This window comes from Agrococcus sediminis, assembly GCF_007923295.1.
Lineage (GTDB): Bacteria > Actinomycetota > Actinomycetes > Actinomycetales > Microbacteriaceae > Agrococcus > Agrococcus sediminis.
Map to the genome: position 1 here is coordinate 281,276 of NZ_VOIR01000011.1, position 107,992 is coordinate 389,267.

Below are 107,992 nucleotides of genomic sequence, written 5' to 3' on the forward strand. Positions count from 1 at the left end.
ACGAGGCGCGCGTCGACTCGGCGCGGGCCGAGCGCGCGAAGGGCCAGCGGCACGCCGACGAGACGGGCCTGGCGGACGGGCCTGATGCGGATGGGTCGGAGGCGGCGGATGCGCCGGCGGTCGCGCCGTCGTCGGCCGACGTCGACGACGTCCACGGCCGGCACGCGAGGTGAGCCGGCGATGACCGGCACCGGCCTGCTGCTCGTCGCGGCGCTGCGTCGCGACCGGCTGCACGTCGTGCTGTGGGTGCTCGCGGTCGCCGGCATGTGGTCGGCCGTGCTCGGCGGGCTCGGCGCCGCCTTCGACGAGGAGTCGCGCCGAGGGCTCGTCGCGCTGCTGGCGGCGCAGCCGGGCCTCATGCTGCTGCGCGGCGCGCCCGCCGGCACGGGCCTCGGCGCGGTGATGTTCGTCTCGACCTTCGCCTACCTCGCCGTGATGGTCGCGTTCATGATGACCTTCTTCGCGGTGCGCCACTCGCGCGGCGACGAGGACGCCGGCCGCGCCGAGCTCGTGCGCGGCACGGCGGTCGGCCGCTGGGCGCCGCTCGTGTCGACGCTCCTCGCCGGCGCCATCGAGCTCGCGGTCGTGTGCGGCGTCACGCTCGCGGCGTCGCTCGCGCTCGGGCTCGACGCGCTGGGCTCGGCGCTCATGGCGGCGGCGCTCGCGGGCGTCGGCGTCGTCGCGATGCTCGTCGGGCTGCTCGCCGGACAGGTCTTCCCCACCTCGCGCGCCGCGAACGGCGCCGCGTCGATCGTCGTGGGGCTGTGGTTCTTCGTGCGCGGCATCGGGGATGCGCTGGGCGAGCCGAGCGCCGACCTCACGCGGGTCGAGTCGGCGTGGCCGATCTGGCTCTCGCCGATCGGCTGGGGCGCGCAGGCGCATCCCTTCGCCGACGAGCCGTGGGAGCCCGACGGCACGCCGCTGCTGCTCTTCGTGCCCGCCGTGCTCCTGCTCGGCGCGCTCGTGGTGGCGCTCGAGGCGCGGCGCGAGCTCGGCCGGTCGCTGCTGGCGGAGCGCCGCGGCCGCGGCGCCGGCACCGCGCTGCTCGGCTGGCACCCCGGCGGTGCGCCGCTCGGCCTCACCGGCCGGCTGCAGCGCGCCGCGTCGCTCGCGTGGCTCGTCGTCGGCGCGGGGATCGGCGCGATCGCCGGGCGCCTCGCGCCGGTGATCTCCGAGGCGCTCGCCGAGAACCCGGCGCTCGGCCGCATCGTCGAGACGCTCGGCGCCGAGGGCGGCGGCGACACCGAGGGCCTGTTCCTCACGGCGCTCGCGGGCGTCATCGGCGTGGTGGCGAGCGCGGCGGGCATGCAGGCGGTGCTGCGGCTGCGGCACGAGGAGCAGGCGCACGGCGAGCTCGTGCTCGCGACGACCGTGCGCCGCACCGGGTGGCTCGGCAGCCACCTGCTGCTCGGCGCGCTCGCGTCCCTCGCGGTGCTGGCGGCCTTCACGATCGTGACCGGCGCATCCCTCGCCGCCGGGGGCGAGGAGCGCTGGGAGCAGCTGTGGCGGATCGCGCTCACGCACCTGCCGCTCGTCGCGGTCTACCTCGCGGTCGGCGCGGCCCTCGTGGCGTTCCTGCCGTCGACGGTCGCCTGGCTCGGCTGGGTGCTGCTCATCGGGCTGCTGCTGGTCGGCGACTTCGCGCCGCTGCTCGGCGAGGCGTGGGAGTGGCTCGAGAACCTCAGCCCCTTCCACTGGCTCGCGAACCCGCTCGCCGACGACCCCGACTGGACGGGCTCCTGGTGGCTGCTCGCGATCGCGGCAGCGCTGCTCGCCGCGGCCGCCGCGCGCTTCCGCGCCCGCGACGCCCTGGTCTGAGCGCGGCGGCTGAGCCGTCGGCAGCGACGGATGCGTCAGGCGCGCCCCGTGCGCATCCACGCGTCGGAGCGGGCCCGGAGCCCCAGCGTCACGGCACGGGCGCCCAGGTACCCGAACGAGAACGCCGCCCAGATCACCGCGAGCGCGCTCCAGCCGGGCACGAGCGCGAGCAGCAGCAGCGGCAGGTACACGGCGAGGTTGAGCACGCCCGTCCACGCGAGGTAGCGCACGTCGCCCGCGCCGATCAGCACGCCGTCGAGCACGAAGACGAAGCCCGCGATCGGCTGCGCGAGCGCGAGCAGCACGAGCGCGACCGGCAGCGCCTCGAGCACCGCCGCGTCCGAGGTGAAGGCGCCGCCGAGCACCCAGGCCGCGGCCAGGAGCGCGGCGCCCACGACGCATCCGAACCCCACGCCCCACCGCTGCAGGCGCCGGGTCACCGCGCGCGCCTGCGCGACGTCGCCCGCGCCGAGCGCCTTGCCGAGCAGCGCCTGCCCCGCGATCGCGAGCGCGTCGAGCGCGAAGGCGAGGGTCGAGAAGAGCGCGAAGGCGATCTGCGTCGCGGCGAGCGTCGTGGTCCCCGCTTGCGTCGCGACCGCCGTCGTCGCGAGCAGCGCCGCGCGCAGCGACAGCGTGCGCACGAAGAGCCAGCCGCCGGTGGTGGCGGTGCGGCCGAGGTCGCCCCAGTGCAGGCGCAGCGGCACGCCCTCGCTGCGCGCCTCGCGCACCGCGAACCGCAGGAGGAACGCGGCCATGCCCCACTGCGCGAGCACCGTGCCGAGGGCGCTGCCGGCCACGCCGAGGCCCAGGCCGTAGATGAGCAGCGCATTCAGCGCGGCGTTCGCGGCGAAGCCGGCGGTCGCGACGACGAGCGGCGTGCGGGTGTCCTGCAGCCCGCGCATGAGGCCGGTGGCCGCGAGCACGATGAGCATCGCCGGCAGCCCGAGGATCGAGATGCCGAGGTACACCGCGGCGTGCTCGGTGACGGCGGATGCGGCGCCGAAGAGGGCGACGACGGGGTGCGCGAGCGGGGTGGCGAGCAGGAGCGCCGCCCCGGCGACGATCGCGAGCCAGATGCCGTCGATGCCCGCGCGGATCGCGGCGGGCCGGTCGCCGGCGCCGAGCAGGCGCGCGACCGCCGGCGTGGTGCCGTAGGCGAGGAAGACGAGCAGGCCGACGGCGGTCGAGAGCACGGCCACGCCGATGCCGACGCCGGCGAGCTGCTCGGCGCCGAGGTGCCCGACGAGGGCGGTGTCGACGAGCAGGAAGGCGGGCTCGGCCATGAGGGCCCCGAGCGCCGGGACGGCGAGCCGCAGGATCTCCCGATCCAGCGCATCCGCCCGCATCCGCACCCACCAACGCTACCGGTGAGCGCTCCGCGCGCCCGCGGGCGCGCGACTCCCGCCGACGAGGGGCACGACGCGCGCCGAACCCGCGCCGGCGTGGGCATCCGAGCGGTGCGCCCCGGCATAGGCTGACACCATGACGACCCTGCCCTCCGGCCTGCCTGTCGAAGAGTTCAGCGACCGCATCCGCCCCCAGGACGACCTGTTCCTGCACGTGCACGAGCGCTGGCTCGAGCGCACCGAGATCCCCGACGACAAGGCCCGCTGGGGCTCCTTCGCGGTGCTCGCGGAGGAGGCGGAGGAGGCGGTCAAGGAGATCGTCATCGAGATGCAGGCGGCCGAGCCGGGCACCGACGCCCGCAAGGTCGGCGACCTCTACGCATCCTTCCTCGACGAGGAGGCAGCCGATGCCAAGGGGCTCGAGCCGATCCGCCCGTTGATCGACCGCATCGACGCGGTCGACTCGATCGACGGCATGCTCGCGCTGCTGGGCGACCTCGAGTCGATCGGCGGCCCGGGCTTCGTCGGCATCTGGGTCGACACCGACCCGGGCGACCCGAGCCGCTACCTGGTGCAGATGAACCAGGGCGGCCTCGGCATGCCCGACGAGTCGTACTACCGCGACGACGCGTTCGCCGAGGTCCGCGAGGCGTACCTCGCGCACCTGACGACGATGTTCGGCCACCTCGGCGCCGAGCACCCCGACGCCGAGGCCGCGTGCGTGTTCGCGCTCGAGACCGAGCTCGCCGGGCACCACTGGGACCGCGTCGCCTCCCGCGACGACGAGAAGACCTACAACCTCCAGCGGCCCGCCGTCGACCACCCGCGGCTGCAGCCGTACCTGCGTGCGATCCACGCGCCCGAGGGCGCCTTCGACGAGGCGGTCGTGCGGCAGCCGAGCTTCCTCGAGGGGCTCGCCGAGATGCTCGTCGAGGAGCGCCTCGAGGAGTGGAAGTCGTGGCTGCGCATGGGCGTGCTGCGCTCGTTCGCGAGCTACCTCAGCACCGAGGTCTCGCGCGACCAGTTCGCCTTCTACGGCACCGCGCTCACCGGCGCCACGGTGCAGCGCGAGCGCTGGAAGCGCGGCGTCTCGCTCGTCGAGAGCATGCTGGGCGATGCGGTCGGCCGCATCTACGTCGAGCGCCACTTCCCGGCGGAGGCCAAGGCGGCGATGGACGACCTCATCGCGCACCTCGTGGACGCCTACCGCGCGTCGATGGCCCAGCTGCCCTGGATGAGCGAGCAGACCCGCGCCCGCGCCCTCGAGAAGCTCGAGAAGTTCACGCCCAAGATCGGCTACCCGGTGCAGTGGCGCGACTACTCGACGCTCGAGATCGGCGACGACCTCGTGACGAACGTGCAGGCGGCGACCCGTTTCGAGCACGACCGCGAGCTGGCGAAGATCGGCAAGCCGATCGACCGCGACGAGTGGTTCATGAACCCGCAGACGGTGAACGCGTACTACAACCCCGGCTTCAACGAGATCGTCTTCCCGGCCGCCATCCTGCAGCCACCCTTCTTCGACGCGGGTCGGGATGCGGCGGCCAACTTCGGCGCGATCGGCGCGGTCATCGGGCACGAGATCGGGCACGGCTTCGACGACCAGGGCTCGAAGTACGACGGCGACGGCCGCCTCGTCGACTGGTGGACCGACGACGACCGGGCGGCGTTCGAGGAGCGCACCGGCTCGCTCATCGCGCAGTACGACGCGCTCGAGCCGGCCGCGGCGCCGGGCCACAAGGTGAACGGCGCGCTCACGATCGGCGAGAACATCGGCGACCTCGGCGGGCTCGGCATCGCCTGGAAGGCCTACATCGCCTCGCTCGGCGGCGAGGAGCCGCCGGTCATCGACGGGCTGACGGGCACGCAGCGCTTCTTCCTCTCGTGGTCGAACGCCTGGCAGCTGAAGATCCGGCCCGAGGAAGCGGTGCGGCTCGTCTCGATCGACCCGCACTCGCCGAACGAGCACCGCACCAACCAGGTCGTGAAGAACCTCGACGCCTTCGTCGAGGCCTTCGACGTGCGCCCCGGCGACGCGCTCTGGCTCGACCCGGAGGCCCGCGTCACCATCTGGTGACCGGGCGGAACCTGGGAGCGCGCACGGGCGCGCGCTGGGTATCGTTGGACACGGACCAGGCCAGCGACGCTGGCGACCCAAGGGCAGGAGTGAACATGCGCGGCAGGATGCTTCTCGTGATCGGCTTCGGTGCGGGCTACGTGCTCGGTGCGAAGGCCGGGCGTCAGCGTTACGAGCAGATCGCCAGCGCGGCCGACAAGGTGTGGAACTCGCCGTCGGTCGCGAAGCAGCGGCACGAGGTGCAGCACTTCGTCGAGACCAAGGGCCCCAAGCTCGTCGAGTCGGCGAAGGAGTCCGCGAGCGACGCGATGGACAAGGTCGGCAAGGTCGGCAAGCGCCGCCACTCGCGTGACCTCGACATCCCGAAGGACGTCTGATGGCGTTCGGAGGGCCGAGCCGCAAGTCGCTCGGCGAGCTCGTCGCCGAGACGCCGAAGCTGATCGTCGACCTCGCGAAGGCCGAGATCGCGCACCTGAAGGCCGAGATCGGCGCGAAGACGAAGGGCCTCGGCGTCGGCGCCGGGCTGCTCGCGGGCGCCGGCTTCTTCGCGATCTTCCTCTTCGGGTGGCTGCTCATCGCCGCGTTCGAGGGCCTCAACGAGGCGCTCGACCCGTGGCTGTCGGCGCTCATCGTCTCGGCGTTCCTGCTCGTGGTGGTGCTGATCCTCGCGCTCGCCGGGCTCTCGCTCATCAAGAAGAACAAGGACTTCAACAACCTCGAGGCCGTCGACAGCATCAAGGACGACGTCAACATGGTGAAGGGCGTCGGTCACGCCGCCGAGGGCACCGACCCGCTCGACGACCTGCCGACCGCGAACGGAGACCTGCGATGACCGAGCAGCGCGACATCGATCGCCAGCGCGAGGAGGTGCGCCGCCACCTCGACGAGCTCGAGAGCCGCCTCAACCCGAAGAAGGTCGCCAATCGACTCATCGGCAAGGCGCAGGACTCCTACAACGACGACCCGACGCCGTGGATGGCCGCCGCCGCCGGCGTGGCCGTGCTCGTCGTGGGCGGCATCGCGCTCGCGATCTTCGGCCGCAGGTAGCGGCCTACGCCGCGAGCGTCGCGCCGAGCAGCTCGCGCCGGTCGACCTGCAGCGTGCTGAGGTCGACGCGCACCGCGGTCTCGGGCGCCATGCGGTTCCAGCCGTCGCCCGTGAGGCCGCTCGAGGTCACGGCGATCGAGCCGTCCTCCGAGCGCCGCCACGACAGCTGGTAGTAGTGGTCGACGTGCCCGGCCGGCAGGTCGTCGCCGAGCCCCGACTCCTCGAACAGCTCGTGGGGGATGGGCGCGCCCTCGTTGGCGTGCACGGCGATGAGCTCGTCGGGCGAGAGCACCAGCAGGTTGAGCGCCGAGGTCGGGAACTCCCCGCGCAGCTCGGAGACGGTCGCGGTCACCGCGTCGAAGAGCGGCTCGCCCGCCTCGTGCCGGCGCAGGATGAGGGCGAAGACGACCGCGGTGTCGGTCTCGCCGCCCACCCGGGCGAGCTCGGCATCCGTCACCTTCTCGCGCAGCTGCGCGTAGGGCGTGACCGAGCCGTTGTGGGCGAGCACGATGTCGCCGACGCGGAACGGGTGCGTGTTCTGCACGCGCGTCGCGAAGCCCTCGGTCGCGAGGCGCAGGTGCGTCAGGCGCGCGCGGGACGGGGTGTCGCCGAGCGCGTCGGTGAGGTCGGGGTTGTCGAGGCCGCGCGCGGCGTCGCGGTAGCGGCGCACCTCGTCGCCGTCGAGCCAGGCCGTGCCCCACCCGTCGGTGTGCAGGCGCCCGAGCCGCTGCCACTCGTGGCAGCTCGCGTCGCCGATGACCTCGCGCGTCGTGACAGGGGTGGGGGAGGCGTGTGCGAGTAGTCGGCACATGTGAGCATCCCCTTTCCGTTCCGTCCATCCTCTCGCATCCGGGCCGCAGATGCCGGATGCGTCGTCACAGTCGGTAACAGCGCGTCGCGCGCCGCTGTTCCACACCCGCCGCGGCAGGCGCGGCGCGCGGGTGCGGCTCGCCGCTAGCCTCGCGCGGGTGCGGGAGGATGGTGGGATGACCGTCGAGCTGACCCCGGAGCAGCTGGCGATCCATGAGCGCATCGAGCGGGGCGACGGGCACCTGTTCATCACGGGCCGCGCGGGCACGGGCAAGTCGACGCTGCTGCGCCACCTGATCGAGCACTCGTCGAAGCAGATCGTGGTGTGCGCGCCGACGGGCGTGGCTGCGCTGAACGTCGGCGGCCAGACGATCCACTCGCTGCTCAAGCTGCCGCTCGGCGTGATCGCCGACGCGCCGCTGCGGCAGAGCGCCGAGCTGAAGCGGCTGCTCGGCAAGCTCGACGTGCTCGTGATCGACGAGATCTCGATGGTCAACGCCGACCTCATGGATGCGATCGACCGCTCGCTGCGGCAGGCGCGCGGCGTGCGCTCCGTGCCGTTCGGCGGCGTGCAGGTGGTGATGTTCGGCGACCCGTACCAGCTCGCGCCGGTGCCGGGCGATGCCGAGGAGCGCGCCTACTTCGCCGACCACTACGAGTCGATGTGGTTCTTCGACGCGCGGGTCTGGCGCGAGGAGTGCGACCTGCAGGTCGTCGAGCTCGTGCACATCCACCGCCAGACCGACCTCGAGTTCAAGCAGGCGCTCAACGCGGTGCGCCACGGCACCGTGACGGCCGAGATCGCGCAGCTGCTGAACGACGCGGGGGCGCGCACGCCGCCCGGCGACGACGTGCTGACGCTCGCGACCCGCAACGACACCGTCAACCGCATCAACGCGCGCGAGCTCGCGCGCCTGCCGGGCCGCCCCAAGACGGCGACCGCCGAGATCACCGGCGACTTCGGCGGGCGGCAGTACCCGGCCGACGCCGAGCTCGAGCTCAAGCTCGGCGCGCAGGTGATGTTCCTGCGCAACGACGCAGAGCAGCGCTGGGTCAACGGCTCGCTCGGCCGCGTGGTCGACATCGGCGGCACGGTCTGGGTCGAGGTCGACGGCGAGCAGCACGAGGTCGAGCCGGCCGTGTGGGAGCAGTACCGCTACTCGTACTCGCCGACGACGAAGGAGATCAAGCGGGATGTCGTGGCCGAGTTCACGCAGTTCCCGCTGCGGCTCGCGTGGGCGGTCACGATCCACAAGTCGCAGGGCAAGACCTTCGACCGGGCGGTCGTCGACCTCGGCCAGCGGGCGTTCGCGCCGGGCCAGACCTACGTGGCGCTCTCGCGGCTGACGTCGCTCGACGGCCTCTACCTCTCGCGGCCGCTGCAGCCGCGCGACATCATCGTCGACCAGCGCGTGCGCCGCTTCATCCACGAGGTGCGGGAGCGGGATGCGGCGCGCGCGTCGGGCGCGGATCTGCGCGACGCGCCCGCGGCGGGTGCCCCGCCGGCCGAGACGGCCGCGCAGGAGGACCGGCGCGATCGCATCGAGGCGCTCTTCGCGCCGGATGCGCCGACGCCCTTCTAGCCCTCGTCAGTCGGCGTCGCTCGCGGCGGCCGACTCGGAGCGCGGGCGGGCGCGGCCGCCCGAGCCGGCATCGCCCGCGCCGGCATCGCCCGCGCCGGCATCGCCCGCGCCGGCACCGCCTGCGCCGGCATCGCCGCCCGCTGCCGCGCGGTCGTGGTCGAGCACGGGGAGGTCGGCGAGCGCGCGCAGGAAGCGGGTGGCGGCCTGGCGCTCCTCGCTCGACATCTCGGCGGCGATCGCGAAGCGGCGGGCGTGGTCGCGCCCGACCGACGCGGTCGCCGATCGGCTCGACTCCGGGGTGACCACGATCGAGAGCGCGCGCCGGTCGGTCGGGTGCGGCTCGCGGCGGATGTGGCCGGCGCGCTCGAGCCGGTCGAGCATCTTCGTCACCGAGGGGCCCGTGATGCCGAGGTGCTCGGCGATCATCGTGGAGGTGACGATGGTGCCGTCGCGCGTGACGGCCATGATGTAGCGGATGGCGCGCATGTCGTTCTCGCCGAGCTTCATGTGGCGCCTGCTGGCCTCGGTGTGCTCCTCCGACGCGCTGTGCCAGCGGCGCAGCGCGTGGAAGAGCTCGACGATCTCGTCGACGTCGGCGTCGGTCAGCCCGAACTCGCCGACGAGCGCTGCGGAGGCGTCGTAGCGTCGCGGATCGAGCAGCGCGCGCCCGTCGGGGCCGTCGATCGGCGGTTGCAGCATGAGGGGATTCTATTGCAAAAACTCATAGTTGCACAGGCTCACTATTTGCTACGCTCGAGCCATGACCTCACACGCGCAGCAGCCTGAGGAGCTGGTGGTGCTCCTCGACGACGCCGGGAGGCCGATCGGCTCCGCGCCGAAGTCCGAGGTGCACACCGACGCGACGCCTCGCCACCTCGCCTTCTCGTGCCACCTGCTCGACGCCGACGGTCGGATGCTCGTCACGCGCCGGGCGCTCGGCAAGGTCGCGTGGCCGGGCGTGTGGACGAACAGCTGCTGCGGCCACCCCGCACCGGGCGAGCCGCTCGAGGCGGCCGTGCAGCGCCGCCTCCAGCACGAGCTCGGCACGACCGCCGAGGGGCTCGAGCTCGTGCTGCCCGAATTCTCCTACCGGGCCGTCGACGCGAGCGGCATCGTCGAGCACGAGCTGTGCCCCGTCTTCGTCGGCCGCATCGCCGGCCCGCTGCAGCCCGACCCCGCCGAGGTCGCCGAGTGGCAGTGGGTCGAGCCCGAGCGGCTGCTCACCGCGATCCGCGCCACCCCGTGGGCCTTCAGCCCGTGGCTCGTGCTGCAGGCCGAGCAGCTGCCCGCGCTGGCAGGTGCCTCGTGACCGCCATCGACGCGCCCACGCTGCTCGCCGAGGTCGAGCAGCGGCTCGCGCGGCTGGCCGCACCGACCGGGCCGCACCCCGTGCAGGCGGCCGCCGCCGGCGCCGTCGGCGGCGGCAAGCTCCTGCGCCCCCGCCTCGTGCTCGTGGCCGCGGGGGAGGGCGCCGACCGCGAGGCCGTCGTCGCGACCGCGGCGGCGATCGAGCTGCTGCACGCGGCCCTCCTGGTGCACGACGACGTGATCGACGACGACGACGAGCGCCGCGGCCAGCCGTCGGTCTCCCGCCGCGCCGCCGTCACCGCGGCTGAGGCGGGCCTGTCACCCGCGGCTGCGCAGCGGCTCGGCCTCACCACGGCGATCGTCGCCGGCGACGCGCTCCTCGTGCGGGCGCTCGCAGCGCTCGCCCGCCTCGACGTGCCCACCGCCGTGCGGGTGCGCCTCGTCGACATCGTCGAGCGCGCGATGATCCGCGCGGCCGAGGGCGAGCACGACGACGTGCTGCTGGCCGGCTCGACCCCCGACGACGAGACGATCGACCGCATCCTGCGCGGCAAGACCGCCGACTACTCGTTCCGCGCGCCGCTCGAGCTGGGCGCGGTGCTCGGCGGCCGCGACGAGGCCGCGATCGAGGCGCTCGGCGAGATCGGGCTCCGGATGGGCGTGGTCTACCAGCTGCGCGACGACGTGCTGGGCGTCTTCGGCGACGAGGCCACGACCGGCAAGAGCGTGCTGAGCGACATCCGCGCCGGCACGCCCACGATGCTGTCGGCGCTCGCGAGCCGCGAGTCCCAGTGGGCGGCGGTCTCGCGCCACTACGGCGACCCCGCCGCCGACGAGGGCGCAGCCGCGCGCATCCGCTCCGTCATGCGCGGCAGCGGCGCGCTCGGCGAGGTCGAGCGCCGCATCGCCGAGGGCGCCGACGAGGTGCGCGCGATGCTCATCGAGGCGCCCATCGAGCAGCGGCTGCGCGACGACCTGCAGCTCATCCTCGAGCGCTGCGCGGAGCGTCGCCGATGACCGGCCTCGACCTCTACACCGCCACCGCGCGGCGGGCGAGCGCCACCGTGATCGAGGCGTACTCCACGTCGTTCGGCATGGCGAGCCGGCTGCTGCCGCCGCAGATGCGCGGCGACATCCAGACCGTCTACGCGCTCGTGCGGGTCGCCGACGAGATCGTCGACGGGCCGGGCGCCGAGTCGGGCCTCGACACCGCCGCGTGCCGCGACGTGCTCGACGAGCTCGAGCGCGAGGTCGAGCGGGCGATGCAGACCGGCTTCAGCGCCGACCTCGTCGTGCACGCCTTCGCCGAGACCGCGCGCCGAGTCGGCATCAGCGCCGACCAGACGCAGCCGTTCTTCGCCGCCATGCGCCGCGACCTCGACCCCGTCGCCTTCGCCGACGAGCGCGAGCTGCGCAGCTACGTCTACGGCTCCGCCGAGGTCGTCGGCATCATGTGCGTGCGCTGCTTCCTCGGCGGCCGTCGCCTGCCCGACGCCGAGGCGCGCCGCGTGGCGCGCGGAGCCCGCGCGCTCGGCAGCGCCTTCCAGGTCGTCAACTTCCTGCGCGACCTCGGGGCGGACGCCGACGCGCTCGGCCGCGCCTACCTGCCCGGGCTCGACCCGGCGCATCCGACCGACGAGGCCGTCGCGCGCGTGCTCGACCGGCTCGAGGGCGAGCTGCGCCTCGCCCGAGCCACGATCCCGAGCCTGCCCCGCGAGGCGCGCCCGGCCGTGCTCGCGGCGCACGACCTCTTCGCCGCCCTCGCGCGGCGCATCCGCGCCACCCCCGCCGCCGAGCTGCGCTCGCGCCGCATCAGCGTGCCGCGCGCCGAGAAGGCTGCGATCATCGCGCGCGCCGCCGTCGGCGCCGGGCTCTCGCGCAGCATGCCCGCGCGCGAGCGCGCCGCCCGCCCGGAGCTGGCCCGATGAGCCGCATCGTCGTCATCGGCGGCGGCATCGCCGGCATCGCGAGCGCGGGCCTGCTCGCGCGCGACGGCCACGCGGTCACGCTCGTCGAGCAGGGGCCGGCCCTCGGCGGCCGCGCCGGCACGTGGCGCTCGAAGGGCTTCCTGTTCGACACGGGGCCGTCATGGATGCTCATGCGCGAGCCCTACGAGCACGCGTTCCGGCTGCTCGGCTCGAGCCTCGAGGCCGAGCTCGACCTCGTGCGCCTCGACCCCGCCTACCGGGTGCTCTTCGAGGGCGAGGACGAGCAGCTCGAGGTCTCGGGCGACCTCGAGACGACGATCGCGCGCTTCGAGGCGGTCGAGCCCGGTGCCGGCGACGCGCTGCGGCGCCACCTCGCCTCGGCGACCGAGACGGCAGAGCTCGCGACCGCGGGCCTGCTCTCGAACCGCTTCGACTCGCCCGGCGCCTTCGCGGGGCTCGGGCTCGCGCGCCGGCTGCCCACGCTCACGCGGCTGCTCATCGAGTCGCTCGAATCGCGCATCGCGCGCGGCTTCCGCGACCGCCGCCTGCAGCAGACGCTCGGCTACCCGGCCGTCTTCCTCGGCACCGAGCCCAGGTCGGCGCCGTCGATGTACCACCTGATGAGCCACTTCGACCTCGTCGAGGGCGTCTGGTACCCGCAGGGCGGGTTCACGGCGGTGGTGGATGCGCTCGCGCGCCTCGCGCGCGAGTCCGGGGTCGAGGTGCGCACCGGCACCCGCGTCGAGCGCATCCTCGTCGACGGGGGCGCGGCCCACGGCGTCGAGCTCGCCGGCGGCGAGCGCATCGAGGCCGACCTCGTCGTCTCCGCCGCCGACGGCCATGCGACCGACACCCGGCTGCTCGCGCACGTGCCCGGCATCGCCGAGCGCGCCCGCCGCCGCTGGGCGAAGCGCGTCGCGGGCCCCTCGGCGGTGCTCGTCATGCTCGGCGTCGAGGGCGAGCTGCCCGAGCTCGCGCACCACTCGCTGCTGTTCACGCGCGACTGGGAGGACGGCTTCGGCCGGATCTTCGGCGCTCCCGCGGCCGACCCCGCCGACGGCGTCACCGACCCGGCATCGCTCTACGTCAGCCGCACCTCCGCGACCGACCCGTCGGTGGCGCCCGCCGGGCACGAGGCGCTCTTCGTGCTCGTGCCGGTGCCGGCCGACACGCGCCTCGGCGCGGGCGGCGTCGACGGCGCGGGCGACGCCGCGGTCGAGGCGATCGCCGACCGCGCCATCGCCCAGATCGCCGACTGGGCCGGCATCGACCGGCTCGCCGAGCGCGTCGTCACGCGCCGCACCATCGGCCCGGCCGACTTCTCGCGCGACTTCGACTCGTGGCAGGGCACCGCGCTCGGGCCGGCGCACACGCTGCGGCAGAGCGCCTTCTTCCGCGGCTCCACCAAGCATCCGGGCGTCGACCGGCTGCTGCTCGCGGGCGCGACCACGGTGCCCGGCATCGGCGTGCCGATGTGCCTCATCTCGGCCGAGCTCGTCGTCAAGCACGTGCGCGGCGACCGCTCCACCGGCCCGCTGCGACCGCTCGGAGCCGCGGCGCAGACCCCGGCGGAGGCGGAGCCGGCATGAGCCTCGCCTACCTCGTGGGGCTGCTGCTGGCCACCCTGGGCGTCGGCGCCATCGACGCGCGCTGGCGGCTCGCGCTGTTCCGCGAGCCCCTGCGAGCGATCGGCGCGGTCGGCGGGACCGCCGCGGTGCTGCTCATCATCGACCTCGCGGGCATCGCCACAGGCAACTTCCGGCTCGGCGCCTCCCCGTGGATGACGGGTGTCGAGGTGCTGCCGCACCTGCCGATCGAGGAGCTCGGCTTCATCGTCTTTCTCGCCTACGTCTCGCTCGTGGCGCTCGCGGGCGCCGAGCGCATCCTCGACCGCAGGGCGGGGGCCGCGGTATGAGCTACGCGCTGCTCCTGACACCGCTGCTCGTGGCCGCCGCGATCGCCGCGATCGTCGCGCTCCGCCGCGACCGGCGGGGCTGGGCGGCGCTCGGGATCGCGGCCGTCGTCATCATGGCGCTCACCGTCGTGTTCGACTCGCTGATGATCGCCGCCGACCTGTTCCGCTTCGACGACGCGCTGCTGCTGGGGGTGCGCCTCGGGCTCGCGCCGATCGAGGATCTCGGCTACGCGCTCATCGCGCTGCTGCTCGTGGCGGCGCTGTGGCGGCTGCTGCCCTCGCGAGGCCGAGGCGTCGCGGCGAGCCCGAGCGCGGAGGCGGCGGATGCGTGACGTCGTGATCGGCGAGCCGAGCCTCGCCCGCCGGCTGCTGCTCGCGTCGCGCCCGGTCAGCTGGATCAACACGGCGTTCCCGTTCGCCGCGGCGATGCTGCTCACGACCGGCCAGGTCGACGCGCGCCTCATCATCGGCACGCTCTTCTTCCTCGTGCCGTACAACCTCGCGATGTACGGCATCAACGACGTCTTCGACTACGCCTCCGACGCCCAGAACCCGCGCAAGGGCGGCGTCGAGGGCGCGCTCCTGCCGCCGTCGACGCACCGCGCGACCCTGCTGTGGTCGGTGGGGCTGCTCGTGCCGTTCGTCGTCGCGCTCGTCGCGCTCGGCGGCCCGGCCTCGTGGGCCGTGCTCGCCGTCAGCCTGTTCGCGGTCGTCGCCTACTCGGCGCGCGGGCTGCGCTTCAAGGAGGTGCCGGTGCTCGACTCGATCACCTCGAGCACCCACTTCGTGAGCCCCGCCGTCTACGGCCTCGTGCTCGCGGGCGCCGACTGGACCCCGCAGCTGTGGGCGATCCTCGTGGCGTTCTTCTGCTGGGGCATGGCGAGCCACGCCTTCGGGGCCGTGCAGGACGTCGTGCCCGACCGCGAGGGCGGCATCGCGTCGATCGCGACGGTGCTCGGCGCGCGCGCGACCGTGCACCTCGCGATCGGCCTGTGGGCCGCCGCCGGCGCGCTCATGCTGCTCGCGCCCTGGCCCGCCTCGGCCGCCGCCCTCGTCGCCGTGCCGTACATCGCGCTCGCCGCGCCCTTCTGGAGCATCACCGACGAGGGCAGCGCCGCCGCCAACCGCGGCTGGCGCCGCTTCCTCTGGGTCAACTACGCGTGCGGCTTCCTCGTGACGATGGTGTGCATCGCGTGGGCGATGGGCGTGCGATGAGCCGCCGCATCCTCGTCACGGGCGCCACCGGCTACGTCGGCGGCCGGCTCGCCCCGCGCCTCGTCGAGGCCGGGCACCACGTGCGGGCGCTGGCGCGCGACCCCGGGCGGCTGCGGGACGCCGCGTGGGCGGGCGACGTCGAGATCGTGCAGGGCGACCTCGAGGTGCTCGCCGACGTGCGGCGGGCGGTCGAGGGCGTCGACGTGGTCTTCCACCTCGTGCACGCCATGAGCGCGGGCGGCGACTGGGCTCAGGCCGAGCTCGTGCAGGCGCAGCACGTCGCCGCCGCGGCGAAGGCGGCGGGCGTGCAGCGCATCGTCTACCTCTCCGGCCTGCACCCGCAAGGGCAGCGGCTCTCGAAGCACCTCGCCTCCCGCGTCGCCGTCGGCGAGACGCTGCTGGCCTCCGGCGTGCCGACGATCGTGCTCGAGGCGGGCATCGTCATCGGCTCCGGCTCCGCGTCGTTCGAGATGATCCGGCACCTCACCGAGGTGCTGCCCTACATGCCGGCGCCCCGCTGGGTGCGCAACTTCGTGCAGCCGATCGCGATCCGCGACGTGCTGCACTACCTCGTCGCCGCGGCCGAGGTGCCCGGCGACGTGCACGGCGCGTTCGACATCGGCGGGCCCGACGTGCTGCGCTACGGCCAGGTGATGAACGGCTACGCGGTCGAGGCGGGCCTGCCGCAGCGGCCGATCGCGCCGCTGCCGGTGCTGACGCCGTGGCTCGCCTCGCAGTGGGTCAACCTCGTGACGCCGGTGCCGCGCGCGATCGCGATGCCGCTCATCGGCTCGCTCCTGCACGACTGCGTCGTCGAGGAGCACCGCATCGATCGCGTCATCCCGCCGCCCGAGGGCGGCCTCACCGGCTACCGCGGCGCGGTGCGACTCGCGCTCGCCCGCGAGCGCTCGGGCGACATCGAGTCGAGCTGGCGCTCGGCATCGTCGGCGGGCGCCCCGTCCGACCCGCTGCCGAGCGACCCGAAGTGGTCGGGGTCGACGGTGATGGAGGATGCGCGCGAGCGCGTCACGAGCGCCTCGCCCGAGGCGGTGTGGCGCGTGGTCGAGTCGATCGGCGGCGACCGCGGCTGGTACTCGGTGCCGCTGCTGTGGAGCATCCGCGGGCTCGCCGACCGGCTCGTCGGCGGCGTGGGGCTGCGTCGCGGCCGCCGCGACCCGGTGCGCCTGCGCGCCGGCGACGTCGTCGACTTCTGGCGCGTCGAGCGCATCGACCACGGCCGGCTGCTGCGGCTGCGGGCCGAGATGCGCGTGCCGGGGCGCGCCTGGATCGAGTTCACCGTCGAGCCCGCGCAGCTCGAGTCGGGCGGGAGCGGCGCGCGCTACCGGCAGCGCGCCATCTTCCTGCCGAGCGGGCTGGGCGGCCGGCTCTACTGGTGGTCGCTCGTGCCCGCCCACCACGTGATCTTCGAGGTGATGGCCAACCGCATCGTCGCGGCGGCGGAGGCGGAGGCCCGGTGAGGCTCTGGTCGCTCCATCCCGGGCTCCTCGACCGGCAGGGCCTCATCGCGTGCTGGCGCGAGGCGCTGCTCGCGCAGGCGGTGCTCGCCGGCCGCACGAGCGGCTACACGCGCCACCCGCAGCTGCAGCGCTTCCAGGAGCAGCCCGACCCCGTCGCGAGCATCGGCGCGTACCTCTCGGGCATCGCCGCGGTGGCCGAGGTGCGCGGCTACCGCTTCGACCGCTCCCGCATCGACGCCCCCGGCCCCGCGCAGCGCATGACCGTCTCCGACGGCCAGCTCGCGTTCGAGTGGCGGCACCTGCGGGCGAAGATCGCCGCCCGCAGCCCGGAGCGCTTGCGGCTCGCGCGGCACCCGGTGCCGCATCCGCTCTTCGAGGTCGAGCGCGGCCCCGTCGCCGAGTGGGAGCGGCCCTAGGGCTCGAGCCCGGCGTCGGCCTCGAGCGGCGGGTGCTCCATCACCGGCAGGTCGGCGAGCGCGCTGAGGAACCTCGTCGCGGCACGGCGCTCGTCGCTCGACATCGTCGCGGCGATCTCGAAGCGGCGCGTGTGGTCGCGCCCGACGGTCGCGGTCGCCGTCGCGCGCGTGGCATCGGTGACCCGCACCGACAGCGCCCGGCGGTCGGTCGGGTGCGGCTCGCGCCGCACGTGCCCGGCGCGCTCGAGCCGGTCGAGCATCTTCGTCACCGACGGCCCCGAGATGCCCAGGTGCTGCGCGATCATCGTCGACGTGACCGGCCGGCCCTCGCGCGCGACGGCCATCATGAAGCGGATCGCGCGCATGTCGTTCTCGCCGAGCCTCATGTAGCGGCGGCTCGCCTCGCTGTGCGCCTCCGAGGTGCGGTGCCACCGCCGCAGCGCCTGGAAGAGGTCGACGATCTCCTCGACCTCGCGGTCGCTCAGGCCGCGCTCGCCGACGAGGCGGGCGGATGCGTCGAGTCGCCTCGGGTCGATGAGCGCCCGTGCGTCGGCGTCCGCGGCCCGCTGTCCCATGCGGCAATGCTACCCGCGCGGCTCATAGTTGCCTTGGCTCAGCATCCGCCGCGCCGCAGCGCGCGTCAGCGGTGCTCGAACCGCCAGGGGAGCGAGCCGACGTGGAGGCGGTGGCGCGGACCCTCCTCGGTCTCCTCGCCGCCGTCGTACGCCTCGTCGCCGTGCCACAGCGCGAGCCCGCGCTCGTGGTCCTGCTTCGTCTCGTAGCGCTGCATCTCGCGCGCGCCGAGCGAGCGGACGGCGGCATCGACGGTCGAGAACGCCATGAGGGTGTCGAGCGTCACCCACGTGGGCGGGAACAGCTTGAGGCTCCCTGCCCCGTGCCGCTTGAGCGCATCCGCCGGGCGCAGCCACTCGGAGGCGACCGCCTCGGCCTGCTGCAGCACGACGTCGCCCTCGTGCCCGTGCGCGAAGAAGAACCAGGTGTGGAACTTGGTCGCGAGCTGCTGCGGCGGCGACCAGTGCGACAGCGGCAGCAGGGCGTCGGGGTCGACGATCAGGCCGGTCTCCTCGGCCGTCTCGCGCACCGCGGCGTTGCGGGCGGTGCGCTCCTCGTCGTCGGCCTCGTCGTGCGGCTCGACCCTGCCGCCGGGGAACACCCAGCCGCCGGCGAACGCCCCGCGATCGGGCCGCTGCAGCAGGAGCACCTCGATGGCGCCGGCGCCGTCGCGCGCGAGCACGAGGGTGGCGGCGACGGGGATCTCGGTCACACGCTCACGCTACCGCTGAGGGACCCTCATCCGCCGCTGATCCGCGCGTCATCTCGCGGATCGCGTCGTCGGCGCGGCTGCCGTAGGGCCCTGCTGGATCGGCCGCGTGCAGGTCGGGCTTCTGGGCCGGCACGGCGAGCACCTCGAGCGGCGGCGCGTGCTCGATCGCCGGCTCGAGCCCCTGCAGCGCCGAGAAGCGGCGCGCCTGGGTCACGACGTTGCGATCGAGCGACGAGTTGAAGGCGTTGTACGCCTCGACGGTGCTGTTGAGGCGCTTGCCGAGCGTGGCGAGGTGCGTGCCCATCGTGCCGAGCCGCTTGTGCAGCTCGCGGCCCACCTCGAGCACCCGCATCGCCTCGCCCGCGAGCTGCTCCTGCCGCCAGGTGTAGCCGACGGTGCGCAGCAGCGCGACGAGCGTCGCAGGCGTCGCGAGCACGACGTTGCGCTCGAAGGCGCGCTCGAACAGGGTCGGGTCGCGCTCGAGCGCCGCGTTCAGGAACGGTTCGGCGGGGATGAACATGACGACGAACTCGGGCGTGCCGGGCACCGCCTCCCAGTACGCCTTCGAGCCGAGCTGGTCGATGTGGTCGCGGAGGTGGCGCGCGTGGGCGTCGAGCCGCTTGTCGCGCGTCGCGTCGTCGCGGGCCTCCATCGCCTCCAGGTAGCCGTTGAAGGCGACCTTCGCGTCGACGATCACCTGCTTCTCGCCCGCGAGATGCACCAGCATGTCGGGGCGCAGCGCGCCGTCGTCGGTCGCGTGGTGCGCCTGCTCGGTGAAGTCGACGTGCTCGAGCATCCCCGCGGCCTCGACGACCCGGCGCAGCTGCAGCTCGCCCCACCGGCCGCGCACCTGCGGGGCTCGGAGGGCCGTGACGAGCTGGCGCGTCTCGAGCGTGAGCTGCTCGGAGGAGGTGCGCATCGCGTGCAGCTGCTCGGCGAGCGCGGCGCCCGCCTCGGCGCGCGCCTTCTCGGCGGCCGTCACCTCGGTGCGCACCGAGTCGAGGGTCTTCGAGAGCGGCTCGACGAGCTGCTGCACCGCGGCCTCGCGCTTGGCGAGCTCGGCGGCGCCCTCGGTCTGCGACCTGCGCAGCCGCTCCTCGGCCTGCTCGAGGAAGACGGCCGAGTTGCGCTCGAGGGCCGCGCGGCTGAGCGCCGCGAACTCGTCGGCGCGACGCTGCGCATCCTGCTGCAGCTCGGCGATGGCCTCGCGGCCCCGCTCGCGCTCCTCGACGAGCCGGCGGTGCGCCTCGGCGCGCGCCTCGTCGAGCTGCCGCTGCGCCTCGGCGCGCAGGTCGTCGAGCTGCGCCGCGTGGCGCCGCTCGGCGAGGTCGCGCTCGCGGGCGCGCTCGCCCTCGACGACCTCGAGCCGGCCGCGCACCGCGTGCAGCTCGCCCGCGGCGCCGCTCTGCTCGGCGGCGGCGCGCGCGCGGCCGAGGCGCGCGCCGAGCACGGCACCCAGCGCACCGGCGAGCAGCACGGCCGCGGCGACGACGATGACGGTCAGCGGATCCATGGAGGTATCGCACCACGGGCCACCCACGCCCGGGCGAGCGACGCGCGATCCGCCGCGGACCGGCCGTCGCGCCCGCCCCCGATGCACAACGCAAGCCCATCCGCGATGTCCGGCGGCGGATCGGCTCGACCGCTCCGATCCTCCGCCGAACCGCCGGCTCGGGCTTGCGTTGTGCGCGGGCGGGCGCCGCTGCGGGCCCGGAGGGCTGTCCGCGCCCAGCCCGCGCCGCGTAGGGTCGGGGCATGGTGGAGATCGAGCGCATCCTGGCCCCCAACCCCGGACCGATGACCCTCGAGGGCACCAACACCTACGTCATCGGCGGCGAGATCGTGGTCGACCCCGGCCCCGCCGACGTCGACCACGTCGAGCGGCTCGTGGCGGTGCAGCCGCGGCTGATCCTCGTCACGCACAAGCACACCGACCACACCGAGGCGGCGACCGAGCTCGCCCGCTCGACCGGCGCCGTGCTGCGCGGCCTCGACCCCGACGAGTGCTACGGCGGCGAGCCGCTCGCCGACGGCGAGTGGATCCCGGTCGGCGACGTCGAGCTGCAGATCCTCGCCACCCCCGGCCACACGCACGACTCGGTCTCGATCGTCGTCCCGGCCGCGCGGTGCTCACCGGCGACACGATCCTGGGCCGCGGCTCGACCGTCATCATGCATCCCGACGGCGCGATCGCGCCCTACCTCGCCAGCCTCGACCGGCTCGAGGCGCTCGGCGACCTGCAGGTGCTGCCGGGCCACGGCGAGCCGCTGCCGTCGGTGGCGGCGGTGGCGCGGGAGTACCGCGCGCACCGGCTCGAGCGGCTCGATCAGGTGCGGGCGGCGCTGCGGCAGCTCGGCATGACCGCGGCCGACGCGTCGGTCGGCGAGGTCACCGACCTCGTGTACGGCGACGCCGACGCCTCCGTGCGCCAGGCCGCCGAGGCATCCGCCGCCGCCCAGCTCTCCTACCTGGAGCAGACCGAGGCCTGAACCGGCCTGCTGCTCGGCCCGCGTCAGCCGCTCTTGCGGCGGTGGACGCGCTTCTGCACGGCGGGGCCCGTGTGGGCCGACTGCACGCCCGAGCTCGCGCTCATGCCCTGGCCGTGGTGGCCGAGCTTCTTCTTGTCGAGCGCCTCGCGGAACTTGCGCCGCTGCGCCTCCTCGGGCGTCTCCGTGCCCTCGGGGGTGTCCTGCGGCGTCTCCACCTCTGCGGGATCGTGTTCGCTCATGACCCCACCTTGCCGCGTGCGGGCAGCGATGTCGAGTCGAGCCGCCCGGCCAGCAGGTGCGCGCGCTCGGACGGGCGGGATGCGTCGGGCACGAAGGCGGCGAGGGTGCGCACGAGCGTGGTCATCCAGACGAAGCCGACGCCCACGGCGATCGCCTCGAGCCCGGCGGCGCTGTAGACGTCGCCGGGCCGCCACAGCAGGAGGGCGACGAGCAGCGCGACACCGGCGCCGACGGTCGTGAGCAGCATCGCGCGCGGCGGCCCCGGCATCACGACGGTGACGACGGCCGCGGTGAGGGCGAACAGCCCGAGCGCGCCGAAGGCGGCGATGTTGTGCGGCAGCGGCGCGAGGTGCAGCGGGAAGAGGCCCACGCCGGCGAGCGCGGCGCCGGTGAGCGCGAAGAGCCCCACGACCCAGGCGATGCGGGGCAGCGCCGCGTCGCCGAGCCAGCGGTGCAGGTCGCGGCCGACGAAGGCGCCGACCGAGCCGACGAGCAGGCCCGCGATCACGACGGTGCCGTTGAAGGCCCACGAGCCCGCGCCGTCGCCCGTGCCGAGGTCGGAGAAGTGTCGCTGCCACCAGGCGGGATCGGCGGCCGTGATCATCGCGAAGAGCGTGCCGATCGTCAGGTACGCGAACAGCAGCGTCGCGAGGTCGCGGGTCGTCAGCTCGACGCCCGCCTGGAAGGCGAGCCAGCCGCCCGTCGACGCGGCGATGCCCGTGAGCAGCGCGCCGCCGATCGCGGGCGCCTCGAGCCCCTGCAGGCCGAGGGCGAGGATCTCGCCGCCGGTGAGCACCGCGACGTAGGCGACCGCACCGAAGGCGAGCGTGATCGCGGCGGTCGACAGGTGCGAGACGGTCGTCTGCCAGCCGGGCATCGGCGCGGTCTCGCGCCGGCGGTGCAGGAGCGTGCTGAGCACGAAGGCCGCGGCGGTCACGATCGCGGCGATGCCGGCGGCCGGCTGCGCGATGCCGCCCTCGTCGGCGATCGGGCGCGGCTCGCCCGCGAGCGCCAGCAGGCCGAAGGCCGTGCCGATCCCGAAGCAGGCCCAGGCGGCGGCGATCGCGCGCGACTCCCGACGCGCCTCGGACTCCGGGGCTGCCTTCACGCATCCGATCGAACCATGCCGCGCTGACGGCCTACCCCGATGGCACAGGGCGCGGGGCTCGGCCGCCCGGCGGAGACCGATTGACTTTCGATAGATTCCGAGCGAGACTCGATGCATGCTCCGCTCCCGCTGGTCCGTCCTCCTGCTCCGCGTCGCCCTCGTCGTCGCGGCGCTCTGGCTGCTCGTGCTCATGGCGATGTCGCTGCCGGGCGAGCTCCGCGACGAGGCGCCCGCCTTCCGCGTGCCGGCGCAGGTCGTGCTCACGCTCGTGCTCGCGAGCGTGCTCGTGGTGATCGTCTGCATCTGGCGGCTGCTGACGCTCGTGCAGCGCGACCGGCTCTTCAGCGACGCCTCGCGCCGCTGGGTCGACGCGATCGTGTGGGCGCTCGCGATCGGCTGGAGCCTGCTCGCGGCCGGGGCACTGACGGTCACGACGGTCATCTTCCTCACGCCCGAGATCCGCGACCCCGGCATCCCGATGGCGCTGTTCGGCGTCGTCGTGCTCTCGTCGCTGCCGATGCTGCTCATGATCGTCATGCGCGGCCTGCTGCGGCAGGCGACCGGCTACCGCGCCGAGCTCGACGAGGTCATCTGATGGCCATCGTGGTGCGCATCGACGTCGAGCTCGCGAAGCGCAAGCTCAGCGTGGGCGAGTTCGCCGAGCGCGTCGGGCTGACACCGGCGAACGTCGCGGTGCTGAAGAACGGCCGCGCGAAGGCGGTGCGCTTCTCGACGCTCGACGCGATGTGCCGGGTGCTCGAGTGCCAGCCGGGCGACCTGCTCGAGTGGGTCGACGACGAGGACGACGCGGCCGCTCGCCACGACGACGCCCGGGCTTGATCGCCGGCCGCGGTCATCGCGGCATCCGGTCGTGCGGTGCCTCCTCGTGCGCCGCCACCTCGGGCGTCGCCGCGCGGCGACGGCGGAGCAGCGGCTCGGCCTCGGCGAGCTCCGTCGCGGTCGCGCTGCGGAAGGCGCCCGCCGGGTCGGCCTGCACTGCCCGGCGCTCCTGGCCTCGAGTCGCGACGAGCGAGGCGGCGATCGAGGCGGCGATGATCGTCGCGACGACGACGAGCGACACCGTGGTGGGGATGTAGAGCACGTCGAGCAGCGCCATCTTGGTGCCCACCCAGACGAGCACGAGCGCGAGCCCGACCTTGAGGTAGATGAAGCGGTGGATGAGGTCGGCGAGCAGGAAGTACATCGCGCGCAGTCCCAGGATCGCGAAGGCGTTGGCGGTGAAGACGAGGAACGGCTCGGAGGTGACGGCGAAGATCGCGGGGATCGAGTCGACCGCGAACACGATGTCGGTGACCTCCACCAGCACGAGCACCGCGAGCAGCGGCGTGGCCACGACGACCCCCGCCCGCCGCACGAGGAAGCGCTGCCCGTAGTACGCATCCGTCATCGGCACGAACCGGCGGAACAGCCGCAGCACGCGCGAGCGCTCCGGGTGCGCGTGCTCGTTCCGGGTGCGCAGCATCTGGATGCCCGTGAGGATGAGGAAGGCCGCGAAGACGTAGAGGATCCACGCGAAGTTCTCGATGAGCGCGGCGCCCGCGGCGATGAAGATGCCGCGGAAGACGAGCGCGCCGAGCACGCCGAGGAAGAGCACGCGGTGCTGGTACTCGCGCGGCACGGCGAAGGCGGCGAAGATGATCGCCCAGACGAAGACGTTGTCGACGGCGAGCGACTTCTCGATGAGGTAGCCGGCGAAGTACTGCTGGCCGTACTCCGCGCCCCAGGTGCTCCAGACGACGATGCCGAAGCTGATGCCCGAGAGCACCCAGACGACCGACCAGCCGAGCGCCTCGCGCACGCCGATGACGTGCGCCCTGCGGTGCGCGAAGAGGTCGATCGCGAGCATGGCGATGATGGCTGCCAGCACGGCGAGCCAGGCGTAGACGGGTACATCCATCGTGTCCTCCAGTTGTCGATGCAACCGGAGGTCTCGCCCGGGACCGCGAGACCGCGATCCCGGATGCGCCGGAGCCCGATGGCGGGCACGAAGTGACGACGCATCCTGGGGGACTACTCCCCTCCGCGAGCACGGTACCATGCGGGCCTGGCGCCGGTCAACGCTCCCGCGCCGACCCATCGGAACCTCAATCCGAACATCGTTGTGGCTCAGCAGGTGCTGTCGCGCGCGCGTCCGAGCGGAGCGGCAGGACCCGCGCCGCGTATCGTCGCGGCATGACGAGCCCAGACCTCGCGGATCGCGGTCCGCGCGACACCGCAGCACGGCTCCGCGACCTGCTCGCCGAGCTCGAGGACGCCGCCCCCGCGCCCCGCTCCGATCCTCAGGCCGACCGCCAGCTGGCCGTCTGCGCCGAGGTCGAGGCGATCCTCCGCATGCGCTCGGCGGTGCGGGCGGCGCAGCAGGGCACGTAGCGCCTGCGGCCCGGTCGGCCACAGGAGCGCACCGCTAGCCTCGGCGCATGCGCAACCCCGTGCCCGACCTGCTCGACGAGGTGCGGCGCGCGTGCGTCGACGGCGACGAGGGCGAGCTGCTTGACACGATCCCCGAGCTCGCCGACGCCGATCCCGACCGCTTCGCGATCGCGCTGTGCACGATCGACGGCACCGTCTACGGCACGGGCGACGACGAGCACCGCTTCACGATCCAGTCGATCTCGAAGCCCTTCGCGTACGCCCTCGCGCTCGCCGACCGCGGCCGCGAGTCGGTGCTCGAGCACGTCGGGGTTGAGCCCTCGGGCGACGCGTTCAACGAGATCTCGCTCGAGCAGAACGGGCGGCCGCGCAACCCGATGATCAACATCGGCGCGATCGCGACGCACGCGCTCGTCGGCGAGGCCGGCATGAGCCGCGAGCGTCGCGACGTGCGGGTGCGCGAGGGGCTCTCGGCGTTCGCCGGCCGCGACCTCGAGGTCGACGAGGCGGTCTTCGACTCGGAGCGCTCGGAGTCGAGCCGCAACCTCGCGCTCGCCTACCTCGTGCACGCGCAGGAGAAGCTCGACGGCGAGCCGCACGACGCCGTGGAGGGCTACATCCGGCAGTGCGCGCTCCTCGTCGACGTGCGCGACCTCGCGGTGATGGCCATGACGCTCGCGGCGGGTGGCCGGAACCCCGTCACCGGGCAGCAGGTCGTGCCGACCTGGGTGTGCACGCAGGTGCTGAGCGTCATGGCGACGTGCGGCATGTACGACGCCGCGGGCGACTGGATGAGCACGGTCGGGATCCCGGCGAAGAGCGGCGTCGCGGGCGGCGTGCTCGGGTCGCTGCCCGGGCAGGTCGGCATCGGCACCTTCTCGCCGCGGCTCGACGAGATCGGCAACAGCGTGCGCGGCGTGCGGGCGTTCGAGCGGCTGTCGGCCGAGCTCGGCCTGCACCTCATGCATGCGCCTGAGGTCGCCTCGCACGTGCTCTACGGCGTCGTCGAGCCCGACGCCGACGGCGACGGCGTGCGGGAGGTGCAGCTGCAGGGCACGATGCACTTCGCCGCCGTCGAGGTGACCCTGCGCGAGCTGGAGGAGCTGCCCGACGACGACGCCCCCATCGTGCTCGACCTCTCGCGCACCGCCTCGGCGACCGAGGTAGGCCGACGCCTGCTGCGCGAGGGCGTCGAGCGGATGCGCGAGGACGGCCGTGAGGTGCGGGTCGCCGACCCCGACGGGCTGCTCGACGGTTGAGCCGACACGCAGCGAGCGGGCCGCGCGCCGACGACCGGTCTCTCGTCGTCGCCGGTCCTGTCAGAACGGAAAGACGCCGACCGGCACGCTTGCACCCCATCGCCCGGATGCGGGAAGCGTGCGAGCGATCTCGTCTGCTCGCCGTTCCAGTGCCTCCCGCTGGTACCGGCGACTCTGGCGGGGCTCGCGGGTCGCCGGTTCGGGCCGGGAGCGCGGCATGTCGGTGAAGCGCGGCCCGACCGGCGGCGGCTCATCGACGATCACCTGCCCGATCGGCGAGGTCCAGCGGAGCACCCCTCCTTCGCGCTGTTCGACGCGCCAGCGGGTGTCGTGCTTGAGCGTGTGATCGCTGCGGCAGAGATGCTCGAGGTTGCTGAGCGACGTGCGGCCGCCAGCCGCGAAGTCACGGGTGTGATCGAGATCGGCGCGGAGCACGGCCCGGTCGCAGCCCGGGCCGCGGCATCGCCCATCGCGCGCCCGCAGCCACCTGCGTTGCGCGGCGCTGGAGCGGTAGGTGTCGACCGTGACCGCGACCCCGCTCACCGGATCGGTGAAGAGCCGCTCCCAGGTGTGGGTGTCGCCGGCGATGCGGCGCGCGGTGTCGCGATCGACCAGCACCTTGCCGTCGAGCGCCGCGGGGGAGCGCAGCTCGTGGAACGCAGGGTCTTGCTCGTCGCGATCGTGCAGCAGCTCGGTCGCGGGGATCGTGATCGCCACATGCGCCTTGATGTGCACCGTGCCGTGCAGGTCTTCGGGAACGACGCCGGCGAGCAGCAGCTCCTGGAATGCGTCCGTCCGGAACTGATCGAAGGTGCGAGGGTCGTCCTTCGGCTTGCTGCGCGCCGCCTGCGTGAGGCGATCGAAGATGGCGGCGCCCTCGAGCGCGGGCACGCGTGCGACGAGGTCGGCCATGCCGTCGCCTGCATCGAACAGCTCGACGCGTCTGCGCTCGCGGGCGGCGTCGTGCCGCACCTGCAGGGGCTCGGTGAGCACGTCGTTCACGATCCGCTTCGCGCGAGAGCGCAGCCGGCTGGTGCTGGTGCTCTCGGCCACTTCGACCAGCTGCTTGACGACTCGCTGCCGCTCGGACGGCTCGACCTGGGCGTCGAGGCGAAGCGCTCGGGTCTCGGCTTCGATCACCCGGAGGTGCGAGGTCGTGATGCGGCCTTGCGAAGCGGCTTCGTGCGCGGCGGGCAGCTCGGTGACGATGGTCCAGGCCTCGGTCATGCGCTGCACCATGCCGCCGCCGGTGAGTCCCAGCTCGACCGCCGCCATCATCGCGAGCTCCTTGACCTTGGGGCCGGCGTCGCCGGCCATGTCGAGCACGCGTTGCATGTGAGCGGCGAGCAGCGCGCGTCGCTCACCCTCGACGCGCGCGGACTGCGCCTCGATCGCTCGGAGGCGACCCACGAACGCCTCGTCAGCGCGCAGGCGCTCGGCGTGCGCGGAGAGCGGCTCGCGAGGCAGCGGCGGGATGGGCGCGCCGCGTGATGCGGCTGCCTCGAGCTCCGCATCGCTCATCGCCGCGATGCGTGCGCTCAGCTCGCGGTCGAACGCGTCGAGCGAAGCCTGCAGCTCGTCGGCGCTGCTGCCGTGCGGATCGACGGCACCGGCGCGGATCGCGGCGATGTACTCCTCGCCGTCGATCTCGAAGCCGTCCATGCAGGCATTGCATCACGGGCCACTGACATGCCCGCTTGGCTGTGGACAAGCCGCGCGGATCGACGTCAGGGCGTGACGAAGGGCGCGTAGGGGCGCTCGCCCTGGGAGATCTCGCGGTTGCGCTCGGTGAGGCGGGCGACCAGCGCGTCGGCGTCTTGCGCGATCGACTTCGGCCAGCCGTAGGCCGCGACCACTGCCTCGTCGAGGCGCCGGTGCAGCGCGGCGAGATCCTGGAACGCGCCGTCGTCCATCAGGTTGTAGAGCTTCGTGAGACCCAGGTCGTGCTCGATGCAGAGCTCGCTGCGGCGGACATTAAGTGCGCCTGACGCTTCAGCGATTGCGTCGCGCTGCTCGTCGGCGACTGCGTCGGGCCACGGGAAGGTGTCGAAGACCGCCTTGTTCGTGTAGCGCAAGTCTCCCTTGAGCGTCGAGGATTGCGCCCACGCCCACGCCTCATGCGCGGCGGACGCCAGCACGCCGAAGGAGTAGTCGTCGTCGAGCGCGAACACGACCACGGTGTTCATCGGACATGTCGCGCCATCGACCCATGCGAGTTCGAGCCGCTTGCTGGTCGCTGCGGCTGCGGCGTAGCGCGGCTTGCCGTCGACGGCGTCTCGCATGCCTTCGACACGACGGCCGAACAGCCACCAGCGCGACTCGACTGCACGGTTGGCAGAGGACTCCCGCTCGACCCTGGTGGTGTCGCGGAGGCGTGCGAGCGCCCTCGGATATCGCATGGCCTCCTCGAGAGGGCGAGAGCCGAAGTCGATGATCCAGCGGGATGCGTCTTGTCTCGGGCGCCGCACGAGGTCCTGACCTGTCAGGAAAGCGCGCACCACATCCGCGTAGTTCGCCCCGCCATCCGCGAGGAATCCACGTGCCGAGGCGTCGTCAAGCACGAACCCCTTGCCTTGTGGCACGACTCCCGCGAAGCACTTGCCCAGGTTCGCAGGGAGTCTCACCGGCGAGTAGTCAGGACCGGATGATGGGCTCAGCGACGATGAGATGGCGCCGACCTCGCGGCCATCGAGATCGAACGTGTCGGTGTCGCTTGCGCCCCGCAGCCAATTCACGATGCTGACATGCACTTTCGCGTCTCCCGGCCACTTCTGGCTTGACACTGCCGACGTGATGACGCCGCCAGTCGCCAGGATGTGATCCAGCGACGCCCCTCGTGTTGCGGTTTGCGAGATCGAGTTCGTCGCGACCAAGCCGGCGCGCTGACCCGGCGAGAGGTGAGCGTGAGCCTTGCGGAACCAGTACACGCAGAGGTCCTTCACGCCCACTCCGAAGCCTCGGATCAGCCAGTCGGCGTATGCGTCGCCGAGGCTCGGACGGATGAGCTTTGCGCCGAGGAACGGCGGGTTGCCGATGATCGCGTCCGTCTCAGGCCAGTCGACGCGCAAGGCATCCGCCGCGCGGATCGCCGAGAGATCCTGCAGGGGAAGCACCGGTTCCGCTTCGCCGTAGCGGTCGACCATCTGGCGGTCCCCATCCAGAGCACGACGCGGGCGATCTGCACCGCGACCTGCTCGATGTCGATGCCCTGCACGTTGGCGAGCGGGTAGTAGGGCAGGTCCTTCGGGGCCGCTAAGCCGTCGCGCGCCGCCAGGCTCGCGACGCGGGCCTTCAGCTCGGCCTCGAGGCCCCGCAGCTCCCGGTAGGCGACGTAGAGGAAGTTACCGCAGCCGCACGCGGGGTCGAGCATGCGGAAGCGGCAGAGCTCGTCGAGCAGCTCGCGCGCCTCGGCGCTCGTCGCGACCGCCTCGATGCGCTCGCGCCACGGCCGCACGATCGTCGGCGTGACAATCTTCATGATGTCGGCCTCGTGCGTGTAGTGGGCGCCGAGGCTCGCGCGCTGCTCGTCGCCAAGCACGCCCTCGAGCAACGAGCCGAAGATCGTCGGGTTGACCTGCCGCCAGTCGAACTCCGATGCGCGCTTCAGGTGCAGCAGCTCGTCGCGCGTCAGGTAGACGGCATCCGACTTCGCGAAGAGCTCGCCGTTCACGTAGCGGGTGCCGGCGTAGATGCCCCGCCGGTTCTGGTCGCCCTTCTGGTTGAGCAGCCGGAAGAGGTACCCGAGATCGCGCGCCGAGTCGGGGTCGTCCTCGCGCAGCAGGCGCTCGACGAGCTGCTGCAGCGGGTAGCCGTCGAGCATGCCGAGGTCCTCGGCGAAGAGCGTCCACACCAGCTGCATCGTGAATCGCTGGATCTCGTCGAGCGGGGCTGCACCCCGATCGGCCATCGAGCGGTAGAGATCGGCGATGTGGCGCGCCGCATCGGTGGTGAGCTCGCGCCGGTGCTCCGAGAACACGGGCTCGATCGACTCCGACTGCAGGAACAGCAGCGCGTCGTAGTGGTCGGGCAGCTCGTCGAGCGTGAAGCGCGCCCTCGGGTGGTTCGGGAAGCGGCCCGGTTCCCAGATCTCGAACTCGTGGAAGTTGCACGCGATCACCCAGCGCGCGGCGGGGGTGTCGCTCGTGGGGTCGCTCGACTCCTGCCAGTAGCGCCGCCGTTGGTCGGCGGCCTCCTCGAGGCCGCGTCCCGGCTTCTTCATCTCGACGATGAGCACGCCCGGCTGGTGCAGGTCCATGAAGCCCGCGGACGAGGCGAAGTGCTCGAACTTCGCGCCGGCCTCGGTGCGGTCGCTGCCGTACGCGGCGTAGAGCTCGTTCAGGAAGGTCTGCGCCTCAGCCCGCTCGCTGCCCTGGTAGGTGCGCCACTTCGCCACGAAGCGGCTCAGGGCGTGCTGGATCTCGGCGCCGGAGCGGACCGCCATCAGAACATCTGGAGGGAGTCGAGGGCTCCGTAGTAGGTCTGCTGCATGAGGCGCTTGCGCGACGCGCGCAGCACCTCGAGCTCGCGGTCGAGGGCGAGCTCGGCGTTCGGGTGCGCACCGGTCTTCCTGATGGACTTCAGCGCCTTCTCCGCGCGCGAGATAGCGTGCTCGAGGTTGAGCAGCACCGCCGAGATCTCGCCCATGGCGGCCTCGCGCTCCTTCTCCTCGCGCGTGCGCTGGTCGAGGTTGGTGTGCTGCGCGTTGCTCATCGGGTTCCTCCGGTGCCTGTCGTGGCCACAGTACTGCCGGCCGCCCACGTTCGGGCGACCGGCAGCATCCGTGTGGAGAGGATCAGAAGTCCCAGTCCTCGTCGGCCGTGGCCTCGGCCTTGCCGATCACGTACGAGGAGCCCGAGCCCGAGAAGAAGTCGTGGTTCTCGTCGGCGTTCGGCGACAGGGCCGACAGGATCGCCGGGCTGACGTCGGTGACGGTCGACGGGAACAGCGGCTCGAACCCGAGGTTCATGAGCGCCTTGTTCGCGTTGTAGTGGAGGAACTTCTTGACGTCCTCCGTCAGGCCCACCGAGTCGTAGAGGTCGGCCGTGTACTTCGACTCGTTCTCGTAGAGCTCGTAGAGCAGCGAGTACGTGTAGTCCTTGATCTCGGCCTGGCGCTCGGGCGTCAGCTGCTCGAAGCCCTTCTGGAACTTGTAGCCGATGTAGTACCCGTGCACGGCCTCGTCGCGGATGATGAGGCGGATGAGGTCGGCGGTGTTCGTGAGCTTCGCGCGGCTCGACCAGTGCATCGGCAGGTAGAAGCCCGAGTAGAACAGGAACGACTCGAGCAGCGTCGAGGCGATCTTGCGCTTCAGCGGGTCGTCGCCCTCGTAGTAGTCGATGATGATCTCGGCCTTGCGCTGCAGGTACGGGTTCTCCGTCGACCAGCGGAAGGCCTCGTCGATCTCCTTCGTCGACGACAGGGTCGAGAAGATCGACGAGTACGACTTCGCGTGCACCGACTCCATGAACGCGATGTTCGTGTAGACGGCCTCCTCGTGCGGCGTGATCGCGTCGGGGATGAGCGAGACGGCGCCGACCGTGCCCTGGATGGTGTCGAGCAGCGTCAGGCCGGTGAAGACGCGCATGGTGAGCGTCTTCTCCTCGGGCGTCAGCGTGCCCCACGACTGGACGTCGTTCGACAGCGGCACCTTCTCGGGCAGCCAGAAGTTGTTGACGAGCCGGTTCCAGACCTCGAGGTCCTTGTCGTCCTCGATGCGGTTCCAGTTGATCGCCTGCACCAGGTGGTTGTGGCGGTGCTGGCGCTGCTGGGCCTCGGTCTGCGGCTTGCCGGCGCCGAGTGCCGCCTCGACCTCGTCGCGCTCGGCCTCGATGGCCTCGCGCGCCTGCTCGGCATCGACGGGCGACTCGGCGATCTCGTCGAAGGCCGAGCCCGTCTGGGTGTCCTGGGTGTCCATGTCCTGTTCCTTCTCCGTCTCGTCGCCGCGCGTCACAGCATGCAGCTGACGCAGCCGTCCACTTCGGTGCCCTCGAGCGCCAGCTGGCGCAGACGCACGTAGTAGATCGTCTTGATGCCCTTGCGCCAGGCGTAGATCTGCGCCTTGTTGATGTCGCGCGTCGTGGCCGTGTCCTTGAAGAAGAGCGTCAGCGACAGGCCCTGGTCGACGTGCTGCGTGGCCGCGGCGTAGGTGTCGATGATCTTCTCGGGGCCGATCTCGTACGCGTCCTGGAAGTACTCCAGGTTGTCGTTCGTCATGAACGGCGCCGGGTAGTAGACGCGGCCGAGCTTGCCCTCCTTGCGGATCTCGATCTTCGACGCGATCGGGTGGATCGACGACGTCGAGTTGTTGATGTACGAGATCGAGCCGGTCGGCGGCACCGCCTGCAGGTTCTGGTTGTAGATGCCGTGCTCCTGCACGAGCGCCTTGAGCTCGCGCCAGTCGTCCTGCGTGGGGATGCGGATCTCCGACGCGTCGAAGAGCTCCTGCACGCGGGCCGTGGCCGGCTTCCACTCCTGCTCGGTGTACTTGTCGAAGAACTCGCCCGACGCGTACTTGGAGCGCTCGAAGCCCTCGAACGTCTCGCCCTTCTCCCGCGCGATGAGGTTCGACGCGCGCAGCGCGTGGAACAGCACCGTGTAGAAGTAGATGTTCGTGAAGTCGAGGCCCTCCTCAGAGCCGTAGTGGATGCGCTCCCGGCCGAGGTAGCCGTGCAGGTTCATCTGGCCGAGGCCGATCGCGTGGCTCATGTCGTTGCCGCGCGCGATCGAGGGCACCGAGCCGATGTGCGACTGGTCGGAGACCGCCGTCAGGGCGCGGATGGCCGTCTCGACCGTCTTGCCGAAGTCGGGCGAGTCCATCGACAGCGCGATGTTCATCGAGCCGAGGTTGCAGGAGATGTCCTTGCCGACGGACTCGTAGTCGAGGTCGTCGTCGTAGGTCGACGGGGTGTTGACCTGCAGGATCTCGCTGCAGAGGTTGGACATGTTGATGCGGCCGTCGATCGGGTTGGCCCGGTTCACCGTGTCCTCGAACATGATGTACGGGTAGCCCGACTCGAACTGGATCTCGGCGAGCGTCTGGAAGAACTCGCGGGCGTTGATCTTGGTCTTCGTGATGCGCGAGTCGTCGACCATCTCGTGGTACTTCTCGGTCACGGAGATGTCGCTGAAGGGCACGCCGTAGACGCGCTCGACGTCGTAGGGCGAGAAGAGGTACATGTCCTCGCCCTTCTTCGCCAGCTCGAACGTGATGTCGGGCACGACGACGCCCAGCGAGAGGGTCTTGATGCGGATCTTCTCGTCGGCGTTCTCGCGCTTCGTGTCGAGGAACCGCATGATGTCGGGGTGGTGCGCCTGCAGGTACACCGCGCCCGCGCCCTGACGGGCACCCAGCTGGTTCGCGTACGAGAAGCTGTCTTCGAACAGCTTCATCACGGGGATGACGCCGGACGACTGGTTCTGGATCTGCTTGATCGGGGCGCCGTACTCACGGATGTTCGTGAGGTTGAACGCCACGCCGCCGCCGCGCTTCGAGAGCTGCAGGGCCGAGTTGATCGAGCGGCCGATCGACTCCATGTTGTCCTCGATGCGCAGGAGGAAGCAGGAGACGAGCTCGCCGCGCTGCTTCTTGCCGGCGTTGAGGAACGTGGGGGTGGCCGGCTGGAAGCGGCCGTTGACCATCTCGTCGACGAACGCCTCGGCGAGCCGCTCATCGCCCTCGGCGAGCGCGAGCGCGACGTTGACGACGCGGTCCTCGTAGCGCTCGAGGTAGCGCTTCCCGTCGAACGTCTTCAGCGTGTACGACGTGTAGTACTTGAAGGCGCCGAGGAACGTCGGGAAGCGGAACTTGTAGCCGTAGGCGCGCTTCATGAGCGACTTGATGAACTCGAAGGAGTACCGGTCGAGCACCTCGGCCTCGTAGTACTCGTTCTCGACCAGGTAGTCGAGCTTCTCCTTGAGCGAGTGGAAGAAGACCGTGTTCTGGTTGACGTGCTGCAGGAAGTACTGGTTCGCGGCCTCGCGGTCCTTCTCGAACTGGATCTTGCCGTCCGGTCCGTAGAGGTTGAGCATCGCGTTGAGCGAGTGGTAGTCCATCGCCGACGTCTTGCCCGTCGTCATCTCGGGCGTCACTGTCGCCATAGTGCATCCAATCCGTCGTTGACGACGCGCACGTCGTCGGGGGTTCCGAAGAGTTCGAAGCGGTAGAGGTGCGGCACGTTGCACTTCTGGGCGATGATGTCGCCCGCGAGCCCGTAGCCGGATCCGAAGTTGGTGTTGCCGGCGCTGATCACGCCGCGCAGGTGCTTGCGGTTCTCCTCGTCGTTGAGGAACTTGATGACCTGCTTGGGGACGGCGCCCTTGCCGTCGCCGCCGCCGTACGTGGGCACGATGAGCACGTAGGGCTCACGCTGCTGCAGCGGCGGCTCGGAGGCGTGGAGGGGGATGCGCGAGGCCGGTCGTCCGAGCTTCTCCACGAAGCGGGCGGTGTTGCCCGACACGCTCGAGAAGTAGACGACGTCGCCCACGGCTGCCCCGATCACGGCGGTGCGGCTCAGGCCGCGAGGATCGCCTTGATGCGGTCGGGCTGGAAGCCCGACCAGTGCTCCTCGTCGGCGATGACGACGGGGGCCTGCATGTAGCCGAGGTCCTTGACGGTCTGCAGCGCCTTGTCGTCGGCGGTGACGTCGAAGATCTGGTACTCGATGCCCTGCGCGTCGAGCGCGCGGGTGGTCATCGTGCACTGGACGCAGGCCGGCTTGGAGTAGACGGTGACGGTCATGAGCGGCTCTCCTCGTGTGGATGCTCTGGTGCTGGGAAGCGGTCGGCCGGGGCCGGGCTCCCACTATATGTGGGGTCTGGCGGGGAGCAACGACACAAGATGGTGTGTTTCTCCACACCTCTATCAACAAGAATCCCCAGGCTGTGATTCCCGGCGCGGAACGACGCGGAAAAGGCTGTGGAGAGCGGCTGCTGACAGCTGTGCACGACTGCCGAAGTCGTCTCCGCGACACGCCGACGGAGACTTACAGCGGTGTGGTTCGCGTGCTGCACGGGTGCCTCCGGATGCTCTGTCGCACCCTCGACGCTACGTCCGGCCACCCACATCGGACGCCACCCGCGCCCTCGCGGGGCGGGCGATGGCCCTGCTCATCCTCATCCCCGCGGCGGTGGCCGCCTGGCAGGTCGTGCAGAAGGCGCTCGAGCCAGTGCCCCCGGACGTGCTCGCGCTCGTCGCGACCGCGGGCGGCGCCGTCGTCGTGAACCTCGTGAGCGCGCTGCTGCTGTCGCGCCACCGCACGACGGCGGGGTCGATCGGGCGCGCGGCCTTCCTCTCGGCGCGCAACGACGTGCTCGTGAACGTGGCCATCATCGCGATGGGCCTCGTCACATGGCTCACGCGCTCGGGCTGGCCCGACGTCGTGCTCGGCGTCGTCATCGTCGCCATCGCCCTGCACGCCGCATGGGAGGTCTGGGAGGCGGCGGGCGAGGAGCGCCTGCTCGCGAAGCAGCTGCCGCGAGCCTGAAGCGCTCGCTCCGCTCGCATCCAGGCGCGGCGGGTACCGTCGCCGCCGTACCCCAAACAGACAGCGACAAGGAGGCAGCACCATGGCCGACATCACCGGCAAGAAGGTCGCGTTCGTCCTGACGGACGGCTACGAGGACTCCGAGCTCACGAGCCCCTGGGAGGCCGTGCAGGGCGCCGGCGGGCAGCCGACGCTCCTCGCCCCGAAGGACGGCCAGGTCGAGGGCAAGAAGGGCCACACGCAGGCGGTCGACGGGCCCGTGTCGGGCGCCGACGCATCCGACTACGACGCCCTCGTGCTCCCCGGCGGGGTCGTGAACGCCGACCACCTGCGGATGGACGAGGACGCGGTCGCGCTCGTGCGCGGCTTCGTCGAGTCGGGCAAGCCGATCGGCGTCATCTGCCACGGCGCCTGGATCCTCATCGAGGCGGGCGGCGTCGAGGGCCGCACGATCACGAGCTACCCGAGCCTGCGGACCGACCTGCGGAACGCCGGCGCCCAGTGGGTCGACCAGGAGGTCGCGACCGACAAGGGCCTCGTCTCGAGCCGCACGCCCGACGACCTGCCCGCGTTCAACGCGAAGGTCCTCGAGGAGATCGCCGAGGGCGTGCACCCGCGCTGACCCTCGCGCATGCACGACCGAGCCCGGCACGCAGGTCGTGCCGGGCTCCGTCGTGCGGCGGCGGTGTGGATCGGCCAGCCGCGGGCGCTCAGCCCTCGAGCCACCCGAGCTCGCGCCCCACGGCGGCGAGGGACGCGAGCAGGCGGGCGTTCGTGGCGTAGCCGAGCTGGCTCGGCAGCGCGAAGAGCACGGTGCCGGCCTCCTGCACCGCCTCGTCGGCGAGCAGACGCGCCGCGACGTGCTCGGGGTCGCCGGCGTAGGTGGGGCCGCTGCGCGCCGCGCTGCCGTCGAGCCGGCCGACCCCGTCGCGCCGCTCGTCGGCGAGGCCGAAGTAGCGGCGGTCGTCGTCGGTCGCGATCGGGAACGCGCTGCGCGTGACGGCAGTGCGGGGGCGGATGCGGTGGCCGGCCCGCGCGTGCGCCTCGCGGTAGGCGCGCACCTGGTCGGCCTGCTGCACGTGGAACGGCCGGCCGTCGTCCTGCAGCAGCAGCGTCGACGAGAGCAGGTGGTAGCCGTGCTCGGCGGCCCAGAGCCCCGAGGCGTGGTTGCCGGCGCCCCACCAGAGGCGGTCGGCGAGGCCGGGGGAGCGCGGCTCGATCGGCAGGTCGGGGCCGCCACCGGTCTCGACGGCTCGGGCGGAGCGCGCCATCGGCTCGCCGCGGAGCGCCCGGCGCAGGTGGGCGGCGCGCTCGCGCGCGACTTCCGACCACGACGCGCCCTCGGGCAGCGGCAGGCCGAAGCGCTCCTGCCCGTCGACGGCCCGCTCGGGCGAGCCGCGCGAGATGCCGAGCTGCAGCCGCTCGCCCGTGAGCAGGTCGGCGGCGCTCGCGAGCTCGGCCATCGCGAGCGGCTGCTCGTAGCGCAGGTCGATCACGCCGGTGCCGAGCTCGAGGGTGCTCGTGCGCGCTCCCATGGCGGCGAGCAGCGGGTAGGGGCTCGCGAGCGACTGGTCGAAGTGGTGCACGCGCACCCACGCGCCGTCGAGGCCCGCCTCCTCGGCGGCGACGGCGAGGTCGACGTGCATCCGCAGGGAGTCGCCGGCGGTCGGCACCCGCGAGCCGGGGATGTCGCGGTAGTGGCCGAAGGAGAGGAATCCGAGCTGCTTGCGCACGTCGGGGAGAACCGGGCCGGATGCGTGGGCATTCCGCGCGCGTGGGGCCGGCCCGGCGCACGGCAGCGCCCCGCCGAGGCCGGCGGGGCGCTGCCTGCTGTGGAGCGGTGCTGCGCTCGTCAGTCGTCCGACTCGGGCGACTCCGCGCTGCCGGCCGAGGGGACCGACACCGGCGACTGGGCCGAGATCGGCGACTGGGCCGAGACCGGGCTCGGCGCCGAGTACGGCGTCGGGGCCGACTCGGGGGCGGGCGCCGGAGCGGGAGCGGGCGCGGGTGCCGGTGCGGGAGCGGGCGACGGGGCCGAGGCGGGGCTCGGCACCGAGGCGGGCGAGACCACCGAGGCCGGCGAGGCGGCCGTGGGAGCCGACGCCGTCGAGGTGGGCGAGGGCGCCGACTGCGTGGCCGACGGGGCGTCGGTGGCGGTGGGGGCCGAGGTCGCCGAGACCACGGAGGCGTGGTCGCCCGTGACCTTCATGCTGAGCGACTCGCGGTCGAGGATGTCGCCGCGCACCTGCGCGCTGTCGACGACGCGGCCCTGCGCGTCGCGCAGCTCGACGGCGTTCGCGACGCCCGACGCGCTCGCGGCGATGGCGCCGAGCCCGAGCGCTCCGACGGTGCCGAGGGCGATCCACTTGGTGTTCATGCTGTTCCTCCTGGTGATCGGGGGTGCTGCCTGGTGATGACCACTGTCGCCGGTGCCGGTGAGGCGAGGAGGAGGGGTCGGTGAGAGGCCTCTCATCACCCTCCACAGCCGCGCGGACGGGCCCTGCCGCCGCGCGCATCCGAGGTCCATGATGGAGGCGGCGCCGGTGGGGCGCCGCACCGAGCATGCGGAGGAAGTCGTGGCGAAGCAGCAGCAGGACGACACGCTGTCGGACGTCGAGCGCGAGGCGGTGAAGCAGCGCGCGGCCGAGCTGCGCGCCCAGTCGTCGCGCAAGGGCGCCGGCAAGAGGGAGAAGGACCGGCAGGACGTGCTCGACGTGATCGAGGGCCTGCCCGAGCCCGACAAGGGCCTCGCGCAGATGGTGCACGAGGTGGTGTCGGAGGTCGCGCCCGACCTCGACCCGAAGACCTGGTACGGGTTCCCCTCCTATGCGCGCGACGGCAAGGTGCTCGTCTTCTTCCAGCAGGCGTCGAAGTTCGACGAGCGCTACTCGACGCTCGGGTTCCAGACCAACGCCAACCTCGACGAGGGCGCCATGTGGCCGACGTCGTACGCCCTCGTCTCCGACACCCCCGAGGTGCGCGAGCGCATCGCCGCGCGCGTGCGGCAGGCCATCAGCTGAGGCGGATGCGCGGGTCGGGAATGCGCGCCGCCTCCCAGGATGTTCCAACTTGAGTCGAGCAGACTCAAGTTCGACGAAGACCTTCGAGGGGGATGCACATGGCAGCCATCTACGGACCGTCCTTCGGGATCGGCGGCGACGGATCGTTCGACGACTTCATCGCCCGGATCCTGCAGGGCCAGCGCGCGCCCGCGCAGCGATCGATCGACCTCTCGCGCCTCGTCTCGCGGCGCACGAGCTCGGTCATGGCGAGCGCCGTCGAGTACGCGCGCGCCCACCGGCACGCCGAGGTCGACGCGCTGCACCTGCTGCGCGCGCTGCTCGAGCTGCCGCAGGTGTCGGCCGCCGTGCGCGCCGCCGGCGCCGACCAGGAGGCGCTGCGCGGCACGATCGAGGACCGCATGCCGGCCGACGGCGAGCGCGAGACGCAGGGGCCGCCGTCGCTGACGCCCTCGGCCCAGCGCGCCCTGCGCGACGCGTACCAGATCGCCCGGGCCAACGGCTCGAGCTACATCGACCCCGAGCACCTCTTCTTCGCGTTCCTGCTCGCCGGCGACAGCGCCGTCGGCTCCCTCCTGCACGAGGCGGGCATCACGCCCGAGGCGCTGCAGCGCGGCGCCGCCGAGGCGCAGCGCGCGGCCATCGAGGCGCAGCAGGCGCGCACGCCCGCGACGCACGTCGACCCCGACTCGACGACGCCGACGCTCGACGAGTTCGGCATCGACCTCACCGCCCGCGCGCGCGACGGCGAGCTCGACCCGGTCATCGGCCGCACGGAGGAGATCGAGCAGACGATCGAGATCCTGTCGCGCCGCACGAAGAACAACCCCGTGCTCATCGGCGAGGCCGGCGTGGGCAAGACCGCCATCGTCGAGGGGCTCGCCCGCGCGATCGTCGAGGGCGGCGTGCCGAAGTCGCTGAAGGGCAAGCGCGTCGTCGCGCTCGACCTCACCGCGATGGTCGCCGGCACGCGCTACCGCGGCGACTTCGAGGAGCGCATCACGAAGGCGATGGACGAGATCACCGAGCACCGCGACGAGCTCATCGTCTTCATCGACGAGCTGCACACGATCCTCGGCGCCGGGGGCGGCGGCGAGGGCGGCATGGATGCGGCCAACATCCTGAAGCCGCGCCTGGCCCGCGGCGACCTGCACATGATCGGCGCGACGACGCTCGCCGAGTTCCGCCGCATCGAGAAGGACGCCGCGCTCACGCGCCGCTTCCAGCCGGTGCTGGTGGCCGAGCCGAGCGTCGAGGACGCCGTGCGCATCCTCGAGGGGCTGCAGAGCGCCTACGCCGAGCACCACCGCGTCACCTACACGCCCGAGGCGATCCGCGCCGCGGTCGAGCTCTCCCACCGCTACATCAGCGACCGGTTCCTGCCCGACAAGGCCATCGACCTCATCGACCAGGCAGGTGCGCGGCTGCGGCTGAGCCTGGGAGCGAAGGTCGACGTGGATGCGCTGACGAAGGAGCGCGAGCACCTCGAGGAGCAGAAGCGGCAGGCGGTCGAGGCCGAGGAGTTCGAGGAGGCGACCCGCATCCGCGACCGCATCGCCGCCATCCAGGCGTCGATCGAGTCGGGCTCCGGCGAGGACGGCGTGGTCGACGAGGAGGAGATCGCGGGCGTCGTCTCGCGCGCGACCGGCATCCCCGCCTCGCGGCTCACCGAGGGCGACCGGCAGCGGCTGGGCCGCCTCGAGGAGGAGCTGCACGAGCGCGTCATCGGGCAGGAGGATGCGGTGGGCGCGGTCGCGAAGGCCGTGCGGCGCTCGCGGTCGGGGCTCGGCGACACCGGCCGCCCGATCGGCTCGTTCCTGTTCCTCGGCCCCACCGGCGTCGGCAAGACCGAGCTCGCCAAGGCGCTCGCGTCGAGCCTGTTCGGCTCGGAGCACGCGCTCGTGCGCTTCGACATGTCGGAGTTCGGCGAGCGGCACACGGTCGCCCGCCTCATCGGGGCGCCTCCCGGGTACGTCGGCTACGACGAGGCGGGCCAGCTCACCGAGCGCGTGCGGCGGCAGCCGTACTCGGTGGTGCTGCTCGACGAGATCGAGAAGGCGCACCCGGATGTCTTCAACCTGCTGCTGCAGGTGCTCGAGGACGGCCGGCTCACCGACGGCCAGGGCCGCACCGTCGACTTCCGCAACACGGTCGTGATCATGACCTCGAACCTCGGCGGCGAGTTCCTCGCGTCGAAGTCGGGCCCCATCGGGTTCCAGGCCGGCGACGGCAGCGGCTCGCCCGACGAGCTGCGGGCGAAGGTGATGGGCAGGCTCCGCGAGCAGATGCGGCCCGAGCTCATCAACCGCATCGACGAGATCGTGCTGTTCCACAAGCTCGAGCCGGCGCAGCTGCGGCAGATCGTGACGCTGCTGCTCGACCGCGTCGGCGACCGCCTGCGGGCGCAGGACGTCGAGCTCGAGGTGACGGATGCGGCGCTCGCGTGGCTCGCCGAGCACGGCTACGAGCCGGAGTACGGAGCACGGCCGCTGCGCAGGCTCATCCAGCGCGAGGTCGAGGACCGGGTCGCCGACCTCATCGTCGGCGGGCTCGAGTCGGGCGTCGTGCGGGTGGATGTCGAGGGCGACGGCATCGCGGTGACCACCGCGCCGGCCGAGCACCCGACGCCCGCGATGTAGCGCCCTCAGCTCCTCCGCTCCCGCCCCCCCCGCTGGTCGAGGAGCCGCCGCAGGCGGCGTCTCGAGACCACCCGCCCCCTCCGCTGGTCGAGGAGCCGCCGCAGGCGGCGTCTCGAGACCACCCGACGCCCGCCCCCTCCGCTGGTCGAGGAGCCGCCGCAGGCGGCGTCTCGAGACCACCCGACGCCCGCCCGGCGGCGAGCCCGGGGCACGAGACCCGAACGGGCCTCTTGCCCCGGGCGCACCGCGCCGTCATGCTCTCCTGACGAGGAGGCGACATGGCAGAGCTCTCCCCGCGGCTCGCCGCGGTGCTGGAGGCGCTGCCCCTGCGCCCCGGGATGCGCGTGCTGGAGGTGGGCTGCGGCCCCGGCGCGCTCGCGCGGGCGATGGCCGAGCGGGTCGGGCCGGACGGCTACGTGCTCGGCGTCGACCGCTCGCCGACGGCCATCCAGGCGGCGGAGCGGGTCTCCTCCCACGGCAGCCTCGACTTCCGCGTCTCGACCGCCGAGCAGTTCCGGCTGAAGGGCCGCGAGCAGCCGTTCGACCTCGTCGTCGCGATCCGCGTGGGCGCGCTCGACGGCCGCCACCCCGAGCTCGAGGCGGCGGCGATGGCGCAGCTCGCGGCGGCGACCGTGCCCGGCGCGGCCCTCTACATCGACCGCGGCGACCCGCTCGAGGCGGTCCCTCTCCACTGACCCCGCGCATCCGCCGTCCGTCGACCGGCTCGGCGCGGGTCGGGCAGGATGATCCGGTCGGACGAGCACGGAGCCGGTCGGGGAACGGGGGAGCGCGGATGGGCGAGCGGATCGCGGTCATCGGGGCGGGCGTCATCGGCCTCTCGATCGCGCACGAGCTCGCGGCGGCGGGCTGTGACGTGACGGTGCTCGCCGACCTCGCGCCGCTCGAGACGACGTCGGCCGTCGCGGGCGCCGTGTGGTTCCCCTACGCGGCCGAGCGATCGGCCGAGGTCGACGCGATGCTCGCGGTCTCGCTGCGCCGCTTCGTCGCGATCGCCGAGCGCCCCGAGGCGGGCGTCGACCTGCGCGAGGGGATCGTCGTCGAGCGCGCCGCGGCGCCCGACCGCTCGTGGACGGCGCTGCTGCCCGCCGTCCCGGCCGACGCCGCCGACCTCCCCGTCGGCACGACGGGCATGCGGACGAGCGCCCCGCTCGCGACCATGTCGCAGTACCTGCCGTGGCTGCAGGCGGAGTGTGAGGCGCTGGGCGTGCGCTTCGAGCACCGGCGGGTGGACGATCCGGATGCGCTCGCGGGCGCCTTCGACGTCGCGGTCGTGGCCGCCGGGGCGCGCGGGGGCGCGCTGCTCGGTGACGACGCGACGGTGGTGCCCATCCGCGGCCAGGTCGTGCGGGTCGAGAACCCGGGCGTCACGACGTTCGTGATCGACGACGAGGATCCGGCCGGGCTCACCTACGTGCTGCCGCGCCGCGACTGCCTCGTGCTCGGCGGCACGCACGAGGCCGGCGCGACCTCGCTCGAGCCCGACCCGGCGATCGAGGCGGGCATCCTCGCGCGGTGCGCCGCATTGGTGCCGGCGGTGGCCGGCATGCCGATCCTGTCGCGCGCGGTGGGGCTGCGGCCCGGGCGCGCACGGCTGCGCATCGAGGAGGTGCCGGGCAGGGCGCTGCGGGTGATCGCCGCCTACGGCCACGGCGGGAGCGGCATGACGCTGTCGTGGGGCACGGCGGCGCGGGTGGCGGCGATGCTGGCGGCCCCGTGACCGAGCCGGCGACCGTCGACGAGCGGCCGCGCGAGGCGGCCGACGTCAGGGTCGCGGGCGGTCGCTAGCGGTCGTCGGAGTGGCGGCCGTGAGCGGGCCCCGCGTCGCCGGGCGACGCGTCGGGCGTCGAGCCGTAGGGCGCGGCGCCGTACGACTGCCCGCCGTAGCTCTGGCCGCCGTACGACTGGCCGCCGTAGGCCGGGCTGCTGTACGGCTGCTGCTCCGCCCGCGGTGCGTCGTACGGCGACGACTGGCCGGACGCGGCGCCCTGCCCGTAGCCGCCGCCCTGCCCGTAGGCGGCAGGCGCCCCGTACCCGCTTGCCGCGTACGGCTGCGCGAGCGACGGCTGCCCGGCGTCCCACGCCTGCGCCGTCGCGCCGCGGTCGAAGCGCGCGCCCAGCGGGTTCGACGGGAAGAAGCACATCACGAGCGGCACGATGCCGAGGCCGACGAGCGACAGCAGCGCGAACGCCCCGTGGAAGCCGGCATCCTGCACGCGCCGCCACATCACCGCGTAGGTGGGCACCGCGAGCGCGAGCGAGACCACGACGAGCAGCGCGAGCCATCCGAACATCGCGCCGAGGGGCGCGAGCAGCGCCTCCTGGTCGGCGCCGACGCCCGCCGCCTCGACCGACACCGCCTGCATCATGAAGCCGATCCAGGCGATCCAGAACGGCACCTGCGACAGGAGCGAGACCAGGAAGGTGAACAGCATCGCCCACCAGAACTCGCTGCGGCTCGCGCGTCCGGAGAAGACGAGGAAGCCCTGGAAGAAGCGCCGGACGGACTGGCCGAAGGACGCGCCCGGCAGCGGCTGGCCGACGGCAGAGGTGCTCACGGGGGACATCATCGCCCATCCGCGGCGCGGCGCGCCGCGCCGCGCGCGGGCGGATCCTGCGACTACGGCGCCAGGCCCGCGCCCAGCACCGCCACCGCGAGCGCGCGGTCGCCGCGCACCTCGACGTCGTCGTCGGCGTCGGCCGCCGCGGCGAGCGGCACCCGACCCCACGCGAGCAGCGCGAGCGAGCGGGCGGGCCCTGCGAGCACCACCTCCGGCGAGCTGGGTGCCGAACCGGTGATCTCGAGCCGCGCATCCGTCTCGGTCGGGGCGAAGACCAGCCGCGCAGCCGGCGCCTCGACCCGGCCGAGCCGCAGCTGCCGAGGGTGCATGACGGTGACGAGCTCGTCGAGGCAGTCGAGCCACGCGCCCGCGTCGACGTCGAGCGGCTCGCCGATCGCTGTGCGCAGATCCCACAGGTGCACGAGCGTCTCGAGCGCCTGCCGCCGGTGCCAGAACCGCACGGTGCCGGTGTGCTCGGCGCGCGGCACGCCGTCGTCGACGAGCGCCCACGCCCGCGCGTCGGGGTCGAGCTCGGCGAGCGCCTCGCGCACCTCGAGCGCGCACGCCGCGTAGAGCTCGGGCAGGTCGAACGGTCCGCGGCCGAGCGGCTCCTCCTGCACGCGGCGCGCCTGGCCCGCCGCCCAGTGGTGCACTCGCGCGAGGTGCACGACGAGCTTCTCGACCGTCCACGGCGCGAGCCACGGGATGGGCGTCGCGGGGTCGGCGCGCCGCAGGGTCTCGAGGAACTGCGCCTGCCAGTCGGCGAGCGCCGCCAGGTGGTCCGGCTGCCGGATGCCGTCGGTCGCCATCGGCGCGTCAGCCCCGGCCGGTGAACGTGGGCGTGCGCTTCTGCTGGAACGCCGCGAAGCCCTCCCGGTAGTCGGCGGTCTCGGCGAGCGCCGCCTGCGCGGCGCTCTCGCCGCCCATCGACTGCCACAGGCCCAGCCGCTCGTCGCGGAGGCCCCGGATGAGCTCCTTCGAGGCGATGAACGCGAGCGTCGGCCCCTGCGCCGCATGCGCGGCCGCGGCACGGGTGGCGGCGAGCACCTCGTCGTCGGGGAACACCTCCGAGAAGAGCCCGGCGGCGACCGCCTCGGCGCCCGTCAGCAGCCGGCCGGAGTAGATGAGGTCGAGCGTGCGGTGCGCGCCGAGCCGCTCGAAGAAGAGCGCGTGGCCGCCGGAGTCGAGCGTGGCGCCGAGCGCGGCGAACGGGCTGCCGAGCTTCGCGGTCTCGGCGACGTAGACCACGTCGGCCGCGATGAGCAGCCCGAGCCCCACGCCCAGGCAGGCGCCGTGGGCGACGGCGAAGGTGGGCGCCGGGAACGCGGCGAGCTGCTGCAGCAGCGGCTGCACGCGGTCCTGCAGGAACCCGATCGTGTCGTCGGTGCGCGGATCGACCTGCGAGATGTCCCGGCCGGCGCAGAACGCCTTCCCCTCCCCGCGCAGCACGAGCGCGCGCACACCCGCCCGCTCGGCCCCGGTCAGCGCATCCGACATCGCCTGCAGGGCGGATGCGTCGACGGCGTTGCGCCGCTCGGGCGCGTTCAGCACGATCTCCGCGATGCCGTCGGCGAGCTGCAGCTCGATCATGGGGCTCCCTCCGTCGGGCGCGGAGCCGGGGCGCCGGCGTCGTCGCGCGTCGAGACCATCATGGCCGAGCGCGGGCGGCACGGCCGGGCACGGCGGGCAGTTCTCCCCATCGCCGACGGGGCGCGTCGCCGTCTAGCGTGGAGCCGTTCGGTCGACCGGGGGGTGATGCAGCGTGGCGATGAACCTGCCGGGCGAGCTCGTCTGGGTGCTCGACATGCTCGGCTACGACTGGCCGCCGCTCGACGAGGACGAGATGCGGCGCGCGGCGAGCATCATGCGCCAGTTCAAGGACGACGTCGAGGGCACCGTCGAGGTGGCCGAGACGCGCGTCAAGACCGGCGTGGCGACAGCGCTCACCGGTCAGGCGTCGACGTCGTTCGCGAACGCGTGGGACACCGACCGGGCGACGAACATCCAGCAGCTCGTCGACGCGCTCGACCCGGTCGCGGGCGGCATCGAGGTGGGCGCCGACGCCGTCGTCGCGCTCAAGGTGAAGGTCATCGCCGAGCTCGTCATCACCGCCGCGCAGATCGCCGCCGCGGCGGCCAGCGCGATCATCACGCTCGGCGCCTCCGCCGCCGCGAGCGCAGCGATCATCGCGCTGCGCAAGAAGGCGCTCGACGTGCTCACGAACATCGCCGTCGACCAGCTCGCGCAGCAGCTGCTGCCGCTGATCATCGAGCCGCTGCAGGGACCGATGATGGACGGCATCACCGCCATGCTCGAGGCCGAGCTCGTCGAGGGCGCGATCGGCGACGTCTCCGAGTTCCAGGCCGACCTCGACGCGCTCGACCAGGCCGCCGGCGACCTCGAGTCGAACGCCGCCGACCAGGAGCGGCTCGCCGACGACTTCATCGTGCAGCTGTCCTCCTGCCAGATCTTCACGGGGTGATGCGGGATGTCGACCATCAAGATCGTCATCAAGGAGGCGCTCGACGTCATCGAGGAGCTCGTGCCGGAGGCGGCCCGCGCGGTCGCGAAGAAGTCGACGAGGCTCAGCGCGAAGACCCGGCAGATCCGCCAGCAGATCGAGGCGAAGGACGTCGAGCTCTCGCGCTCCCAGCGCACGCCCGACCGGGCGCCCGACCACGACGCGCCCGAGCGCACGACCCCGAGCGCCCCGGGCCTCCGCGATCCCGACGCCGCACGGGATCCGGATGCGCCGCCGTCGACCTGGCCGGACGCCGACACCGAGGCGGCGAACGCCGCGACCGCGGCCGCCCGGCAGGCGGCGGTGGAGGCCGGCGACCTCACCGCGCCCGACTTCGGCGAGCTCACGACCACGTTCCACGGTCCCCGCCCGCCCGACATGGAGGCCCCGCACGGCCACCACATCGTCTTCAAGAAGGGCGTGGGTGCGCGCCAGCAGGCGCTCATCGCGCAGGCGAAGGAGATCCTCGAGCGCAACGGCGTCGACTGGTACACCGGGCCGCACAACCTCACGTGGGCGCCGAACGTGGCCGGGCAGCACAACATCGCGAACGTGCGCGAGGTGCTGCAGCGCCTGCAGGCCGCCGACGGCGCGGGCCGCGAGGCGGTCATCGACGCGCTCCGCGGCGCCGGGCGCGACGTCTTCGGCGGCCGCCCGTGACCGGGATGCGCTCGGCGGCCGTCGGTAGGGTGACGCCATGACCGAAGACCTCGCCGCCTGGCAGGCGGAGCTCGCCGACCGGATCCAGCCGATGCTCGAGGCGGCCATGCTCGCCGCCGCCGGGTCGCGGCCCGACGGCGAGATCGCGGGCATCGGCATCTCGACCGATGCGGACGCGACCTCGGTCGTCGCGTTCGCCAACTCCCGGCAGAACCTCGACGCGATGGTCGCCGACGAGCCCGAGTTCGCCCTCGACTCGAAGTGGCACATCGGCGAGTGGGACCTCGACGTGACCGGCAGCGGCGCGCCCGATCCGCTCGAGCCCCTGCGGGCCGAGCTCGTGCAGGCGAAGCCGAGCGCAGACGGGTCGACGGGGACCGCCGGGTTCGCGGTGCCGGGCATGCAGGAGTTCCGGCACGCGGTGTGGGGCGCGATCGCCGCCGCGATGGCGGCGTCGGCGGCCGAGGGATTCTTCGACCGCTGGCCGACCGCCGCGCACGTCTTCATGCCGCTCGACGCCGACGTCGACGAGCAGCAGCTCGCCGACTGGAGCGCGCCGCTCAACGACGCCGAGGGCGTCGCCGAGCTGCGCGCGTTCCTGCAGCTCGACTGAGCGCGCGCGGGCGCGCCCGGCGCCTCACACGTCGTAGTCGACGACCACCTTCGCCGTGTCGCCCTTGGGGTGCGACTGGCACGTGAGCACGTAGCCGCGCTCGAGCTCGTCGGGCTCGAGGGCGTAGTTCTCGGTCATCTGCACGCTGCCGGAGACGACCTTCGCGCGGCACGTGCCGCAGACGCCGCCGGCGCACGCGAACGGCACGTCGGGCCGCACCCGCAGTGCCGCGTTGAGGATCGACTCGCGCGCCGCGACCGGGCTCTGCACCTGCGACGACTGCCCGTCGAGCGTGAAGTCGAGCGTCCAGGTCTCCTCGCCCGCCTCCAGCTGCACGGGCCGTCCGCGGTCGCCGCCCGCCGCATCCGGCTTGCCCGTCGTGAAGAGCTCGAAGCGCACGTGGGCCTCGTCGACGCCCTTCGCCGCGAGCACGTCGCGGCACAGCTGCACGAGCTCGAACGGGCCGCACAGGAACCACTCGTCGACGCTCTCGGGGCGGATGAGCTCCGACAGGATGCGCTCGAGGCGCTCCTCGTCGATGCGGCCCGACATGAGCGGCGCCGCCCGCTGCTCGCGCGAGAGCACGTGGTGCAGGGCGAGCCGGGCCGGGTAGCGGTCCTTGAGGTCGGCGAGCTCCTCGATGAACATCACGTCGAGGGTCGAGCGGTTGGAGAACACGAGCGAGAAGGTCGAGGTCTCGGAGCGCGAGAGCACTTCGTGCGCGAGCGCCATCATCGGCGTGATGCCGCTGCCGGCCGCGATGCCGACGACGTGCGCGCCGTCGACCTGCTCGAGCGCCGATGTGAAGGTGCCCTGCGGCACCATGACGTCGATGCGGGCGCCCGGCTGCAGCTCGCTGTTGGCCCAGGTTGAGAAGCGGCCGCCGAGGTCGCGCTTGATCGCGACCGAGATGGATCCTGGGGTCGGTGGGCGGCAGATGGAGTACGAGCGCCGCACCTCCTGCCCGTCGATCGTGGCGCGGAGCGCCAGGTGCTGGCCGGCCACGTAGCCGAAGTCGTCGTGCAGCTCGCCCGGCACCGCGAAGGTGACCTCGACGGCGTCGGCGGTGAGCGGGCGCACGTCGGCGACCTCGAGCTCGTGGAAGCGTGCGCGGCGCCGCGAGGTGCTGCTGCCGAGGTTGATCGCGGCCATCTCAGTGCACCTTGAAGTGGTCGAAGGGCTCGAGGCACGCGAGGCACTCGAAGTGGCTCTTGCAGGCGGTCGAGCCGAAGCGCGACACCTCCCGCGTGCGGAGCGACCCGCAGCGCGGGCACTTGACGCCGAGCGACAGGGGGATCGGGCCGCTGCGCTCGCCCGCGCGGTGCGTGGGCGGGGCGATGCCGTACTCCTCGAGCTTCGCCTTGCCGGCGTCGCTCATCCAGTCGGTCGTCCAGGCGGGGCTGAGCGTGAAGTCGACGCGCACGTGGCGGAAGCCCTCCGCCGTGAGCGCGAGCAGCACGTCGTCGCGCATCTGGTCGATCGCGGGACAGCCCGAGTAGGTCGGCGTGAGCGTGACGACCACGGTCTCGCCGTCGAGCCGCACGTCGCGCAGCACGCCGAGATCCTCGATCGTCAGCACGGGCACCTCGGGGTCGACGACGGCGGCGGCGACGCGGCGGGCGCGCTCCATCCGCTGGTCGAGTAGCCGGTCGGAGACCTGCGCATCGGGACCACTGGCGTGCGGCGTCTCGATACGGCCCTGCGGGCCTACTCGACGAGCGGGGGTTGCCTGCGGGCCCACTCGACGAGCGGGGGAAGCGGCGGCGGGGGCGGCCATCACCACGTCGCCCCCGGGTGCCGGCGGGCCAGCACCTGCATCTCGGCGAGCATCGGGCCGAGGTGCGTCGAGTGGTTCCCGTGCCTGCCGCCGCCCGACGACTGCCCGATGCGCGGGTGCACGAAGTCGGACTCGACGATCCCGGCCTCGGCGAGCACCGCATCCCACACCTCGTCGAAGCCTGCCCGCAGGCTCGACGGCCGCGGCGCGACGCCCTCGAGGCGGTCGTGCAGCGCGTCGTCGCGGAAGAGCTCGTCGGTGTACGGCCACAGGTCGGCGAGCGCGACGAGCATGCGCCGGCGCGACTCGTCGGTGCCGCCCGCGAGCCGCAGCGTCCACTGCACGGCGTGGTCGCGGTGGTAGGCGACCTCCTTCACGGCCTTCGCCGCGATGGCCGCCAGCGTCGCATCCGTCGACTGCGACAGCGCCGTGTAGAGCTCCTGCATCCAGGTCGCGGCGATCAGGCCGCGCGCGATCGTGTGCGCGAAGTCGCCGTTCGGCTGCTCGAACAGCCACGCGCAGCGGAACTCGTGCTCGTCGCGCCAGTAGGCGAGGTCGTCCTCGGAGCGGCCGGATGCGGTGCCGGCGTAGTGCAGGAGGCTGCGGGCGTGCCCGAGCAGGTCGAGCGCGATGTTGCCGAGCGCCATGTCCTCCTCGAGCTCGGGGGCGCGCGAGATCCACCAGCCGAGGCGCTGCGAGAGGATGAGCGCGTCGTCGCCGAGCCGCAGCGCGTACGCCGCGACGTCGTCGCTCGCCGTCGCCGACGCATCCGCCCCCGTCAGCTCTGCCGAGAGCGCGAGCTCGTCGACCGAGACGTCGCCGTGCACGTCGGCGGCCTCGGCCTCGTAGGCGGCCGCTACGGCGGCGGCGTCCCTGGGCTTGATGTCGCTCACAGGTGCGGCACCTCCGCGCTCTTCTCGTAGTACTTCGCGTGGCGGTAGTTCTTGCCCGCGGGGCTCTCGAAGAAGGCGCCCTTCTGGTCGGGGTCGCTCGTGGTGATGGCGCTCGAGCGCACCACCCACACCGAGACGCCCTCGTTGCGGCGGGTGTAGAGGTCGCGCGCGTTGCGCAGCGCCATGTCGTCGTCGGGCGCGTGCAGCGAGCCGACGTGCACGTGGCTCAGGCCGCGGTTGGCGCGCACGAAGACCTCGTACAGCGGCCAGCCCTCGCCGGCGACGTCTCCGGGTGTCGACATCCTCGTCTCCTCGTTCTGCTCGGTCGGACTTCCCTGAAGTCCGGGTCCTGGTCGTCGAGACCCGGGGTTCGGGGAAGCTCGACGTCGTGTCGGTGGGGTCAGGCGGCGACGCGCTCGCGGGCGGCCTGCTTCTCGGCGTAGGCCGCGGCGGCCTCGCGCACCCACGCGCCCTCCTCGTGGGCGTCGCGGCGGTGCTGGATGCGCTGGGCGTTGGCGGGGCCGCGGCCGGCGAGCACCTCGTTGAACTCGGTCCAGTCGATCTCGGACATGTCCCAGGCCTGGCGCTCCTCGTTCCAGCGCAGGTTCGGGTCGGGCAGCGTGAGCCCGAGCACCTCCGCCTGCGGCACGAGCATGCCGACGAAGCGCTGGCGCAGCTCGTCGTTCGAGAAGCGCTTGATCTTCCACGCCATCGACTGCGCCGAGTTGGGCGACTCGTCGTCGGGCGGGCCGAACATCATGAGCGCGGGCCAGTACCAGCGGTCGACCGACTCCTGCGCCATCGCGTGCTGCTCGGGGGTGCCCTGGCTCAGCTCGAGCAGGATCTCGAAGCCCTGCCGCTGGTGGAACGACTCCTCCTTGCAGATGCGCACCATCGCGCGGCCGTAGGGGCCGTAGGAGGCGCGGCACAGCGGCACCTGGTTGCAGATCGCGGCGCCGTCGACGAGCCAGCCGATCGCGCCCATGTCGGCCCACGTGGGCGTCGGGTAGTTGAAGATCGACGAGTAGCGGGCGCGCGAGGTGATGAGCTGCTCGGTCATCTCGTCGCGGCTGATGCCGAGCGTCTGCGCGGCCGAGTAGAGGTAGAGCCCGTGGCCGGCCTCGTCCTGCACCTTGGCCATGAGGATGGCCTTGCGCTTCAGGCTCGGCGCGCGCGAGATCCAGTTGCCCTCGGGCTGCATGCCGATGATCTCGGAGTGCGCGTGCTGCGAGATCTGCCGGATGAGCGTCTTCCGGTAGGCGTCGGGCATCCAGTCGCGCGGCTCGATGCGCTGGTCTGCCTCGATCAGCGCGTCGAAGCGCGCCTGCAGCTCGGCCTCCTGCTCCGCGTCGATGCGGGCGGATGCGTCGGGTGCGGTGAGCGTCATCGTCGACTCCGTCTCCATCACGGTCCGGAATTAGTGACCGAACGTTCAGTAAGTATAGACTGGCCGCATGCGGGCCTGCAACGGGGCCCGGAGAGCGGACGCAACGGAGCGCGCATGGCACTGCAGACGACCCGGGACGACACGTGGCTCGCCACGGTCATGGCCGAAACCGACCGCGCCAAGGAGGCGTTCGGGATCGAGATCGCCGAGCTCGCGCGCGGCCGCGCCGTGCTCACCATGCCGGTCACCGACCGCATGGTGAACGGCTTCGGCATCACGCACGGCGGCCTGGTCTTCACGCTCGCCGACACCGCCTTCGCCTACGCGTGCAACGAGGACGCCACCGTCACGGTCGCATCCGGCGCCGACATCACCTTCGCCAAGGCCACCCACGCCGGGCAGACGCTCACGGCCACCGCCGAGCGGCGCTGGCGATCGGGCCGCAACGGGCTCTACGACGTCACGATCGTCGACGAGACCGGCGAGACGGTCGCGGAGTTCCGCGGCCGCTCCTTCTCCACCAACCGCACCGCCCCCGCCGCGCCCGAGGGCGCCGGCGGCCCCGCCTGACCCACCCCATCCCCCGTCGGTCGAGCAGCCGCCGCAGGCGGCGTGTCGAGACCACGACCGATCGCCATCTCGACACGGCCCTTCCGCCTCCTCGATGACCGCAGAGACAGGAGCAACGATGCTCGACCAGCCCACCGCATCCGCCGACCTCCGCGACGCCGGCGAGCGCCTCACGCTCGACGAGCTGCGCGCGCTGCAGCTCGAGCGGCTGCAGCAGACCGTGCGCCACGCCTACGCGAACGTGCCGACGTACACGCGGAAGCTCGATGAGGCGGGCGTGCACCCCGACGACATCCGCGCGCTCGACGACCTGCAGCGGCTGCCGTTCACGAGCAAGGAGGACCTCCGCGCCTCCTACCCGTTCGGCATGTTCGCGGTGCCGATGGAGCAGGTGGCGCGCATCCACGCCTCATCCGGCACGACCGGCCGGCCGACGGTCGTCGGCTACACGAAGGACGACCTCGACGTGTGGGCCGACGTGGTCGCGCGCTCGCTGCGCGCCGCCGGCGTGCGGCCCGGCATGAAGGTGCACAACGCCTACGGCTACGGCCTCTTCACCGGCGGCCAGGGCGCCCACGCCGGCATCGAGCGGCTCGGCGCGACCGTCATCCCCGTCTCGGGCGGTCAGACGGCGCGGCAGGTGCAGCTCATCCGCGACTTCGAGCCCGACGCGATCATGTGCACGCCCTCGTACCTGCTGACGATCGCGGATGCGTTCGAGGAGGCCGGGCTCGACCCGCGCGAGACGTCGCTCAAGGTGGCGATCTGCGGCGCCGAGCCGTGGACGAACGAGATGCGGGCCGAGCTCGAGCGGCGGACGGGCCTCGACGCGGTCGACATCTACGGGCTGTCGGAGGTCATGGGGCCGGGCGTCGGGAGCGAGTTCGCGTCGACGAAGGACGGCCCGACCATCTGGGAGGACCACTTCCTGCCCGAGGTGATCGACGGCGAGACCGGCGAGCAGCTGCCCGACGGCGAGATGGGCGAGCTCGTCTTCACGTCGCTCACGAAGCAGGCGTTCCCTGTGATCCGCTACCGCACCCGCGACCTCACCCGGCTGCTGCCGGGCTCGGCGCAGTCGACGATGCGCCGCATCGAGAAGATCACCGGCCGCAACGACGACATGCTCATCGTGCGCGGCGTCAACATCTTCCCGACGCAGATCGAGGAGATCGTGCTCGAGATCGAGCACCTCACGCCGCACTTCATCCTCGAGCTCGTCAAGCGCGGGCGGATGGACGGGCTGGTCGTGAAGATCGAGAGCACGCCGGGCGTGAAGCCGGTCGTGTCGACGGCCGCGGCGGAGATCCTGAAGCTGCGCGTCAAGGAGCGCATCGGCACGACGGTCGACGTGGAGATCGTGCCGACGGGCTCGCTGCCGCGCTCGGAGGGCAAGTACAAGCGTGTCTACGATCTCCGCTGACCGGCCAGCGGCCGAGCGCCGCTGAGATGATGTCCCGATGACCACCGCCACCGAGCCCGCCCGCCGCGGCCGCCCCGGCTACGATCGCGACTCGATGCTCGAGGTCGTCGTCGAGGCGTTCAACGAGCGCGGCTACGACGCGACCTCGCTCGGGGTGCTCGCCGAGCGGCTCGGCCTGTCGAAGTCGGCGATCTACCACCACTTCGCCTCGAAGGAGCAGATGCTCGAGGTCGCCCTCGGCAAGGCGCTCGACGCGCTCGAGGCCGTCTTCGACGCACCGGAGGCGACGAGCGGACCGGTCGTCGACCGCATCCGCCACGTCATCCGCGGCGCGGTGCTCGTGCTGTGCGAGCACCGGGCGTTCGTCACGCTGCTGCTGCGGCTGCGCGGCAACACCCCGATCGAGCTCGAGGCGCTGCGGCGTCGGCGCGAGATCGACCGCAAGCTGCGCGCCATGTTCGAGCAGTCGCGAGCCGAGGGCACGCTGCGGCCCGACATCGACCCGCGCGTGGCCGAGCGGCTCACCTTCGGCATGGTCAACTCGATCGTCGAGTGGTACCGCCCCGACGGCCCGATCACGCCGCAGCAGCTCGCCGACTCGGTCCTCGAGCTCGTGCGCACGGGCCTGCGCGAGCCGTCCTCGCTGTAGCCGTGCCGCCGGAGGAGGTCGTCTGGTTCGTCGACTGGCTCGAGCGGCGGGAGGTCGTCTACCAGTGCAACGGCGGCTGGGCGGTGGATGCGCTGGTCGGTCGCGAGACCCGGCCCCACCGCGACCTCGACGTCTTCCTCGACGAGCGCGCGCTCGCGGATGCGGTCGCCGCCCTGCGGGAGCGCGGCTATGCCGTGGTCGACGACTGGCTGCCGGTGCGGATCGAGCTCGCCGCGGAGGAGCGGCGGGTCGACCTGCACCCGATGCGGATCCTGCCGGGCGGCGACGGCGTGCAGGCGCTGCTCGACGGGGGAGAGCTGGTGCACCGTGCCGCCGACCGCACGAGGGGATCGATCGGCGGGCGCGCGGTCGTGGTCGCGTCGGCGGCTCGGCTGCTGCAGCTGCGCGAGGGCTACGAGCCGCGCGCGGTCGACCTGCACGACCTCGCGCAGCTGCGACGCCTGGAGCGCTGAGCGCGAGCGCCGAGCGCGGACATGCCGGATGCGCACGATTGTTATCGAATCGTGATCTTTGGTAGCGTGGCTGGCTTGAACCGCGAAGGACGGCCGTCGCATCCGCCCCTGGAGTCCTCCGCGCCATCGAATCGAGTCATTCCGGTCGGGCGGTCGGATGCGCGGGAACGCGCGCCGAGACGGGGCCGTGGAGTTCAGCTCATGCAGAAGCACACCACCGACGACGCCCGCCGATCGAAGCGATTCCTGCGCGGCGGAGCCGTGACGGCCGCCGGCGTGGCCGTCTTCGCGGGCGCGATGCTCGTGCCGACCGCGGCGAACGCCGCGAGCGACGCCACCTGGGACGCGCTCGCCGAGTGCGAGTCGGGCGGCAACTGGTCGATCGACACGGGCAACGGCTACTACGGCGGCCTGCAGTTCTCGCTCTCGACCTGGCAGGCCTACGGCGGCTCGGGCAACCCGGCCGACGCGTCGCGCGAGGAGCAGATCCGCGTGGCCGAGAACACGCTCGCCGGCCAGGGCTGGGGCGCATGGCCCTCGTGCTCGGTGCAGATCGGCGCCTCGGGCGCCGCCGAGCCGAGCTCGACGCCCGTCGACACCGCCACGCAGCAGGCCGCGCCCGCCGAGGCGCCGGCGGCCGACCAGGCCGCTCCGGCCGCGCAGGCCGCACCGGCCGCGCCCGCCAGCTACGAACTGCCGGACGTCGAGCCGTCGGATGAGCGCGTCACGGTCGAGGCCGGCGACTCGCTGTTCGCGATCGCCAAGTCGCACGACATCGAGACCGGCTGGCTCGGCCTTTTCGCCGTGAACCAGGACATCGTCGAGAACCCCGACCACATCGAGGTCGGCCAGGAGCTCGTGCTGCCCGCCGAGTGATCGGTCGCACGGGGCGGAGATCCGGTCGGGTCTCCGCCCTTCGTGCTGTCAGGCCACCTCGACCCAGCGCGAGCGCCAGTCGGGCGGGTCGAACGGCTCGCTCCAGTAGGCCGTCTCGCGGGCGATGCGGTCGCCCCGGAACTCGAAGACGAAGACCGTCTTGTAGACGGGGCCGCCGTAGTCGAGCGTCGCCTCGGCCACGACGAGGTCGCCGGCGCTCACGATCCGGCGCGGCGTGATCGTCGGCAGCTGCGGGAACGCGCGGTAGACGCCGCGGCGGTTCTCGCCGCCGACCACCCGCTCGCCCGACTGCGGCCAGTCCATCACCGCATCCTCGTGGAAGAGCTCGTCCATCACCTCGATGCGGCCCTCGTTGATGCAGGCGATGAGCCGCTCGACGACGGCCTCGTGCTGCGCGTTCCTGTCGGCACCGTCCACGGTGCACCCCCTCGTCACGCTGTAGCCGCATTGTCGACCCGCGGTCGGGCGGGCGCCAGGGGCGACTTGGGGGCTGGATGTGCTCCGGTACGGACTCGCGGGTCGTGCGGGCTCGCTTCCGCGAATCGGTACCGGAGGCCGGTGTGCGCGGCCGCTCAGGCCGCGGGCTGCTCCTTCGCGACGTAGGTCAGCAGGTCGTACTGCGCGACGGTCTCGTCGTCCTGGTTCGTGAGCACCGCATCCCATCGCACCTCGCCGTAGGGGTCGGTCTCGCGCGGCGTGATCTGCTTCGCCGTGAGCGTCACCCGCAGCGTGTCGCCGGGGGAGACCGGCGTCATGAAGCGCAGGTTGTCGAGGCCCGTGTTCGCGAGCACGGGGCCCGGCGCCGGCTCGACGAAGAGGCCCGCCGCGAACGACAGCAGCAGGTAGCCGTGCGCCACGCGTCCCGGGAAGAACGCGTTGGCCTCGGCGGCCTCCTGATCCATGTGCGCGTAGAACCGGTCGCCCGTGAAGTCGGCGAAGTGCTCGATGTCGTCGAGCGTGATCTCGCGCCGCTCCGAGACGACCTGGTCGCCGATGCGCAGCTCGGCGAGCGACTTGCGGAACGGATGCGGCGCCTCGGTCGACGCCGTCGCCCCCGGGTGCCAGACGCCCGTGAGGGCCGTCAGCATGGTCGGCGAGCCCTGGATGGCCGTGCGCTGCATGTGGTGGAGCACCGAGCGGATGCCGCCGAGCTCCTCGCCGCCGCCGGCGCGGCCCGGCCCGCCGTGCACGAGCATCGGCAGCGGCGAGCCGTGCCCGGTCGAGGCGCGAGCGTCGTCGCGGTCGAGCAGCAGGATGCGGCCGTTGTGCGGCGCGATGCGGCGCGTCAGCTCGCTGACGAACGCGGGGTCGTGCGAGGCGACCGAGGTCACGAGCGAGCCGCCGCCGCGGGCGACGATCTCGGCGGCCTGCTCGGGCGATCCGTACTCGACGAGCGACGAGACCGGGCCGAACGCCTCGATCTCGTGCAGCGCATCCGCCCCCGGGTCGTCGAAGGCGAGCAGCGTCGGCGCGACGAACGCGCCGCCCGCCGCCTCGCCGAGCGAGCCGTCGGCGAGCGTGACGTGCCCGGCGTCGCCGCCGACCACGATCTGGCCGCCGCCCTCGCGCAGCTTCATCACCTGCCGCAGCACCTCGTCGCGCTGCTCGGTGGAGGCGAGCGGCCCCATCGTGACGCCCTCGGCGCGCGGGTCGCCGACGACCACCTTCGCGGCGATGCGCTCGCGCACCGCGTCGGCCACCGCATCCGTCATGCCCGTCGGCACGACCGCGCGGCGGATGGCCGTGCACTTCTGGCCCGCCTTCGCCGTCATCTCGGCGACGAGGCCGCGCACGTAGGCGTCGAACTCGGGCGTGCCGGGCACCGCGTCAGGGCCGAGCACCGAGGCGTTGATCGAGTCGGTCTCGGCAGTGAACCGCACGCCGCGGGCCTGCACGGCCTCGTGGCGGCGCAGCGAGTCGGCGGTGGATGCGGAGCCGGTGAAGCCGACGGTGTCGCCGAGCCGCAGGTGGTCCATGAGGTCGCGCGCGGAGCCCGAGACGAGCTGGATCGCGCCCGCGGGCAGCAGGCCCGACTCGGCGAGGATGCGCACCATGTGCTCGGCGACGTAGCCGGTGGGCGTGGCGGGCTTGATGAGCGTGGGCATGCCGGCGAGGAACGCCGGTGCGAGCTTCTCGAGCGAGCCCCAGACGGGGAAGTTGAAGGCGTTGATCTGCACCGCGACGCCGGGCAGCGTCGTGCAGATGTGGCGGGCGAGGAACGAGCCGTCCTTCGACAGCGGCTCGACGGGGCCGTCGAGGTAGATCGTCGACTGCGGCATCTCGCGCCGCCCCTTCGACGAGTAGGTGAAGAGCACGCCGATGCCGCCGTCGATGTCGACCCACGAGTCGCTCTTCGTCGCGCCGGTGCGGCTCGAGAGCTCGTACAGCTCGCTCTTGCGCTCGGTGAGCGCGAGCGCCATCTGCTTCAGCAGGATCGCGCGCTGGTGGAACGTGAGGGGCGCGAGGCTGTGTTGCCCGACGGTGCGGGCGTGCTCGAGCGCGGCGGCGGTGTCGAGGCCGGTGGTCGAGACGCGCACGACCTCCTCGCCGGTCGAGGCGTCGCGCACGACGGTCGCGTCGGCGGCGTCGGCCTCGGTCGGCTCCCACCAGGCGTCCTGGATGTAGCTGGGCAGCAGTCGGGCCTGGGTCATCGTGTCGGTCATCGTCGATCCTCTCCTCCCCGTTCGTCGAGTAGGCCCGGAGGGCCGTGTCGAGACGGAGTGCGGTGTGCTCGGTCCTCCCCGTTCGTCGAGTAGGCCCGAAGGGCCGTATCGAGACGGAGTGCGGTGTGTTCGGTTGTCGCGACTGGTCTCGACACGCCGCCTGCGGGGGCTGCTCGACCAGCGGGGGTCAGTCCCAGTCGTAGAAGCCGCGCCCGCTCTTCTTGCCGAGGCGGCCCTCGGCGACCATCTGGCGCAGCAGCGCCGGCGGCTCGAAGCGCGGCCCGAGCTCGCGGTGCAGCTGCTCGGCGATGCCGAGCCGCACGTCGAGCCCGACGATGTCGGTCGTGCGCAGGGGGCCGACGGGGTGCTTGTAGCCGAGCTCCATCGCGGTGTCGATGTCGCCGGGGCTCGCGACCCCCTCCTCGACCATGCGGATCGCCTCGAGCCCGAGCGCGACGCCCAGCCGGCTGCTGGCGAAGCCGGGCGCGTCGTGCACCATCACCGGCGCCTTGCCGATCGCCTCCACCCAGGCGCGCGCGTCGTTCGCGAGCCGCGGCTCGGTGGCGTCGCCGAGCACGATCTCGACGAGCGCGGATGCGGGCACCGGGTTGAAGAAGTGGAGCCCCAGGAAGCGCTCGGGGCGGGCGAGGCCGCGCGCGAGCCGGTCGATCGAGATCGACGACGTGTTGCTCGCGAGCGCAGCGCGGTCGTCGAGCACCGCCTCGACCCGGGCGAGCGCATCCGCCTTCAGCCCCTCGTCCTCGGGCACCGCCTCCACGACGAGGCCGCAGCCGGCGAACGCGGCGACGTCGACGGCGACGCTCAGGCGCCCCTCGAGCTCGTCGAGCGGCTCGGCCCAGCCGCGCTCGACGCTCGTCGCGAGGCTCGCGGCGACGCGCTCGCGGGCGGCGTCGGCCGCCGCCTCGTCGCGCTCGACGACGACCACCTGGCTGCCGGCGAGCACGAACGCGTGCGCGATGCCGGCGCCCATGCGGCCGCCGCCGAGCACGCCGACGCGCTCGGGGGCGCCGGCGCCGACCTGTGCGTCGGTGTCGTCGGCGGCCGGGCTCGTGCGGGCCGTGCCGTGCCCGCCGTCGGGGGCCGCCGCATCCGTCACATCGGTCATCGGGTCTCCTGGGTGCGCTTGGCCGACCGGCGCTCGAGGAACGCCGTCATGCGCCGGTGCTTCTCGGGGCTCTCGAAGAGCACCGCCTGCTCGGCGAGGTCGATCTCGGGGTGCGCGCTCGCGGGGGCGAGCAGCGAGCGCTTCGTCGCCTGCGTCGCTGCCGGGTCGAGCGCGGCGATGCGGTCGGCGAGCTCGACCGCGCGGGCGAGCGCTGCCTCGGGTTCGAGCACCGCGCTGACGAGCCCCGCGGCGAGCGCCTCGTCGGCGCCCAGCAGGCGCCCGGTGAGCAGCATCTCGCTCGCGAGGGCGTCGCCCACGATCTCCTTGAGGCGCCAGGTGGCGCCGGCCGCGGCGATGATGCCGAGGCCCGTCTCGGGGTTGCCGATCGTGAGCGTCGGCGTGCCGATGCGGATGTCGGCGGCGTAGGCGAGCTCGGCGCCGCCGCCGAGCGCGTAGCCGTCGAGCACCGCGATCACCGGCATCGGCAGGGCCCGGATGCGCTGGAAGCAGCGGGTGTTGATGCCGGCCAGGGCGTCGGTCGCGCGCCGCTCGCGCAGCTGCGCGATGTCGGCGCCGGCCGCAAAGGTGCCGCCGGACCCGGCGAGCACGAGCGTGCGGCGCTCGACCTCGAGCCGGGCGCACAGCCGGTGCAGCGCGTCGACGAGCTCCTGGTCGATCGCGTTGCGCTTCTCGGGCCGGTCGAGCACGGCCAGCACGTGGCTGTCGCGCTCCTCGATGCGCAGCGTCTCGCTCACACCCGCTCCAGCAGGATCGCGGTGCCCTGGCCGACGCCGACGCACATCGTCGCGAGGCCGCGGTCGGCGCCCTCGCGCTCCATGCGGCCGAGCAATGTGACGACGAGCCGCGAGCCGGAGGAGCCGAGCGGGTGGCCGAGCGCGATCGCGCCGCCGTCGGCGTTCACGATCGCGTCGTCGAGGCCGAGCCGGCGCATGCTCGCGAGCGACTGCGTCGCGAAGGCCTCGTTGAGCTCGACCGCGCCGATCTGGTCGATCGCGACGCCCGTGCGGGCGAGCAGCTTCTCGGTCGCCGGCACCGGGCCGAGCCCCATGATCTCCGGCGCGATGCCGGCGCTCGCGCCGCCGACGATGCGGGCGCGCGGCGCGAGGCCGAGCCGGGCGACGGCCGCCTCGCTCGCGACCACGATCGCCGATGCGCCGTCGTTGAGGCTCGACGCGTTGCCCGCGGTCACCACCGACCCGCCGGCCACGACGGGCCGCAGGCGCGCGAGCGCATCCATCGTCGTCTCGCGGCGCGGGCCCTCGTCGACGGTCACGTCGCCGGCCCGCGTCGGCACCGCGACGATCTCGCCGGCGAAGCGGCCGGCGTCGATCGCGGCGATCGCGCGCTCGTGCGAGCGCAGCGCGAAGGCGTCGGCGTCGTCCCGGGTGATGCCGTCGACGCGCGCGACCTCCTCGGCGGTCTCGGGCATCGAGAAGGTCGCCTTGTCGCGGGCGAGCAGCCGCGGGTTGGCGAAGCGCCAGCCGATCGACGTGTCGAACGCCTCGCCCGGCTTCGCCCACGCCTTCTCGGGCTTGGCCTGCACCCAGGGTGCGCGCGTCATCGACTCGACGCCGCCCGCGACGACCACGTCGGCGTCGCCGGCGCGGATCATCTGCGACGCCATGATGATCGCCGACATGCCGGATGCGCACAGGCGGTTGACGGTGATGCCCGGCACCGCGTCGGGCAGGCCCGCGAGCAGGACGGCCATGCGCGCGACGTTGCGGTTGTCCTCGCCGGCCTGGTTGGCGCCGCCGAGGATCACCTCGTCGATGAGGGCGGGATCGAGGCCGGCGCGGGCGACGGCCTCGCCGACGACCAGAGCTGAGAGGTCGTCGGGGCGGATGCCGGCGAGGGCGCCGCCGTAGCGGCCGACCGGGGTGCGCGCGCCGCCGACGAGGAAGGCCTCGGGCATGGGACTCCTGACTCCGTCGTCACTGCAGGTGATGCGACCGGTCGCGAATTAGTGACCGATCGTTCAGGAATACAGTAGGCCGCCGACGATGCCGCCCGCAACATGGAGACGCCGTCCGGCGCCGCGCGCCCTGCGGCTGGCCCTGCTCCGCGGCACGTCGTTCGTCGACCGGCCAGGTGCGACGCCGACCGGACTATCCGGCCGGCGCGACGCGGAGCCGGTTGACGAACGGTGGGCAGCGGCTGGCCGAGACCCGCGGGTCAGCGCTGCGCCGCGCGGCCTGCCCGCGCGCGCCCGAGCTGCGCGATGCCGATGACGACCGCGCCGACCACGACGACGGTGACGGCGGCGAGCGCCAGGACGGAGAGGGCGACGGACGCGAGGGTGGTGAGTGCCATGCTCCGACGCTAGGAATCGGGGCCCGGCCGCCGCGTCCTCCGGCGGGCGCTGCCGGATCATCCGCTGGGATGATCCGCGCCGCCGTGCCAGGCTGGCCGCATGCCGATCGAGCCCGACACCAAGGACTGGACCTGGGTGCTCCACGAGCGCTGCCCCGAGTGCGGGTTCGACCCGCTCGACGTCGACCGCGACGACCTCGGCAGGCGCATCCGCCATGCCGCGGCGGCGATGCACCAGCGGATGCACGGCGAGGGCGTCACCGAGCGCCCCGACGAGGCGACGTGGTCGCCGCTCGAGTACGCAGCGCACGTGCGCGACGTCTGCCGCGTGATGCAGGGCCGGCTCGAGCAGCTGCTGCACGAGGACGACCCGGAGTTCGCGAACTGGGATCAGGATCAGGCGGCGATCGACGGCGACTACGCGGGCCAGGAGCCCGAGCACGTGGCCGCCGAGGTCGACGTCGCCGCCACGAGCCTGGCGAACGCGGCGGATGCTGTGCCGGCGGATGCGTGGGAGCGGCCCGGCAGGCGCTCCAACGGCTCGGTCTTCACCGTCGAGACGCTGCTCGTCTACGCGCTCCACGACCTCGAGCACCACATCTGGGACGTGCGGCACTGAGCACCCGCCGGTCGAGCCGCGCGGCCCTGAGCACCCGCCGGTCGAGCCGCGCGGCCCTGAGCACCCGCCGGTCGAGCCGCGCGGCCGCCTGACTCGGCCCGCGCCCTGCGGGCGCGGACCGGCTCGACCGGCGGAGGGGCGGGCGTGCGCCGGCTCGACCAGCGGAGGGGCGGGCGTGCGTCGGCTCGACCGGCGGAGGGGCGGGCGCGGGGCGGCTCGACCAGCGGAGGGACGGGCGCAGGCCGGCTCGACCAGCGCACGGCGCCTCAGCCCCGGAACGCGCTCAGCCCCGTCAGCGCCTGCCCGATGACGAGCGTGTGCACCTCGTCGGTGCCCTCGTACGTGCGCACGCTCTCGAGGTTGGCCGCATGCCGCATCGCGGAGTGCTCGAGCGTCACGCCGTTGCCGCCGAGCAGCGCCCGCGCCTCGCGGCACACGTCGATCGCGGCCCGCACCGAGGCGAGCTTCCCCATCGAGATCTCGTGCGGGCGCAGCAGCCCGGCGTCCTTCCGCCGCCCGAGGTGCAGCGCGAGCAGCTGCGCCTGCTGCAGCGCGAGCACCATCTCGGCCAGCCGCGCCTGCGTCAGCTGCATGCCGGCGAGCGGGCGCCCGAAGACCTCGCGCGCGCCGGCGTAGGCGAGCGCGCCCTCGAGCGCGTCCCGTCCCGCGCCGAGCGCTCCCCAGGCGATCCCGAACCGCGCCTCGCCCAGGCACTCGAACGGCGCCCGCAGGCCATGCGCATCCGGCAGTCGCATCGACTCGGGCACCCGCACCCCGTCGAGGGCGATGTCGCACTGGATCGAGGCGCGCATCGAGAGCTTCGGCTCGATCGGCGTCGCGGTGAAGCCTGGCGACGACGTCTCGACAAGGAACCCGCGCACCCCCTCGTCGGTCTGCGCCCACACGACGGCGAGGTCGGCGATGGAGGCGAGCCCGATCCACCGCTTGGCGCCGTCGAGCACCCAGTCGTGGCCGTCGCGCCGCGCGACGGTGCGCATCGCGGCGGGGTCGCTGCCGGCATCCGGCTCGGTGAGCGCGAAGCAGCCGATCGCCTCGCCCGCGGCCATGCGGGGCAGCCACGTCTGGCGCTGCTCCTCGGAGCCGTGCTTCGCGATCGCGGTCATGGCGAGCGAGCCCTGCACTGAGACGAACGTGCGGATGCCGCTGTCGCCGGCCTCGAGCTCCTGCATCGCGATGCCGTACTCGACGGCGCTGCGGCCCGCGCAGCCGTAGCCGGTCAGGTGCATGCCGAGCAGCCCCTCGGCGGCGAGCGCGGGCACGAGCTCGCGCGGGAACACGGCGCGCTCGAACCAGTCGGCGATGTGCGGGCGGATCTCGCGGTCGACGAGCGCGCGCACCCGGGCGCGCACGGCACGCTCCTCGTCGGTGAGCAGCGACTCGAGGTCGAGCAGGTCGGTCGTCATGGCGGCAGTCTGCCGCGCCGCGGGCGTGCGCGCACAACGCAAGCCCGGGAGGCGGCTTTCGCAGCGGGTGCGGGGGCGGCGGCGGATGCGCGGGGAGATCGGGCGGGCGGGCTTGCGTTGTGCGCGGGGGCGCGGGTGGTCTCGACTCGACGGCCCGGAGGGCCGTCGGCTCGACCGGCGGAGGGGGCGGGGGCGCGGGTGGTCTCGGCTCGACGGCCCGGAGGGCCGTCGGCTCGACCGGCGGAGGGCGCGGGGGTGCTGGTGGTCTCGGCTCGACGGCCCGGAGGGCCGTCGGCTCGACCGGCGGAGGGGGCGGGGGCGTGGGTGGTCTCGACTCGACGGCCCGGAGGGCCGTCGGCTCGACCGGCGGAGAGGGGGCTACGGGTTCAGGTCGGCGAGGGCCTTGTCGGGGCGGAGGCCGCGCCAGACGGGGTGGCGGAGCGCGCCGGACGCCGTCTGCTCGGTGTGCTCGACCTCGCCGACGGCCGCGCGCACCCAGTTCGCCTTCCGCGCGACGTCGCTCGGCACCCCGTCGATCGCGGGGACGGTGCGCCGTGGCCGCAGCTCGTCGCGCAGCCGGTCGCGGTCCTTGCCCGAGAAGCCCGTGCCCACCCGGCCGGCGTAGCGCATCCGCCCGTCCTCGCCGGGCAGCGCGAGCACGAGCGAGCCGACGGTGCCGGCGAGTGAGCCGTTGCCCTCAAGCCAGCCGACGACGACGACCTCCTTCGACTGCTGGTGCTTGAGCTTGCGCCAGTCGTCGCTGCGCCGCCCCGGCTTGTAGCGGCTGTCGTGCCGCTTGGCCATGATGCCCTCGAGCCCGCGCTCGGCGGTCGCCTCGAGGATGCGCTCGAGCCGGCCGCGCAGCGGCTTCGAGATCTTGACGCGGCGGCTCTCGTGCACGAGCCCGTCGAGCCGCGACTGGCGCTCGTCGAGCCGCTCGTCGACGAGGCGCTCGCCGTCGACCTCGAGCAGGTCGAACAGGATGAGCGTGGCCGGCGTCGCCTTCGCGGCGCGCGCGGCCTGTCGCCCCGAGAGCCCGCCGCGCTCCTGCAGCGCCGCGAAGTCGGCCGCGCCGCGCTTCAGCATCACCACCTCGCCGTCGAGCACCGCATCCGCCTCGATCGAGGCCGGCACCGCCTCGACGACCTCGGGGAACGCGCCAGACAGGTCGCGACCGTTGCGGCTCAGCAGTCGCACCGTGGAGCCCCGCCGGTCGACGAGCACCCGCCAGCCGTCCCACTTCACCTCGAACGACCACTCGCGCTCGTCGTCGATCGCGGATGGCTCCGACTGCGTCGCGAGCATCGGCCGCAGGTCGGTCGGCCGGTCGGCCCTGCCTCGCGAGCGGTCGGCCTTCGCGCCGAGCCGCCGCTTCGGCGCGGTCGCGGGGGCCGCCGACGAATCGTCGTCCTCGCCGCCCCGCGCCGCCGACGCCTTCGACGGCGCGTAGCCCTTGAGCCGTGCGTCGCGCTCGGCGTCCTGCTCCTTCATGCGGTGCACGAGCCACTGCCGCTTGTCGGCGTCGGTGCGGATGAGCGCGAACCGGTACGGGTCGCCGCCGAGGCCGCCGTCGGGCTGCCCGTGGAGCGTCGCGATGACCTCGTCGTCGCGCCACTTCTCGAGCTCGTACGTGCCCGCGTCCCAGATCTCGACGACGCCGGCGCCGTACTCGCCCTTCGGGATCGTGCCCTCGAACGAGCCGTACTCGAGCGGGTGGTCCTCGGTCTGCACGCCGAGGCGGTTCTGCTTCGGCGTCGATGGCAGCCCCTTCGGCACCGCCCACGACACGAGCACGCCGTCCTGCTCGAGCCGGAAGTCGTAGTGCAGCCGGCTCGCGCGGTGCTTCTGGATGACGAACGAGCGCCCGTCGGTCGGCGCGGGCGGCTCGGCGGGCACGGGCTCGGGCGTGCGGTGCGCGGAGCGCATGCCGCGGTACTTCGCGAGCCGGTCGGGCGGCGGGTCGAGGGCGGCGATGAGGTCGCCGTCGCGCTCGAGCCGGGCGAGCACCTCGTCGTACTCGAGCTGCTCGAGCCCGCCCGCCTCGACCTCGGCCCACGTGCGGGGCGCGGCGACGGTGGGCCGCAGCCGCCCGCGCAGCGAGTAGGGCGCGACGGTGGTCTTCGAGCCGGAGTTCTGGCTCCAGTCGAGCAGCACCTTGCCCTCGCGCAGCGACTTCTTCATGTCGCTCACGATGAGCTCGGGGTGCATCGCCTCGAGCGATCGCGCGAGCGTGTGCGCCACCTCGCTCGCCTGCTCGCTCGTCACGGTGCCGTCGAGCCGCGCGTAGAGGTGGATGCCCTTCGAGCCGCTCGTGAGGGGCATCGGGTGGAGGCCGACGTCCTCGAGCAGCTCGCGCACCCACAGCGCCACCTGCGCGCAGTCGTCGAGGTCGGCGCCCGGCCCCGGGTCGAGGTCGAGCACGAGCCGGTCGGGCCGAGGGGGATCATCACCGTGCCGCTCGCCGTCGAGCATGCGCCACTGCGGCACGTGCAGCTCGAGCGCGCCCATCTGCGCCATCCACGCGAGCACGGCCGGCTCCGACAGCACCGGGTACTGCTTCGGCCCCGTCGAGTGCTGCAGCTCGACGGTCTGCACCCAGTCGGGCGCGCCCCGCTCGAGCGTCTTCTGGAAGAAGACCTGCCCGGGCTTGCGCTCGGTGCCGACGCCCTCCGTCCAGCGCTTGCGCGTGACGGGGCGCCCGCCCGCGTGCGCGATGAGCACGTCGGATGCGCGCAGCACGTACTCGAGCACGTCGCGCTTGGTCGTCCCCGTGGCCGGGTACATCACCTTGTCGGGGCTCGAGAAGCGCAGGCTCCGGCCGCCGACGACGATCCGGTCGGCCGCCGCCACGTCAGGCGGACTTCCGCTTGCTCGCGGCCGGCTTCTTCGCCGCCGCCGTCTTCGCCGCACTCGCCTTCGCCGCGGGCTTCTTCGCGGCCGGCGCCTTCGCCGCGGGCTTCTTCGTCGCTGCCGACGACGAGCCCGACTTCGCCGCGGCGCGCTTCGCCGGCGCCTTCGCGGCCGGCTTCCGCGCGGAGGATCCCGACCCCGCATCGGCCTCCGACGACGACGCGGCGCCGCCCGAGGCATCCGACACCGCCTTCTTCTTCTCGACCGAGCGCTGCAGGGCCTCGAGCAGGTCGATGACCTCGCCGCCCTCCTCGTCGTCGGTCTCGCCGAAGGTCGCGGCCGTGTCGAGCGCGTCGCCCTGCTCGAGCTTGGCCTCGACGAGGGTGCGCAGCTGCTCCTGGTACTCGTCGACGTGGCTGTCGAGGTCGAAGTCGGCCTCGAGCTCGCGCACGATCGACTTCGCGAGGTCGAGCTCGCGCTTGCCGACCGTGACGTCGGCGTCGAGGCTCGCGAACTCGGCCGCCCGCACCTCGTCGGCCCAGCGCATCGTCTGCACGAGCAGCACGTCGTCGCGCACCCGCATCGTAGCGAGCCGGGTGCGCTGCCGCAGCGCCATGCGCACGATCGCGGTGCGCTCGGTGTCCTCGAGCACCTGCCGCAGCAGCACGTAGGCCTTCGGGCTCTTCGAGTCGGGCTCGAGATAGTAGCTGCGGTCGAGCAGGATCGGGTCGATCTGCTCGTTGGGCACGAACTCGAGCACCTCGATCTCGCGGCTGCGCTCCGCGGGCAGCGCGGCGAAGTCGTCGTCGGTGAGCACGACGGTCTGCTCGCCGTCGTCGTAGGCCTTGTCGATGTGCTCGTAGGCGACCTTCTTGCCGCACACCTCGCACTTGCGCTCGTACCGGATGCGGCCGCCGTCGGCGTCGTGCACCTGATGGAGCTGCAGGTCGTGCTCCTCGGTCGCCGAGTACAGCTTCACGGGCACGTTCACCAGGCCGAAGGTGATGGAGCCCTTCCAGATCGCGCGCATGCAGACACTGTCGCCCACGGGGCTGGGAGGCACCAGGGGCCCGTTTCCCAGGTTCGCGGCGCCGGCGGCGGTCGTCCTGGCGGCGCGCAGGCGTGTGCGGCATGATCCGGGGCATGACGGTCCTGCTGCCGAACCGGCGCACGCCCCGCACCTTCGGCGTCGAGGAGGAGGTCGTGCTGCTCGAGCCGGGCACGCTCGCGCCCGTCGACGTGGCCGATGCGGTGATCGAGGAGATCGCCGACCTGGATGCGTCGTACGGCTGGGTCGGGCACGAGTTCCTACGCGCGCAGCTCGAGTTCTCGTCGCCGGTGCTCGACGACGCCGCGGCGGCCGACCGCGTGGTGCGCGAGTGGCGGCGCGTGCTGGCCGGCGCCGCCGGGCGGCGCGGCCTCATCGCCGCGAGCATCGGCACCCCGCACGGACCGGGCGTCTCGAGCGTCGCCGAGGGGGAGCGGTACGAGCGCTTCGTGGCGGAGCTCGGCGCCGTGCGCCCCGACCACAGCATCCAGGGGCTGCACGTGCACGTGGGCATCGCCTCGCGCGAGGAGGGCGTGCTGATCATGCGCGCGCTGCGGCCGTGGCTCGCGCCGCTCATCGCCCTCACCGCCAACTCGCCGTGCTTCGCCGGCCGCGACACCGGCTTCGCGAGCTGGCGCACGCTCGTCGGGCGCCGCTTCACGACCGCGTCGGTGCCGCCCGACTTCGCCGACGCCGCCGACTACGAGCGCCGGGTCGCGGCACTCGTCGGGCTCGGCACGACCCTCGACAGCGGCGCGATCGCCTGGATGATGCGGCTCGCCGAGCGCTACCCGACGGTCGAGCTGCGCGTGTTCGACGCGCAGCTGAGCGCCGACGACACGATCGAGGCGGCGCTGCTCACGCGCGCGCTCGTCGAGACGGCCGCCGCCGGGGCGCTGCCGCACGACCCGGCCGCAGCCCACGCCGAGCACCTCGACGCCGCGGTGTGGCACGCGGCCCGGCACGGCCTCGACGCCGGCCTCGTCGACCCGACCACCGCATCCGTCGCCCCCGCCTGGGACGTGATCGAGCGGATGCTCGAGGCCGCCTCGCCCGCGCTCGACGCGGCGGGGGACCGGGGCCGGGTCGAGTCGCTGCTCGAGCGCACGCGAGCCGCCGGCAACGGCGCCGCGCGGCAGCGCGCGGCGCTCGCGGAGGGGCTGCCGGCGCTCGAGCGGCTGCTGCGGACGAGCTTCGCCGACTCCCCGGTCGTCGAGTAGGCGCGCGTCAGCCGGCGGGCCGCAGGTGCTCGCGCAGGAACGCGACCGTCGACGCCCAGGCCGCGGCCGACGCATCCGCGTCGTAGCGCCCCGGCACCTGCGCGTTCTGGAACCCGTGCACCGCGCCGGGGTAGTGGCGGATCTCGACGTCGTCGAAGCCCTCCGCCTCGAGCCGCTCGCGGTACGCCTCGGGCGCCTCGCGGCCGCTCCAGTCGTCGTGCTCGGCGAGCTGGAAGAGCGCCGGCACGCGGGGACCCGTCGCCGTGCTGTGCGGTGCGGCGCCGTAGTAGGCGACGACCGCGTCGAGCGAGCCCTGTGCGGCGTACATGAGCGCGATGCCCGCACCCATCGAGAAGCCGACCACGGCGGCCCGCTCGCTGCCGAGCGCCCTTGCCTCGCCGATCGCCTCGCTGACGACGTGCAGGGCGCCGGGGAGGTCGGCGCGCCGCTCGCGCAGCAGCGCGTCGGCCTCGTCGTCGTCGGTGGTCGACCGGCCGTCGTAGAGGTCGAGCACCGCGACGCGGAAGCCCTCGTCGGCCAGCCGCGCGCCGAAGCCGTCGATCCACGGCAGGCGGCCGTTCCAGTCGTGCGCGAGCGCGACCACGGGGTCGCCCTCCGCGCCGTGCCAGCGGGTCGCGGTGTCGTCGGTCGTCTCGATCGCCATGGTGCTCCTTCGCTCGCGCGCCACGCTAGCCGACGCGGCCGAGCGCCCCTCAGGCCGCGTCGGCCGGGCGCAGCCGCCCGGTGAGCGCGTACTCGGCGGCCTCGACGGCCCCGTAGTCGCGGCCGCGCTCCTCCGCGGCGCGCAGGCGCGCGGCGTCGCCCCGCTCGGCGAGCTCGTCGAGGTAGCGGGTGTGGAAGACGAACTCGGGCGCGTCGAAGACGGCGGTGCGCCGCCGGATGGCCGCCGCCGCCCCGGCGAGCACCCCGGCGCGCTCCTCGTCGTCGCGGAGCGCCGCGATCGCGGCGAGCCCCTCGAGCCCGTACGCGATGCCCTCCTCGTGCCGCAGCGCCACCGAGTCGGCGGTGGCTGTGAGCAGCAGCTGCTCGGCCTCCTCGATGCGGCCGCCGAACAGGTGCATGCGCGCGAGGTGGTGCATCGCCACCGTCGCCGCGAACCGGTCGCCGCTGCCGGCCGCCGCCGCGATCGCGCGGCTCGAGCGCTCGGTGGCCGACGCGAGGTCGCTCGCGAGCGCGTCGATGCGGGCGAGCGCGACGAGCGCGAGGCTCTCGCCCCAGCCGGCGCCCAGCGCGCGGAAGCGCCGCGCGCCCTCCTCGAGCCAGACGCTCGCGCGCGGCAGGTCGTGGTCGGCGGTGGTGATCTCGGCGAAGCCGGCGGTGGCGATGCACATGGCGGCGCCCAGCGCATCCCCCTCGCCCTCGAACGCGTCGGCGGCGGCGGTCTCGGCATCGCCCGCCCGGGTCAGGTGGCGCACGGCCGTGCGCAGGTTGCCGCGCTCCAGGTTGAGCCTGCCCACCGCATCCATCTGGTCGCTGAAGCCCAGGCCGCGGCCCTCGCGCCGGGCGAGCGCCGCGTAGACGGCCGCGTGCGCGTCGCGCGCGGCGTCCTCCTCGCCCGCCGCCTGCAGCTGCTCGACGCCGTGCTCGCGCACCGTCGCGAGCATCGAGAAGACCGCCTGGCCGTCGACGTCGTCCTGCTCGAGCAGCGAGCTGTCGACGAGCGTCTCGAGCGCGGCGTAGACGTCGACGTCCCAGCCGCGCGTCTCGGCGAGCGCCTCGATCGACTCGAGCGAGAAGCCCGGCGAGCAGACCGACAGGTCGCGCAGCATGCGCCGCTCCGGCTCGGCGAGCAGCCCCGTCGACCACTCGATCGTCGAGCGCAGCGTGCGCTGCCGCGGCGGCAGGTCGCGCGACGCGTCGACGAGCAGCGGCAGCTGCCGGTCGAGCCGCTGCAGCATCGCCGCCGGCGTGAGCACGCGGATGCGGGCTGCCGCGAGCTCGATCGCGAGCGGCAGCCCCTCGAGCACCCGGCAGATGCCGACGATCGCGCCGATCGTGGCGGGCGTCGCCTCGAAGTCGGGCTTGACCGCGTGGGCGCGCTCGATGAGCAGCTCGACGGCGGGCGACGTGCTCGCGCGCACGATCGAGTCGGGCGAGGCCGGGTCGTGGGTCGCGAGCGGCGGCACCTCGAACGCGCGCTCGCCGCGCACCCGCAGCAGCGCGCGGCTCGTGACGAGGAAGGATGCGTCGGGCGCGACGGTGAAGAGCCGCACGAGGATCGGGGCGGCCGCGAGCAGCTGCTCGAAGTTGTCGAGCACGATGAGCATCCGCCGGCCCTCGAGCGCGATCGCGAGGCGCTGCTCGAGCGGCTGCTCGCCGGTGTCGCGCACGCCGATCGCGGCGCCGATCGTCGGCAGCAGCAGCTCGGGCTCCAGCACGTTCTCGAGCGCCACGAACGCCGTGCCGTCGGGGAAGCGGTCGCCGGCGGCCTGCGCGACCGCGATCGCGAGCCGGCTCTTGCCGATGCCGCCAGGGCCGAGCAGCGTCACGAGCCGGGTGCTGCGGTCGTCGAGCAGCGCGAGCACGTCGGCGAGCTCGCGCTCGCGGCCGATGAGCCGCGTGTAGGGGGAGGGGATGCGCGCGGCGAGCAGGTCGACGGAGGTCGCCGCGGGCGCCGGGCCGGCGCGCGACGCGTCGAACCGCTCCGCCAGCAGCGTCGCGAGGTCGGCGGCGACGAGCGACGCGAGGGCGTCGGGCGTCGAGAAGGTCTTGTAGGAGGCGGTGTCGTCGCGCTCGATGCGGGCGATGAGCTCGGCGAGCCGCGGCTCCCGCTCGGGGTCGTCGCGCAGGTAGATGAGCCGCGGCATCGCCGGCGGTGCGAGGCGGTACTCGTCCTCGAGGCCCGAGACCTCCTCGCCGGGCGCGACCCAGCCGTAGCGCTCGCCGTAGATGCCGACGAAGACGTCGCTCTGCTCGAGGTAGGCGCGGTAGAGGTCGCGCGGCGGGTGGGGGCGGGCGCCGAGCTCGAACATCACCGGCGCGAGCTGCAGCCGCTCGATCGCGGCGCGGACGGCGCGGCGCTCGGGCTCGAGCTCGCGCAGCGTCGACGAGACGAAGACGCGCAGCCGCTGGTCGGGGGTGCGGATGCCGCTGCCGCGGCCGGGCGCGCCGGTCACCACTGCGCCAGGGCCGGCGCGATGCGGTCGCGCTCCTCGTCGGGCAGGGCGATCGCGATCGCCTCGGCCACGGTCAGCTCGGCGCCGCGCCGCTCGCCCGCGGCGACCGCGGCCGGGGCGGCCTCCCGCATGGCGTCGAGCTGCGGCGTGTGCACGGTGAACGCCTCCGCGTCGAACACGCCGACACGCTGCCGGATCGCATCCGCCGCCGCCGCGAGCATCCCCGCCCGTTCGCCGTCGCCGCGCGCGGCCGCGACGGCGCAGAGCCCCTCGAGCCCGTAGGCGATGCCCTCCTCGAAGTGCAGGCGGATGGAGACGAGCAGCGTGCGCACGCAGCCGGCCTCGGCGGCGTCGACCTCGCCGCGCACGAGCTGCAGCCGTGCCTGGTGGTTGCCGGCGACCGAGAGGGTGAAGAGGTCGCCGCTCGCCTCGGCGACCTCGGTGGCGCGGTCGAAGCGCGCCTGCGCGTCGTCGGTGCGGCCGTGCAGCCACGCGAGCCTGCCGCGCGAGACCTCGGTGATGGCCTCGGCCCATGCGTTGCCCAGCTCGTGCAGCTCCTCGACCGCCTCGGCGAGCTCGCGCTCGGCGGTCGCGAGGTCGGGCAGCGGCAGCTGCAGCCGCGCGGTCGCGCGCGCGGCGGTCGCCATCGCGGCGGCGTCGCGGTCGCCGCTCTCGCCGAAGAGCCGCACGCACTCGCCGAGGCCGGCGACGACCTCCTCCGTCGGCCGCTGCCACAGCTCGCTCCAGAGGGCGAAGAACCAGGCGACGGCACGCGTGTGCGGCGTGATCGGCTGGTCCTTGCCGAGCAGCTCGAGCATCCACACCCGCACCTCGCCGAAGAAGCCGGCGATCCACCAGTAGACGAGCAGCCGCCAGGCGAAGTCGCCGGCGTCGTCGAGCCGCCCGATGTGCACGAGGTGCCGCACGGCCGCGCGCAGGTTGGGCAGCTCCATCCCGAGCTCGACGACCGCGTCGCCCTGCCCCGCGCCGCGCAGGCCCGGCGCGACGCGCGCGACGAGGGCGCTGTAGTGGCCGGCGTGGGCCGCGCGCATCCGGCCGGCCTCGCCGTGCTCCCGCAGCCGCCCGAGCGCGTACTCGCGCACGACCGCGAGCAGCGACAGCACCGGGCGCCCGCCGATCTCCGTCTGCTTCACGAGCGAGCCGTCGACGAGCGCGGCGATGCCGTCGAGCGCCTGCCCGTCCCACGCGCGACCGGCGCCGAGCGCCTCGACCGCCTCGAGCGAGAACTGGCGGGCGAAGACGCCGAGGTCCTCGAGCAGCGCCCGCTGCTCGTCGGGCAGCAGGCTCACGCTCCACTCGATCGCCGCGCGCATCGTGCGGTGGCGCTCGGGCACGTCGCGGGCGGCGGCGGTCAGCAGCGGCAGGCTCTGCTCGAGCCGCTGCGCGATCGCCTGCGGCGTGAGCACGCGCATCTTGGCCGCGGCGAGCTCGATCGCGAGCGGCATGCCGTCGAGCGCTCGGCAGATGTCGGCGACGGCCGCGGCGTTCTCGTCGGTGAGCGCGAAGCCGGGCTTCACCGCCTGCGCGCGGTCGACGAAGAGCGCGACGGCGGCCGAGCGCATCGCCCGCTCGCCGCCCCGCGCGGCCTCGTCGGGCACCGGCAGCGCATCCACCTCGTAGACGCGCTCGCCACGGATGCGCAGCACCGTGCGGCTCGTGACGAGGAAGGTCGCCTCGGGCGCGACGTCGAAGAGGCGCACGAGCAGCGGCGCAGCCTCGACGATCTGCTCGAAGTTGTCGAGCACGAGCAGCACGCGGCGGCCCGCGAGGGCACGCGCGATGCGCTCCTCGAGCGCCGCCTCGCCGTTGTCGCGGATGCCGAGCACGTACGCGATCGTCGGCAGCAGCAGCCCGGGCTCGAAGACGCCCTCGAGCGGCAGGAAGTAGCGGCCGTCGGGGAAGAGGTCGGCGCTCGCGTGGGCGATCTCGATCGCGAGCCTGCTCTTGCCGATCCCGCCCGGGCCGACGAGGCTGATGAGCCGGTCTCCGCGGCGCTCGAGCAGCGCCCGCACCTCCGCCATCTCACGCTCGCGCCCGATCGTGACCGTGTAGGGCACGGGGATGTGCGTGGCCGGCGTGGGCGGGATCTCCTCCGGCCCCCGTCGTCGGCGGGGATCCGCGACTCGTCGAAGCGCTCGGCGAGCAGCGTCGCGAGGTCGCTCGAGACCTGCTCCTCGAGCTGCTCGGCCGTCTCGAACGGCAGGTACGCGGCGGTGTCGTCGGCCTGGATGCGCGCGATGAGCTCGGCGAGCCGGGGGTCGCGCTGCCCGGCCGAGCGCACGTAGATGAGCTTCGGCATCTCGGGCGGCGCGAGCCGGTACTCGTCCTCGAGCCCCGAGATCGACTCCTCGGGCGCCACCCAGCCGTAGCTGTCGCCGTAGATGCCGACGAAGACGTCGCTCTGCGCGAGGTAGGAGCGGTACAGCGCGCGCGGCGGGTGCGGGCGGGCGCCGAGCTCGAACATGACGGGGGCCAGGCGCATGCGCTCGATCGCGGCGCGCACCGCACGGCGCTCGTCGGCGAGCTCGCGCAGGGTGGAGCTGACGAACACCCGGATCCGCTGGTCGGGCGTGCGGATCACGGGCCGGGGGCGGCCCGTCATGGCCACATCCTCGCGCGCGGCGACCCGCGCGGCAACAGTGTTGCCGAATCATGCTCGGGCGCTGAGCATGGGCTGCGGTGCTCTACCGTTGCACCATGGTCGATGGTGCAGGGGCGCGCGAGATCGCGTCGGATGCGGTGGATGCGGCTGCCCGCGCCGCCGGCAAGGCGCAGGGCGTCGCGGCGAAGGCCGAGGACCACCGCGCGGCGGGATGGGTCGAGGGCGCCGGGCAGGTCGCCAACGGCATCGTGCACTTCATCATCGGCGCGATCGCGCTGGGCGTCGCGTTCGGCGACGCCGGCTCGGCCGACCAGTCCGGCGCGATGCGGGCGATCGAGCAGACGCCGCTCGGCGCGGTCGGGCTCTGGGCGGTCGGCATCGCCCTCATGGGCCTCGCGCTGCACTCCGCGGTGAGCGCGCTCGCCGCGTCGCGGCGCGACTGGAAGGACGCCGCGAAGTCGGCTGGCCGCGCGGTCGCGTACGCCGTCATCGGCGCCACCGCTCTCGTCTACGCGATGGGCGGCACCTCCGACGGCGAGGAGAGCACCGAGTCGCTCTCTGCCGACCTCATGGCGAACCCCTTCGGGCTCGTGCTCGTCGGAGCGATCGGGCTCGCGATCGTCGGCGTCGGCGTCTACTTCGTCGTCAAGGGCGTGCGCAAGAAGTTCCTCGAGGACGTCGCGCCGCCCGCCCGCTGGCGCCGCCTCGTCGAGCGCCTCGGCACGGCCGGCTACGTCGCGAAGGGCGTCGCGGTCGTGGTCGTCGGCGCGCTGTTCGTCGTCGCCGCGCTGCAGGACGATCCCGAGGAGACCGGCGGCCTCGACGGGGCGCTGCAGTCGCTCACCACGGTGCCCGGCGGCGTCGTCGCGCTCGTCGGCATCGCCGTGGGCCTGATGCTCTACGGCATCTACTGCTTCGCCCGCGGCGCCTGGTCGCGCTGAGCGCCCGTGGCTGACGGGGAGCGCTCCCGCGCGGCGCTCTCGGAGGCGGCGGATGCGGCGGGCCGTGCCGCGCGCAAGGCCCAGCGGGCGGCCGCGAAGGCCGAGGAGCACCGCGCCACCTCCTGGGTGGAGGCGGTCGGCCAGTCGGCCAACGGCATCGTGCACATGATCATCGGCGGCATCGCGCTCGGCGTCGCCGCCGGCGCCGGCGGCGCGGCCGACCAGTCGGGGGCGATGGCCGCGCTCCAGCAGACAGTGATCGGCGGGCTCGCGCTGTGGGTCGTCGGCCTCGCGCTCGTCGGGCTCGCGCTGCACGCCTTCGTCGTGGCGGTGGCCGAGTCGCGCCGCAACCGCCGCGACGCGTTCCGGGCTGCCGGCCGCGGCATCGGCCACGCCGTGGTGGGGGCCACGGCGCTCGTGTTCGCGCTCGGCGGCAGGATCGACGGCGAGCAGACCACCGAGGACTTCTCGGCCGCGGTGCTCGCCGGCCCAGTCGGGCCCTGGCTGATCGGCGCCGCCGGGCTCGTGATCGCGGGCGTCGGCGTCGCCTTCGTGGTGCGCGGCGTGCGCCGGAAGTTCTTCGAGGACGTCGCCCCGCCGCGCCGCTTCCGCCGCGTCGTCGAGGTGCTCGGAGCCCCGGGCTTCGTCGCGAAGGGCATCGCGGTGCTCATCGTCGGCGTGCTCTTCGTCTTCGCCGCGGTGCGCGACGACCCGCAGGAGGCGGGCGGCCTCGACGGCGCCCTGCAGTCGCTGACGACCGTGCCGGGAGGCGTGATCGCGCTCGTCGCGATCGCGGTGGGCCTCATCGTCTACGGCGTCTACCTGTTCGCCCGAGGCATCTGGGCCCGCTGACGCCTACTTCGCGCGACCGCGGCGCGGGTGCGGCAGGATCGGGTTGCGCAGCCGGGCGAGCCGCTTGGCGACCTCCATCGGCGGCATCGACCCGCGCTCGTGGGGCGGCAGCTCGTCGAGCGTCGGCTGCGGGCCTCGCTCGAGCCCCCACTCGGAGCCCTCGTCCGCATCCTCCGGCGCCTCGGGCACGTGGGGCGCGTGCTCGCCGTGCCCGCGCAGCCGCGCGTCGAGCGCGGTGAGGTCGGTGCCGCTCGCCTGCAGGTCGCGGCCCATCGTGCGCAGCACGCGCACGGTCGTCTCGTAGTCCTCGTCCGACACGCCCGCCTCGACCCGGCGGGCGACCTCCTCGTCGCCGAGCGAGCGCCGCGCGCGCTCGACGGCGGCGGCAGCGAGCTCGACCCAGTCCTCGAGCCTGCGATTGCGGTGCACGGCCATGGTGACCTCCCTGCTCCCATCGTCCTCCTCTCTGCTGGGAACCGCGCCAGCGCATCCGCCGAGCATCGGCCGAGCGATAGCCTCGGCGTCGTGCTGCTCAGCGATCGCGACATCCGCGCCCGGCTCGCGTCGGGCGACCTCGGCCTCGAGCCCCTCGACCTGGCGATGGTGCAGCCGTCGAGCGTCGACGTGCGGCTCGATCGCGGCTTCCGGCTCTTCGACAACCACAAGTACCCGTTCATCGATCCGGCCGAGGATCAGCCCGACCTCACGCGGCTCGTCGAGGTGGGCGCCGACGAGGCGTTCATCCTGCACCCGGGCGAGTTCGTGCTCGGCGCCACCTACGAGCGCGTCACGCTGCCGGCCGACGTCGCGGCGCGGCTCGAGGGCAAGTCGTCGCTCGGGCGCCTCGGGCTGCTGACGCACTCGACCGCCGGCTTCATCGACCCCGGCTTCTCGGGGCACGTGACGCTCGAGCTGTCGAACGTCTCGACGCTGCCGATCAAGCTCTGGCCGGGCATGAAGATCGGGCAGGTCTGCTACTTCCAGCTCAGCTCGCCGTCCGAGACGCCCTACGGGCAGGGCGGCAACCTCAACCGCTACCAGGGGCAGCGCGGGCCGACGGCGTCGCGCTCGTTCCAGTCGTTCCACCGCACGGTGATCGACGCGCCCGCCGGCGACTGAGGCGGAACGATGGCCGGGCCGCTGCGGGTCGAGCACGACGTCGAGGTCGGGCGGTGGCTGCAGGCGGCGCTGCACCCGCTCGACAGCACCGTCGCCGGCACCATGCCGCCGGTGTTCGAGGCGTACGCGCGCGTCCTGCACCCGGCGATGCTGTCCGTGGCGACCGACCGTACGGATGCGCATGGGGGCCAGGTGCATGAGACGCGCGAGATCACCTGGCGCGAGGCTCGGTCGCTGATCGGCGATCGCCTCGCCGCGCCGCAGCCGTGGACGTCGTGGCTCGCTCGCTTCGGCGAGGACCAGATCGATCTCGGCGGCGGCTCCTGGGTCGGCTCGCCCGAGCTCGGCGACATCCCGCTGCCGACCCTCACGACGCTGACCGAGCTGCTGCTCGACGAGCACGGCGACGCCGAGGTGCTCGTCGCGGTCTGGGAGGGGAGCGGGCTCGACCCCTCGACCACCAGCACCTTCTGGCCCATCGACCCGTCGCTCGCGTCCTCCGAGCGCTTGCGCCGCCACCGCGAGGCGGAGGCGGCGCATCGCGAGCTGGCCTGGGCGGCGATCGACCCCGCCGTGCGCGCCGCGATGGAGCAGCAGCGCCTGCTCGGCCTGCCGCGCGAGCGGCAGGGCCGTGGCCACGTGCTGCTGCGCGGCCGGCTCAGCGCCTTCGCCGACCCCGCGTGGGTCGAGACGGCGGGGCTCGGCTGGAGGGAGGGCGACTGGGTCGACCGCGGCCGCACGCCGAACGCCGTCTGGCCTGCCGAGCCGCGCGGCGCGCCGGCCTGGATGGTCGCCACCGACCTCGACCTCGACGTGACCTTCGTCGGCGGCAGTGCGCACCTCGTCGGGCGCGTGCTCGCGCATCCGTCGCTCGAGGCGGAGCGTGCGCGCCCCGAGGATCCGCTCGTCTGACGGCAGAGGCGCTCCCGCCGCAGCGGGAGCGCCTCGTGGCCGGTCGTCGGCTCAGCGCAGCTCGGCGCCGATCCGTCGCAGCGTGCGCATCGTGGTGACGTAGTCGGCGTGGCTGACCGCGCCCGCGAGCCGGTCGTGCAGCTGGTCGGGCGTCAGGCCCGCCCGGCGGATGCGCCGTGCCGACCGCAGGATGCTGCGCTCGAGCGTGGGCCGCGGGCGCGCGTCGCCGCGCGGGTGGCGGCCGGTCTGCGGCTCGGCGCCGGCGTGGTCAGTGCGGTGCTGGTCGGCGGCGTCGTGGCCGTGGTGGCCGCGCTCGGCGCAGTGGCTGCGCTCGGCGTCGACGTGGTCGCGGTGGCCGGGGTGGCCGTGGTGACGGTGGTGGCCACGGTCGGCGGCGCGGGGGCAGTCGTGGCCGTCATGGCCGTGTGCGTCAGGGGTGTGGTGTGCGGATCGCATGGCGATCCTCCTCTCGTGTTCGGAGCCGCCGCGGGAGGCGGCGGATGCATGTCACTCGACATCTCCATGTCACTGTGCATGTACATGTAGAGTGACATGTATGTCGGATGCTCGTCAAGCCCCAGATGCCGAAGTGCTGCAGATCGCCGAGGCGCTCGACCGCCTCGGCATGCGCCGCCCGCCCGGTTCCGGGCGCCCATCCCATCCCGGTCGACCGCCGCGCTCGCACGAGGAGCACGAGCAGCATCACCCGCACAGGCACGGCGCCGGCGAGGAACGGGGCGCGCACCACGGCCGCGGACCGCGCGGGGCGATGGGCGCACGGCGCATGCTGCACGCGATCGTGCGCGCCGAGGCGGCCCGCTCGATCTCCGACCTCGGCCGCGACATCGGCGTGGACCAGCCCCGCGCATCCCGCCTCGTCCAGGGCCTGGCCGAGGCGGGGCTCGTGCGGCGCATCCCCGACCCCGCCGACGGACGCCGCGTCGTCATCGAGGCGACCGCGGCCGGCCGACGCCACGTCGCCGAGCACGCCGAGGCGCGCGCCGCGGAGGTCGCGACGGCAGCCGAGGCGCTCTCGCCCGCCGAGCGCGCGACGCTCGCCGCGCTGCTCACCCGGCTCGCCGACGCCTGGCCCCCGCGCTGAGGCTGCCGCGCCGCCGGCGGCGGTTCAGCCGCCGAGCGGCGTGAGCGTCCCGCTCGCGGGATCCCAGTGACGCATGCCGACGGCGCGCGCGTCGATCGGCTCGCCGAGCAGCGCGAGGGCCGTCGGCACGTCGGCGAGCCGCAGCCGGCGCGCGAGCGTCACGTGCGGCACCCAGCGGCCGGCGCGGAAGTGCACGACGTCGTCCGCAGGACCCGCCGCCTCGACGACCGCCGACTGCAGCGCGAGCAGGGCGGCGCTCGCCACGATCGCGCGGGCGAGCACTCGGCGCTCGCCGACGCCGAGCAGCATCGGCTCGCCCAGCACGAGCGGCAGCGGCAGCGGCAGGCGAGCGAGCGGCAGGCGCGCGGGCAGGCCGGGCCGCGCGAGCAGGGTGATGTGCGGGCGGTTGCTCGGCGCGTCGTGCCGGGCGAGGCTCGACAGGCCCGCGTCCGCGAGCGCGTGCCACTCGTCGCGCACGCGCGCCTCGGCAGCCTCGTCGAGCAGCAGCTCGACGCTCGACATCCGCGCCTCCATGCCGACAGCCTGCCCGAGCCGCGCTGTGCGTGGGCGCGGCGCACATCCGACTTCCGGTACCGAATCGCGGGTCCCGGCCGCGCGCATCCGCGATCCGGTGCCGGAATCCCCAGCGACCCGCGGCACGCCGGAGGTCCCTCAGGCGTCGACGCCCCGCCGCGCGAGCGCCGAGCGCACCCGCGAGACGAGCCCCGCGCCGCCGTGCCGCAGGTCGGCCTTCGTCGCGCGGATCACGATCCAGCCGAGCGACTCGAGCAGCTCCTGGCGACGGATGTCCTTGGCCCACTGGGCGGGATCCGTCAGGTGGTGCTCACCCGCGTACTCGACGGCGATGAGCCACTCGGGGTAGGCCAGGTCGATCACCGCTCGCAGCTCGCCGTCGACCCGGACCTCGTGCTGCACGGTGGGCTCCGGCAGCCCGGCCGCGACGATCGCCAGCCGGGACCGCGTCTCGGGCGGCGAGTCGACGCCGGTCCGCACGTCGGCGAGCGCGACGCGGAACGCCCCGCGACCGTGCACGCGGCGGCAGCGATCAGCGAACGCGGCGAGCTGCTCGACCGACGCGAAGGGGCGCTGCGGCACGCGGAGCCCGGGGTAGTGCTCCGACGGCGTGATGAGCGCGTCGAGCAGCACGACGAGGTCGGCGTGCGGGGTCTCTCGAGCCATCGACATGACGGCCGCCGCCGGCCAGAGCGTGCGCAGACCCTCGAGCTCGCCGGGCACGAGCCGTCTCGGATCGAACCTGCGCACCCGCGTGCCCTTGGCGCGCGTCGCTGTCGCCCCGACGGGGACGCCGACGACGAGCGGCTCGTCGGCGCGCCACGGGTGGGCGACCGGCAGGCCCCACAGCCGCGCCGCCGTGACGCCTGCGAAGGCATGGGTCGGCGCCATGCGCGACGCGAACGCCGTGGCGAGTGCGCGCACGTCGGCAGGCTGCTCCCGCATGCGCACGCCGTGGCGCGGCGCGACGAGGTCGCCCGCGCGCAGGCGCTTGCGCGAGACGCCGAGTCGCAGTGCCTCCGCCGTCGTGAAGGTGCTGCCGAGCGGCTCGGGCAGGGGCTCGGGGGCGACCATGCGCGCATCCTGCGCCTCCCCGCTCGGTCCCGGCGCGCATCCGCTCGGCGCCTGTGGAGAGCGGCGATCGGAGTCCCCGATCCGGCTCGAGCGATCTGCGCCACCACCTGGCCCCCCAGACGCGGGTCCGGAGGGCCGATCGGTGCCGCAAGTCGCCCGCGACGGACGCGCGGGCGGTCAGCGCGTCAGGCGGCCGGCTTCGAGGAGGCCCCGCGCTCCGCGCCCTCGAGCACCGTCGGGCGCGGGTGCACGGGCAGCACGAGCAGCAGTCCCGCGAGGAGCACGAGCACGATGCCGAGGATGCCGAAGCGCGTGTCGCCCGTGAGCGAGACGAACACCGCGAACAGCGTCGGCGCGAGGAACGACACCGCGCGCCCGGTCGTCGCGTAGAGGCCGAACATCTCGCCCTCGCGCCCCTCGGGCGTGATGCGCGCCATGAACGAGCGCGACGCCGACTGCACGGGGCCCACGAAGGTCGACAGCGCGAGCCCGAAGACCCAGAACATCGCCTTGCCCTCGACGAAGAGCACCGCGAGGCCCGAGAGCGACAGCACGACGAGCGAGACGACGATCACGATCTTGGGGCCGAAGCGGTCGTCGGCCCAGCCGCCCACGAAGGTGCCGGCGCCGGCGGTGACGTTGGCGGCGATGGCGAAGAGGATGACCTCGGTCGCGCTGAAGCCGAACACCGACGACGCGATGATGGCGCCGAAGGTGAACACGCCCGAGAGCCCGTCGCGGAAGACGGCCGAGGCGGCGAGGAACAGCAGCGTCTTGGGCGCGGTGCGCGCGATGCGGCGGATCGTGCGGAAGAGGATGCGGTACGACTCGACGATGCCGACCTTGGGCGGCGCGGCGCCGGTCGGCGGCAGCTCGGGGACCTTGAGCAGCAGCGGCAGCGCGAACACCAGGAACCACACGGCGCTCGTCAGCACCGCGAGGCGCACGTCGAGCGCGCCGCCCTCGCGGCCGTTCGGCACCGCGAGCACGCCGCCCGCGTCGGGCGAGGCGAGCGGGAAGATGAACAGCACGAGCAGGAGCCCCAGCAGCACGATGCCGCCGACGTAGCCCATGCCCCAGCCGTAGCCCGAGGTGCGCCCGAGCGCCGCCTTCGTCGACACCTGGTGCAGCATCGCGTTGTAGTTCACCGACGCGAACTCGAAGAAGAGGTTGCCGGCCGCGAGCAGCGCCGCGCCGAGCCACAGGTACTCGGGCACGGGGGTCACGAAGAACATCCCCACCATGGCGAGGATCGTCACCCCGGTGTTGACCGCCACCCACAGCTTGCGGCGACCGCCGCCATCCGACCGCTGGCCGATGACGGGCGCGAGGAGCGCGACGAGCAGGCCCGCGATCGCGACCGCCCATGCGACGACCGAGGCGTTGTCGGCGAGCGCGCGGGTCAGCTCGGGCGAGCCGCCCTCGCCGGCGGCCTCGACGATCGCCGGGTCGACGAAGAGGTCGGATGCGATGTACCGGCTGAAGACGAAGGTCGTCACGACGGCGTTGAACGACGCCGAGCCCCAGTCCCACAGCGCCCACGCGGTGGCGCGGCGCCCGAGCTCGCGCCGCGTGACGGGCGCGACCCCGATCTGCGACGGCTGCACGACGTCGTCGGGCGATCCCTTCGCGGCGCCGCCGGAGACGGGGGCGGATGCGGCGGGCGGCTCGTGAGGGACGCTCATGGCATGAGCGTAGGGCCGTGGGGCGCGCGCCGGCCGCAGCCGCGGTGGCGCGCGGGTGTCGCGGCGCCCGCGCGGTGCCAGAATGCGGTCGTGGAGATCACGCAGACGCTGCTGCCCGGGGTCGGGATGCGCTACGACATGAGGACGACGAAGGGCGTGCCGCTCTCGATCGTCGTGCACCGCGAGGGGCAGGCCGACCTGTGCGTGCTGAGCCGGGAGGACCCGGACGACGTGCGCCTCGAGCTGTCGCTCAACGAGGACGAGGTGGATGCGCTCGCCGAGCTCCTGGGCGCGGCCCGGATCGCGGAGGGCATGCTCGACGTGACGCGCGAGATCCCCGGCCTCGAGTCGGCGCGGCTCGCGATCGAGCCCGGCTCGCCGTTCGCGGGGCACCCGCTCGGCAGCACGAAGGCGCGCACCCTCACGGGCTGCTCGATCGTCGCGATCGTGCGCGGCGACGACGTGCTCGCGGCGCCCGGCCCTGAGGAGCCGCTCGCCGCCGGCGACACGCTCGTGGTGGTCGGGTCGGCGACGGGCATCGATCAGCTGCGGGTCAGGCTGCAGCCGGTCTGACCATGCACGACGTCGCCGCACTCCTGCTCGAGCTGGGCGCCGTCGTGCTCGGGGTGTCGCTGCTGGGGCTCGTGGCGCACCGCATCGGCATCTCGCCCGTGCCGCTCATGCTCGTCGCGGGCGTCGGGCTCGGCTCGGGCGGGCTCGTCGACATCACGCACGCGGAGCCGTTCATCGGCCCGGCGGCCGAGATCGGCGTGCTGCTGCTGCTGCTCATGCTGGGGCTCGAGTTCACCGCGGAGGAGCTCGCGCAGTCGCTCGCCCGGCACGGGCGCTCGGGGCTGGCGGACTTCGCGCTCAACGCGGGCGCGGGATTCCTCATCGGCCTCGTGATCGGGATGCCGCTGCCGGCGTGCCTCGCGCTCGCCGGCATCACGTGGGTCTCGTCGTCGGGCATCGTGGCGCGGCTGCTCGCCGACCTCGGCCGCCTCGGCAACCGCGAGACGCCGGCGGTGCTGTCGATCCTCGTGATCGAGGACATCGCGATGGCGATCTTCCTGCCGGTGCTCATCGCGGTGCTCACGGGCGCCGAGTGGTGGCAGGCGCTCGGCGCGGTGGCGCTCGCGGTGGGCGCGGTCACGACCATCCTGTTCGCCTCGCGCCGCGCGTCGGTGCCGCTCGGCCGGCTGCTGAGCCACCCGAGCGACGAGCAGGTGCTGCTGCGGCTGCTCGGCATCACGCTGCTCGTCGCCGGCCTCACGCAGCTGCTCGGCGCCTCCGCCGCGGTGGGCGCGTTCCTCGTCGGCATCGCGGTGCCGCCGTCGCTCGCCGTGCGGGCGCGGAGCATCCTGGGGCCGCTGCGCGACCTGTTCGCGGCGATCTTCTTCTTCTCCTTCGGCCTGCCGATCGTGCCCGCCGAGCTGCTGCCGGTGCTGCCGGCGGCGCTGCTGCTCGCGGTCGTCACGACGTCCACGAAGCTCGGCACCGGCTGGCTCGCGGCGGCCCGCGACGGCGTGCAGCGGCGCGGCCGGCTGCGCGCGGGCGCGGCGCTCGTGCCGCGCGGCGAGTTCTCGATCGTGATCGCGGCGCTCGCGGTGGGCGCGGGCTACCCGGAGGTGGGTGCGCTCGCCGCCTGCTACGTGCTGCTGACGGCGATCGGCGGGCCGCTGCTCGCGCGCTGGATCGTGCCTTCGCCCCGCGCGGCGCTCGCGTAGCCGCATCCGTCGACGCTCCCTGGGAATGCGCCCAGAAACTTGACACGACCCGACTCAAGGTGGAAAAGTTGAGCCATCGCGACTCAAGTCAGCGCCCGCCCGGGCGCGGTCGCAGCCGGGATTCCGGGAGACGAGCCCACCGCCAGGTCATGGGGGGATGACGGTGGGCCGGTCTGCCGGAATCAGGCACGAGCGCAGCGCGAGCTGCGAACAGGAGGCAGACACCATGGCACGAGCAGTCGGCATCGACCTCGGCACCACCAACTCCGTCGTCGCGTTCCTCGACGGCGGCGAGCCCACGGTCATCGCGAACGCCGAGGGCTTCCGCACGACCCCCTCGGTCGTCGCGTTCGTCAAGGAGGGCGAGACGCTCGTCGGCGAGCCGGCCAAGCGCCAGGCCGTCACGAACGTCGACCGCACCATCTCGTCGGTCAAGCGCCACATGGGCACCGACTGGAAGCAGGAGATCGACGGCAAGCAGTACACGCCGCAGGAGATCTCGGCCCGCATCCTCGGCAAGCTCAAGCGCGACGCCGAGACGTACCTCGGCGAGAAGGTGACCGACGCGGTCATCACCGTCCCCGCGTACTTCAACGACGCCGAGCGCCAGGCGACGAAGGAGGCCGGCGAGATCTCGGGCCTCAACGTGCTGCGCATCATCAACGAGCCCACCGCGGCCGCGCTCGCCTACGGCCTCGACAAGGGCAAGGAGGACGAGCTCATCCTCGTCTTCGACCTCGGCGGCGGCACCTTCGACGTCTCCCTCCTCGAGGTGGGCAAGGACGACGACTTCTCCACCATCCAGGTGCGCTCGACCGCGGGCGACAACCGCCTCGGCGGCGACGACTGGGACGACCGGATCGTCGAGTGGCTCAAGCAGCGCTTCAAGGACCAGACCGGCGTCGACGTCTCGAACGACAAGATCGCCATGCGCCGCCTCAAGGAGGCCGCCGAGCAGGCCAAGAAGGAGCTCTCCTCGTCGTCGAACACGAGCATCCAGCTCCCGTACTTCTCGCTCACCGAGAACGGCCCCGCCAACCTCGAGGAGTCGCTGACGCGCGCGCAGTTCGAGAACATGACGAAGGATCTGCTCGAGCGCACCCGCAAGCCCTTCGAGGACGTCATCCGCGAGGCCGGCATCAAGGTCGACGACATCGCGCACGTCGTGCTCGTCGGCGGCTCGACCCGCATGCCCGCCGTCACCGAGCTCGTCAAGCAGCTCACCGGCGGCAAGGAGCCCAACAAGGGCGTCAACCCGGATGAGGTCGTCGCCGTGGGCGCTGCCCTCCAGGCCGGCGTGCTGAAGGGCGAGCGCAAGGACGTGCTGCTCATCGACGTCACCCCGCTCTCGCTCGGCATCGAGACCAAGGGCGGCATGATGACGAAGCTCATCGAGCGCAACACCGCCATCCCGACGAAGCGCTCCGAGACCTTCACGACCGCCGAGGACAACCAGCCCTCGGTCGCCATCCAGGTCTTCCAGGGCGAGCGCGACTTCACCCGCGACAACAAGCCGCTCGGCACGTTCGAGCTCACCGGCATCGCGCCGGCGCCCCGCGGCGTGCCGCAGGTCGAGGTGACCTTCGACATCGACGCGAACGGCATCGTGCACGTGTCCGCCAAGGACAAGGGCACCGGCAAGGAGCAGTCGATGACGATCACCGGCGGCTCGAGCCTCTCGAAGGAGGACATCGAGCGCATGGTGAAGGACGCCGAGGAGCACGCGGCGGCCGACCACGCCCGCCGCGAGGCCGCCGAGATGCGCAACGCCGGGGAGACCCTCGTCTACTCGGTCGAGAAGGTGCTGACCGACAACGGCGAGCAGCTGCCCGACGACGTGAAGACCGAGGTGCAGGCCGATGTGGATGCGGTGAAGTCGGCCCTCGCGGGCGACGACGACGAGGCGGTCAAGGCCTCGGTCGAGAAGCTGCAGCAGTCGCAGTCGAAGCTCGGCGAGGCGATCTACCAGCAGCAGGCGCAGGGCGAGCAGCCCGGCGCCGGCGCTGAGGAGCCGCAGGCCGGCGCGTCGTCGGAGGACGACGACGTGGTCGACGCCGAGGTCGTCGACGACGAGGACGAGAAGAAGTAGCCGTGGCGGAGCACGAGGAGTTCCCGGTGCCCGGCGCCGACGACGAGGGCCGCGACGCGGCATCGCCCGAGGGCCAGGACGAGCCGAAGGTCACCGACCCTTCGACAGGCTCAGGGCAGGCCGACGGGTCTGGCGACCCGTCGCGGAGGATCGACCCGGAGACGGGCGAGCCCCGCGAGGCGGCCCCCGGCGACACCCCGGCGGCGGAGGGCGGCGAGCCCGCCCCCGCCGCCGCGGGCGCGCCCGACGCGGGCGCCGCATCCGACGACCTGAGCGACGAGGACCGCGCCCTGCTCGAGGGCGAGGCCGCGGCGATCGAGGCCGAGCGGGCCGCGTTCGAGGCGAAGTCGGCGCAGCAGCTCGACGAGCTGCAGCGCCTGCGCGCCGAGTACGTCAACTACCGCAACCGCACCGAGCGCGACCGCGCGGGCGACCGCGAGGCGACCACGGCATCCGTCATCAGGACGATGCTGCCGGCGCTCGACGACCTCGACCTCGCCGAGAAGCACGGCGACCTGGCCGAGGGGCCGCTGGCGATCGTCGCGCAGAAGCTGCGCGCGTCGTTCGACCAGCTCGGCGTGGTGCGGCTGGGCGAGGTCGGCGAGGCGTTCGACATCGACAAGCACGAGGCCGTCGCCCAGCTGCCGAACCCGGAGGTGACCGAGATGGTCGTCGCCGACGTCGTGCAGGCGGGCTACCGCATCGGCGACCGGATGCTGCGCGCCGCCAAGGTCGCGGTGTTCGTCCCGGCAGAGTGAGGCACGCACCCGAGCAGGGCCCGGAGCTTAGGGAGGTGAGGCATGGCTAGCAACGACTGGTTCGACAAGGACTTCTACGCGGTGCTCGGCGTCGCGAAGGACGTCAGCGCCGCCGACCTCAAGAAGCAGTACCGCAAGCTCGCCCGCCAGTTCCATCCCGACTCCAACCCGGGCGACGCGGCCGCGGAGGCGCGCTTCAAGGAGATCTCCGAGGCGCACGCCGTGCTCTCCGACCCGAAGCAGCGGCAGGAGTACGACGCGATCCGCGCGATGGCCGGCGGCCGCCCGCGGTTCGCGCCGGGCGGCGCGGGCGGCTTCGAGGATGTCTTCGGCGGCTTCGGCGGCGGCCCGCGCGTGCAGTACTCGCAGGGCGACTTCGAGGATCTGCTCGGCGGCATGTTCGGCGGGGCCGGCGGCTTCGGCGGCGCAGGCGGCTTCGGCGCGCGCCGGCCGGCCAAGGGCCGCGACGTCACCGCGCGGGCCGCGCTCGACTTCACGTCGGCGGTGCAGGGCGACACCCTCAAGCTCACGGTCGGCGGCCGCACCATGACGGTGAAGGTGCCGGCGGGCGTGCACGACGGGCAGAAGATCAAGCTGGCCGGCAAGGGCGACCCGTCGCCCACCGGCGGCGAGCCGGGCGACCTCATCCTCACGGTGCAGGTGCGGCCGCATCCGGTCTTCACCATGGACGGCCTCAACCTGCGCCTCGACGTGCCCGTGACGTTCGCCGAGGCGGCGCTCGGGGCGACGATCGAGGTGCCCACGCTCGGCGGCACCCCGGTGCGGCTCAAGGTCGCGCCGGGCACCCCCTCGGGCCGCGTGCTGCGCGTCAAGGGTCGCGGCGTGGCCGGCAAGAAGGGCACGGGCGACCTGCTCGCCACCATCCAGGTGGCGGTGCCGGCGCACCTCACCAAGGAGCAGGTCGAGCACCTCGAGGCGTTCGTGGCCGCGGGGCCGAGCGAGTCGCCGCGCGCCGACCTGCTCGCGAAGGCGCGGACCGACTGATGCGCGCGTTGCCTGCGGGCCTCGACGAGACGTCGCCGATCTTCTCGATCGCGGCGGCCGCCGAGCTCGCCGGCCTGCACGCGCAGACGCTGCGGCAGTACGACCGGTTCGGGCTCGTCGAGCCCGCACGCACCGTCGGCAACACGCGCCGCTACTCGATGCGCGACGTCGGCCGGCTGCGACAGGTGCAGCTGCTGTCGGCCGAGGGCGTCTCGCTCGAGGGCATCCGGCGCATCCTCGCGATGAGCGACGAGAACCGCGAGCTGCGCGCGCGCGTGCGCGAGCTCGAGTCGGCGCTCGCGGATGCGGTGATGCAGCAGCAGGGACGCCGCGTCTTCGCCGCCGGCGCGACCGGCATCACCACGATCCGCGCGGGCGCGCGCCCGTCGAAGCCCGGCTCGATCGTGCTCTGGCGCGGCGGGCGCGGGTAGCCGGCCCTGCCGGGTCCCGGTCACTCGGCCTGCGCATCCGGACTTCTGGTACCGATCTGCGGGTCTCCCGGACGGGCACCCGCGGATCGGTACCGGAAACCCGCGCGTTCCCTGCCCGCGAGGCGAGCGGATCCTGGGCCGGAGATGCGGGCCGGATGCCATGATGCTGACCGTGACCGACCCCGCAGCCCCGCCGCCGCCGGGCACCGACACCCCGGTGCCGGCGGATGCCGCGGCGCGCGCGGCCGCCGCGGGTCGCGCTCGGCAGGTGTCGGCGGCGTCGGCGCCGGGGCGCGACCGGCTCGTGCCCGCGACCGCGCTCGAGAGCCGCGCCGCGGAGCGCGCACGGCTGCGGCGCGAGCGCCTCAGCATGCCGGGGACGATCGTGGCGGGCTCGGTCGTGCACGGCTCGGTCGTCTCGGGCGCCGTCGTGCCCGGCGCGGCGCCGCCCGTGCCCAACCCCGCGGCCGGCATGGCCGGGGGAGCGCGGGTGATGCCGCCCGGCCTCGTGCCGGCGGTCGCCGACTCGATGCCGCCGCGGCTCGTGCCGCAGCAGTGGGGGCCGCAGCCCGGGCCGTACGGGATGGTCTACGGCGGGGCGCCCTACGGCACGCCTCCCACCGGGCCGCAGCAGGGCACCTTCGCCGTGGCAACCGCCGCGCACGCGGGCCAGCAGGGTCAGCCCGGGCCCTACGGCGCCGGTCCCTACCCGCCCGCGCCGATCTTCATCGTGCCCCCGCGCATCCGCTGGACGACTCCGCAGCGCCGCGCCGCGATCCTCGGCTCGTGGGCGGGCCAGACGGTCATGGCGCTCGCGACGCACTTCCTCACCGCGTTCGTGCTCATCGTCGGGTTCGCGTTCCTGCTGCACATCTCGGGCGAGCCGGTCGACGAGTTCGAGGCCGACTCGTGGACGGCGATCGTCTCGCGCTGGTCGATGCCCGACCGGGTGTGGGCCACCGCGCTCATCGGCCTGCTGCTCGGCGGCGTCGGGCTCGCGCTCGGCTGGCTGCTGAGCGCCCTCTGGGCGCGCTCGGCGGGGCTCGCGAAGCCGCACCGCTCCGCGTGGCTCGCGTGGCTGTGCACGACCGCGGCGACCGGCTTCGTCGGCATCATGCTGTGGCCGCTCGTGCTGTTCGGCGGCATGATCTCGGTGATCGCGAGCTCGTCGTCGTCGCTCACGATCGGGTCGATGTGGTCGATGCTGTTCTGGGCGATGGCGCTCGCGGTGGTGCTGACGGGGCTCGTCGGGCTGCTGTTCGGCTGGCTGTTCCTCTCGACCGCGAGGCCGCGGGTCGACCTCGTGGGCCTCATGGCCGAGGAGGAGGCGCGGCAGCGGGCCGCCGACGAGGCCGAGCTCACGGCCGTGCGGCTGCGCGGGGAGCCCGCGTGAGCCCACGCCCGCGCACGGCGGCGCGGCCGGATCCGCTGCGCCCCGAGCAGCGCGCCGCGGTGCGCGCGGCCGGCGCGACCGGCCTCGCGCTCGTCGCCACCGGAGCGGGCCTCGCGTGGAGGCTGCTCGTCGTCGCACTCGTGCTCGCGGTGCTGCGCGCGGCGGTCATCGACCTGTTCGACGACCGCGAGTGGGGCATGGCGGTCGTGCGCTGGATCGAGGGGCTCGACGCGTCGTGGCTCGTGCCGATCGTGCTCGCGCTCGTGCTGCTCGCGGTCGGCCTCGTCGCGCTCGGCGCCTGGTGGAGCACGCGGCGGATGCGCCGGGCCGGCGTCGTCGGCGCGGCCGCGGTGACGCTGCGGGGCGCGGCCCTCGGCACCGGCCTGCAGGCGGTGCTGTCGACGCTGTCGAGCTGGCTGCTCGGGCTGCTCGGGCTGCTCGTGCTGCTCACCGGCGTGGTCGGCGCCTGGATCGTCGCGGCGCTCTGGGTGGTGGCCGGGGCGGCGCTGTCGGCGCTCATCGGCTGGCTCGCCGGGCCGCGGACGTGGCTCGCGATCGCGCGGCGCGAGGCGCGGCGGGCGGCCGCGACCGCGGCGGTGCCGGGCGAACCCGGGCGGCGCGTGCTCCCGCCGGGGTAATCCGAACGGGACCCCGCAGCGGCGGGGATGCTCCGGACATGACGCGGCGCCCCCGTCCGCAGACGAGGGCGCCGCATCCGTCGCGTCAGGACCGCGTCACGGCCGAGTCAGGACTCGGTGCTGGAGCCCGCGGCCGCCGGCGTCTGGCTCGACGGTGCCTGGTTCTCGCCCGAGCCGCCCGCGCTGATCTGCGACTGGCGGTCGCGCTGCTCCACCGTGATCTTGCGCGGCTTCGCGCGCTCGGCGACCGGGATCGTGAGCATCAGCACGCCGTGCTCGTACGACGCCTCGATCCTCTCGAGGTCGACGTCGCTGCCGAGGCCCAGCTGCCGCATGTAGCGGCCCGCGGGCCGCTCCTGCGCGAGCCACTGCGCGCCGTCGGCGGAGCCGATCGTGCGCTCGGCCTGGATCGTCAGGGTGTTCGCATCGACGTCGAGGTCGATCGAGCCCGGGTCGACGCCCGGCAGGTCGACGTTGACGATGTAGTGGTCTCCCGCGCGGTAGAGATCCATCGGCATCCAGCTCGACGAGCGCTCGGTGCCTCCGCTCGTCAGCAGGCGGGCGGCCATGCGGTCCATCTCGCGGAAGGGATCGAAGGTCAGTGCCATGACAACCACCTCCTCAGCTTCGGGCCGTCGCCCCCATGCGACGGTCCCCGGTGTCTGTGGCAGCCCCTCGGAGCGTGCCCCGCGGAGCGCCTCGATTTTAGCACTCTCGATGGAAGAGTGCCAGATCGCGCAGACCGCTCCCACCCTTGCGCGCGGGCGCCTCGCCGCCCATGCTCGATACCGTCGCCGCGCTCGCGCACGGGCGCGGCACTGAGGCGAGGGGGCCGAGCATGCGACTGGTCGCGCACGAGTTCATGACGCTCGACGGCGTCATGCAGGGCCCCGGCGGCGCCGAGGAGGACACCGCCGGCGGGTTCCGGTGGGGCGGATGGGTCGCGCCGGCGTTCGACGAGACCGTCAGCTCGGTCGTCACGGGCTGGTTCGAGCGCACCGACGAGCTGCTCTTCGGCCGCACCACCTACGACATGATGGCCGCCTACTGGCCGCTCGTGACCGACCCCGCCGACCCGGTCGCGCAGCGGCTCAACACCGCGCCGAAGCACGTCGTCTCGACGACGCTGCGCCTCGAGGACGCCCCGTGGGAGCGCACGGCGTCGGTCATCGCCGCCGACGTGCCGCAGCGCATCCAGGACCTCAAGGCGCTCGGCGACGGCGAGCTGCAGGTGCACGGCTCGTGGCAGCTGCTGCAGACGCTGCTCGACGAGGGGCTGCTCGACGAGCTGCGCCTCATCGTCTTCCCGGTGGTCGTCGGGCGCGGCAAGCGGCTCTTCGACGACGTGCAGCGGCCGTCGGGCTTCGAGGTGGCGGATGCCCGGGTCGCGCCGAGCGGTGCGGTGGCGATGACGCTCACGCCTGCGCCGTTCCGCACCGCGACCTACGAGGTGGTCGACGGCAAGGAGGTCATGGTGGAGGAGTAGCCGGCGTCGGGGCTCGGGCGGTGCCGCCCGCGTCAGTCGCCGCGCGCGGCCCGCGCGAGCAGGCGCCCGGCCGAGCGCACGCGCACGGGCCGGCAGCCCGCATCCGTCAGCCCCTTGACGATCGCCGGCTCGCGGCTCGCGAGGATGAGCCCGCGCTTCACGAGGAACGCGGGGCTCTTGCGGCGCTCGCGGAGGTCGCGCGCGAAGCGCAGGCCCATCGTCACCCAGCGCGAGCGGCGCACGCAGATCGCGTGGGCGAGGATGCCGCGGCGCTCGGCCTCGGCGACGACCTCGGCGACGAAGATGCCCTCGGCCACGAAGAGCGAGGCGCCCTCGAGCGCCACCTCGTGGACGCCGGCGGATGCGCTGCGGGAGATGTCGTAGACGGGCGCGGCCGTGCGGCCGGTGCGGGCGAGCTCCTCGAGCGCGGCGAGCGCGCGGTCGCGGTGCCATGAGTCCGGGTGGTCCCAGTCGACCTCGCCGGTCTCGAGCCGCGGGAGCTCGGGGTCGTCGCCCTCGCGGTAGTAGTCGTCGAGCCGCAGCAGCGGCAGCCCCGAGCGCTCGGCGATGCGCGACTTGCCGGAGCCGGAGGCCCCGCCGATGAGCACGACGCGCGCGAGGGGCTCGGCGTCGGCGGGCATGGGCTCCATCTTCCCACGACGGGGCGGCCACTGCCGCCGCGCGTGCGCGGCCGCGCACCCCTGCCGCCGTCGCGCACAACGCAAGCCCGCGGGGTCGATTCGGCGGCGATCAGGGCGACCACCCCGCGCACGCCGCGGAATCGCCGAATCGGGCTTGCGTTGTGCGCGGCCAGCCGCGCGCGAGGCTCAGTCCGCGTCGTCGAGGAAGCGCTCGAGGAGGCCCGTCATCACGGCGGGCTGCTCGGAGTGCACCCAGTGCCCCGCGCCCTTGACCGTCACGCGGCGCACGCGCGGGAACCGCGACTCCATCTCGTCGCGGAACTCGTCGCGCACGTAGCCGGAGTCGGCGCCCGCGATCCACAGCACCGGCCCCTCGTAGACCGCGTCGGTCTCGGGGAAGCCGCGCAGCGCGTCGAGGTCGCGCCGCAGCACCTCGAGGTTCGGCAGCCACCGCCAGCCCTCGCCGTCGCGCTGCAGGTTCTGCAGCAGGAAGGCGCGGATGCCCGGGTCGGGCACGGCGGGCGCGAGGGCGGCGTCGGCGTCGGGGCGGGAGGCGATCGCGGCGAGGTCCATGCCGAGCATGGCGTCCATGAAGCCGCGGAACTCGTCGCTCGATCGGTAGGAGACGGGCGAGACGTCGACGACGCAGAGCCGCTCGACCCGCTCGGGGTGGCGGAGCGCGGCGAGCATCGCCGCCTTGCCGCCCATCGAGTGGCCGACGAGCGCGGCCGGCTCGTCGATGGTCGCGGCGACCGCGTCGGCCATCTCGGCGTAGTCGACCCGCTCCGTCCACGGCGAGCGGCCGTGGTTCGGCATGTCGACGAGCGTCACTCGGTGCCGGTCGGCGAGCGCCTTGCCGATCTGCATCCAGTTGCGGCCCTGGCCGAAGAGGCCGTGGCAGAAGACGACGGGCGACCCCTGCTCGCCGAGGCGGGTGGTGTGGAGCGCGCCCGTCGTCATGCCTCCACGGTAGCCGCGCCGACGGCGCCGGTCAGCCGCGGTAGAGCGACCGCCGGCGCGCGATGGCGATCAGGCCGCCGGCGACGAGCAGCAGCGCGGCCGTGATCGCGAGGCACGTCGTGGCGACCCCGAAGGCACCGTTGTCGTAGGTCCCGGGATCCAGGTGCGGGTACCAGTAGGGGTTGCTCGCCGCCTCCTCGGGCGTGCTCGGGGCGCGCAGGAGCGTGTAGCCGAGCCACGCCGCCGGGAACAGCACGACGGCGGCGAGGTCGCGCCGGTGGACGTCGCGCGCTCCCGCGGTCACGGCCCAGTCGAAGAGCATCCACGCCGGCGCGATGACGTGCAGCACCTCGTTCGCCCACACGAGGGTGGCGCCGTCCGGCAGCTCGATCGGGCGCATGAGCGCGTTGTAGACGACGCCGGTGACGACCATGCAGGTGGTCGCCGCCAGCAGCACGACGTCGAAGCGGCGGCCGAGCCGGGCGCGCCGGGGCTGCGCGAGTGCGAGCATGACGAGCAGGACCATCGACGCCGTGTTCGACAGCACGGTGAAGAGGGAGCCGTACGCGACGAGGTTCACCGCGAGGTCGGTCGCCCCGCGCTCGCCCCAGAACTGCAGGCTCGTCAGCAGCTGCCCGAGGAGCGCGGCTGCGATCAGGGCCGCCATGCCGAGGCGCGCCGTGAGGAGCGTGCGGTTGCGGAGGTCGCTCGTGACGCGGACGTCTTCCTTGACAGTCATCCACCTCACCCTAGGAGGGGCGCTGCGCGGCTCCGAGCCGGTGTCCGCCGCATTGAGGTCGGCTTGAGGCGATCTTGAGCCCGCGCCGGAGGACCTGCACCGCATGCGGATGCCGGTCGGCGAAGCGCTCGCCGACCGGCATCAGGGTGCGTGTACCCGCTACCTGCGCGCGCTGGAGGCCACCTCGAAGCCCGCGCGGTCGACCCGGCGGTGGAAGCGCATGCCGGCGAGGCCGCCGAGCACGGCGCCGATGAGCGCCACGACGGCGACGACGAGCGCCGAGATGATCGCGGCGGTCGTCGCCTGGTCCTCGGGCAGCGGCAGCGTCGGCATCGAGCCCGGCGGCACCGCGAAGTTCTGGCCCGCGACGAGGCCGACGATGGCGGCGAGGATCGCGATGACCACGGCCCACACCCACACGGCGACGCCCTGCTTCGCGCCGTCGAACCGGGCCATCCGCCCGGCCACGTACCCGCCGCAGTAGTAGCCGATGAACCAGATCGCCAGCAGGATGACGATGCCCCAGATGCCCGTCGCGTCGAGGTTCTGCTGCGCGTCCTCGACGACGTCGTCGACGCCGCCCGACAGCGATGCGACGAGAGCCGCGATCGCCGCGGCGAGCGCGGTGAGCAGCACGACCGCACCGGTGGCGGTCAGCCAGCCGAAGAAGGCGGAGCCGACCTTGACGCCGCCGAACCGCTCGCGCTCGCGCGCGACGACGACCTCGCGGTCGTGCCGCGGGTCGACGCCCAGCGGCTCGTCGACGACCCGTCGCTCGCGCACATCGGCGACGCCGTCGCCGTCGCGGTCAGCGAGGTCGTGCCGCCGCTCGCGCACGTCGGCGACGCCGTCCCTGTCGCGGTCGGTCAGGTCGTGCCTGCGCTCGCGGTCGTCGGGGACTCCGTCGCGGTCGAGGTCGCGGTCGTGGCGCGGGAGCTCGCGCGTGCGCTCGTCGTGGTCGGCCGCGACGCGGCGGTCGTGGTCGTCGGTCATTCGAGCGGCCGGTCGGCCGGGTCGCCGGCGGCGCGCCGCCGGTCTGCATCGGAGGGGTAGGGCTCGCCCCGGCGGGCGGGGTCCTCAGGGCCGGTGGTGGTCATGTCGCTTTCCTCGCCTCGTGCACGTCGCCGTGCTCGATCGGCCGTCGTGGACGGCGTCGTGTCCCCCAGTATCCGGCGCCAGGCGGCTTCCGCCCCGTTTTCCCAGACGGCGTCCAGGGTCGGGCGACGGGCCGCGCGCCCGTGCGGCAGACATCCCTCTAGGCAACGCACCGCATCCGGAGTAAACTTGAGTCATCACCACTCAAGTTTTGATGCGAGGGTCGCCGGGGGAGGCGGGCACCGCACGAAGGGGGAACCACATGGCACGGATGGGCGGCATGATGCCCGGCCAGGACGACCAGCAGTCGGCGCTGGAGCAGTTCGGCACCGACCTGACCGCGATCGCGCGCGCAGGCCGGCTCGACCCGGTGATCGGGCGCGACAGCGAGATCCGGCGCATCAGCCAGGTGCTGTCGCGGCGCACGAAGAACAACCCGGTGCTCATCGGCGAGCCCGGCGTCGGCAAGACCGCCGTCGTCGAGGGCCTCGCGCAGCGCATCGTCGCCGGCGACGTGCCCGAGAGCCTCAAGGGCAAGTCGCTCGTCTCGCTCGACGTCAACGCGATGATCGCCGGCAGCAAGTACCGCGGCGACTTCGAGGAGCGCATGAAGAACGTGCTCGCCGAGATCGCGAAGGCCGAGGGCCGCATCATCACGTTCATCGACGAGCTGCACATCATCATGGGCGCGGGCGCCGCCGAGGGCAGCCAGGGCGCGAGCAACATGCTGAAGCCGATGCTCGCGCGCGGCGAGCTGCGCATGATCGGCGCGACCACGCTCGACGAGTACCGCGAGTTCATCGAGAAGGACGCCGCGATGGAGCGGCGCTTCCAGCAGGTGTACGTCGGCGAGCCGAGCGTCGAGGACACCGTCGCGATCCTGCGCGGGCTCAAGGAGCGGTACGAGGCCCACCACAAGGTGACGATCGCCGACAGCGCCCTCGTCGCCGCCGCATCCCTCTCGAACCGCTACATCACCGCCCGGCAGCTGCCCGACAAGGCGATCGACCTCATCGACGAGGCGGCGAGCCGGCTGCGCATGGAGATCGACTCGGCGCCGACCGAGATCGATCAGCTGCGCCGCACCGTCGACCGCATGGAGATCGAGCGGCTCGCGCTCAAGCGCGAGAAGGACGACGCCTCGAAGGAGCGCCTCGCGCAGCTCGAGGAGACCCTCGCGGGCCTGCGCGCCGAGCTCGCCGAGCTCGACCAGCGCTGGCAGGCGGAGCGCTCGAGCCTCAACCGCATCGGCGGGCTGCGCGAGCAGCTCGACGAGCTGCGCAGCCGCGCCGAGCGGTCGCAGCGCGAGGGCGACCTCGAGCGCGCCTCCCGACTGCTGTACGGCGAGATCCCGCAGGTCGAGGCGCAGCTGAAGGCCGCCGAGACGAGCGCGGCCGAGGCGGGCGCGCGCATGGTCGGCGACCAGGTGAGCGCCGACGACATCGCCTCCGTCGTCGCGGCGTGGACGGGCATCCCCGTCGGGCGCCTGCTGCAGGGCGAGACCGAGAAGCTGCTGCGGCTGGAGGACGAGCTCGCCGAGCGCGTCGTCGGCCAGCGCGAGGCCGTCTCGGCGGTCGCGGATGCGGTGCGCCGCACCCGCGCGGGCGTCTCCGACCCCGACAAGCCCACCGGCTCGTTCCTCTTCCTCGGCCCCACCGGCGTCGGCAAGACCGAGCTCGCGAAGGCGCTCGCCGAGCTGCTCTTCGACGACGAGAAGGCGCTCGTGCGCATCGACATGTCGGAGTACGGCGAGAAGCACTCGGTCGCGCGCCTCGTCGGCGCCCCTCCCGGCTACATCGGCTACGAGCAGGGCGGGCAGCTCACCGAGGCGGTGCGCCGCCGCCCCTACTCGGTGATCCTCATGGACGAGGTCGAGAAGGCCCACCCCGAGGTCTTCGACCTGCTGCTGCAGGTGCTCGACGACGGCCGGCTCACCGACGGCCAGGGCCGCACGGTCGACTTCCGCAACACCATCCTCATCCTCACCTCCAACCTCGGCTCGGCGTTCCTCACCGATCCGACGGTGCCGAAGGCGCAGGGCCGCGAGCAGGTGATGGGCGCGGTGCGCGCCGCGTTCAAGCCGGAGTTCGTCAACCGCCTCGACGACATCGTCATCTTCGACGCGCTCTCGCCCGACGAGCTCGGCGCGATCGTCGACATCCAGGTGCACGGCCTCGACCGGCGCCTGCGCGAGCGCCGGCTCACCGTCGAGGTGACGGATGCGGCGAGGCAGTGGCTCGGGGAGCGCGGCTACGACCCGATGTACGGCGCGCGGCCGCTGCGCAGGCTCATGCAGCGCGAGATCGACGACCGGCTGGCGCGCGCGCTGCTCGGCGGCGTCGTGCGCGACGGCGACACGGTCGTGGTCGACGTCGCGCCGGGCGGCTCGGGCCTGTGGGTGGGCCCGGCCGGCGCCGAGCGCCCCGCCCAGTGGTCGTTCGACGCCGACACGGTCGACGACGTCGACGACATCGACGTGGTGGAGGGCGAGCCGCTCGACGACGACCGCTGACGCGCGGCGCCGCCGCGCCTCAGCACAACGCAAGCCCGTGCGCCGGATCCTGCGGCAGGATCCGGCGGCCGCGGCTGCGCGCCGCTGATCCGGCGCCGCGGGCTTGCGTTGTGCGCCGCGGATGGGAGGCGCCGGGACGCGGCACCGCCCGCGACACGGCATGATCGTTCGGGTGCGCCAGCGCACCGGAACCGGAGGGAACGATCGTGGCCGTCGCCTCGCACCTCGATGCCGAGGTCGCCCTGCCGCCGCTCGCGCCCGGCCCGCACCGCGCCCGGCTCGGCGTCATCTCGATCGTCGCGTGCTTCGGCGGGCTGCTGTTCGGCTACGACACGGGCGTCATCAACGGCGCGCTGCGGCCGATGAGCGCGGCGCTCGGCCTCGACGCGCTCACCGAGGGCGTCGTCACGAGCTCGCTCGTCTTCGCCGCCGCCGTCGGCGCGCTGCTCGGCGGGAGGCTCTCGGATGCGCTCGGCCGGCGCCGGATGCTCGTCGCCCTCGCGGTCGTGTTCTTCGTCGGCACGGTCGTGCTCGTGCTCGCACCCGGCTTCGAGGCGGTCGTGGCCGGCCGGGTGCTGCTCGGCCTCGCGGTCGGCGGCGCGTCGACCGTCGTGCCGGTGTACCTCGCCGAGCTCGCGCCCTTCGAGATCCGCGGCTCGATCTCGGGCCGCAACGAGGTCGCGATCGTCGTCGGGCAGCTCGCGGCCTTCGTCGTCAACGCGATCCTCGGCAGCGCGCTCGGGCACCTCGACGGCGTCTGGCGCATCATGTTCGCCGTCTGCGCGCTGCCCGCGATCGCGCTCTTCGTCGGCATGCTGCGCATGCCCGAGTCGCCCCGCTGGCTCGCGGCCCGCGGCCGGCACGACGAGGCGCTCGCGGTGCTGCGCACGGTGCGCGCCGAGGATCGCGCGGTCGCCGAGCTCGCCCAGATCGAGCGCGCGGGCGACGCGCCCGACGGCGGCCGCCACGATCGGCTGCGCCTCGCCGAGGTGCTGCGCACCCCGTGGCTCCGCCGCGGCCTGCTCATCGGCATCGGGGTGGGCGTCGCGCAGCAGCTCACCGGCATCAACTCGATCATGTACTACGGCCAGACGGTGCTCGTGGAGTCGGGCTTCTCGGCCCAGGCGGCGCTCATCGCCAACGTCGCGCCGGGCGTCATCGCGGTGGTCGGCGGCCTCGTGGCGCTCGCGATGATGGATCGCCTCGACCGCCGCACGACGCTGCTCATCGGCTTCTCGCTCACCACGCTGTGCCACGTGCTCATCGGGGTCGCGTCGGTCGCGCTCGAGCCGGGGCACCCCATCCGCCCCTTCGTGATCCTCGCGCTCGTGGTGGCCTTCGTCGGCGCGATGCAGACGTTCCTCAACGTCGCGACCTGGGTCTACCTCTCGGAGGTCTTCCCGCAGCGGATGCGCGGGCTCGGCATCGGCATCGCCGTCTTCGCGCACTGGCTCGCGAACGGCGCGATCGCGCTCGGCTTCCCGTCGCTCATCGGGGCGGTCGGCATCACCGGCACGTTCTTCCTCTTCGCGGCCGTCGGCGCGGTCGCGCTCGCGTTCATCGCCACGCAGGTGCCCGAGACGCGCGGACGCTCGCTCGAGCGGCTCGAGCACGAGCTCGCCGCCGGCCGGCCGCTCGCGCGCCGCCGCTGACCGCGCGTCAGTGGAACGGGCAGCGCGAGCGCGACCCGGCGGCGGATGCGGCGCGCACGACGCCGCCCGAGGCCGGCTTCGTGGGCAGGCGGCGCCGGCTCACGTGCAGCCGCTCGCCGAGGATGGACAGCCGCGGGTCGCTGAGCGCGGCGATCGCGGCGGCGAGCCCCGCGATGGCGATCTTCTCGCCCGGGCAGCGGTGGCCGGTCGACGGGTGCCCGCCGCCGTGCGGGATGAAGGCGGCGATCGCCTCGAAGTCGTCGACGCCGACGAAGCGCTCGGGGTCGAACTCGTCGGCCCGCTCCCAGGAGCGCTCGTCGGTGTCGGTGCCGAGGATGTCGATGAAGACGCGCCCGCCCGCCTCGAGCCGCTCGCCGTCGAGCTCGACGTCGACGATCGCCTCGGCCGGCAGCATCGGCACGAACGGGGCCGTGCGGCGCACCTCCTGCGCGAAGGCGGTCGCGAGCGGACCCTCGGTCAGGCGGCCGCGCTCGGCGGTCTCGGCGGCGATGCGCTCGCGCCAGGCCGGCCGGTCGTGCAGCTCCTTCGCGGCGAACGCGACGAACCGCGCGACCGCGATCGTCGGCCGCAGCACGTTCTGCAGCTCGACGCCCGCGAGCCGCGCCGCGAGCAGCTCGCCGTCGGGCCCGCGGTGCCACGCCCACTCGTGGAGCGCGGTGCCCTCGGCGGCCTCGATCGTGCCGGCGCGCACCGCCTCGATGAGCTCCTCCGCGTGCCGGTCGCACCAGCGACGGTTGAGCGCGGCGAGCAGGAACTCCGGCGAGTAGGGCACGCCGAAGCCGTCGACGATCTGCGCCTCGCGCGCCGCCCAGCGCGTCTTCGCCTCGGCGGTGCCGGGCAGGCCCGCCCAGCGCATGATCGCGCGGCCGAGCGCGCCGACCGCGGCGTCGTAGGCGGAGCGGTCGCCGCCCGCGACCCACGCGTCGACCTCCGCCCGCCACTCCCGCTCGAGGTGGGGCAGCAGGCGCTCGACCTGCGCGTCCTCGTAGGCGACGTCGAGGAACGTCGCCTTGCGGTGCCGGTGCGCCGCCCCGTCGAGGGAGTGCACCGAGCCGTGCCCGAAGAGCGTCTCCTGCACGAACGCCGGCATCGCGCCGTGCCGGCGCATCCGCTCCTCGTCGTAGAACAGGTCGACGCCCTCGGCGCCGCGCACGAGCAGCGAGGGCCGGCCGAGCAGCCGCAGGGGCACCGCCCGGGCGGCCGCCCCGCGGGCGCGGCGCCAGATGTGGGCGCCGAAGTCGTAGCCCTTCGCGACGAAGGCGAGGGTGTCGTCGGAGGTGGGGGCGTTCGCCATGGGGTCCGTCCTTCCGTCCCGCCCGACGCTAGCCCTGCCGCCTGACCGCGGCCCGAGCGGCCTCCGGCGGCAGCTCTGGCCGATGTCAGACCCCACCTGCTAGGCTGGTCGCACTGCGTGAGCCGGGCGTCGAAGCCCCTCACCTGCGTCGTTGAACGCTCCTCTCTCCATCCGGCTCCCGGATGTCGATGAACCTTCCACGGCGAACGATCGCGGCCACCGCCGCGCTCGCCGAATCTGCGTCGACGCATCCACCCAAGAATCCGCCTGCACGAGTGTGCAGCGACCACGGATGCGCGCGCACGCTCACAGAAAGAGCAACCTTGACCGACATCACCACCACCGCGCCCACGCCGACCTTCGCCGAGCTGGGCGTGCCCGCCAAGCTCGTCACGGCCCTCAAGGCGATGGACCGCGAGCACCCGTTCCCGATCCAGGCCGACACCCTGCCCGACACGCTCGCAGGCCGCGACGTGCTCGGCCGCGGCAAGACCGGCTCCGGCAAGACCCTCGCGTTCGCCATCCCGCTGGTCGCCCGCCTCTCGGGCGAGCTCGCCGGCGGCGGCCGCCGCAAGGGCCTGCCGCTGGGCCTGGTGCTCGCGCCGACCCGCGAGCTCGCCACCCAGATCGCGGCGACGATCGCACCGCTCGCGAAGGCATCCGGCCTCACCGTCACCACCATCTTCGGTGGCGTCTCGCAGCGCCCGCAGGAGCAGGCGCTCCGCGCCGGCGTCGACATCGTCGTCGCCTGCCCGGGCCGCCTCGAGGACCTCATCAACCAGGGCGTCGCATCGCTCTCGGCGATCGAGATGACCGTCATCGACGAGGCCGACCACATGGCCGACCTCGGCTTCCTGCCGGTCGTCACGAAGATCCTCGACAAGACGCCCTCCGGCGGCCAGCGCATGCTGTTCTCGGCGACCCTCGACAACGGGGTCGACAAGCTCGTGAAGCGCTTCCTGCAGAACCAGGTCATGCACTCGGTCGACGAGGCGCACTCGCCCGTCGCCGCGATGACGCACCACGTCTTCGAGGTCGCGCCCGACGACAAGAACCTGCTCGTGCGCCGCCTCGCCTCGGGTGAGGGCCGCCGCATCCTCTTCACCCGCACGAAGCACCAGGCGAAGAAGCTCGCGAAGCACCTCACCGCCTCGGGCATCCCCGCCGTCGACCTGCACGGCAACCTGTCGCAGAACGCCCGCGACCGCAACCTCGCGCAGTTCTCCGACGGCACCGTGCGCGTGCTCGTGGCGACGGATGTCGCCGCCCGCGGCGTGCACGTCGACAACGTCGAGCTCGTGGTGCACGTCGACCCGCCCATGGAGCACAAGGCCTACCTGCACCGCTCGGGCCGCACGGCGCGCGCGGGCTCGGAGGGCGACGTCGCGACCGTGATGCTGCCCGCGCAGCGCCGCGACACGATGACGCTGCTGCGGAAGGCCGAGATCTCGGTGCCCGCGCAGATCGTCACGGCGTCGTCGGATGCGGTCGACCAGCTCGTCGGCCCGTACGCCCCGCACGTGGCGCCGGTCCCCGGCGGCCCCGGCTCCGGCAACGAGATCCAGCAGCCGCAGGGCGCGGGCCGCTCGGGCGGCGGCGGCCGCGGTCGCGGTCGCGGCAGCCGTGACGGCGTCGCGGGCTCCGGCGCGCACGGCGCCGGCGCCGGCACCGCCCGCTCCGAGCGCCCCCGCAAGGACCGCTCGGGTCGCCCCGAGACCAAGGGCGGCGCCGGCGCTGCCGGTGGCCGTGGCGACCAGGGCGGCGGCGCCCGCTCGGGCGGTGCGCGCTCGGGTCAGCCGGCCCGCCAGGGCGGTCGCTCCGGCGGCCAGGGCGGCGCACCGCGCGGCGGCTCGTCCGTGGCGTGGTCGTCGACCGGCGGCGGCTCGCTGCAGTCCGGCGGCAGCGCCGGCGGCGGCTCGCGCCGCGCCCCGCGCCGCGCGCAGGGCTGACGCCTCACCGCACCCCGCGCATCCGCGCACGGAACGGCCCCCGGCTCACCGCCGGGGGCCGTTCCGCGTCCGCGGGCGCAGATGTAGGGGCAGTGGCTGTCATCGCGGGGTGATGCGAGCACTTGGCCCTACATCTGCGGGGAGGCGAGGTGCGTTGCGGCGCGGCGGAGGGCGGCAGCCGCGCGAGGTGGGGGAGGCGCGGGGCGCGGCTCAGCGCGCCGCGAGCACCGCCGCGCCGATCGCCGCCGCGTGGTCGCCGAGGCGGGCGAGCTCGAGCCGGCGCGGCTGCGGCACGCCCTGCAGCGGCGCGTGCGCGGCGAGCTCGCGCTCGATCACCGGCAGCAGCAGGTCGGCGGCGGCGAGCATGACGCGGCCGCCGAGCACGACGACCTCCGGGTCGAAGGCGGGCAGCAGGCGGCGGAGCCCCGCCGCCACGGCCCATCCGGCCCGCTCCATGACGGCGAGCGCCGTCGCATCCCCGGCCCGCGCCGCGCGCTCGAGGTGCAGCGCCGTCGGGCGGTCGCCCGGCGCGAGCGCCACCGCCGCCGGCACCGCCGCCGCGTCGCGCGCGAGCGCGTTGCCGCCCGCGTAGGCCTCGATGCAGCCGCGCGCCGTGCACGAGCACACGGGCCCCGACTCGTCGACCGTCACGTGGCCGAGCTCGCCGGCGAGGCCGTGGGCGCCGAGCAGCGGCCGCCCGTCGGCGACGAACGCGCCGCCCACCCCGGTGCCGAGCGCGATGAGGATCGACGACGACGCATCCGCAGCCGCGCCCATCGCCGCCTCGCCGACGAGGTAGCCGTTGGCGTCGTTGTCGATCGTGACCGGCACGCCGAGCCGCTCGGCGAGCGCCGAGCGCAGCGCGAAGTCGCGCACGCCGAGGTGCGCGGCCCAGATGATCGACGCGCGGTCGCGCGGCATCCACGCGGCGATCGCGAGGCCGACGGCGGCGACGGGCGGGCTGCCGAGGTCGGCCAGCTGCGCGTCGAGCTCGCGGACGGCGCCCTCGAGCGCGTCGAGCAGCGCCTCGGGGCCGTGGATGCGGTGGGGCCGGTGGGTGCGCACGAGCACGTCGTCGAGGCCCCATGCAGGGGTCGCCGAGGCGCCGCCGCCGGGGCGCGCGGCGAGCGCCACCCCCGCGATCTTCGTCCCGCCCACGTCGAGGCCTGCGATCGTCACGCTCCCATCCTGCCGTGCCGCAGCCCGCGCGCGGCCCGGGCGGCGCATCCGCCGACGACGCATCCGCGCGCCGCGCCCGAGCATCCCTCGCCTCCGGGCCCGCAGGCGGCAGGATGGCCCCATGCGGCTGGCGACCTGGAACATCCTGCACGGCAGGACCCACGCCGACCCCGCCGTCGACGAGGACCGGTTCCGCCGCGCGATCGGCGACCTCGACGCCGACGTGCTCGCGCTGCAGGAGGTCGACCGCGGCCAGTCGCGCTCGGGCCACATCGACCTCACCGCGGTCGCGGCGGAGGCGATGGGCGCCACGGCGTCGCGCTTCGTGCCGACCGTCATCGGCGATCCCGCACGGCCTTGGCGGCCTGCGGGCGACGACGACCTCGACGCGACCGCCGACGCCTACGGCATCGCGCTGCTGTCGCGCTACCCGGTGCTGCGCTGGCACGTGCACCGGCTGCCGCCCGCGCCGATGTTCCGTGCGCCGGTCGTCGACCCCGAGACGCACCGCGTGGTGTGGCTGCGCGACGAGCCGCGCGCGATCGTCGCGGCGACGATCCGCACGCCGCACGGCGTCTGGACGATCGCCTCGGCGCACCTGACCTTCGTGCAGGGCACGAACGCGCAGCAGCTGCGCCACGGGATGCGCTGGCTGCGCACGCTGCCCGGACCGCGCGTGCTCATGGGCGACCTGAACCTGCCGCCCGGGATGGCACGTCGCGTGGCGCGCGGGCGACTGCTGGCCCGGGGCGCGACCTACCCCTCGCACCGCCCGCTCGTGCAGCTCGACCACGTGCTGAGCGCCGACCAGCTGCCGCCGTCCCGGCAGGCGCGCGCGCCTCGCCCGGCGTTCTCCGACCACCTGCCGGTCGTCGTCGACTTCTAGCGGTCGCGGGCCGACCGGCGGCCCGCCCGACGGGATGCGCGGCTCGCGCCGCCGGGGCACACTGCAGCCATGCGGATCCTGGTGACAGCGTTCGAGCCGTTCGGCGGCGACCCGGAGAACGCGAGCCTCGAGGCGGTGCGGCGGCTCGCCGACGCGTGGGCGGCCGACCCGCAGCCGGGCGCCGAGCTCGTCACCGGCACGCTCCCGGTCGCCTTCGGCGCCGCGGGCCCGGCGCTGCGGGCGCTCGTCGACGAGCACCGGCCGGATGCGGTGCTCGCGGTCGGCGAGGCGGGCGGCCGCAGCGCGATCACGCCCGAGCGGTGGGCGGTCAACGAGGACGACGCGCGCATCCCCGACAACGCGGGCGACCAGCCGCGCGGCACACCGATCGACCCCGCGGGCCCGGCCGGGCGGCCCTCCGGCTTCGACGTCGACGCGCTCGTCGGGGCCATCCTCGCGGTGGGCCTCCCCGCCGACGCGAGCGACGACGCGGGCCGGTTCCTCTGCAACCACGTCGCCTACCTCGTCGCCGGGCTCGACGTGCCCGGCGGCTTCGTGCACGTGCCGGCGGTGCGCACGAGCGGCACCGCGGGCGTCGGCGACGAGACCGACCCCGGCGCCTCGGCCGACGCATCCGCCATCACCCACGAGGGCAGGCGGCTCAGGTTCGACGACCTCGCGCTCGGGCTCGCCGCCGCCGTGCGCTCGATCGCGCACGGGGACAGCGCGGCGCACGAGCACGCGCGCGAGGCGCCGCGCGTCGACCGCGCCGGCACCGTCATCGCGGCGGCGCCCGACCGCGTCTACGCGGCGCTGCTCGACGCCGAGGCGCTCACCGCGTGGCTGCCGCCCGAGGGCGCGGCCGCGTCGATCGAGGGGCTCGACGCGCGCGAGGGCGGCGGCTTCCGCGCCGTGCTGCGCTTCGACGACCCGGTCGACCCGAAGACCGACGAGGCGACGGATGCGTCGCGCGTCACGTTCGTCGAGCTCGTGCCGCACGAGCTCGTCGTGCAGCGGGTCGCCTTCGAGTCGGCCGAGGAGCGCTTCCGCGGCGACATGCTCATGACGTGGCGGATGCAGCCGGTCGCGGCGGGCACGCGGGTCACGGTCTCGGCGGCCGACGTGCCGCCGGGCATCTCGCCCGAGGATCACGAGCTGGGGCTCGGCCAGTCGCTCGCGAAGCTCGCGGCGTACCTCGAGGGGCAGCGGGGCGACTAGCGGGGCCGGCAGCCGCGGCAGCGGCGCTCAGTCGGCGCTGGCGGCGCCGGCGGCGGCCGCGGCGCGCTCGACCCAGCGCGGCGTCTCGCCGTAGCGCTGCGGCGGGATGAGCCGGCCCGCGGCGGAGTCGTCGGCGAGCTGCCGCGCGCGCTGCTCTCGCGTCGCCTCGCGCTTGGCGCCGAGCACCCAGGCGACCGCCGTGCGGCGGTAGCCGGCCGGCGCCTCGGCGAGGAACGCGCGCGCCGCCGCCGACGCGTCGAGGTGCTGCTGCAGCTCGGGCGGCAGCCGCTGCTCGCCGCGCTCGTACGCGTAGACGCCCGTCGCCTCCTCCCTCCTCGCCTCGAACGCCGCGATGCCGACCGGGCGCATCCGCCCCTCGGCCAGCAGCCGCTCGACGTGCGCGACGTTCACCGCCGACCAGGTCGACGAGCGCTTCCTGGGCGTCCAGCGCTGGCGGCGCGCGTCGCCGTCGATGCGCTGCGAGAGCGAGTCGATCCAGCCGAAGCAGAGGGCCTCCGGCACCGCCTCGGCCCACGTGAGGCCGCGCGGCTCGACGTGCTTCGCGTTGAGCCCCATCCAGAGCTCGGCGGCGGTCTCGTGATGCGCCTCGAGCCACGCGCGGAACTCGGCCGCGTCGCGGAAGAACACCGCCGGGCGCTCGGCCGAGCCGCCCGGTGTGCCGATGCGTGCGGATGCGTCGCTGGCCATGCGCTCAGCATCGCACCGACCCGCGACCTGGAGTTGAACCCTGGGAGACAGCCAGTTGACTCCCAGGAAGGGGGGACGACTATGGGGGACAAGTCAGTGCCATCGGAGGCACCGCCTCCACGTCAGACGGAATGGATGGATCATGACCGACGCATACCAGCCCAACGACCAGCTCCACCGACCCGGCGGCATCCCGCCCGAGGCGGAGCCGGTCTTCGGAACCCCGACCGTGCCGCCGACGCGAGCGCCCGGTCAGTCGGAGCACAGCACGAAGGACACGGCGAAGGAGGAGGCCGCGCACGTGCGCGACACCGCCGCGGAAGCGGGCCGCAACGTCGCCGGCACCGCCAAGGAGGAGGCCCGCAACGTCGCCGGCGAGGCGAAGCAGCAGGCGCGGCACCTGTGGGACCAGACGATGCACGAGGCGCAGGGCCAGGCGAAGGCGCAGACGCAGCGCGCGGCCGACGGCATGCACACCTTCGGCGGCGACCTGCGCAAGATGGCCTCGGAGTCCGGCCAGCAGGGCCTCGCAGCGCAGCTCGCCGGCGAGGTCGGCGACCGCGTCGACGCGGCGGCCAACTGGCTCGACGGGCGCGAGCCCGCCGACCTGCTCGACGAGGTCAAGCGCTACGCGCGCCAGCACCCCGGCACCTTCATCGCCATCGCGGGCGTCGCCGGACTCGTCGTCGGCCGACTCACGCGCGGCATGATCGGCGACGCGCAGGACCAGGCGAAGGGCACCTCGACCGCCCGCCACGCCGACTCCACCTCGGTCGCGGGCATCCGCTCGGCGGAGGCCCGGCCCGGCGGCTCGACGCAGGGCGTCGTCACCGACTGGGACGTCCCGGCGCAGACGGGCCATCAGCCGCACGGCACCGGCATCCCCGCGACCACCGGCATGCCGGGCAGCACGGGCATCCCGCCGGCCACCGGCGTGCCGACGGCCACGCCCAGCGGCGTCCCGACGACGGGCGCCGGTGCCCCCGGCGGCCAGGGCGACCCGACCACGCGGAGGGAGGGCGGACTGTGACCGACCCCACCACCGGCATGCG

Annotated in this window: 109 protein-coding genes and 3 pseudogenes (2 of these 112 cut by a window edge); 59 read left to right on the forward strand and 53 right to left on the reverse strand. The window is 73.7% G+C overall.

Annotated elements, in window-relative coordinates:
- Both FQ330_RS01790 and FQ330_RS01795 read left to right on the forward strand, forming a co-directional pair.
- Positions 1-173: the 3' portion of an ABC transporter ATP-binding protein gene (locus FQ330_RS01790; protein WP_146354715.1), read on the forward strand. Its footprint begins 868 nt before the window's first position; only the last 173 of its 1,041 coding nucleotides appear in the window; its start codon lies off the left edge, out of view; its stop codon occupies positions 171-173.
- Between the two features lie 7 nt (positions 174-180).
- Positions 181-1,818, forward strand: coding sequence for an ABC transporter permease subunit (locus FQ330_RS01795; RefSeq protein ID WP_146354717.1), 1,638 nt, complete (start codon positions 181-183; stop codon positions 1,816-1,818).
- A gap of 35 nt (positions 1,819-1,853) precedes the next feature.
- Here FQ330_RS01795 and FQ330_RS01800 read toward each other — a convergent pair whose 3' ends face one another.
- Positions 1,854-3,164, reverse strand: a complete 1,311-nt coding sequence (locus FQ330_RS01800; protein WP_146355323.1) for an MATE family efflux transporter — start codon at positions 3,162-3,164, stop codon at positions 1,854-1,856.
- A gap of 136 nt (positions 3,165-3,300) precedes the next feature.
- On the opposite strand from FQ330_RS01800, the gene FQ330_RS01805 reads away from it, so the two are divergent.
- The 4 genes from FQ330_RS01805 to FQ330_RS01820 all read left to right on the forward strand — a co-directional run bounded on the left by FQ330_RS01805 (position 3,301) and on the right by FQ330_RS01820 (position 6,288).
- The gene (locus tag FQ330_RS01805) at positions 3,301-5,241 is read left to right on the forward strand and encodes a M13 family metallopeptidase (RefSeq protein ID WP_146354719.1); all 1,941 of its coding nucleotides are present in this window, start codon (positions 3,301-3,303) and stop codon (positions 5,239-5,241) included.
- Between the two features lie 95 nt (positions 5,242-5,336).
- Positions 5,337-5,618, forward strand: coding sequence for a hypothetical protein (locus FQ330_RS01810; RefSeq protein WP_128189881.1), 282 nt, complete (start codon positions 5,337-5,339; stop codon positions 5,616-5,618).
- Positions 5,618-6,073, forward strand: a complete 456-nt coding sequence (locus FQ330_RS01815; RefSeq protein ID WP_146354721.1) for a phage holin family protein — start codon at positions 5,618-5,620, stop codon at positions 6,071-6,073. The genes FQ330_RS01810 and FQ330_RS01815 overlap by 1 nt, the downstream gene beginning before the upstream one ends.
- Positions 6,070-6,288, forward strand: a complete 219-nt coding sequence (locus tag FQ330_RS01820; protein WP_128189879.1) for a DUF3618 domain-containing protein — start codon at positions 6,070-6,072, stop codon at positions 6,286-6,288. Before FQ330_RS01815 ends, FQ330_RS01820 begins: the two co-directional genes overlap by 4 nt.
- 4 nt (positions 6,289-6,292) lie before the next feature.
- On the opposite strand, the gene FQ330_RS01825 is transcribed toward FQ330_RS01820, so the two are convergent.
- Complete coding sequence (locus FQ330_RS01825) at positions 6,293-7,099, reverse strand: class II glutamine amidotransferase (protein ID WP_192575800.1); 807 nt, start codon at positions 7,097-7,099, stop codon at positions 6,293-6,295.
- Between the two features lie 175 nt (positions 7,100-7,274).
- Here FQ330_RS01825 and FQ330_RS01830 point away from each other — a divergent pair, with 175 nt between their 5' ends.
- Entirely contained in the window at positions 7,275-8,681 is a 1,407-nt protein-coding gene (locus tag FQ330_RS01830) for an ATP-dependent DNA helicase (protein WP_146354725.1), read from the forward strand.
- A 6-nt stretch (positions 8,682-8,687) separates the two neighbouring features.
- Here the strand turns inward: FQ330_RS01830 and FQ330_RS01835 are convergent, their stop codons facing one another.
- On the reverse strand, positions 8,688-9,380 hold the full coding sequence (locus FQ330_RS01835) for a MarR family winged helix-turn-helix transcriptional regulator (RefSeq protein ID WP_146354727.1): 693 nt from the start codon (positions 9,378-9,380) through the stop codon (positions 8,688-8,690).
- Between the two features lie 61 nt (positions 9,381-9,441).
- On the opposite strand from FQ330_RS01835, the gene idi reads away from it, so the two are divergent.
- The 9 genes from idi to FQ330_RS01875 are packed head-to-tail and all read left to right on the forward strand — an operon-like array spanning position 9,442 to position 16,941.
- The gene (gene idi, locus FQ330_RS01840) at positions 9,442-9,990 is read left to right on the forward strand and encodes an isopentenyl-diphosphate Delta-isomerase (protein ID WP_146354729.1); all 549 of its coding nucleotides are present in this window, start codon (positions 9,442-9,444) and stop codon (positions 9,988-9,990) included.
- A complete protein-coding gene (locus tag FQ330_RS01845) occupies positions 9,987-11,006 on the forward strand; it encodes a polyprenyl synthetase family protein (protein ID WP_192575801.1) in 1,020 nt (339 codons plus the stop codon). Before idi ends, FQ330_RS01845 begins: the two co-directional genes overlap by 4 nt.
- Positions 11,003-11,917 carry a phytoene/squalene synthase family protein gene (locus tag FQ330_RS13140; protein ID WP_192575802.1) on the forward strand — a complete coding sequence of 305 codons (915 nt, stop codon included), beginning with the start codon at positions 11,003-11,005 and terminating at the stop codon, positions 11,915-11,917. Before FQ330_RS01845 ends, FQ330_RS13140 begins: the two co-directional genes overlap by 4 nt.
- Positions 11,914-13,506 carry a phytoene desaturase family protein gene (crtI, locus tag FQ330_RS13145; protein ID WP_192575803.1) on the forward strand — a complete coding sequence of 531 codons (1,593 nt, stop codon included), beginning with the start codon at positions 11,914-11,916 and terminating at the stop codon, positions 13,504-13,506. Before FQ330_RS13140 ends, crtI begins: the two co-directional genes overlap by 4 nt.
- A complete protein-coding gene (locus tag FQ330_RS01855) occupies positions 13,503-13,832 on the forward strand; it encodes a lycopene cyclase domain-containing protein (RefSeq protein WP_146354733.1) in 330 nt (109 codons plus the stop codon). The genes crtI and FQ330_RS01855 overlap by 4 nt, the downstream gene beginning before the upstream one ends.
- Positions 13,829-14,164 (forward strand): lycopene cyclase domain-containing protein, encoded by a 336-nt coding sequence (locus tag FQ330_RS01860; protein ID WP_146354735.1) that lies wholly within the window; start codon positions 13,829-13,831, stop codon positions 14,162-14,164. The genes FQ330_RS01855 and FQ330_RS01860 overlap by 4 nt, the downstream gene beginning before the upstream one ends.
- Positions 14,157-15,047, forward strand: a complete 891-nt coding sequence (locus FQ330_RS01865; protein ID WP_146354737.1) for a prenyltransferase — start codon at positions 14,157-14,159, stop codon at positions 15,045-15,047. Before FQ330_RS01860 ends, FQ330_RS01865 begins: the two co-directional genes overlap by 8 nt.
- Positions 15,044-16,525, forward strand: a complete 1,482-nt coding sequence (locus FQ330_RS01870) for an SDR family oxidoreductase (protein WP_146354739.1) — start codon at positions 15,044-15,046, stop codon at positions 16,523-16,525. The genes FQ330_RS01865 and FQ330_RS01870 overlap by 4 nt, the downstream gene beginning before the upstream one ends.
- Positions 16,522-16,941, forward strand: a complete 420-nt coding sequence (locus FQ330_RS01875) for a pyrimidine dimer DNA glycosylase/endonuclease V (protein WP_128190416.1) — start codon at positions 16,522-16,524, stop codon at positions 16,939-16,941. Before FQ330_RS01870 ends, FQ330_RS01875 begins: the two co-directional genes overlap by 4 nt.
- Here FQ330_RS01875 and FQ330_RS01880 read toward each other — a convergent pair.
- The 3 genes from FQ330_RS01880 to rmuC all read right to left on the reverse strand — a co-directional run bounded on the left by FQ330_RS01880 (position 16,938) and on the right by rmuC (position 19,739).
- Positions 16,938-17,516, reverse strand: a complete 579-nt coding sequence (locus FQ330_RS01880; protein ID WP_146354741.1) for a MarR family winged helix-turn-helix transcriptional regulator — start codon at positions 17,514-17,516, stop codon at positions 16,938-16,940. The genes FQ330_RS01875 and FQ330_RS01880 overlap by 4 nt on opposite strands.
- Before the next feature lie 65 nt (positions 17,517-17,581).
- A complete protein-coding gene (locus FQ330_RS01885) occupies positions 17,582-18,226 on the reverse strand; it encodes an NUDIX hydrolase (RefSeq protein ID WP_146354743.1) in 645 nt (214 codons plus the stop codon).
- 4 nt (positions 18,227-18,230) lie between these two features.
- The gene (gene rmuC, locus FQ330_RS01890) at positions 18,231-19,739 is read right to left on the reverse strand and encodes a DNA recombination protein RmuC (RefSeq protein WP_192575804.1); all 1,509 of its coding nucleotides are present in this window, start codon (positions 19,737-19,739) and stop codon (positions 18,231-18,233) included.
- 284 nt (positions 19,740-20,023) lie between these two features.
- Here rmuC and FQ330_RS13655 point away from each other — a divergent pair.
- Positions 20,024-20,293 (forward strand): annotated as a pseudogene (locus FQ330_RS13655) (MBL fold metallo-hydrolase); the annotation flags it as partial.
- Between the two features lie 59 nt (positions 20,294-20,352).
- Positions 20,353-20,715, forward strand: coding sequence for an MBL fold metallo-hydrolase (locus FQ330_RS13660; protein ID WP_318655684.1), 363 nt, complete (start codon positions 20,353-20,355; stop codon positions 20,713-20,715).
- A gap of 23 nt (positions 20,716-20,738) precedes the next feature.
- Here the strand turns inward: FQ330_RS13660 and FQ330_RS01900 are convergent, their stop codons facing one another.
- On the reverse strand, positions 20,739-20,954 hold the full coding sequence (locus tag FQ330_RS01900; RefSeq protein WP_128189974.1) for a DUF5302 domain-containing protein: 216 nt from the start codon (positions 20,952-20,954) through the stop codon (positions 20,739-20,741).
- Entirely contained in the window at positions 20,951-22,063 is a 1,113-nt protein-coding gene (locus FQ330_RS01905) for a DUF998 domain-containing protein (protein WP_225792639.1), read from the reverse strand. The genes FQ330_RS01900 and FQ330_RS01905 overlap by 4 nt, the downstream gene beginning before the upstream one ends.
- A 115-nt stretch (positions 22,064-22,178) precedes the next feature.
- On the opposite strand from FQ330_RS01905, the gene FQ330_RS01910 reads away from it, so the two are divergent.
- Together FQ330_RS01910 and FQ330_RS01915 are read left to right on the forward strand one after the other, a co-directional pair.
- Positions 22,179-22,658 carry a DUF2975 domain-containing protein gene (locus FQ330_RS01910; RefSeq protein ID WP_146354747.1) on the forward strand — a complete coding sequence of 160 codons (480 nt, stop codon included), beginning with the start codon at positions 22,179-22,181 and terminating at the stop codon, positions 22,656-22,658.
- Positions 22,658-22,903, forward strand: coding sequence for a helix-turn-helix domain-containing protein (locus FQ330_RS01915; RefSeq protein WP_128189971.1), 246 nt, complete (start codon positions 22,658-22,660; stop codon positions 22,901-22,903). Before FQ330_RS01910 ends, FQ330_RS01915 begins: the two co-directional genes overlap by 1 nt.
- Positions 22,904-22,916: 13 nt before the next feature.
- Here the strand turns inward: FQ330_RS01915 and FQ330_RS01920 are convergent, their stop codons facing one another.
- The gene (locus FQ330_RS01920) at positions 22,917-23,981 is read right to left on the reverse strand and encodes a TerC family protein (protein ID WP_146354749.1); all 1,065 of its coding nucleotides are present in this window, start codon (positions 23,979-23,981) and stop codon (positions 22,917-22,919) included.
- A gap of 275 nt (positions 23,982-24,256) precedes the next feature.
- Between FQ330_RS01920 and FQ330_RS01925 the strand changes: the two genes are divergently transcribed.
- Together FQ330_RS01925 and FQ330_RS01930 are read left to right on the forward strand one after the other, a co-directional pair.
- The gene (locus FQ330_RS01925) at positions 24,257-24,454 is read left to right on the forward strand and encodes a hypothetical protein (RefSeq protein ID WP_146354751.1); all 198 of its coding nucleotides are present in this window, start codon (positions 24,257-24,259) and stop codon (positions 24,452-24,454) included.
- A 47-nt stretch (positions 24,455-24,501) separates the two neighbouring features.
- The gene (locus tag FQ330_RS01930) at positions 24,502-25,713 is read left to right on the forward strand and encodes a glutaminase (protein WP_146354753.1); all 1,212 of its coding nucleotides are present in this window, start codon (positions 24,502-24,504) and stop codon (positions 25,711-25,713) included.
- Positions 25,714-25,773: 60 nt separating this feature from the next.
- Here FQ330_RS01930 and FQ330_RS01935 read toward each other — a convergent pair whose 3' ends face one another.
- The 8 genes and pseudogenes from FQ330_RS01935 to nrdH all read right to left on the reverse strand — a co-directional run bounded on the left by FQ330_RS01935 (position 25,774) and on the right by nrdH (position 34,450).
- Entirely contained in the window at positions 25,774-27,375 is a 1,602-nt protein-coding gene (locus FQ330_RS01935; RefSeq protein ID WP_146354755.1) for an HNH endonuclease signature motif containing protein, read from the reverse strand.
- A 65-nt stretch (positions 27,376-27,440) separates the two neighbouring features.
- Positions 27,441-28,496 (reverse strand): type IIL restriction-modification enzyme MmeI, encoded by a 1,056-nt coding sequence (locus tag FQ330_RS13150; RefSeq protein WP_404799831.1) that lies wholly within the window; start codon positions 28,494-28,496, stop codon positions 27,441-27,443.
- 6 nt (positions 28,497-28,502) lie between these two features.
- Positions 28,503-30,154: pseudogene (locus FQ330_RS01940) on the reverse strand (DNA methyltransferase); the annotation flags it as partial.
- Entirely contained in the window at positions 30,154-30,423 is a 270-nt protein-coding gene (locus FQ330_RS01945) for a hypothetical protein (protein WP_146354759.1), read from the reverse strand. The gene FQ330_RS01945 and the pseudogene FQ330_RS01940, both read right to left, overlap by 1 nt.
- A gap of 82 nt (positions 30,424-30,505) precedes the next feature.
- Positions 30,506-31,627, reverse strand: coding sequence for a class 1b ribonucleoside-diphosphate reductase subunit beta (nrdF, locus tag FQ330_RS01950; protein WP_146354761.1), 1,122 nt, complete (start codon positions 31,625-31,627; stop codon positions 30,506-30,508).
- 32 nt (positions 31,628-31,659) lie between these two features.
- Positions 31,660-33,810: a class 1b ribonucleoside-diphosphate reductase subunit alpha gene (nrdE, locus tag FQ330_RS01955; RefSeq protein ID WP_192575806.1), complete on the reverse strand. Its 2,151-nt coding sequence runs from the start codon at positions 33,808-33,810 to the stop codon at positions 31,660-31,662.
- Entirely contained in the window at positions 33,798-34,196 is a 399-nt protein-coding gene (gene nrdI, locus FQ330_RS01960; RefSeq protein ID WP_128189978.1) for a class Ib ribonucleoside-diphosphate reductase assembly flavoprotein NrdI, read from the reverse strand. The genes nrdE and nrdI overlap by 13 nt, the downstream gene beginning before the upstream one ends.
- Before the next feature lie 26 nt (positions 34,197-34,222).
- Positions 34,223-34,450: a glutaredoxin-like protein NrdH gene (nrdH, locus tag FQ330_RS01965; RefSeq protein ID WP_128189966.1), complete on the reverse strand. Its 228-nt coding sequence runs from the start codon at positions 34,448-34,450 to the stop codon at positions 34,223-34,225.
- Positions 34,451-34,808: 358 nt separating this feature from the next.
- On the opposite strand from nrdH, the gene FQ330_RS13425 reads away from it, so the two are divergent.
- A complete protein-coding gene (locus tag FQ330_RS13425) occupies positions 34,809-35,195 on the forward strand; it encodes a cation transporter (protein ID WP_225792640.1) in 387 nt (128 codons plus the stop codon).
- Positions 35,196-35,277: 82 nt separating this feature from the next.
- Positions 35,278-35,817: a type 1 glutamine amidotransferase domain-containing protein gene (locus FQ330_RS01975; RefSeq protein ID WP_128189965.1), complete on the forward strand. Its 540-nt coding sequence runs from the start codon at positions 35,278-35,280 to the stop codon at positions 35,815-35,817.
- An 88-nt stretch (positions 35,818-35,905) separates the two neighbouring features.
- On the opposite strand, the gene FQ330_RS01980 is transcribed toward FQ330_RS01975, so the two are convergent.
- Entirely contained in the window at positions 35,906-36,928 is a 1,023-nt protein-coding gene (locus FQ330_RS01980; protein WP_146354763.1) for an LLM class flavin-dependent oxidoreductase, read from the reverse strand.
- 119 nt (positions 36,929-37,047) lie between these two features.
- Positions 37,048-37,572: a hypothetical protein gene (locus tag FQ330_RS13155; RefSeq protein WP_192575807.1), complete on the reverse strand. Its 525-nt coding sequence runs from the start codon at positions 37,570-37,572 to the stop codon at positions 37,048-37,050.
- A gap of 199 nt (positions 37,573-37,771) precedes the next feature.
- Between FQ330_RS13155 and FQ330_RS01990 the strand changes: the two genes are divergently transcribed.
- The 4 genes from FQ330_RS01990 (at position 37,772) to FQ330_RS02005 (ending at position 42,592) form a co-directional block, all read left to right on the forward strand.
- Complete coding sequence (locus FQ330_RS01990) at positions 37,772-38,215, forward strand: iron chaperone (RefSeq protein WP_146354767.1); 444 nt, start codon at positions 37,772-37,774, stop codon at positions 38,213-38,215.
- A gap of 98 nt (positions 38,216-38,313) precedes the next feature.
- Positions 38,314-40,854 carry an ATP-dependent Clp protease ATP-binding subunit gene (locus FQ330_RS01995; RefSeq protein WP_146354769.1) on the forward strand — a complete coding sequence of 847 codons (2,541 nt, stop codon included), beginning with the start codon at positions 38,314-38,316 and terminating at the stop codon, positions 40,852-40,854.
- A gap of 278 nt (positions 40,855-41,132) precedes the next feature.
- Positions 41,133-41,549, forward strand: a complete 417-nt coding sequence (locus FQ330_RS02000; RefSeq protein WP_146354771.1) for a methyltransferase domain-containing protein — start codon at positions 41,133-41,135, stop codon at positions 41,547-41,549.
- Between the two features lie 98 nt (positions 41,550-41,647).
- Complete coding sequence (locus tag FQ330_RS02005; RefSeq protein WP_146354773.1) at positions 41,648-42,592, forward strand: FAD-dependent oxidoreductase; 945 nt, start codon at positions 41,648-41,650, stop codon at positions 42,590-42,592.
- Positions 42,593-42,656: 64 nt separating this feature from the next.
- On the opposite strand, the gene FQ330_RS02010 is transcribed toward FQ330_RS02005, so the two are convergent.
- From FQ330_RS02010 to FQ330_RS02020, 3 genes are all read right to left on the reverse strand, one after another.
- Positions 42,657-43,430 carry a DUF805 domain-containing protein gene (locus FQ330_RS02010; protein WP_192575808.1) on the reverse strand — a complete coding sequence of 258 codons (774 nt, stop codon included), beginning with the start codon at positions 43,428-43,430 and terminating at the stop codon, positions 42,657-42,659.
- A 62-nt stretch (positions 43,431-43,492) separates the two neighbouring features.
- On the reverse strand, positions 43,493-44,242 hold the full coding sequence (locus tag FQ330_RS02015) for a maleylpyruvate isomerase family mycothiol-dependent enzyme (RefSeq protein ID WP_146354777.1): 750 nt from the start codon (positions 44,240-44,242) through the stop codon (positions 43,493-43,495).
- 7 nt (positions 44,243-44,249) lie between these two features.
- A complete protein-coding gene (locus FQ330_RS02020; protein WP_146354779.1) occupies positions 44,250-45,023 on the reverse strand; it encodes an enoyl-CoA hydratase/isomerase family protein in 774 nt (257 codons plus the stop codon).
- Positions 45,024-45,201: 178 nt separating this feature from the next.
- On the opposite strand from FQ330_RS02020, the gene FQ330_RS02025 reads away from it, so the two are divergent.
- Genes FQ330_RS02025 through FQ330_RS02035 form a run of 3 tightly spaced genes read left to right on the forward strand, consistent with a single transcriptional unit; the run spans position 45,202 to position 47,227 of the window.
- Entirely contained in the window at positions 45,202-45,915 is a 714-nt protein-coding gene (locus FQ330_RS02025) for a WXG100-like domain-containing protein (protein ID WP_449683233.1), read from the forward strand.
- A 6-nt stretch (positions 45,916-45,921) separates the two neighbouring features.
- Entirely contained in the window at positions 45,922-46,614 is a 693-nt protein-coding gene (locus FQ330_RS02030; RefSeq protein ID WP_146354781.1) for an AHH domain-containing protein, read from the forward strand.
- Between the two features lie 37 nt (positions 46,615-46,651).
- Entirely contained in the window at positions 46,652-47,227 is a 576-nt protein-coding gene (locus FQ330_RS02035; protein ID WP_146354783.1) for a DUF4303 domain-containing protein, read from the forward strand.
- 24 nt (positions 47,228-47,251) lie between these two features.
- Here the strand turns inward: FQ330_RS02035 and paaE are convergent, their stop codons facing one another.
- The 5 genes from paaE to paaA form a co-directional block, all read right to left on the reverse strand.
- Positions 47,252-48,379 (reverse strand): 1,2-phenylacetyl-CoA epoxidase subunit PaaE, encoded by a 1,128-nt coding sequence (gene paaE, locus FQ330_RS02040; RefSeq protein WP_146354785.1) that lies wholly within the window; start codon positions 48,377-48,379, stop codon positions 47,252-47,254.
- Position 48,380: 1 nt separating this feature from the next.
- A complete protein-coding gene (gene paaD / locus FQ330_RS02045) occupies positions 48,381-48,857 on the reverse strand; it encodes a 1,2-phenylacetyl-CoA epoxidase subunit PaaD (protein ID WP_146354787.1) in 477 nt (158 codons plus the stop codon).
- A gap of 146 nt (positions 48,858-49,003) precedes the next feature.
- A complete protein-coding gene (paaC, locus tag FQ330_RS02050; RefSeq protein WP_146355331.1) occupies positions 49,004-49,888 on the reverse strand; it encodes a 1,2-phenylacetyl-CoA epoxidase subunit PaaC in 885 nt (294 codons plus the stop codon).
- 5 nt (positions 49,889-49,893) lie between these two features.
- The gene (gene paaB, locus FQ330_RS02055; protein WP_123696538.1) at positions 49,894-50,199 is read right to left on the reverse strand and encodes a 1,2-phenylacetyl-CoA epoxidase subunit PaaB; all 306 of its coding nucleotides are present in this window, start codon (positions 50,197-50,199) and stop codon (positions 49,894-49,896) included.
- Between the two features lie 98 nt (positions 50,200-50,297).
- Entirely contained in the window at positions 50,298-51,284 is a 987-nt protein-coding gene (gene paaA / locus FQ330_RS02060) for a 1,2-phenylacetyl-CoA epoxidase subunit PaaA (RefSeq protein WP_146354790.1), read from the reverse strand.
- Between the two features lie 114 nt (positions 51,285-51,398).
- Between paaA and paaI the strand changes: the two genes are divergently transcribed.
- The 5 genes from paaI (at position 51,399) to FQ330_RS13665 (ending at position 55,275) form a co-directional block, all read left to right on the forward strand.
- Positions 51,399-51,854: a hydroxyphenylacetyl-CoA thioesterase PaaI gene (paaI, locus tag FQ330_RS02065; RefSeq protein WP_225792641.1), complete on the forward strand. Its 456-nt coding sequence runs from the start codon at positions 51,399-51,401 to the stop codon at positions 51,852-51,854.
- Between the two features lie 118 nt (positions 51,855-51,972).
- Complete coding sequence (gene paaK / locus FQ330_RS02070) at positions 51,973-53,277, forward strand: phenylacetate--CoA ligase PaaK (protein ID WP_225792642.1); 1,305 nt, start codon at positions 51,973-51,975, stop codon at positions 53,275-53,277.
- A gap of 37 nt (positions 53,278-53,314) precedes the next feature.
- Entirely contained in the window at positions 53,315-53,926 is a 612-nt protein-coding gene (locus tag FQ330_RS02075) for a TetR/AcrR family transcriptional regulator (RefSeq protein WP_128188965.1), read from the forward strand.
- A gap of 2 nt (positions 53,927-53,928) precedes the next feature.
- Positions 53,929-54,399 (forward strand): nucleotidyltransferase domain-containing protein, encoded by a 471-nt coding sequence (locus FQ330_RS02080; RefSeq protein WP_128188964.1) that lies wholly within the window; start codon positions 53,929-53,931, stop codon positions 54,397-54,399.
- 201 nt (positions 54,400-54,600) lie between these two features.
- On the forward strand, positions 54,601-55,275 hold the full coding sequence (locus FQ330_RS13665; protein ID WP_164877067.1) for a transglycosylase family protein: 675 nt from the start codon (positions 54,601-54,603) through the stop codon (positions 55,273-55,275).
- Between the two features lie 48 nt (positions 55,276-55,323).
- On the opposite strand, the gene FQ330_RS13440 is transcribed toward FQ330_RS13665, so the two are convergent.
- The 6 genes from FQ330_RS13440 to FQ330_RS13160 form a co-directional block, all read right to left on the reverse strand.
- On the reverse strand, positions 55,324-55,713 hold the full coding sequence (locus FQ330_RS13440) for a nuclear transport factor 2 family protein (protein ID WP_225792643.1): 390 nt from the start codon (positions 55,711-55,713) through the stop codon (positions 55,324-55,326).
- 155 nt (positions 55,714-55,868) lie between these two features.
- A complete protein-coding gene (gene paaZ / locus FQ330_RS02095; RefSeq protein WP_225792644.1) occupies positions 55,869-57,959 on the reverse strand; it encodes a phenylacetic acid degradation bifunctional protein PaaZ in 2,091 nt (696 codons plus the stop codon).
- Positions 57,960-58,146: 187 nt separating this feature from the next.
- The gene (locus FQ330_RS02100; protein ID WP_146354796.1) at positions 58,147-59,085 is read right to left on the reverse strand and encodes a 3-hydroxyacyl-CoA dehydrogenase family protein; all 939 of its coding nucleotides are present in this window, start codon (positions 59,083-59,085) and stop codon (positions 58,147-58,149) included.
- The gene (locus FQ330_RS02105) at positions 59,082-59,840 is read right to left on the reverse strand and encodes an enoyl-CoA hydratase/isomerase family protein (protein ID WP_146354798.1); all 759 of its coding nucleotides are present in this window, start codon (positions 59,838-59,840) and stop codon (positions 59,082-59,084) included. Before FQ330_RS02105 ends, FQ330_RS02100 begins: the two co-directional genes overlap by 4 nt.
- Entirely contained in the window at positions 59,837-61,021 is a 1,185-nt protein-coding gene (locus FQ330_RS02110) for a thiolase family protein (RefSeq protein ID WP_146354800.1), read from the reverse strand. The genes FQ330_RS02105 and FQ330_RS02110 overlap by 4 nt, the downstream gene beginning before the upstream one ends.
- A 260-nt stretch (positions 61,022-61,281) precedes the next feature.
- A complete protein-coding gene (locus FQ330_RS13160; RefSeq protein ID WP_192575809.1) occupies positions 61,282-61,419 on the reverse strand; it encodes a hypothetical protein in 138 nt (45 codons plus the stop codon).
- A 100-nt stretch (positions 61,420-61,519) separates the two neighbouring features.
- Here FQ330_RS13160 and FQ330_RS02115 point away from each other — a divergent pair, with 100 nt between their 5' ends.
- Positions 61,520-62,038, forward strand: coding sequence for a DinB family protein (locus tag FQ330_RS02115; RefSeq protein WP_146354802.1), 519 nt, complete (start codon positions 61,520-61,522; stop codon positions 62,036-62,038).
- 266 nt (positions 62,039-62,304) lie between these two features.
- On the opposite strand, the gene FQ330_RS02120 is transcribed toward FQ330_RS02115, so the two are convergent.
- The 3 genes from FQ330_RS02120 to ku all read right to left on the reverse strand — a co-directional run bounded on the left by FQ330_RS02120 (position 62,305) and on the right by ku (position 67,342).
- Positions 62,305-63,462 (reverse strand): acyl-CoA dehydrogenase family protein, encoded by a 1,158-nt coding sequence (locus FQ330_RS02120; RefSeq protein WP_146354804.1) that lies wholly within the window; start codon positions 63,460-63,462, stop codon positions 62,305-62,307.
- Positions 63,463-63,840: 378 nt separating this feature from the next.
- On the reverse strand, positions 63,841-66,312 hold the full coding sequence (locus FQ330_RS02125; protein ID WP_225792645.1) for an ATP-dependent DNA ligase: 2,472 nt from the start codon (positions 66,310-66,312) through the stop codon (positions 63,841-63,843).
- A gap of 1 nt (position 66,313) precedes the next feature.
- Positions 66,314-67,342 (reverse strand): non-homologous end joining protein Ku, encoded by a 1,029-nt coding sequence (gene ku / locus FQ330_RS02130; protein WP_146354806.1) that lies wholly within the window; start codon positions 67,340-67,342, stop codon positions 66,314-66,316.
- 113 nt (positions 67,343-67,455) lie between these two features.
- Here ku and FQ330_RS02135 point away from each other — a divergent pair, with 113 nt between their 5' ends.
- Positions 67,456-68,580 carry a carboxylate-amine ligase gene (locus tag FQ330_RS02135; protein WP_192575810.1) on the forward strand — a complete coding sequence of 375 codons (1,125 nt, stop codon included), beginning with the start codon at positions 67,456-67,458 and terminating at the stop codon, positions 68,578-68,580.
- A gap of 7 nt (positions 68,581-68,587) precedes the next feature.
- On the opposite strand, the gene FQ330_RS02140 is transcribed toward FQ330_RS02135, so the two are convergent.
- From FQ330_RS02140 to FQ330_RS13705, 4 genes and pseudogenes are all read right to left on the reverse strand, one after another.
- Positions 68,588-69,244, reverse strand: a complete 657-nt coding sequence (locus FQ330_RS02140; RefSeq protein ID WP_146354810.1) for a dienelactone hydrolase family protein — start codon at positions 69,242-69,244, stop codon at positions 68,588-68,590.
- A 49-nt stretch (positions 69,245-69,293) separates the two neighbouring features.
- Entirely contained in the window at positions 69,294-71,717 is a 2,424-nt protein-coding gene (locus tag FQ330_RS02145) for an ATP-binding protein (RefSeq protein WP_192575811.1), read from the reverse strand.
- On the reverse strand, positions 71,714-73,795 hold the full coding sequence (locus tag FQ330_RS13450) for an ATP-binding protein (RefSeq protein ID WP_146354814.1): 2,082 nt from the start codon (positions 73,793-73,795) through the stop codon (positions 71,714-71,716). The genes FQ330_RS02145 and FQ330_RS13450 overlap by 4 nt, the downstream gene beginning before the upstream one ends.
- Before the next feature lie 263 nt (positions 73,796-74,058).
- Positions 74,059-74,340: pseudogene (locus FQ330_RS13705) on the reverse strand (DUF4062 domain-containing protein); the annotation flags it as partial.
- A 95-nt stretch (positions 74,341-74,435) separates the two neighbouring features.
- Between FQ330_RS13705 and FQ330_RS02160 the strand changes: the two are divergent.
- Positions 74,436-75,281 carry a DUF1206 domain-containing protein gene (locus FQ330_RS02160; protein WP_146354816.1) on the forward strand — a complete coding sequence of 282 codons (846 nt, stop codon included), beginning with the start codon at positions 74,436-74,438 and terminating at the stop codon, positions 75,279-75,281.
- A 6-nt stretch (positions 75,282-75,287) separates the two neighbouring features.
- Complete coding sequence (locus tag FQ330_RS02165) at positions 75,288-76,133, forward strand: DUF1206 domain-containing protein (protein ID WP_146354818.1); 846 nt, start codon at positions 75,288-75,290, stop codon at positions 76,131-76,133.
- 3 nt (positions 76,134-76,136) lie between these two features.
- On the opposite strand, the gene FQ330_RS02170 is transcribed toward FQ330_RS02165, so the two are convergent.
- Positions 76,137-76,568 (reverse strand): hypothetical protein, encoded by a 432-nt coding sequence (locus FQ330_RS02170; protein WP_146354820.1) that lies wholly within the window; start codon positions 76,566-76,568, stop codon positions 76,137-76,139.
- A 90-nt stretch (positions 76,569-76,658) separates the two neighbouring features.
- Here FQ330_RS02170 and dcd point away from each other — a divergent pair, with 90 nt between their 5' ends.
- Together dcd and FQ330_RS02180 are read left to right on the forward strand one after the other, a co-directional pair.
- The gene (dcd, locus tag FQ330_RS02175; RefSeq protein WP_146354822.1) at positions 76,659-77,252 is read left to right on the forward strand and encodes a dCTP deaminase; all 594 of its coding nucleotides are present in this window, start codon (positions 76,659-76,661) and stop codon (positions 77,250-77,252) included.
- Between the two features lie 9 nt (positions 77,253-77,261).
- Positions 77,262-78,164, forward strand: a complete 903-nt coding sequence (locus FQ330_RS02180; protein ID WP_146354824.1) for a hypothetical protein — start codon at positions 77,262-77,264, stop codon at positions 78,162-78,164.
- A 51-nt stretch (positions 78,165-78,215) separates the two neighbouring features.
- Here the strand turns inward: FQ330_RS02180 and FQ330_RS02185 are convergent, their stop codons facing one another.
- A complete protein-coding gene (locus FQ330_RS02185; RefSeq protein WP_146354826.1) occupies positions 78,216-78,620 on the reverse strand; it encodes a hypothetical protein in 405 nt (134 codons plus the stop codon).
- A 328-nt stretch (positions 78,621-78,948) separates the two neighbouring features.
- Here FQ330_RS02185 and FQ330_RS02190 point away from each other — a divergent pair, with 328 nt between their 5' ends.
- Positions 78,949-79,266, forward strand: coding sequence for a MarR family winged helix-turn-helix transcriptional regulator (locus FQ330_RS02190; protein ID WP_225792646.1), 318 nt, complete (start codon positions 78,949-78,951; stop codon positions 79,264-79,266).
- Between the two features lie 24 nt (positions 79,267-79,290).
- On the opposite strand, the gene FQ330_RS02195 is transcribed toward FQ330_RS02190, so the two are convergent.
- The 3 genes from FQ330_RS02195 to FQ330_RS02205 all read right to left on the reverse strand — a co-directional run bounded on the left by FQ330_RS02195 (position 79,291) and on the right by FQ330_RS02205 (position 82,559).
- On the reverse strand, positions 79,291-79,800 hold the full coding sequence (locus tag FQ330_RS02195; protein ID WP_146354830.1) for a 2'-5' RNA ligase family protein: 510 nt from the start codon (positions 79,798-79,800) through the stop codon (positions 79,291-79,293).
- Positions 79,801-79,938: 138 nt separating this feature from the next.
- Positions 79,939-80,874 carry an endonuclease domain-containing protein gene (locus tag FQ330_RS02200; protein ID WP_146354832.1) on the reverse strand — a complete coding sequence of 312 codons (936 nt, stop codon included), beginning with the start codon at positions 80,872-80,874 and terminating at the stop codon, positions 79,939-79,941.
- 185 nt (positions 80,875-81,059) lie between these two features.
- The gene (locus tag FQ330_RS02205; protein ID WP_146354834.1) at positions 81,060-82,559 is read right to left on the reverse strand and encodes an MFS transporter; all 1,500 of its coding nucleotides are present in this window, start codon (positions 82,557-82,559) and stop codon (positions 81,060-81,062) included.
- Positions 82,560-82,649: 90 nt separating this feature from the next.
- On the opposite strand from FQ330_RS02205, the gene FQ330_RS02210 reads away from it, so the two are divergent.
- From FQ330_RS02210 to FQ330_RS02245, 8 genes are all read left to right on the forward strand, one after another.
- On the forward strand, positions 82,650-83,132 hold the full coding sequence (locus FQ330_RS02210) for a cation:proton antiporter regulatory subunit (protein ID WP_128188943.1): 483 nt from the start codon (positions 82,650-82,652) through the stop codon (positions 83,130-83,132).
- A gap of 2 nt (positions 83,133-83,134) precedes the next feature.
- Complete coding sequence (locus tag FQ330_RS02215) at positions 83,135-84,286, forward strand: cation:proton antiporter (RefSeq protein WP_146354836.1); 1,152 nt, start codon at positions 83,135-83,137, stop codon at positions 84,284-84,286.
- Between the two features lie 226 nt (positions 84,287-84,512).
- Positions 84,513-86,375, forward strand: a complete 1,863-nt coding sequence (gene dnaK / locus FQ330_RS02220) for a molecular chaperone DnaK (RefSeq protein WP_146354838.1) — start codon at positions 84,513-84,515, stop codon at positions 86,373-86,375.
- A 2-nt stretch (positions 86,376-86,377) separates the two neighbouring features.
- A complete protein-coding gene (locus tag FQ330_RS02225; protein ID WP_225792647.1) occupies positions 86,378-87,133 on the forward strand; it encodes a nucleotide exchange factor GrpE in 756 nt (251 codons plus the stop codon).
- 42 nt (positions 87,134-87,175) lie between these two features.
- Positions 87,176-88,138: a DnaJ C-terminal domain-containing protein gene (locus tag FQ330_RS02230; protein WP_128188939.1), complete on the forward strand. Its 963-nt coding sequence runs from the start codon at positions 87,176-87,178 to the stop codon at positions 88,136-88,138.
- A complete protein-coding gene (locus tag FQ330_RS02235; protein WP_146354840.1) occupies positions 88,138-88,569 on the forward strand; it encodes a heat shock protein transcriptional repressor HspR in 432 nt (143 codons plus the stop codon). The genes FQ330_RS02230 and FQ330_RS02235 overlap by 1 nt, the downstream gene beginning before the upstream one ends.
- Positions 88,570-88,741: 172 nt before the next feature.
- A complete protein-coding gene (locus FQ330_RS02240; protein ID WP_146354842.1) occupies positions 88,742-89,962 on the forward strand; it encodes a hypothetical protein in 1,221 nt (406 codons plus the stop codon).
- Positions 89,959-90,600, forward strand: coding sequence for a hypothetical protein (locus FQ330_RS02245; protein ID WP_146354844.1), 642 nt, complete (start codon positions 89,959-89,961; stop codon positions 90,598-90,600). Before FQ330_RS02240 ends, FQ330_RS02245 begins: the two co-directional genes overlap by 4 nt.
- A gap of 107 nt (positions 90,601-90,707) precedes the next feature.
- Here the strand turns inward: FQ330_RS02245 and FQ330_RS02250 are convergent, their stop codons facing one another.
- Positions 90,708-91,208, reverse strand: a complete 501-nt coding sequence (locus FQ330_RS02250) for an Hsp20/alpha crystallin family protein (protein WP_146354846.1) — start codon at positions 91,206-91,208, stop codon at positions 90,708-90,710.
- Positions 91,209-91,438: 230 nt separating this feature from the next.
- On the opposite strand from FQ330_RS02250, the gene FQ330_RS02255 reads away from it, so the two are divergent.
- On the forward strand, positions 91,439-92,086 hold the full coding sequence (locus tag FQ330_RS02255) for a dihydrofolate reductase family protein (RefSeq protein ID WP_146354848.1): 648 nt from the start codon (positions 91,439-91,441) through the stop codon (positions 92,084-92,086).
- Between the two features lie 32 nt (positions 92,087-92,118).
- Here FQ330_RS02255 and FQ330_RS02260 read toward each other — a convergent pair whose 3' ends face one another.
- The 4 genes from FQ330_RS02260 to FQ330_RS02275 all read right to left on the reverse strand — a co-directional run bounded on the left by FQ330_RS02260 (position 92,119) and on the right by FQ330_RS02275 (position 95,419).
- Entirely contained in the window at positions 92,119-92,736 is a 618-nt protein-coding gene (locus tag FQ330_RS02260; RefSeq protein ID WP_225792648.1) for a uridine kinase family protein, read from the reverse strand.
- 177 nt (positions 92,737-92,913) lie between these two features.
- The gene (locus tag FQ330_RS02265) at positions 92,914-93,687 is read right to left on the reverse strand and encodes an alpha/beta fold hydrolase (RefSeq protein WP_146354852.1); all 774 of its coding nucleotides are present in this window, start codon (positions 93,685-93,687) and stop codon (positions 92,914-92,916) included.
- A 31-nt stretch (positions 93,688-93,718) separates the two neighbouring features.
- Positions 93,719-94,426: a Pr6Pr family membrane protein gene (locus FQ330_RS02270; protein WP_146354854.1), complete on the reverse strand. Its 708-nt coding sequence runs from the start codon at positions 94,424-94,426 to the stop codon at positions 93,719-93,721.
- 159 nt (positions 94,427-94,585) lie between these two features.
- Positions 94,586-95,419, reverse strand: a complete 834-nt coding sequence (locus FQ330_RS02275; RefSeq protein ID WP_146354856.1) for a hypothetical protein — start codon at positions 95,417-95,419, stop codon at positions 94,586-94,588.
- Positions 95,420-95,783: 364 nt separating this feature from the next.
- Between FQ330_RS02275 and FQ330_RS02280 the strand changes: the two genes are divergently transcribed.
- Positions 95,784-98,033, forward strand: a complete 2,250-nt coding sequence (locus FQ330_RS02280) for an ATP-dependent Clp protease ATP-binding subunit (RefSeq protein ID WP_318655679.1) — start codon at positions 95,784-95,786, stop codon at positions 98,031-98,033.
- 206 nt (positions 98,034-98,239) lie between these two features.
- The gene (locus FQ330_RS02285; protein WP_146354860.1) at positions 98,240-99,685 is read left to right on the forward strand and encodes a sugar porter family MFS transporter; all 1,446 of its coding nucleotides are present in this window, start codon (positions 98,240-98,242) and stop codon (positions 99,683-99,685) included.
- A 7-nt stretch (positions 99,686-99,692) separates the two neighbouring features.
- Here the strand turns inward: FQ330_RS02285 and FQ330_RS02290 are convergent, their stop codons facing one another.
- Positions 99,693-101,000 (reverse strand): cytochrome P450, encoded by a 1,308-nt coding sequence (locus FQ330_RS02290; protein ID WP_146354862.1) that lies wholly within the window; start codon positions 100,998-101,000, stop codon positions 99,693-99,695.
- 407 nt (positions 101,001-101,407) lie between these two features.
- Between FQ330_RS02290 and FQ330_RS02295 the strand changes: the two genes are divergently transcribed.
- Positions 101,408-102,949, forward strand: a complete 1,542-nt coding sequence (locus tag FQ330_RS02295) for a DEAD/DEAH box helicase (RefSeq protein ID WP_225792675.1) — start codon at positions 101,408-101,410, stop codon at positions 102,947-102,949.
- A gap of 210 nt (positions 102,950-103,159) precedes the next feature.
- Here FQ330_RS02295 and FQ330_RS02300 read toward each other — a convergent pair whose 3' ends face one another.
- The gene (locus FQ330_RS02300) at positions 103,160-104,128 is read right to left on the reverse strand and encodes an ROK family protein (RefSeq protein ID WP_192575812.1); all 969 of its coding nucleotides are present in this window, start codon (positions 104,126-104,128) and stop codon (positions 103,160-103,162) included.
- A gap of 121 nt (positions 104,129-104,249) precedes the next feature.
- Between FQ330_RS02300 and FQ330_RS02305 the strand changes: the two genes are divergently transcribed.
- The gene (locus FQ330_RS02305) at positions 104,250-105,014 is read left to right on the forward strand and encodes an endonuclease/exonuclease/phosphatase family protein (protein ID WP_146354868.1); all 765 of its coding nucleotides are present in this window, start codon (positions 104,250-104,252) and stop codon (positions 105,012-105,014) included.
- Between the two features lie 69 nt (positions 105,015-105,083).
- Positions 105,084-106,232 carry a pyroglutamyl-peptidase I family protein gene (locus FQ330_RS13460; protein ID WP_225792649.1) on the forward strand — a complete coding sequence of 383 codons (1,149 nt, stop codon included), beginning with the start codon at positions 105,084-105,086 and terminating at the stop codon, positions 106,230-106,232.
- Positions 106,233-106,259: 27 nt separating this feature from the next.
- Here the strand turns inward: FQ330_RS13460 and FQ330_RS02315 are convergent, their stop codons facing one another.
- Positions 106,260-106,940, reverse strand: a complete 681-nt coding sequence (locus FQ330_RS02315; RefSeq protein WP_146354870.1) for a YdeI/OmpD-associated family protein — start codon at positions 106,938-106,940, stop codon at positions 106,260-106,262.
- Positions 106,941-107,082: 142 nt separating this feature from the next.
- Here FQ330_RS02315 and FQ330_RS02320 point away from each other — a divergent pair, with 142 nt between their 5' ends.
- Together FQ330_RS02320 and FQ330_RS02325 are read left to right on the forward strand one after the other, a co-directional pair.
- Positions 107,083-107,970 carry a hypothetical protein gene (locus FQ330_RS02320; protein ID WP_146354872.1) on the forward strand — a complete coding sequence of 296 codons (888 nt, stop codon included), beginning with the start codon at positions 107,083-107,085 and terminating at the stop codon, positions 107,968-107,970.
- Between the two features lie 17 nt (positions 107,971-107,987).
- Positions 107,988-107,992: the 5' end (the start) of a phage holin family protein gene (locus FQ330_RS02325; protein WP_146355341.1), read on the forward strand. 451 nt of this gene lie beyond the right edge of the window; 5 of the gene's 456 nt are visible here — the first part of the coding sequence; its start codon is at positions 107,988-107,990; its stop codon lies off the right edge, out of view.

What these genes read in the sequence shown, in the direction of transcription:
- FQ330_RS01795 (WP_146354717.1), top strand. Translation starts at nt 181, where the DNA reads ATGACCGGCACCGGCCTGCTGCTCGTCGCGGCGCTGCGTCGCGACCGG.
- FQ330_RS01800 (WP_146355323.1), bottom strand. Translation starts at nt 3,164, where the DNA reads ATGCGGGCGGATGCGCTGGATCGGGAGATCCTGCGGCTCGCCGTCCCG.
- FQ330_RS01805 (WP_146354719.1), top strand. Translation starts at nt 3,301, where the DNA reads ATGACGACCCTGCCCTCCGGCCTGCCTGTCGAAGAGTTCAGCGACCGC.
- FQ330_RS01810 (WP_128189881.1), top strand. Translation starts at nt 5,337, where the DNA reads ATGCGCGGCAGGATGCTTCTCGTGATCGGCTTCGGTGCGGGCTACGTG.
- FQ330_RS01815 (WP_146354721.1), top strand. Translation starts at nt 5,618, where the DNA reads ATGGCGTTCGGAGGGCCGAGCCGCAAGTCGCTCGGCGAGCTCGTCGCC.
- FQ330_RS01820 (WP_128189879.1), top strand. Translation starts at nt 6,070, where the DNA reads ATGACCGAGCAGCGCGACATCGATCGCCAGCGCGAGGAGGTGCGCCGC.
- FQ330_RS01825 (WP_192575800.1), bottom strand. Translation starts at nt 7,099, where the DNA reads ATGTGCCGACTACTCGCACACGCCTCCCCCACCCCTGTCACGACGCGC.
- FQ330_RS01830 (WP_146354725.1), top strand. Translation starts at nt 7,275, where the DNA reads ATGACCGTCGAGCTGACCCCGGAGCAGCTGGCGATCCATGAGCGCATC.
- FQ330_RS01835 (WP_146354727.1), bottom strand. Translation starts at nt 9,380, where the DNA reads ATGCTGCAACCGCCGATCGACGGCCCCGACGGGCGCGCGCTGCTCGAT.
- idi (WP_146354729.1), top strand. Translation starts at nt 9,442, where the DNA reads ATGACCTCACACGCGCAGCAGCCTGAGGAGCTGGTGGTGCTCCTCGAC.
- FQ330_RS13140 (WP_192575802.1), top strand. Translation starts at nt 11,003, where the DNA reads ATGACCGGCCTCGACCTCTACACCGCCACCGCGCGGCGGGCGAGCGCC.
- crtI (WP_192575803.1), top strand. Translation starts at nt 11,914, where the DNA reads ATGAGCCGCATCGTCGTCATCGGCGGCGGCATCGCCGGCATCGCGAGC.
- FQ330_RS01855 (WP_146354733.1), top strand. Translation starts at nt 13,503, where the DNA reads ATGAGCCTCGCCTACCTCGTGGGGCTGCTGCTGGCCACCCTGGGCGTC.
- FQ330_RS01860 (WP_146354735.1), top strand. Translation starts at nt 13,829, where the DNA reads ATGAGCTACGCGCTGCTCCTGACACCGCTGCTCGTGGCCGCCGCGATC.
- FQ330_RS01865 (WP_146354737.1), top strand. Translation starts at nt 14,157, where the DNA reads ATGCGTGACGTCGTGATCGGCGAGCCGAGCCTCGCCCGCCGGCTGCTG.
- FQ330_RS01870 (WP_146354739.1), top strand. Translation starts at nt 15,044, where the DNA reads ATGAGCCGCCGCATCCTCGTCACGGGCGCCACCGGCTACGTCGGCGGC.
- FQ330_RS01880 (WP_146354741.1), bottom strand. Translation starts at nt 17,516, where the DNA reads ATGGGACAGCGGGCCGCGGACGCCGACGCACGGGCGCTCATCGACCCG.
- rmuC (WP_192575804.1), bottom strand. Translation starts at nt 19,739, where the DNA reads ATGGATCCGCTGACCGTCATCGTCGTCGCCGCGGCCGTGCTGCTCGCC.
- FQ330_RS01900 (WP_128189974.1), bottom strand. Translation starts at nt 20,954, where the DNA reads ATGAGCGAACACGATCCCGCAGAGGTGGAGACGCCGCAGGACACCCCC.
- FQ330_RS01910 (WP_146354747.1), top strand. Translation starts at nt 22,179, where the DNA reads ATGCTCCGCTCCCGCTGGTCCGTCCTCCTGCTCCGCGTCGCCCTCGTC.
- FQ330_RS01915 (WP_128189971.1), top strand. Translation starts at nt 22,658, where the DNA reads ATGGCCATCGTGGTGCGCATCGACGTCGAGCTCGCGAAGCGCAAGCTC.
- FQ330_RS01920 (WP_146354749.1), bottom strand. Translation starts at nt 23,981, where the DNA reads ATGGATGTACCCGTCTACGCCTGGCTCGCCGTGCTGGCAGCCATCATC.
- FQ330_RS01925 (WP_146354751.1), top strand. Translation starts at nt 24,257, where the DNA reads ATGACGAGCCCAGACCTCGCGGATCGCGGTCCGCGCGACACCGCAGCA.
- FQ330_RS01930 (WP_146354753.1), top strand. Translation starts at nt 24,502, where the DNA reads ATGCGCAACCCCGTGCCCGACCTGCTCGACGAGGTGCGGCGCGCGTGC.
- FQ330_RS01935 (WP_146354755.1), bottom strand. Translation starts at nt 27,375, where the DNA reads ATGGACGGCTTCGAGATCGACGGCGAGGAGTACATCGCCGCGATCCGC.
- FQ330_RS01945 (WP_146354759.1), bottom strand. Translation starts at nt 30,423, where the DNA reads ATGAGCAACGCGCAGCACACCAACCTCGACCAGCGCACGCGCGAGGAG.
- nrdF (WP_146354761.1), bottom strand. Translation starts at nt 31,627, where the DNA reads ATGGACACCCAGGACACCCAGACGGGCTCGGCCTTCGACGAGATCGCC.
- nrdE (WP_192575806.1), bottom strand. Translation starts at nt 33,810, where the DNA reads ATGGCGACAGTGACGCCCGAGATGACGACGGGCAAGACGTCGGCGATG.
- nrdH (WP_128189966.1), bottom strand. Translation starts at nt 34,450, where the DNA reads ATGACCGTCACCGTCTACTCCAAGCCGGCCTGCGTCCAGTGCACGATG.
- FQ330_RS13425 (WP_225792640.1), top strand. Translation starts at nt 34,809, where the DNA reads ATGGCCCTGCTCATCCTCATCCCCGCGGCGGTGGCCGCCTGGCAGGTC.
- FQ330_RS01975 (WP_128189965.1), top strand. Translation starts at nt 35,278, where the DNA reads ATGGCCGACATCACCGGCAAGAAGGTCGCGTTCGTCCTGACGGACGGC.
- FQ330_RS13155 (WP_192575807.1), bottom strand. Translation starts at nt 37,572, where the DNA reads ATGAACACCAAGTGGATCGCCCTCGGCACCGTCGGAGCGCTCGGGCTC.
- FQ330_RS01995 (WP_146354769.1), top strand. Translation starts at nt 38,314, where the DNA reads ATGGCAGCCATCTACGGACCGTCCTTCGGGATCGGCGGCGACGGATCG.
- FQ330_RS02000 (WP_146354771.1), top strand. Translation starts at nt 41,133, where the DNA reads ATGGCAGAGCTCTCCCCGCGGCTCGCCGCGGTGCTGGAGGCGCTGCCC.
- FQ330_RS02005 (WP_146354773.1), top strand. Translation starts at nt 41,648, where the DNA reads ATGGGCGAGCGGATCGCGGTCATCGGGGCGGGCGTCATCGGCCTCTCG.
- FQ330_RS02015 (WP_146354777.1), bottom strand. Translation starts at nt 44,242, where the DNA reads ATGGCGACCGACGGCATCCGGCAGCCGGACCACCTGGCGGCGCTCGCC.
- FQ330_RS02020 (WP_146354779.1), bottom strand. Translation starts at nt 45,023, where the DNA reads ATGATCGAGCTGCAGCTCGCCGACGGCATCGCGGAGATCGTGCTGAAC.
- FQ330_RS02025 (WP_449683233.1), top strand. Translation starts at nt 45,202, where the DNA reads ATGAACCTGCCGGGCGAGCTCGTCTGGGTGCTCGACATGCTCGGCTAC.
- FQ330_RS02030 (WP_146354781.1), top strand. Translation starts at nt 45,922, where the DNA reads ATGTCGACCATCAAGATCGTCATCAAGGAGGCGCTCGACGTCATCGAG.
- FQ330_RS02035 (WP_146354783.1), top strand. Translation starts at nt 46,652, where the DNA reads ATGACCGAAGACCTCGCCGCCTGGCAGGCGGAGCTCGCCGACCGGATC.
- paaE (WP_146354785.1), bottom strand. Translation starts at nt 48,379, where the DNA reads ATGGCCGCGATCAACCTCGGCAGCAGCACCTCGCGGCGCCGCGCACGC.
- paaD (WP_146354787.1), bottom strand. Translation starts at nt 48,857, where the DNA reads ATGGAGCGCGCCCGCCGCGTCGCCGCCGCCGTCGTCGACCCCGAGGTG.
- paaB (WP_123696538.1), bottom strand. Translation starts at nt 50,199, where the DNA reads ATGTCGACACCCGGAGACGTCGCCGGCGAGGGCTGGCCGCTGTACGAG.
- paaA (WP_146354790.1), bottom strand. Translation starts at nt 51,284, where the DNA reads ATGACGCTCACCGCACCCGACGCATCCGCCCGCATCGACGCGGAGCAG.
- paaI (WP_225792641.1), top strand. Translation starts at nt 51,399, where the DNA reads ATGGCACTGCAGACGACCCGGGACGACACGTGGCTCGCCACGGTCATG.
- paaK (WP_225792642.1), top strand. Translation starts at nt 51,973, where the DNA reads ATGCTCGACCAGCCCACCGCATCCGCCGACCTCCGCGACGCCGGCGAG.
- FQ330_RS02075 (WP_128188965.1), top strand. Translation starts at nt 53,315, where the DNA reads ATGACCACCGCCACCGAGCCCGCCCGCCGCGGCCGCCCCGGCTACGAT.
- FQ330_RS13665 (WP_164877067.1), top strand. Translation starts at nt 54,601, where the DNA reads ATGCAGAAGCACACCACCGACGACGCCCGCCGATCGAAGCGATTCCTG.
- paaZ (WP_225792644.1), bottom strand. Translation starts at nt 57,959, where the DNA reads ATGACCGACACGATGACCCAGGCCCGACTGCTGCCCAGCTACATCCAG.
- FQ330_RS02100 (WP_146354796.1), bottom strand. Translation starts at nt 59,085, where the DNA reads ATGACCGATGTGACGGATGCGGCGGCCCCCGACGGCGGGCACGGCACG.
- FQ330_RS02110 (WP_146354800.1), bottom strand. Translation starts at nt 61,021, where the DNA reads ATGCCCGAGGCCTTCCTCGTCGGCGGCGCGCGCACCCCGGTCGGCCGC.
- FQ330_RS13160 (WP_192575809.1), bottom strand. Translation starts at nt 61,419, where the DNA reads ATGGCACTCACCACCCTCGCGTCCGTCGCCCTCTCCGTCCTGGCGCTC.
- FQ330_RS02115 (WP_146354802.1), top strand. Translation starts at nt 61,520, where the DNA reads ATGCCGATCGAGCCCGACACCAAGGACTGGACCTGGGTGCTCCACGAG.
- FQ330_RS02120 (WP_146354804.1), bottom strand. Translation starts at nt 63,462, where the DNA reads ATGACGACCGACCTGCTCGACCTCGAGTCGCTGCTCACCGACGAGGAG.
- ku (WP_146354806.1), bottom strand. Translation starts at nt 67,342, where the DNA reads ATGCGCGCGATCTGGAAGGGCTCCATCACCTTCGGCCTGGTGAACGTG.
- FQ330_RS02135 (WP_192575810.1), top strand. Translation starts at nt 67,456, where the DNA reads ATGACGGTCCTGCTGCCGAACCGGCGCACGCCCCGCACCTTCGGCGTC.
- FQ330_RS02140 (WP_146354810.1), bottom strand. Translation starts at nt 69,244, where the DNA reads ATGGCGATCGAGACGACCGACGACACCGCGACCCGCTGGCACGGCGCG.
- FQ330_RS02160 (WP_146354816.1), top strand. Translation starts at nt 74,436, where the DNA reads ATGGTCGATGGTGCAGGGGCGCGCGAGATCGCGTCGGATGCGGTGGAT.
- FQ330_RS02170 (WP_146354820.1), bottom strand. Translation starts at nt 76,568, where the DNA reads ATGGCCGTGCACCGCAATCGCAGGCTCGAGGACTGGGTCGAGCTCGCT.
- FQ330_RS02180 (WP_146354824.1), top strand. Translation starts at nt 77,262, where the DNA reads ATGGCCGGGCCGCTGCGGGTCGAGCACGACGTCGAGGTCGGGCGGTGG.
- FQ330_RS02185 (WP_146354826.1), bottom strand. Translation starts at nt 78,620, where the DNA reads ATGCGATCCGCACACCACACCCCTGACGCACACGGCCATGACGGCCAC.
- FQ330_RS02190 (WP_225792646.1), top strand. Translation starts at nt 78,949, where the DNA reads ATGCTGCACGCGATCGTGCGCGCCGAGGCGGCCCGCTCGATCTCCGAC.
- FQ330_RS02195 (WP_146354830.1), bottom strand. Translation starts at nt 79,800, where the DNA reads ATGGAGGCGCGGATGTCGAGCGTCGAGCTGCTGCTCGACGAGGCTGCC.
- FQ330_RS02200 (WP_146354832.1), bottom strand. Translation starts at nt 80,874, where the DNA reads ATGGTCGCCCCCGAGCCCCTGCCCGAGCCGCTCGGCAGCACCTTCACG.
- FQ330_RS02205 (WP_146354834.1), bottom strand. Translation starts at nt 82,559, where the DNA reads ATGAGCGTCCCTCACGAGCCGCCCGCCGCATCCGCCCCCGTCTCCGGC.
- FQ330_RS02215 (WP_146354836.1), top strand. Translation starts at nt 83,135, where the DNA reads ATGCACGACGTCGCCGCACTCCTGCTCGAGCTGGGCGCCGTCGTGCTC.
- dnaK (WP_146354838.1), top strand. Translation starts at nt 84,513, where the DNA reads ATGGCACGAGCAGTCGGCATCGACCTCGGCACCACCAACTCCGTCGTC.
- FQ330_RS02230 (WP_128188939.1), top strand. Translation starts at nt 87,176, where the DNA reads ATGGCTAGCAACGACTGGTTCGACAAGGACTTCTACGCGGTGCTCGGC.
- FQ330_RS02235 (WP_146354840.1), top strand. Translation starts at nt 88,138, where the DNA reads ATGCGCGCGTTGCCTGCGGGCCTCGACGAGACGTCGCCGATCTTCTCG.
- FQ330_RS02250 (WP_146354846.1), bottom strand. Translation starts at nt 91,208, where the DNA reads ATGGCACTGACCTTCGATCCCTTCCGCGAGATGGACCGCATGGCCGCC.
- FQ330_RS02255 (WP_146354848.1), top strand. Translation starts at nt 91,439, where the DNA reads ATGCGACTGGTCGCGCACGAGTTCATGACGCTCGACGGCGTCATGCAG.
- FQ330_RS02260 (WP_225792648.1), bottom strand. Translation starts at nt 92,736, where the DNA reads ATGGAGCCCATGCCCGCCGACGCCGAGCCCCTCGCGCGCGTCGTGCTC.
- FQ330_RS02265 (WP_146354852.1), bottom strand. Translation starts at nt 93,687, where the DNA reads ATGACGACGGGCGCGCTCCACACCACCCGCCTCGGCGAGCAGGGGTCG.
- FQ330_RS02270 (WP_146354854.1), bottom strand. Translation starts at nt 94,426, where the DNA reads ATGACTGTCAAGGAAGACGTCCGCGTCACGAGCGACCTCCGCAACCGC.
- FQ330_RS02275 (WP_146354856.1), bottom strand. Translation starts at nt 95,419, where the DNA reads ATGACCGACGACCACGACCGCCGCGTCGCGGCCGACCACGACGAGCGC.
- FQ330_RS02280 (WP_318655679.1), top strand. Translation starts at nt 95,784, where the DNA reads ATGGCACGGATGGGCGGCATGATGCCCGGCCAGGACGACCAGCAGTCG.
- FQ330_RS02290 (WP_146354862.1), bottom strand. Translation starts at nt 101,000, where the DNA reads ATGGCGAACGCCCCCACCTCCGACGACACCCTCGCCTTCGTCGCGAAG.
- FQ330_RS02295 (WP_225792675.1), top strand. Translation starts at nt 101,408, where the DNA reads ATGGACCGCGAGCACCCGTTCCCGATCCAGGCCGACACCCTGCCCGAC.
- FQ330_RS02305 (WP_146354868.1), top strand. Translation starts at nt 104,250, where the DNA reads ATGCGGCTGGCGACCTGGAACATCCTGCACGGCAGGACCCACGCCGAC.
- FQ330_RS13460 (WP_225792649.1), top strand. Translation starts at nt 105,084, where the DNA reads ATGCGGATCCTGGTGACAGCGTTCGAGCCGTTCGGCGGCGACCCGGAG.
- FQ330_RS02315 (WP_146354870.1), bottom strand. Translation starts at nt 106,940, where the DNA reads ATGGCCAGCGACGCATCCGCACGCATCGGCACACCGGGCGGCTCGGCC.
- FQ330_RS02320 (WP_146354872.1), top strand. Translation starts at nt 107,083, where the DNA reads ATGACCGACGCATACCAGCCCAACGACCAGCTCCACCGACCCGGCGGC.